Raw genomic sequence first — 115,343 nt, forward strand, 5'->3', positions numbered from 1 at the left:
CTTTATCTTCCCGTAAATTTAGGTTAATACGGCTATTGAAAGCACCGCCTAAGTTATAATTCATTAAGTCTGCGCGGTAATATTCACCTGTAGCGTCATAGTTCATAGCTCGCTTACCAATGCGGATTTCCGATTGTGCGGCGTCTGGCTTATCAATAAAGTACAGAGTACCGGCTGCTAACTCAGGAAATGCTTTAACTGCTGCCACGGGGCTTGATTGACCTTTCCAATTATTAAGCACTTCTAAACGTTCTGTAATAATCGCACTATCTAGGTCGCTGACCACGATAACTTCGGCATTCGCTGGCCCATAATTCGAGCCGTAAAAAGCCTTCACGTCTTCAAGCGTTAGTTTTTCTACAGTAGCAATTGTTCCATTATTGGAGTAAGAAAAACTATTATCAAAGCCAAAAACTAACTTATTAAAGATTTCTGTGGCCATTGGGCTAGCATTCTTTTTAGCGTTTTTTAAGCCTTCAATTTGCTGTTTCTTTAAACGCTCAAAGTCAGCTTCATCAAACTTCGGTGACGTTAACTGTTCCATAGCGATGGCTAGAGTGGGATCAAGATTTTTCGATAAGGTTCTTATTCTAAGCGTTGTAAATTTTTCACCTGCACCAAAGTACACATTTGAGCCTAGTTTTTGCAGTTCGTTAGATAACTCTTCAGCACTCGACTGTAGGGTGTTTTCTCCCAGCATAGAGGCAGTTAAAGAAGCTAAACCAAGCTTGTCTATTACTTCATGTGTCTGGCCAGCCGGGATACTTACTTGAATAGTTGTGGTCGGAACTTCGTCATTTACAGCTCCTAATACACTGACTCCATTTTTCATTTCAACGCGGTATATATCAGGCACCTTTATACTTGGGTTCTTGCCTGGTGAAGGTATGACAGAACGGTCAAAATCAGACACACCAGGGCGCAATACTAAGCTAGTCTCATCAGTGGTTTCTGGGATATTTCTTTCATACCGTTGCCAAGTATCTGCTTTAACAACACTGTCTGGCTGTCCTTTAGGCACAATACTCATAACAACAGAATGCTTGTCCTTAATATAAGCTTTATAAACACGCATTACATCGTCTTTGGTAATATTTTCATATCTAGCAATATCATCGCTAATACCATCTGGATTTGAACGATAGGTCTCATAGGCAGCAAGTTGGCTTACTTTTCCAGCGACGCTTTCTAGCCCGTAAACCATACCCGATATAATACCCGCCTTAACTCGCTCTAAATCATCATCGGTTGCGCCACCTCTGCTTTCGAATTCATCGAGCGAAGCACGGATAATAGTTTCTAACTCAGTTAACGTGTTGCCGGGTGCAGGCAATGCTAATAGAGAAAACTGACACGCTATCTCGCCACAGGAATGGCCTGCATTAGCTTGCACAGCTTTGCCGTTCTTCACCATATTCTTGTATAAAAGTGACGTCTTACCGCTGCCCATAATAGACATAAGCACATCAAGTGGTGCTTCATCAGGATGGTTTGCATGCACTGTTGGAAACGCCATATAAACTAAAGGCAAAGAAACATTATCTTGCATAGAAATATAACGGTCTTGGTCTAGGGTTACCTTAGTGTACTCAGGCTTATTCACCTCAGGTCCTCGAGGGATCCCACCAAAATACTTTTTGACCCAAGCTAAAGTTTGCGCCTCGTCCATGTCGCCACCAATGGTTAATGTGGCGTTATTTGGACCATACCAGCGTAAGAAGAATTTTTTCAGATCATTTAAGTTTGCACGATTGAGGTCTTCTATATAGCCAATAGTGGACCAAGAATAAGGATGTCCCTCAGGGTAAAGCGCTTCGCCGACTCTTTCTCTGAGCAAACCATAAGGGCGATTGTCATAATTTTGACCGCGTTCATTTTTAACGGTTTCACGCTGATTTTCGAATTTTTCTTTGGTAACGGCATCAAGGAAAAAGCCCATACGATCCGACTCTAACCACAACATGCGTTCTAGTTGATTAGACGGAACCGTTTCATAATAATTAGTCCGGTCGGTGTTGGTAGAGCCATTCAGTGTGCCACCTGATTCGGTTATCAAACCAAAATGTTGCTCATCCGCAACATTTTCCGAGCCTTGAAACATCATGTGTTCGAAAAAGTGGGCAAAGCCTGACTTGCCAGGCTCTTCGCGACCAGAACCCACATGGTAAGTAATATCTACGTGCACCAATGGGTCTGAGTTATCGGGATGTAATACAATAGTCAGGCCATTGTCGAGTACATATTTATTGAAAGGAATAACTATTTCACCCTCTGTTTTAGTCACAGTAGCGAGTTTGTTAATGCCAGCAGGTAAGGCGATAGATTGTGTAACCGCAGTTGAGGAAGTCGCATCCTTAGGGGCATTTTGCGCATCGCAACCGCCTAGACCAATTAAGGCGGCTATGCCTGTTGTTAACAGTATCTGTTTTCTCATAAAACTATATGCACTCGTTGATAATTAAAGACAGTTCTAAGAATAAACGATGCACCCGATCTATTCAACAGACAGCGATTTGGTTGCTGGTAGGGTATATAACCTGGTTGCTGAAACGCGACGATAATAAATAGAATTAGGCTTTAGGTGGTATAGGGTATGGTTTTTTTTAAATAAATATAAGGGACCTAGTTTACACACACACCTTCGCTTACACTCCTAGTGTAAACATTTAATAACAGCAAAAATGTGAATTTTGCGATACGCTGCTAATAAAATTGAACATCTCATCGAATGAAATGTTCAATTGCTTATTTAATATATAGAAGACTAAGGCAATGCAAACGCCCACTTCCTTCGGGACTTCTGCAGCATTGACATTTGGTTTCAAAACTGTCGAATAATACGATAATAACCTAGGTCAATGCTTATTTGTTCAGGTGATTATTTAGGCATAGATCTTTATTCAAGGCCAATTTCCTTAGGTGTTTCGTTACGCTTAAACCAACCGCGCAGAATTGCCTCGGTTGCTATTGGACGATCACGAAAGAAACCATGGGCAGCCCCTGGTACAACACCGAGTTCTGCTCCAGGAGTTAGGGTCACATAATCTTGAACCGTGTCGATACGAGCAGAGTCGTACTGTCCTACCAGAAACATCGTTTGTTTGCCGTCGATCTGCTGCAAAAGCTGCACCGCATCGTAAGTCTTAAGGGAACCTGTTGATGTAAATTCACTTGGTCCCCACATTGCATTATAGATTACAGGATTGGAGCCATTGCCGCCAATTTGAGCAGCATATGCGACAGCCTCTTTGCTGGGGGCTACGGTTTCGTAGAATTGGGAATATAGCGCTGTGTACGCTTTGTCACATTCGCTTTCTGGTGGCGGTGTTTTTGTTTCACAAGCGCCAAGCGTTAATTTAACTTTTTTGGCTGCCTTTTGGACCAGTAAGTTGGCGTCCGTGATCCAATGCGGCGTAGAAATGTAGGTGCCGCCAATGACCGTAGACGCAACATGTTGCGGATAGCGAGCAGTATATTCTAGGGCGATTGCTGATCCCCAGCTATGGCCGACTAAGTGCCAACGTTCTGCTCCCAGTTTAAGTCTGACTGCTTCGAGCTCTTCAACAAAACGCTCAACGCGCCAATTTGCAGGATCGTTTGGTTGCTCAGACTTACCACTATCTAGTTGATCATAAAGAATTATTGGGCGTTCATCTGCAAGACTCAATATGCCCGCAAAAGAGTTATGTGTTCCCCCTGGACCACCGTGAATGAAAACCGCCGGTATTGTTTTTTTACTAATGATCCCATTCACTCGAACGTACACTTTGCCCCCTTCAACCGCAACCATTAGTTCTTGATCTGGCTGTGCATAAGCAGCGGCTATAGTATCTTCTTTTGCCATTGCATTAGGTATAAGTATTAGCGACGCGGTGACTATACATAGCGTCATAAAAAATGTTGAGCGTGATTTCATTTAACTTACCTCTTTGTGTTTATGAAGATCTGCAAGCGCTTCGCAGACTGATCCACCGATCAGGCTCTAAAGTCTACTCGACAGGTGTCCCGAATACAATAATTGCCAGCCCTAGAATGCCCAGCGTCGCGAATCCGCTTACTTTAAATGACCAGCCCGATTGTGACCAACTTCCCTTGGCTGCAATGAAAGCCTGCAATGCATAGTAGAATGCGAACGCACGTGATGCATAGCTGATAATTTCGAACACGCTCATTGCCCATGTCAGAATTAATCCGATGCCAACGAGTGCGCCATACCCAGCTCTTGGTGAGATCCGTCCCTTGGTAAGTTCGGCAATTAGACCACCTGAACCGCCCGTATCTGCCACTGCTGCACTGAATTGCGCGCTAATTGCAGCCACAATCAAGAGTAGTGGCAATACTGGGGCAACGATCGCCATCAGATCGATAATCGCAGTTTCACTTAGCTGTAAATTTTCAGGTGCGAATACGTAGCTTAGAAAAACGATATAGACTATATAGATAGCAGTTGAGGTCCATTGCGCCAATCGCATAGACTGAATTCTGGTTTGGGCTTGGTATTCATCCCCCAAATATCGGGATGTTTCAAACCCTTGCACCGTCACAAGCAAGCCTGCGATCAAAGCAACTGCCTGCCATCCTGAGACTGTTGCTGGTTCAATGACCAGTTCATGGGCTGCAGCTTTGTCGATAAAAAACCAGCCAAGACCAAATAAAAGCCCAGCGATGATAGCGAGCTTAATTGTGACCGTAATCTGCTCCATATGCTCCAGCGCTTGAAATCCCTTCGTCCATCCAACGACCAGAATCACCACAAAGACAGCACTTGTGAGCAGCTGCGCACTGAACGCATCGTTTAATGGTGTCAGGCTGACTGCAAACGCCCCAAGTAAGTTTAGATAATAGGCGACCGAAATAATATAGGCGAATGCAAGCACCCAAGACGAAGCCGTTTCAAGGCGGTCCTCGTGAGAACTTCGAACACCGCTGCATTCCTCAAGGCGCGCAATATTAAAGCGGATAGTGGAGCCAAAAAGGTAAGCAACCACGCATAATACAATCATGACAAGCGGTGCATGTTGGCCGAAGGAAGATATTAGGATCGGACCCAGTACCAAAAAGCCACTGCCAATAATGGAAGCCAATGGTGTGATAGTGGCGCGCCAGAGAATGGCTTTAGCTAGTTTAGGATAAAGTAACACCGCACCAGCGGCGATGGTGACAAGAACAATTAGATAATTTAACATTACGCCCTCTACGCCTTTATTACATGCGTGCTTTACACAAAAAGCGAGGTAAAATCAGCGACTATTTCTGCATCGCTTATTGTTTTGTGATCCATCAGGACTATCAGCAACACCACGTTAATCTGTAACCACAACTTCATAGACTTTGTTATACAGCGGATTATTTTCAGGTGACCAGTTGCCGTCTTTCGTGTATACATTTGATACATTGAGATTTCTAAGACTCTCTATACTATAAAAGAAGCCGTAATACTTATACGCAAGATATATCTGCTCGTAATCACCTACCTGCCCAAGGTAGGGAATATCCCTATCCATATTTGCATTAACATTGGTATATAACTGGTATTCCAAATCGATTAAAAATTGCAAGCGCTGCTGGGCTGTGACGGTTTCACAGTCACCATACATATTCACAACTTGACCAATTGAACAGCGCCTTCCATAATTTAAGGCCATTGCCTCACGTTGAGCTGATGCAGATTCTATTGTTACCACACCTTCATAATCAGCTCGTCCAAAAGTGGTTCCGGGTTCAGCGTTAGAAGCGTCGGCTTGCTCCATTAATGACAGGAAATTAGCTTGTCGGGGACCGCCATGAAATACAACCAGTGAATTTTTGTTGAGAACTTTAGTTTCACCGGCTAAAAATACATAGTTGGCGCAGCTAGAAATACACAGGTTGGCTACTTCCACGGTCATCCGTTTTTCATGAATGAAGTTACCCATGTCGATACCCGCATAAAGACTTCCACCGTTGCTGTTTACCAACAAGCGGTCGCCGGGTCGATACAGCCGCTTAAATTTTTCAACCCGCTGCATATCGATAGGACCAAAGTATTGAATAACGCCGCTATTTAAACGCTTAACGCCGCTAATATCGGGCCCAAGCATGGCAGAGAAAAACCAAGTTAGCCCTGCCAACACAGCAGCAAAAAATAAAATTGTTTTTAACGCGCCACTCAACTAATAATACTCAAATTAGACCTAACTCTATTGCTTTTAGCACTGCTCGCGTGCGGTCACGTACACCTAACTTTGCCAGTATACTTGAAACTTGATTTTTGATCGTGCCTTCGGATTTAAAAAGGCTTTCTGCCATTTCTCTATTGCTACAACCGGAGGCCATTAAGCGCAAAATTTCAGTTTCGCGCTGCGATAAAGGCTCGGGTATATCGCTAGATTCAAAATCACCTTTGATGCCTTGTAGTCCTTGGATCAGTCGTTCGGTGATTGCTGGTTGTATTAGGGTTTTTCCAGCATCGACGGTCTTAATTGCTTCAACTAATGTTTCCAGTGAAACGTCTTTTAGTAAATAGCCTTTTGCACCTGCTTTAATCGCCTTGATGACCGACTCGTGATCATCGAAAGTGGTCAACATTATTACCGGGATTTTAATACAAAGTTCATTTAGTTTTATGAGTGTTTGAATACCATCTAAGTTGGGCATTCTAATATCCATCAAAATAACGTCTATTTTGACTTCTTGATCCTGGATCGTAGCAATCGCGTGCAGTCCATCGTTTGCTTGTGCTACTACCTTTACGCTATCGGACAACCCCAAAAGACTGTTTATACCTTGTCTAACTAGGGTTTGGTCATCTACCAATAATATATTAATCATGATCGAGAACCGGTACCTTAATGTCGGTCATAAACGCCGCACTATTTAAGGTGAACGCCACGCTTCCTTGTATTTGTTTGAGTCGTTCTTGCATTCCTTTTAGTCCATTTCCAAGTATAAAATTTGGGTTACTTTCGCTTATTTTTGATACTTTCAGTTGCTTCGAAAGTGCTGCTTCAATCGATAGTGCCAACAGATCGCCGGTTTGTAAAAAAGCAATATGCATAGTTTTCGCATGACCATGTTTTAATGCGTTGGTAATACTTTCTTGAATACACCGAGTCAGAACGTCTGCAGTATTAACATCATTAATGGTAATGTCGTTTGGATAATCAAGGCTTACCTTGATATTTGGTAAGCGCTCCGTCATTGCAAGTATTGCCTGTTTAATATTTAGGTTGGACTTCATGCGAATATCGGATACCGCTTCTCGAACATCACTCAACAGCAGCTTAGATAAACTGTGGCATTGCTCGATAGAGTCTTTTATTGCTTTTTTGCTTGATTCATCCTTTGAACCAACATTCAATTTCTCAAGCTGGCGCCCGGCAACTTGCAAGTTAATGGTTAACGCAGTGAGATGATGACCAAGTAGGTCGTGTATGTTTCTGGCAATGCGCACTCGCTCAGCTTGTTCGGCGGCTTGCCCTAAAAGTTGCTGAGTTGAAATTAGCTCTAAGTTAATCATCTCCACTTTTTCACGGCTCTCTTTCGCTTTAATAGTGGTGGTTACCATGACTAATGCAAATAGATTAAAGGTCCAAAATAGCATTGCGGTAACAACCATGCCGTTGAAATTCCAATATAAGCCATAAACTAAATAAAGTGTTAATGACCAAATTGGTGAGAGCATGAATGCCGTCTTTATCTTCATAAAGTGGGGAAGGGCGGCACTCCACACAACCATCAATATAGCGGTATAAACAAAGGGAACAACAAAATAGATAGCGATGACAATAATGAACGTAATTGCGAGCAATAAAAGTCGCACTGTGGTTTCATTTTTGTATTTCTCTTGTTGGGAAAGTAGTAACCAAAAGAATAAATAACAAAGAAACAAAACAGCAGCTAAAGCCACTTGGGTGTTTGAAATTGGCGTCCAACTCAACATAGAATAAAGTGAGGCTCCACTAACCAATAACCACGTAAAAATAGCAGACGCAGTGTCTATACTAATGTTGGCTTTGTGTCTGCGATAAAATGCAGCTATTGATTTATTGTTAATCTGACTTTCCATATAACCAATTTCCATGCGTTATTAATTTGAATGATGTCGACGCTTTTCTGTTGTTGAGCATATCAGTCAGATACATTGCAGCGCGATAGGCCAAAAGTCACTTTTTAAGTGATGACTTGTGGCACTCATTTCATTCATTCCCAGAATATACAATAGCCCCATTGACATCGTTATTGACCAAACTGGTCTACACAACTGGGGTTTTGCTATGACATACATTCACTCTATCTTATTTATCCTACACATTTTATTTGGAACCGCGGCATTAATTTTGTTTTGGGTGCCTATATTTACTCAAAAAGGTAAACTTAATCACGTTAAATTTGGTCGTTATTACGCCAATACTATGTATACAGTTGCGGGCACTGGCGCTTTAATGGCGATAATAGTGCTGACAATCCCGCTGGTCATAAGAGCTGGCATGATTTCAGAGAATACAGACACTGAAAAATTTGCACAGATAATCCGCATTTTCTGGGTCTTTTTATTATATTTGAGTATCTTGAGTTTTACGGTAACGAGACATGGCATTGCCGTACTCAGAGTAAAAAATAATCGTACTTCTTTAAGAAAAGTTAGCTATCTACTACCTATTATAGCCCTAGTTGCGGGGGGTCCCGTAATTTTTTATGTGGGTTATGTAAATGAGCAAACGTTACATATGGTATTTGGCGTATTAGGGCTGTTAGTTGGTATAACCATGCTGAAGTATTGTTTACAAAAGAATATAAAAAATCGTGAATGGATATTAGAGCATATTGGTTCAATGATCGGTTCTGGAATAGGCGCATACACAGCATTTTTAGCCTTTGGTGGTAGAACCGTATTAGCAGATTGGGGGCAATTACAAGTCTTATTTTGGATCGCTCCAGGAGTCATTGGTAGTGCTGCATCAGCGCTGATGTGTAAAAAATATAAACGCATATTTACGGTGATAGATGAAGCTCCCCTTTACGTAAAAAAAATGACCTAAATATGCAGGTTAGGTTTATTTTTAGGTGTTTTTTATATCCATTAATACCATTTGATGAATACTTATCAAATGGCTTAAAACGATGATACAAGGAGTAGCGAGAATACCTTTGGTTAGAGAATAAATACTAAGCTGTAATGATCAATAGAGTTCGCAATCCGGTAGAATTAAGCCAACAGCATGGTTAATTATTCATGAATTAACCATGCCAATAAAGTCCTAGGCTGATACCCAAAATCTTAGCAAAAAACTGCCTCATAATTCATCTTGTCGGAGGCGGGAGGAAAGCGTCAATTCCCCACACGTTTGTTGATCAGTCAACATCCAGCAGACAGAAACGGCCTCTCGCTCAGAACTCAGCAGACGCTTTAATTCTGTTATATTTAAGTGCGTCACGCGCGTGCCATCGATGCTAGTAATAAGATCATTGGTTTTTAACCCAATCGCGTATGCGGCTGAGTCTTTTGCCACCGATTTAACCACCGCACCTATGCGATGGGGTCTGATTAACATGCCGCTTCTATCCAAGTATAAAGGTACTGGGAATGATTGGTTCGGTTTGATGAACATACGCTCATTAGGATAATCAAAAATTAGGTTGAAGCGACTCAATACTTCGTTACCCAAGAGTCCATTACTGCCATAATCAGTATGACCGCCTGAGATAAAGAAACTCACTGGAACTGCAGTCAGAATTGAGCTTCCGAGGTTTATTGAGTGTGACAAACCGACCTTACTCTGCACGCTTCCGGACATCCCTTGGCTCGTAGTAGTATAAAATTGTGATGGCTCTTCTATCCCCTCATGAGTATCTGGCGTAAGAGATATAGGCCCTCTGTAGCCAGTATCTATCAGTAGTTTTATCTCAAGCGATTGCCCATCTTCGATTGCTATTTGCGTCGTTAAAAAAGGTAGGCTGGAGTGAACCTCTATGGGCACCTCCTGCCAGCCAGAGTCGCGCTTAAAAATGCTGCCTTTGTCTGACTCAGGTTCAGAAAAACTGAGCAATTGCCGATCGTAATCGATTTCGACCACGAAGCGTTCAAAGAATTGTGCACCAATAACCCCATCAAAATATACTTCGTCGAAATCATTAAAAAACGGAACCGAGGTGATTGGCAAGTAAATGACAGATAAACCGTCCAGGCGAACATTGCCAAGTGCTAAATTTGTATCATTGATTATATAAGCGACAGGATTGGGGCCTGTGCCTACGCCGGAAACCTCTACTTTTCCTGCCATCTCCAATGGTAGCTTTTTGGAGTGTGTACTTTCGAGAATAACGGTTGCTGCGGCACCGCTATCGAGTACAAATCTCAAAGGCTCACGGCCATTAACACTGACTGGTAAAATGATGTGATCGTCTATCAGTTCAAAGCCCACAGTAGTGGTCCTTGCATCATCAACCCAGCTATGCGTTGCCGTGGCATTTGCATAGCTAAACTGGACCATATTGGTCAGTTGACAACCACTTAGTAACAGGGTAACGCAAAGCATAAAAGCCTGGAGAATCGTTATGTAATGCCACTCTGATCGAATTTCGTTAGTATATTGCCTGTGAGTGATGTGTGTATTTTTCATTATTTTTTACCATTTTACTAAATAGGTCCGTTAACCTATTTGCGGGTCCACTCAGTTTACCTCATTTGTCAATTGTTATGAATTGACAAAGTTAAGGAAAGAATAGCTTGCTGGGTTTTCAAATCCTTCCTGCAAGGTTGCATCAATAAATGTCTCTATGACCTAACTCTATATTACCACGGTCACGTTTTTCGATTTACACCTTGTCCGATGAATTTGATGTTTAACTCAACAGGTTATAAAGTACAACCCCTAGTTGTTCTGACTGCTTTTTAGTCGACATCTTAAGATTAGAAGACGTGATGCAGTAACCTTCAATAAAAGGTAATAGGATAACAACCGCATTATCTAGTTGCTGCTCCTCGCAATTTTTAGGAGCCGCTTTTTTTAATGCTTCAAAAAGCATCGCATACAGCTTTTGATAATATTCATCGACGGCTTTTTTTACTGCACTGTTACGTTCGGATATTGCCCAAAGTTCTTTAAAGATGACGGCACAATCACTGCTCTCAATATCAGTTAAAATATGTAAGGTCAGTGCACTTAATTTTTTTTCTGGATTGTCTTGCTCTGATAACGACAGCAATTGCATCGATTCTGCATAGTCTACTAAAAAGCCTTCCAGTAACGCTCCTAATAGTAGCTCCTTAGTTTTGAAATAATATAAACAACATTGGACTATAAATTATGAGCAAGCTTCAAGATGAAAAGGCAGTACTAATTGCGGGTGGCTATGGCATAGTCGGTAAGCAGATTGCGTCGATTTTAAGACAGAGACATTCAAAAATGCCGATACTAATTGCAGGGCGAGATGTCAAAAAAGCAAAACAGTTTGCAGATACTCTCGGTTATGCTGATGGTATTGCAATGGATGTAACAATGCTGAGTCAGATATCGCCCTTAAAAGGTAAATTAGCGGCGGTATTGACTGCTACGAATGATCCACATAACTATATTTTTTTAGATACGATTTGTAACCACATCCCTTACATTGTCGCTACTTAAGCAGATCTGAGTTTACTTAAAGCAAAATAAAAAAAGACCCGATTGTAAGCAATCAGGTCTTTTGTACATCGTTTTAAACTAGATCTAGCTATTAAAATTCAATACTCAACCTAGCGTAAATTTGACGTCCTCTAGGATCATGTACCTTTGAATCAAACCCACTATTGGTGAATAGTTGTGGCGGATTTTCATCCGTCAAATTAATACCACCAATGGTCAATGAATAGCTAGTTTCGCTCTGGATCAGTGCGCCTACGTCGATATTAAACTGAGCATCAAATGTGACATGGCTATCAATCTCTTTAAATCCTATAGTGCCGCAACCTGCAGTATTGATCACGCCATCAGAACAGTTTTGATCATCATCATAGGCACTTACATAACGTACAAATATATTCGCGCTATAAGCTTCCATCTTCCAGTTTAAACCAAAATTAGCCCGCAACTCGGGAGACGAAACACCAATATTACCAAAGTTACGTTTACCTGCACCGTCTATTATTCCGGCTTGTGGATCATCTAGCTCATAATCAAGCACGTAAGTCATTTGCAGGGTAGGCGAAAACACACCGGAGTCAGTTTCTATTTTATAGCCAGTCACAATGTCTAGACCAGACGTTGTTAGCGAGCTCGCATTAACAAAGCTATTATTAACCTGTATCACGTTTCCAGTTAATGGATCGCCAGCACGAATTATTCGAGTTGTATCGGTTGGGTTCGCGTTTAAGATTGCCTGCGCGCTTTCTTGAATGATCAAATCTTCAAACTCAAAATTCCAATAGTCAACTTCAATGGATAGGTCATCAACTGGCTCAAAAGAGAATCCAATGTTATAGGCCGTGGACTCTTCTGGTGTTAAGTTTTCATTACCTGCTGTGCGCACAGCAGCAAATGCATTTCCACTAACCACGGGGTCGGCTAACTGTTGCAAACTCGTTGCACCGCCTTTTTGCACAAATATTGTTGGTGCTCTGAATGAAGTAGAGATAGATGCTCTTAATGAAAAGTCTTCGCTTGCTCGATAGTTAAAGGCTAGCTTAGGATCAAGCGTATCACCCACGAAACCGCCATAGCTTTCATAACGAAGTGCAACCTGCACATCCAAGTCATCAGTTACAGGTAGGGCTAATTCTGCAAACGCCGCCCACACATCAGCACTATCCTTTAGGTCGGGGTTACCAATAACAAACGAAAAGCTGTCTTCGTTCGAGAGTTTATCATAGTCTTGTCTTAACTCTTCTTCACGATACTGGAGGCCAAATGCTACGCCAGCGGTCCCGCCATTCATATCAAAAACATCTAGAGAGGCAAAAGCCTCCAGCACCTGTAAGTTAGATTTTGAATCGATAACTTGATCAGCAGAAAAAGAATCGATCACATACTGAGAATTTGGTGCCGTAGTATATGAAGTTGCAAAAGGGTTAAAGTACTCACAGCTTCCCTGTCCTGCCGTCCCCGATAACGGATTACAATCCGCTCCGCCAAAACCAGCTAATGCAAGATTAAATTCAGTATTAAGCACATCCTCTACTCGGAATAAGAAGTCATTTGTAGCATTTGTATAGCTAACTTCCCAAAAACCATTCTCCAATTCTCCCTGTAGCACCGTGCTCAAGCGAAAAGTGTCGGATTCAGTATTAGCTGGATCAGGTTCAAAGCCATTACCCTCAGCTCTACCTAAGAATTGTACAGTTGTTCCAAATGGGTTATTTGGATGAGAGTCGAGTACTATCGGACCACGTAAATTCGGAAAACTAGGTGCACCACCGCGTTCAGCACGGTTTCTGGCCATACTAACCTCTGCTGTCCAGACCAGACTGTCTGACAAGTCATATGTGCCTTTAATATATGCATTGACGCGTGTTTCATCTGGGACATACGAATACCCTGGACCGAAATCAAATTGACACGTGCCTACATCAAAACCACCGATGTTTACTGGTGAGTTGAGAATACCACCAAACTCTTCGCAACCTGTCGGATCAACTACTGGATTAGCCCCGAATCCTGGGACGCCAAAATATGATCCCGGATTACCTAAGTTACTGCTATCGTCTTGTGGACGCGATAGTCTGCGATCCTTTAAGAATAAAGGAGAACGATTGGTATAACTAATAGCGGCTATTACGCTACTTTTCTCCCCTACAGCACCCCATAATCCCTGCATAACATATTCTTTGTTGTTACCGTGTGCTCCGTCCTGATAATCTAAAGTAACCATGGCCCCGTCGTAGTCACGCTTAGTAATAAAGTTAACAACACCAGCAACAGCGTCAGACCCGTATAAAGCGGATGCCCCATCTTTTATGATTTCCATTCTATCAATGGCAATCATGGGAACTAATGAACTAGTGTCTACAAAATTAAGGCCCTCATTAGTTTGCTGAGCATTAACGACCTGACGGCGATTGTTTAGCAACACTAACGTAGAAGCAACGCCTAAACCTCTTAAATTAATATTTGACGTACCTGCTGTTGCATTCTGTGTAAATGCGTCTGGGTTGTTTTCTGCCCCTGAGTTTATTGTTAAGGTTTGTGTTATGTCAGCAATATTCTTGGCGCCAATTGAATCTATTGAAATACTATCCACTACCGACATCGGCGATGGTGATTCAAAATTTTCGCTGCGTCGTATAAAGCTGCCTGTCACGAGAATTAATTCAACTTCTTTAGCTTTGTCTTCTGGTTCTTCTTGCGCGAGTGCAATGGATGGATAGGCAAATAGCTGAGATGTTACAAAAGCTGCAATTGCTGTCTTTTTAGCAGTAAATTTCATATTGGTCCCCAAGATCCGCTTTCTGAATATAGGATCAGACTAACGGAAGTTAAACTATGGTTTATTATTGTAAAACAGCCATAATCGACTGCCATAAAGTGATAGTAAGTGCAGATCCATTAATTGTAAATAAATTGTTATTTATATGTAACAATCAATTAAAGGAATGGTCAGACCAGATTAAAAAAACCACGATTACTTATGTACCTTAGTTAAGTTAGATTAAATTAAAGTGCCCAAATCATTTTGGCCAAAGGCTTGTTGTATTTGCAATACCGATTTTTATGAATGGTCGCCAGACGATCGTTACTTCGCATTAGGCTTGCCTATACCCAACTTTTGAGAGCGGTTTTTATGTGTAAAAAAAAATATAACCCACAATGAAAAATGCAGAACCTTGGTATGAAATGACCTCTTCGATGGAATGATTTAGTCTGCCACCGTTAAACGTCAGATATAGTTAAACAAAAACAGCAGTGCTGAGTAACTATGCCAAAAGACACTTTGATCTGGCTTGCTATCTTTAACAATTACCCTTATCTTCCTCTCACTTAACCTGATAGAACCTTATATATGCAAGTCTCCTTTGAGGGATTTCTTCTTACAACTCGCAACATAGAACGCCACGGTAAGACCTATATTGAATGTTGGTTTGTTACTGAAAATGGCGTGCTAAAGGCACTCTCAAGCACACAACAAGGGCTGTTTTTTATTCATCAGCATGATCAAGTGCAAGCGACGCTGCTTTTACGTAAAAGCGGAATTGAACATAGCTATAATCCCTTATCTTTAAAAACGTTCGAACACCAACCTGTGGGTGGTTTGTACTTTGATAAAAATAATTCACTTTATAAAGCAAAAACACTGCTTAAGCAGCATCAAATTAGTTGTTTCGAGGATGATATACGGTTAACCGAACGTTATTTAATGGAGCGTTTTATTTATGGCAGTGCTGCTTTTACAGGTAAACAAGTCACAGGCAAACCAGCAGAGTTGACTGATATGCAATGCAAACCCAGTCAATTTGTACCGAAGTTTAGTCTGCTGTCAATTGATATCGAATGCAGTGAACATGGAGAACTGTTCTCAATTGGCCTAGCCAGCGACACCTATAAGTGTGTATTGATGATTGGCGAGGCACAAGCATCCCATACTTGGATCCATTGGTTAGATAATGAAAAAACCTTGTTGCAGCAGTTTGTTAAACAAGTGAGCAAAATCGACCCTGATATTATTGTTGGTTGGAACGTGGTTAATTTTGATTTTCGGTTACTGATTAAGCGCGCCGCGTTGCATAAAGTTGAATTGTTGTTGGGGCGGGATAGTCAGCCCATTTTATGGCGAGATGCTAGAAATGAAGTTAATCAGGGTTTTGTATCTATGCCTGGTCGAGTGGTTGTGGATGGCATCGATGCGCTAAAAACGGCTACTTATCAGTTTGACAGTTTTAGCTTAGAAAATGTTGCTCAAACTTTATTAGGTAAAGGTAAAAAGACCGAAGACGTCGACGACAGACTTGCCCAGATTGTACATGACTTTAAACATAACAAAATCAAATTAGCAGAATACAATCTGCAGGATTGCCAGTTAGTGTTAGCTATTTTTGAACACACGAAAGTGCTAGATTTCCTTACATTACGCAGTCAGTTAACCGGCCTTGAGTTAGACAGAATGGGCGGCTCGGTAGCGGCTTTTATCAATTTATATTTACCCAAACTTCATAGGTCAGGGTATATCGCGCCTAACCGACCAAAAGACGGTGGCTTAGCCAGTCCAGGAGGTTATGTGATGAATTCCAAACCTGGCTTATATCAACATGTATTGGTACTCGATTTTAAAAGCCTTTATCCGTCCATTATGCGCACTTTTAAAATTGACCCACTTGGGTTAGTGGAAGGATTAACATCTCCAGATAATGCGATTGAGGGCTACCGGGGCGCTAAATTCAGTCGTGACAAACACTTCTTACCAGAGATTATTACCTCGCTATGGCAGCAGCGTGATGCCGCGAAAAAAAACCAAGATGCCGCTCGTAGTCAAGCTATAAAAATTTTGATGAATTCGTTTTATGGTGTGTTGGGCTCAGGTGGTTGCCCGTTTTACGACACTCGTTTAGCGAGTTCAATCACGCTGCGTGGCCATGACATCATGCAAACCACAGCCAAGTGGATTGAACAGGCGGGTTACCAAGTGATTTATGGCGATACTGACTCCACTTTTGTGTGGCTGGAAGGGCAATACAGTAATCAACAAGCGAACCAGATTGGACAATCCCTAGCCTTAATGATAAATCAAAAATGGCAAGATAACATCAAGCTGAAACATCAATTACCGTGTGAGTTAGAAATTGAGTTTGAAACTCATTTTAGCCAGTTTTTAATGCCTACTATTCGGGGGTCAGAACTAGGCAGCAAAAAACGTTACGCAGGATTAAAAACCACAAAAGAGGGTGACGAACTCGTATTTAAAGGTTTGGAAACTGTTCGCTCAGATTGGACACAACTGGCTAAAGGTTTTCAGCTTACGTTATATAAAATGGTCTTTGCGGGGCAGAATATTAACGATTATTTACTGCAGATCATCGCAGATACTCGTTCAGGTAAGCTAAACGAACAGCTGGTTTATCGCAAGCGTATTCGTCGTAGGTTGGACCTTTATGTGAAGAACGTACCGCCCCACGTTAAAGCCGCGAGACTTGCTGATCAACAAAATGAAGCATTAGGTAAAACACTCAGATACCAACATAAAAGTTGGATATCTTATGTGATCACCGTCGAAGGCCCACAACCAATAGAATACCTAAGCAGCAAAATAGATTATGACCATTACGTCGATAAACAAATCAAACCCATAGCCGAGGGAATTTTACCCTTTATAGGTTTATCCTTCGAAGACATGACCAGCCAACAAATGGGCTTGTTTTAGAAGCGGCTCTGAGGGCCGATCCGCAAACGTCGCGCAATAGAAAAAATATCAGACTATAAGTAGAATGTAAGTCATCAGCGAACTGATCTCTAGGCTCCAGCTTAGCGTAAAAAAAGTTCCAACACGGGTGCGATAAAGCGCAAAACTGAGTGTCATGAGACAAGCTCAAAATTTAAGGTACTTTTATGTTTATTAACATCTTTATGACTCTGACATTGGTTTTAGCACCTACTCAAATCCAAGCAGATACTAATAACAATGAGGCCTATTATCAAATAGGGGAGCCTAGTCGCGATGGCATCGGTAAATTTTATATGGGCCGAGAAATATCCCATGTTATGGGCCATCTCGGTGCCGGTTGGCTTGAGCGTCCAAAACGCGAGCGCGAGGAGCGCACCGATCTATTGCTTCAAAATTTGTCGTTAAAGGTCACAGATCATGTTGTCGACCTCGGCGCTGGTACAGGTTATTTCAGTTTCCCCATGGCTTTGCAATTAACATCGGGCAGAGTATTGGCCGTTGATATAGAGCCTGAAATGCTCAAACTCATCGAGCAGCGAAAATCAGCTGACGGAGTCGAGAATATTGATGTTGTATTGGCCAGTGAACGTTCCCCTAATATCCCTGATGCAAGTGTCGATGTGGTTTTATTGGTCGATGCTTACCACGAGTTTTCGTACCCGCGCGAGGTGATGGCTGGAGTAGTAAAAGGTTTAAAACAGGGTGGTCGGGTGATACTGGTTGAATATCGAGGTGAGGACAGCAGTGTTCCGATTAAGCGCCTACATAAAATGACCCAACGACAAGCTAAAAAAGAAATGAGCGCGGTAGGCTTGAAATGGTTACGTACCGACGACTATTTACCACAGCAGCACGTCATGGTATTCACCAAAATATAAGGTTCTAATAATGCGGGCCAAGGTTCTGGCGTAAATATTGAGTTTTTTTACCTGAGCAAGTGTTGGCGTCGCTTAGGATTGATCTTCCGAATAATTGTCGTCCCTGCGCACTATAGTCGGCTTAGATTTCGGTTTGCAGACGTTAAATGACGCTGTAGAGCCAATTCGAAAACAGGTATTAGACCCTATGGGCTCGTCAGAAGTACACGGACCCAACGCTTAATAACATGGCGTTTTAAAGGACAGTTGCAATATCGGCAATTCGACCCGACATTTAAGCTGGACCGACGTTACGTAACTTAATGAACCATACAACACCTAGCTCTTCGTCTGCGTGTTCTGGGTCCCTTGCCGTTGTTGTTAATTAAGGAAAGACAGCATGAATTATCAACAAAAAATGAAGCGTCTGAGCATTGCTATGGTTCAAATGGCTATCGCAAATGATCCCATGGAAAATGCAATAAATTTTCTTTCTAAGGTCAAAGAAGCGGTCGCCGAAGGCGCTGACGTGGTGGTTGGCTCAGAAATGATGCTTAGTCAGTATGTCAGCGGTGACAGGTATGAGGACGATACTTTCGTTGCAGAAATGATCAAAGCTTCACAATTTATTGTCTCAGAATCAAAATCAATAGATGCGGTACTTTTATACGGCGGAATTGCTTGCGATAACGACGATATTGTAGGTGAAGATGGTCGCATTCGTAAGTATAACGCTGCATTTGTTGTGCAAGCCGGAGAACTGGTTTGGAATGCAAACAAAAGCCTTCGGTTTGCAGTTAAATCACTGATGCCAAACTATCGAATTTTTGATGATTCGAGGCATTTCTTCGACTTACGAAAGTTAGCGGCAGAACGGGGTGCATCTTTTTCTGAGCTGCAACAACCATTTCCGGTGGCCATTCACGGTGTTGTGTATAGTCTAGGTGTCATGCTTTGTGAAGATATGTGGGATATTGATTACGCTCAAAAACCAGCTCGAACACTCAAGCAAAACGGTGCTGAAGTACTAATAAACCTATCTTGTTCCAATTGGAGTTGGCGTAAGAATGCAAAACGTGACCAAGTTATCGCTAACATCTGTCAGCAAACGGGTTTATGGTTTGTATACGTGAACAATGTTGGCTGCCAAAACAATGGCAAAAATTTTATCACTTTTGATGGCGCTTCTACCATCTATAACCCTGTTGGGGAAGTCGTCGTACTCGCCAATAATTATCAGCATGAAACAAAAGTTGCTGCGCTTGATAGTCAGCGTGCTTCGCTCACTCGTAACGAGGCATCTGATATTGCTCAAATGTTTAGAGCCATTGAAGTCGCGAGTATAGGCTTTCTTGCAACCTTGCCAACGAGCGCACGAGAAAAGGTGGTTATTGGGGTTAGTGGTGGTATGGATTCCGCTTTGTCTGTCGCATTCTTTGCTCACTTAATGGGGGCGAATAAAGTGGTGGGAGTAAACATGCCGTACAAGCACTACAATGCTGCTGAAACGAAAGATGATGCTGCCCAAATGTGTCGTCGTCTTAATGTTGAGTACCGAGTTGTGCCTATCGACACGATTGTTGACGCTACTTGTGTGTTGACGGATATTAAAGTGGGTACCAGTCAGCACAAAACTGCTCAGGCTGTAGCGCGAATGAATGTGCTGTCGGCGTTAGCTTCTCAGGCCGGCGGTTTTTTCACTTGTAATGCGAATTGGACTGAAATTGCGTTCGGTTATGGTACGCTAAATGGTGATATGAGAGGCACTTTCTCGCCATGGATGAACTGCCTTAAGCAAGACGTTTATCGCCTAGGTGAGTACCTAAACCGTGAAGTGTATGGTCGGGAAGTTATCCTTCAGTCTATTATAGACCGTCCTCCGATGGATGAGTTGGTAGAGGCAGGAAGCGGTGCACGTAGTGATCCATTTGACTACGGCAATCTAACGGGAAATGGTTATCATGATCAGATGGTGAGGGCGGTTGTCGCCTTTAGGTATGGCCCTGAATGGTTTGTTGAGCAATATCTAAAGGGCTCGTTGGAGCAAAAGCTGCAACTATCAAAGGGCAGGCTAAATATACTTTTTCCAACATCACAAGCGTGGCTGGACGATTTGGAACGTTGCTTTTCGCTCTTTAATGCGGCGGTATTTAAACGAGTGCAGAGCGTTCCTGGCCCACTGGTTGATAAACGCGGCTTCGGCTGGGACTTCAGGGAAAGTATTCTTGACCGAGTGGAGACGACTCGCTATAAAGCCTTGGTGCGTAAGCTAAGAGCTAACAGTGCTTAAACCACCGCCTAGGGACAGCGTAAAGATGGTGGTAAACCTAGCAATAATCAGACGATTCAGGTCGTACAGGTCAATGTATGTGCACGTTGGGTGTATTTTAAAGTAAGCAAGGATTACGTAACAAGACCTTTTGCCAACACTCTATTGGCTAATAATGCAAGCAATTCAACTTCTCTTTCGCTGCGTTCACCATCTATTTTAGTAATTGCCATTGCCACTTCTAACGAACGTGCGGCATCTATGTTTAACTCATCAGATAATGAGCGGATATACTCGGGAGCGGCCATATCGTCAATGGCTTCGCGAGCTTGATGGATCACATCGTTAACATAGGCTTGTTTTGAAATTCCACTATGCCAAGGCATACTCTCTAAAAGTTCATCAAAGTAATCTTGTTCAGTTAACGTAACCTTCCCGTCAATCTGATAGAGCAAAACAGTTAACTTGATCAAAGCTTCGTTGTGGAGTTGATGTTGTCTAGTATCTAATTGATGTAGTTCAGACATAATTCCTACCTTTGGAAAGTTAAAGCGAGTTTATAATTTATAAAGACCCAAATTATTGAAGTAAAGTTCCACAAAAGTACAAGGTTATTAAAATAAACTCGTTATTTTGCTGAATGAGCGATCGTGTATTTATTTAATTCAAACCGAATAGCCAGGAGCCAATGTCGGATTTTCAATACGTTGCAGGACATCGACGTTCTCAAGTGCAAGCTGACATCCTTGTCCTCGAATTCGATGCCCTTCGGAGCAATCTACTTGCCACTGTCTTAGTATATAGGCAGCAAGAGCGGCTCTTGTTGTCATTATCTTTTTACCTTCGTGCATTGCAAAGTCCATCTCAATAGCCAGAGGATTCTCGATACCGGGGTGGGGAATAATGACTAAGTTAACAATCTGATTGAACTGAACGTCAGCACTGACCCGTTGATGAGGCAATATTTCTTCATCTGAGCCAGTAATATGTGTAAACCGAGTGCACACAAAATCTCTAAAACCTTGGTTTTTGCAATCGTAACCGCGCACATGCCAGCGATGCCCGTTATTGATCATCGTATGCGGGATAAAAAGTCTGACTGACTCACCCGAAGAAACCGATACATAGCCAACTTCGCATGCTGTTTGATTATGAATACCACGCATCAAAGCTGCAATAATGCTGCTGTCAGGATGGATGAGTTGAACCGCATCAAAGCATTGTTCCGATGGCTGTGTTGAATTTGAAATACCATTGCCAAAGCCACGGCTGAGCGATTGCAAAATAATATCTGGTTGGTATTTAAATAGCGCTACAAATGCGGCGGTCCGGTAGTATTGTTTGGTCGAATGGTCGAGCACTAAGTTGGTACTTGCTAACTCGCGATATGCAGCGAAGTCTCTAGTGCATGCGGCTAATCCAGTTTGAAAACGATTAACCAAATCATTGCGTGTTATATGCCCAAAAAAATGCAGGCAGAAGTCGATGAACGCCAATCGTTCTCTTTGTGCATGGGGCATTTCATTTATGATTTCGGTGGTGTTCACTCGATTCAATCTCCGTTAACTGCATTTATCGCAACATCTTTTTTTATGTGTAAGCGATGGCCGTATAATAGTGTATAAATGACCAGTGTGCAATCAAAATGATTGCTTCATTTATGCTGCTTTGCCAATGAAATTGCAATTATATCAACTATCCAGCTTACAAAATGAGTGGGGTAATTGTATTGTTATTCTACATAGTTTTTTTAATGGCTATAAGACTAGGCATATTGCTTATATTTAAGGATGCTTAGCCGTAATTGTGTATATTAGTATTTATAAATTGTAGTGAATCGCTTGTATGGCGAATTGAGGTTTTGGGCTGATTGTGGTTTTAATGGTTTAGCAATAAGCACTAGCACATCTGATTTACATCATCAGGCAAAGAACTAGCAGTGAAGCTATTTAATAAAAAATATCACAAACCAGGTACTAAAATAGGCATGTTGAAGACGAATGAGAATCCCGTTTTAACATCAACCTTTATGATGACGAACAAATTTTTCTTATTCTGAACCTGCCAGTAAAACAAGATGGGCATGTATGCGCTTGTTGACACAGTTATTGATTTTGGTTTTCCGATGCTTGAAACTTACTCCGAACAAATTCAGGCATTAGAAGATGAACTGATGGAGACCAAAAACGAGCGTTTACTAGGTTCAATACATGAGCTGCGCCGCGAACTATTACTTCAACGCGAATTCGTTGCTGCGAGAATGTCTTTAGTTGCTCTGCATTTGGCCAGTACGTCTCTGGTTTCGGTATACTGATTACTACTTTAATGCAGGATTAAAAAACCCCAGCAGCTTTAAATAACTGCATATGAACGTTCACTAGTGCATCAATATCACGCTGGTAACCTCCGCCAATGACGGCTGCAATGGGAAGACCTAGTTTTTCACATTGTGCAAAAACAAACTGGTCGCGCGCTAACACACCTTCGGTAGTTATATTTAAGTGCCCAAGATCGTCATCAATGTGCACATCAACTCCGGCATCGTAAATAACGGCATCGGGTTGAAAGTAGGTTATTGCCATTTGCCAAGCTTGTTCAACGGTGGCTAAAAATTCGTCATCACCGGTGCCTTTTGCTAAGCCAAAGTCTAAATCGGATATTTGTTTGCGATGGGGGAAGTTTTTTTCACCATGAATTGAAACGGTATAAACGGCATTGTTGTTAGCGGCTAATTTGGCTGTCCCATCGCCTTGATGAACATCACAATCAAACACTAAAACTTTATCAATATTTTTTGATTGCAGCATATTAAGTGCAGCAAGGTATAAATCATTGACCATACAAAAGCCCGAACCAAAGTTAGCAAAAGCATGATGGTAGCCACCAGTTAGGTTTAGTGCCTTGCCATGCTCTAACGCCAATGATGACGTGAGCACGGTGCCAGCGGCCGCCGTCAGTGTGCGTTCAATAAGTTGCTTGGACCATGGGAAACCAATGCGTCGCATGGCCTTTGGATCAAGTTCACCCGAACACAGTTGCTCAATATAAAGGGGGTCGTAGATACGTGATATGGCATTAATGTTGAGAGGGATTGGCTCATAAAAACAGTCCCTAGAAACGTTCTCTAGTAGCAACGCATCTTTAATGCCTTGATACTTTTGAATGGGAAAACGATGCCGAATGGGTAAGTCGAGTTGACTATAAATGGGATGAAAAACAAGGTGCGGCATCATGACTCCGTACAAGTACAAAAAAACGATCAATATTGCAGCATATACGAATAGACTACGCAATAAGATTGCTTTGAATTTATTGGGCTAGGGGTAGTAAACACCAGAACGTATTTTTCTCTAACGGTAAATCATTTGGTCTCTGGTTTTCGCCACTGCTTTGAGTAATCTGTTTTGCAGCATATATGGAATGTCTGCTTTATTCATCGCATTAATGAATAAATCGACACCATGATTGAAGTCGGCCTCGGTTATATTCATACCAGAATGAACCTGCTCCATACTATCACCGCTGTAAGTGCAAGGTCCTTGGGCCATTACACATAATTGCTCGGATAGTTTTTCTTTTACGCGCTGCATATTGCTGTCTTTGAAAAAGGCATAAGTACGTTCGTCAAAAGCTATTTCATTGATATAATTATCAACTATTTCTTCAATTTTTGATTTGCCGCCTAGTGCTTGGTACAAACTTTGAGAGGTAGCAGTCGACGTGGCACAACCAGTCAAAAAGCACAGTGTTAAAAATAGGTAAGCCTAATTCATTTGCTTTAGTGGCTCTTACTGTTGCATTCCAGACGGGGTTGTAACCAGCAATAGCGCCTAAATGTATCTTGCTTGCTGCGAAATAAATGTCAGTGCCTGATGTACGTTTAGCGCCCAAGGCATTAGCAATTGCAGTGTCTTCTAGGGTCTTGTATTGAAGGCCAATACTTATTTGCGGGAATAGCGAATAAACGACATCACCATATAATTTGTACTTTGCACCGACAATATTCATTTTGATGTCGCCACCAAGCGTTTTCAAATCAAAACGCTGGTGCCCGAGACTCAGCTCAAACTTATCGTAGAACGAGGCACTGAGGGCATGTACATTCAACCTATAGTCCTTTAAATCGACTTGTGATAATCCCACAGAGACTTATATTTGATCTTGACTGTCGTAACCGGTGAGCGTTGCCCAGGGGACGATACTACCGCCTCCAGCTCCTTCTATTTGGCTAAGTCCAGCTGTTGCTAGCCATTTACCGTCTTTGGCATACACCGTCGTTGTGATGCAAAGTGCGAATAGTAAACTTAGCGAATAAAATAGATGTTGATATGTCATAAGTATCTCAAGACTGAATTCTCGTAAAAAAGGGACGTTAATATTGGTATTCTTGGAACCATTGCACAAAGCTAGCGGCATTAATTGGGCGACAAATATGGTAACCCTGTGCCCACTCACAACCATAATCGATTAGTAGATTAAGCGATTCTTGATTTTCAACGCCTTCTGCTACTATTTCCATATTGAATTGATGGCCGAGTTGTATCACACTTTTGACGATATTTTGATCAGAAGTTAATTCATTTAATTTCAAAACAAAACTCTTATCTATTTTTAAAATATCCGCAGGTAATCGGCTTAAATAGGATAATGATGAATAGCCGGTTCCAAAGTCATCAATGGCAATTTTAAATCCGGCGTCGCGCATAAGAGAAAGCTGTTGAACTGCTTTACCTAAATCTTTAACAAGGTGACCCTCTGTCATTTCAAACGATAATACGCAAGTGGGTAAGTCATATGCGTGCAGCAGCGATATTATGGTTGGCAACAACTCAGGATTCATCACATCCTGGGCTGAAATATTAATCGCTACTGTTACTTCAATGCCTTGCGCTCTGAAGCTATGGATATCCTGAATAGCTTGCTGATATACCCACGCTGTAATTTCACCAATGAACCCAGCGTGCTCTGCCACCTCAATAAAGTCCTCCGGTGACACAAACCCAAGTTTGGCGTTATTCCATCTAATTAGCGCTTCAACAGCGGTTACTTTTTTATGTGTCAAGTTTAACTTGGGTTGATAAAACAGTGCCAATTCACCCTGAGTATTGGACAGTTCTTTTTTTAATTCAGTAATAATGGATAAGCGTCGGATATACTTTTCTTCTAACTCGGCGCTGAAATGTAAAATAAACCGGCGAGTTATTTGAGCTTCATCAATAACGATGTTCATACGTCTAAATAATTCACTTGGCGAGTGCGTCTCTAATGGACAATCGATAACGCCGATAGCAACCGTCATAGGAATACTTAAATCACCACTAATAACATTGCCATCCAATTGGCTTTTTAATTGTATAAGCTCCTCTTCAGTCAATATATGGTCCGGGACCCAAAGCAGTTCGCCGCCGGTCAAACGCGCCGATAGTCCGCCCAAATTAATCACTCGTTGGGCCAATTCTTGCAAACAAAGATCGCCATTATGATAACCAAAAGTATCATTAACGCCTCTGAATCCAAATATGTTGATACCAATAGCTTGGAAGCTCTCTTTGCGGTTGAATTTTTTGCTTAAGAGTGTCTCTGCATGATTGCGATTGTATAGCGTTGTTAGCACATCGTGTTGCGCCTGATAGATAACTTTTTGTTCCCTATCTTTAACATTATCTTGCATAGTATCAAATGCGTGAGAGAGCATACTCAGTTCAGATGAATGCCAATCAACATTGATTTTTTCATCGTAGATACCGGCTGAAATATTCTTTGCATGGATGGTCAGTGATTGTATGGGTTTAACCAATTTCTTGGAAAATAATGCGCCTAAGAATATGGCGATAATCACTGCAATAACGGCAATTAGGCCAATGTCCGTTTGCAGTGAAATAAAATCAGCAAAAACCGTTTTAACATCACTACCCAACATAATGTCTATTTTTAAACGCTCTTTTTCGAGCAAATTAAAAGAGGTTGAAATAAGTTTACTCTCTGAAGAGTAGGCTAAAAGCGGTAAAAACAATGCATCCGTGTTTTCAATTTGAATATTCTGGCTATATTGGTCTGGATTTAATGTGCTTATTCGGTAAGCGTCCTTGCCGTCGATATAGACAATAATAGTCGTTTCAAGCTGCGTAATTTGTTTCAGTTGTTCGACAAGTGCTTGGTCAATCTCAAAACCCATTAAAGCCACTGCAATTGAGCGCGGTGCTTTAACATTCGAAAACAGCACTTGGTAGAGTTTATTGTCCAGAGATAATATTGAAGTGGAGTTGCCATTTAATTGTGCTGAATCGATGAGTTCAGGGTAGATAAAAGGGGTCTGTGCGGTTATCAGTTCTGGCACACTGGTGATTGTTGTCGCATCGAGCGAGAACAAGGCCATAAGATCGGCATTTATGCGTTCACCTTGATTTGCAAGGGCACTGTCAATGGTTCCCTTATCTCTACTTGCAACCGCATCCTTAAAACCAAAGTCGTTAGTTAATACGGTGACTGAACTCGTTAATTGTTCATCTCGATTTTGTAGGACTTGGGTCAATACATTACGCGCAACGGCTAAGTCATTTGTCAGTCGTGACTCTGCTTGATTGCTCGTTGATTTCCAAACAAACAATACCAGTACAACGGTCGTTAGAACGACGACCCCGATGATGAGATTGTTGATGCGTTGATTTAAAGATTGCTGCATTATCTAGTTAGTCACCAAATTTTTTCCTAAACCCAGTTTCAATTTCTGGTGTTTCAATATCCAAGCTAAATGACAGCGTTATGCGTTGGTTCTCAATGTTGATAGGTAATTGCATGATTACTCGGTCTGTTTGCAAAGGCGATAGTTGAGAATGCCAAATATTGATCTCAACAGTATCAGCAGTACTTGCATTTTTTGGTAGTGCGACAAAAGCGTCTCCCTTGTTATCGGTCATTGCTGTCAATTCGCCATCATTTACATAAATATAGCCAATCTTGTTGTCGTGAATGTTACAGCCGAGTGCAACAATACCTGGATTTTCAAAAGCAACAGGTTGCGCTTCACTGTCACTAAATAATTTGATTTCAAACTGCTTAGGTCGTGAAAAACTATATACATGATGTCGTATATCATCACTATTCGGAAAATCTACCATTTGATTTTTTTGAATGATTAAAACGCGAGGTGCAAATTGTTTATTTACTTGGTCCATTATGGCCATATTTGCTTGGGTGGTTGCTTTAATTTGTGGAAATGAAATAACCGCATTCGGGACGGCAGTGCCGTTTCTATCGACAATGCTCACGACTAATGACTTAGCAAATAGACTTTGACTAATAATCAACGCGACAAATGCGATAAACATTCGACGACTGGTTTGTCTGATTCTGCGTAGCATGCTGTTTCTTTGAGATTATACCAGTCCCACAGAATACCAAATTGCTTAGTGACTTTAGAGTAATGCATTATAACTAGGTATGAATAGTTATGTTTCGCCATAGATAAAAAGACGCTTTTGTGCATAAATTTGTGCTTGCGTTCAATTAAGTTTAAGTAACCGCTGCATTAACCGCGCAAGCCAAATAATTATTACCCTTTTGGAACAAGACTTACTCAACCGAGTTTCGGGTTCCATTCAGAGTGCAGCGTCTGCACTTGAGTTTTCGGGAATTTACATTGTGAGGGTGCGTTTCTACTTGTTTTCTCTCTTATATGGTGTCGCTAATAACGTTGCTAAATCAGTGGGTTTTCCAAATAAGTAACCTTGCAATTGATGACAACCATGCGCTACCAAAAATGCCATTTGTTGCCGAGTTTCGACGCCTTCGGCACAAATGTTCAGGTTAAGCTGTTTCGCCATTTCAATGACAGTTTTAGTGACCAACGTACTGCGTTGGGATATGCCTAAATTGTCTACAAATTGTTTGTCAATTTTGAGTGTATTCAGCTTGATCTGCGTTAAGTAACTGAGTGACGAATAGCCGGTGCCAAAGTCGTCAAGTGCAATTGATGAACCGAGACTTCTAATATTTTCAAAGCACTCATTCGCCATGTCGAAGTTTTCAAGATAGGTCGATTCAGTAACTTCATATTCAATGCATTTAGGATTAATAAAATAGCGGTCATAAAGTGCAGTGATCAGTTCTAATATTTTTGTGTTTTTTAAATCATGTGCAGACAAATTAACTGAAACCACTGTGTTTTCGCCAAAATGTGCGAGTATGCTAGCGTAATCGTACATTACTTCTTTTAAAAGCCACTCGGTAATTTGATTTATCTTTCCGCTTTGTTCTGCAATAATAATGAACTCACCTGGCGACACATTCCCCAATTCAGGACTATGCCAACGCAGCAGTGCTTCGAATCCAACAATGTGCTCATCCGCGTTTACTTTTGGTTGGTAGTAAACTTGGAATTCATTGTTTTTCAAGCCTGGTGTAATACTATTCGCTAACAGAAGTCGCCGCTTATTGTCTTCCATCATTGCAGGGATAAAAATAGTGTGTTTATTCTTGCCTTCCACTTTCGATTTGTACATGGCAACGTCTGCGTTGCTCACAAAATCGCTTAGGTTATAATTAGCATCAGTCGCTTTAGCAATACCAATGCTGACACTGATCAGTATTTCCCAATCGTTTATATCAAATGGTTTACTGATTTCTCTAATGATACGCTCAGCTATATCCATCACCACAAATTCATTTGGATCGTTGTACAGTAAAATAAGGAATTCATCACCACCAAGACGAGCAATGAGGTCGCCGTGGCGCAAAAATCGTTGTGCACGTTTACTTGCTTCAATCAGCAGTTTGTCACCCACTTCGTGGCCGTGCGCATCATTAACGCCTTTAAAACCATCGAGGTCGAAGTACATCAGCACCATATCATCGAGTTCATGCTCCGCAGTGCTTAACGACTTTCGCAGGGTTTCCATGAAAAATTGGCGATTTGGCAAACCAGTTAAACTATCGAAATTAGCAAGCCTTTCCATATCTTTACGCTGTTGCATCAGTTGGTCTGTGTATTGTTTGTTTTTGATCTCTTCCGAATGAATAGTGTCCATCATGCTACTAATTTTATCACTCAAATCGACCACTTCTTGCTTACCCTCAACATTAATATCGATACTGTAGTCATTAGTTTCTTTGATTTGATGAGCTAGGCGCGCGAGCTTTTGGAAGGGTAATAACATTTTGCGGTTAAGCCACAATGACAGTGCGATACCAATGCCAATAATCACAAATGTTAAGGGTAGTACTTTTAATAGGAGAGAGAGTTTGCTCCGATTTAGCGGCTTTTGTAAGTCATTTACTATCAATAAATAGCCATTTAGAAAGGCTTTCTCACCAATAGATTTAAAAGAAAATAGTCTGCCATTTTTTATCGACATACCCAGTTGCATTTTGTCTAGTTGTTCTTGGTAAGTATTTAGATGACGCTTGTCGTCTGCTTGTAATGATTTACCTGCGTAGAGATCAAGCTGGTTGTAGTCTTGATCGAATACGGCAGCGAATTTTACATTTTCGTATTCTTCTAAGCGCAGTAACAGAGCAGAAATTGATGCTACATCTATCTCAGGGGCACTCAATATAGAAGATAAATCATATGCCATGTTATTAGACAAACCATCAAGGTTATTGGTTACCGCTTCACTGTAGAGGTCTTCATGTACGAAAACTGAAATACTTAAGACCGCTGCACACAATACCGCAATAGTTAAACTATTGAAGGCCGTTAGGGTTGAGCGTATCGTTTTAAATATCATATGCAATATTATAAAGATGCGATGTAGATTTAACAGTCCTAGCTTGAGTTTGAACGTATGTCTTCATATGCAAGGGTATAGATAAACACCAGAATTACTTGTTTACAGGCTAATTTAGGGTAATAAATGACTAAATGTTGCATATAGTTAATAATGGCAACAGCGACAATTAAACAAATCAAAGAATTCAATTACACTTGCAACGCAACATTAGGTTTGCCTGTAAATGAAGTCAATAAAGGATAAAAAATGAGTATTGAACTTATCTCAAATCAACAAGTTGAACTGTCAGGAACATGCAAAGTTGAAGATTTGGTATTGCACTCCTTGTCACCTAAGTATCGCAGTTTGAATATTATTGTATCCTTAATTGTTGGCTTTGTAATTGTGGTAATTATTCTATTGTTGGCAATTCAGCCATTGGTATCAATGCCACAAAAATATCTCGATTACTATTATATTGCGGTTATGGGTATTACATTTTTAACCTTGTGGTCTGTTTTATATAGCTACTTCGCTGACCGCAAAAAGAAATATGCAATCCGCGAGTTTGACGTGCATTTTCAATCGGGTTTACTCTTTTTTAGCACTGTTAGCCAGCCAATTATGCGTATTCAACATATTGAAATTGAACGCGGTCCCATAGAGCGCAGTGCCGGTTTAGCTACTTTGCAGGTATACAGTGCAGGTGGCGCTAATCACGCGTTTGAAATCCCCGGCTTGGTCTATGAGAAAGCGATTGAACTGCGTCAATTTATTTTGAACCACAAGGATGTTAGTCAAAATGGATAATAGTGACTTTTCTCAGGGTAATGAGGATAGCCAGCAAGTTGCTGAACTTCAAAACGGAGAATGGACCAAACTGTCGCCCATCAGCATTGTTTACTTTGCTGTGCGCTCGATTTTTGATTTTGCGACCACGTTTTTTTACTTAATACCCGTTCTAGCCATAAACTTTAATAAGATAAAAGAACAACCGCTTATCATTGTTGTTGTGGCGGCCTGTATTTTAATCATATTCATTGTGATGGGTGTCCTTAACTACTGGTTTTATCGATTTAGAGTAGGTGATGACAGAATAGAAATTAAACAAGGGATTTTCAAGAAGTCGCATATTGATTTGCCCTTTGCTCGAATTCAGAATGTTAAGTTGTCGCAACCGCTTTATTACCGCATCAATGATTATTCTTGCATCGAGCTAGATACCGCAGGTAGTGCAAAACAAGAAGCTAAAATTGTGGCGCTAAAAACTGATTTAGCGAAACAATTTCGTATAAAGATTCTAGAGACTGCGACTGAATCAAAAAGCGATGATGCTTCTTCTTCTATTGCTTCTGCTGACGTCGGTGCTGCTTCAAATGAAGTGATTTTAAACCACCGAAGTATGCGTGATTTAGTTATTCATGGCTTAACGAATAATCGTATCTGGATTTTTTTGGGTGCCCTAGCACCTTTTTATGGTTCTATATCTGACTTTTTGTCTCAAATTTTTGAGTCGATAGGTTTTGATGTTGAGGCGTATTTTAGTATAGAAACCCAAGCTTGGTGGGAGTTCGGCCTACATGTTTTGTCGGTTGCTATGCTAATCATGCTAGTCGTCGTTTCGTTCTCAGTGGTAGGCGCTATTTTGATGTTTTACAAATACACATTGAGTAAAACTAAGGATCGCTATATTCGTCGCTCAGGTTTGCTAACTAAGCATGAAGTGAGTATGAAGCTCAGTCGTATTCAAATAATGGTGCAAGCACAAGACTGGCTTGATGTATTACTTGGTAGAGTTAACTTGTCCTTTGAACAGAATACTTCTGGGGTTGCCAATGCGAATAAGTCAGATGGGCAAATGTCCAATAAGCTGCTTGTTCCATCTGTCACCATTGATGAGTCCTTGGCATTAATGAAAGACGCGATGCCCTCGCAAACTTTAGCCGAACAGGTATTTAAGCCAATTTCTAAACGTTATATATTGCGTGGTTTGTTATTTATTGCGCTGCCAATTGGCGGATTGCTTTTTGCCATGATAGTTAGAAACGAGCTCTATGTTGCTACGATTGCGGCTTGTTCTGCATTTGCACTCATCGGTGCCATATTGGTCATACGATGGAAGCGCTGGGGCTACAGTTATGACAACGAGTATTTTTACATTAGGAGAGGTTTTTTTGGTGTTAATTATTATTGTTTTCCAATGTATAAAGTACAGCAAGCTCAATTTAAACAAAGTATATTCATTCGTCCCTATCAATTGGCAAGCTTAAAAGTCGTGTTGGCTTCAGGTGCAAAGCTTGTTCCCTATATGCCGGCATCAGAAGTTACAAACATAATAAATTGCATCCTAGATCAACTCGTTATCGACAAGCGTTCTTGGATGTGAACGCCTTCTAAACGCGTAAATCACTAATGACTAAATCGAGTAATCGCATCAGTTGATCTGCTTGCTCGCTGTTGATACTTTCAAACTTGCAGCCGATCTCATTTGGAATATCGACCGCTTTTAGCTTTAAGGCTTGTCCCTGTTTTGTTAGTTGCACAAGCCGTTTACGCTTATCTTGGTGGTCCTTGACTATTTCTAGTAAGCATTTGTCGACCATTTTCTTTAAAATTTGAGTCATAGCACCGCCATCGATTGCCGTTTTTTCCAGCAGCTCTGCAATCGTAATTTTGTCTTGCTCCCACAGTGCCATCATCACGACATATTGTGGATAAGTTATGTTGAGAGCATGTAATAGTTCACGATAGGCACGAACAATGCTGTTTGACGCCATATACAAACGGTGGCACAACTGGTTCGTGAGTTTTAATTGATTAAACGACATACTTACTCCTTTAGTTGATATGTTAATTTGCATGCAAAGTATTTGCAATCAGTATTTTTTTCGTATATTGTTTTGCGTACAAACTAAATAATAACTGATTTGGAATTTTATATGAATGTATTAAAAAACGTAGCGTACACAGCAAAAGCAACAGCAACCGGTGGTCGTGAAGGCGCAGCAAAGTCTGACGACGGCCGCCTAGACTTGACATTATCCACTCCTAAAGGGCTGGGTGGCGACGACGGTCAAGGTACTAACCCGGAGCAATTATTTGCGGCAGGCTATGCGGCTTGTTTTATTGGCGCACTTAAGGTTGTTGCTGGGCAAGAAAAACGCAGTTTACCTAGTGATACCCGCATTGATTCAGAAGTGTCTATTGGTGCCATCGAAGGTGGTTTTGGTATTGCGGTTAAGCTAGCTGTGTCATTAGGTGATATGGATAAAGACGAGGCAATGGCAATGGTAGAAAAAGCTCACCAAGTATGTCCTTACTCAAATGCGACTCGTGGCAACATTGAAGTGACCCTGTCGGTAATTTAATTCGCTAGGTTATATCGGTAGTAAAGCACGCATTCTGTATACAGCTTGCGTGCTTTTTTTACGAGTCCGAGGTTCGTCATGGCGACATGCCTACGGTTGTTAAATGTGCTGAAAAGCGCAAACTGGCTTTGACACAGTTAAATATAAAATGGGAAGATCTCGCCCAATACTTGCAGTGAGCTTAAGTGCAAAGTAAAATGACCCACAACGGATCAATTGCAAAGAGTAAGTCTTATGGGCGGCTTTGCGATGACCTACAATTAGTGAGCAGAACACGTAAATGTTAAGAAGCTTTGCTTCAAAAACTTTCCTTTAAGTTGACTCATCTTCAACGTAATCCAACAGTAATAAATAAACCAATAGACATGGATATTTGTAAAAAATGCTAGATAAAAAGTACTACAACCTGAATGAACTGGACACGCTATTTCAAATATCAATTGCGGATATTAATTACGCAGTTGAAAAAAAAGACCTAGGGCTAGTTTTTCATAGGAAAGCAACCAAGTACCTAATAGGTTCACTGTCAAATAGAAAGTTTGTGTCCATTGGTTCTGCCACTTACGAAGGGTTAATAAAACTTGATAAAAAGACCTCATTAGAGGTCATTAAGCAAAAAAGCACCACTGTAGATAGAGCGCTTTTGTTGCAGATGGAAAATATTAAGGATTGGAGTGGTAATTATCCATTTAATTGCGAGCTTCCAAGCTCTCGCTTGAATGCGTGGGCACCTAAGGAACCACAAATTCTTGATGGGGATAAAATTCTCGCTTTCCCATACCCAAAAGAAAAGCAAAATCCGTTCAAAAGCACGACCGAGTCTTCAGTGTCTGTGACCGAAGAAACAAATGACTCAAACAAACAACCTGACAGGCTTAAAGAAAAGAGTAAGCAACAAGCTGATTTTATCCTAGACTTTCCTAAGATTGAATTAGAGCTAAAGGACGCCTGTATTTTATCTTCTAAATTAATTGAGTTGTTTCCATCAAAAGTGAGTGTCTCTTAGGACTATAGTAAGCAGCGATTGTGTTTATTCATAAAAAGTGACTGTTTGAGCAAATTAGGGTAGGCGAGGTGGAAACTAAAAGTGTCTAGCAAGTTTACCGATTATTTTGGTCAAGAACTTAGAAATCGAATTGAATAGGAATAGTATGGAATTGTTGATTATGTTAAGTGGCCTAATAGTCTCAATTATTATTGCTTTACTGGTGAAGAAAGCCCTTTCGTTTATCTTTAAAGGTTCAGAAGATAAAATGATAAGCCAGATCAAGAAAGAAGTTAAACAGTGGGATGTTTTCGCTACTGCTTTAATTGACGACATAGAGCCACCTTGTCATACGCAATGCAAAGTAATGTTTTCTGGCGGTAGGTTCTCAACCATAAAGAGTCCCTTAGGCTCCAAGTCAAGTTCTTATCAAATTGAATATTGGGGAGTGGAAACTAGTGATAAGTTCGATACACTGTATGTAGCAAAAGCTATTCATGATTGGGCACAAAATAGACCTAGCGTTAATAAAAATTCGTCTGCACCTAACTACGAGCGGAATTGATCCCTGTTGCATCGAACAGCGATGTGTTTTATTCTTTTTGTTCATTTTTTCATCGCTCATAATTGTTTAATAATAAGGTGCAAATGATGAATGGCGCTAGCTTCGCTTTGTTGATTTTATGCAAGGCCATGCCTTCTGGTGGTTTAGTCACAAATGGTGCGAATTAACTCTTTTTTTGAGGCCCCGATAAAAGTTTTAGTGTGAGCCCCGTGCTACCTCAGAAATCGTCTAATGATTTGTCTTTAAATTTGGGCAAACCAGTGGCAATGGCCAATACACCAAAAACTAAAATTAACATGGAATACCAACAATAGGGTGTTAACGCCAAGGGTGATACACCGGCAAGGGTCGCAGCGGCAAGAAGTTGTCCGCCATAGGGCACCAAGCCTTGAATTCCGCAGGAGAATATATCCAATAAACTTGCCGTGCGTCTTGGATCCAGTTGGTATTGCACGCCTAATTCTTTTGCTATTGGACCTACGGTCAGTATTGCTATGGTGTTGTTTGAGATGGCGATATTCAACGTGCTGACTAAAGCTGCAACACCATATTCAGAGCCCTTTTTGCTGTTAATTCGCTTTGTGATATTGCTGACCAACCACGCAATACCTCCATAGGCTTTCATTAATGCCACTATACCACCCAGTATTAATGCGATGGCCATCAAGTCTTGCATCCACCCCATGCCTTTTTGTAGACTTTGCAACATAGTAGGAAGGGTAAACAAGCCCTTCGATAAACCCACAATACAGGCACTGCCAATGCCAATTCCTAGCACTCCTATAACGTTTATGCCTAATAGTGCGCAGACAATAATCAATAGATAAGGCAGTATTAACAATAAGTCATAATCTTGAAGTGCAATTATGGCGCTACCGTCAATATCCACAAACAAGAGTAATATGGTTGTCAATAAGGCGGCAGGCAAAACAATGAGCAGGTTGGCCTTGAACTTGTCTCTTAACTGCACCCCTTGAGTGCGTGTAGCAGCAATCGTGGTATCAGAAATAAAAGATAAGTTATCACCGAACATTGCCCCACCAATCACAATACCCACGGCAAGTGGGATAGGCACTCCTAAACTGTCAGCTAAACCAACGCCAATGGGTGTAATGGCGGTAATGGTGCCCATGGAGGTACCCATGGCGAAGGCAATAAAACAGGAAATGACAAACAAACCGGGTAATAAGTAAACGGTTGGCACGTAATTCAATGCCCAATTTACGGTCGAGTCACGAGCACCAATGTCGATGGTGACTGAATAAAAAGCGCCGGCCAACAAAAAAATCATTACGAGTAAAATGATGGTTTTATCTCCCCCGCCTTTGCAAAACATATCAACCTTTTCGGCGACAGATAATCTTGACTCTTTGCGATTAAGGACCAACGCAAAACCCGCGGCAATAACAAGAGCGACTAATATAGGCATTGTAGAAAAGTTTTGTGTTAATACCCCGCTAGCTATCACCAATATCATAAAAAATAAGATTGGTGTTAAACCCCAAAAGTTATCTTTTGGTTGTTCGCGCTTCATAGTCATGTAGCCTGATTAACTGCTTAAAGTGTTGAAAGGATAAAACACATGTCATATCTATGCAACAGAGGCGATTGGACTCTAATTAGGAGTCGGTACGTAACTATTTTAAGACCACATCCTTAGCATCCCAGTCTGAAATCATTCTATAATTCTTTGCCTGCAACAAATGACGTCCAACCCTAAACAGGTTGTTAACAATGCAGTGACACGATCGGGCTCGTTGAGCTTGCTAGTCGATAAGGTTTTGTTTAAGGCTCAATTTAAGCATGCAAGCGACTAAAGCAATATCGCAAAATCATGTATAAAATAACGTATAAATGAGGCGGCGAGGAACGGTTAGTGACGACTTATTGCCGTCACGCTATCGTTTAACGTTTGCTTTAAAAAGTAAGCAAATTAATGAGCAGTGTCTAAACGAGTGCTAAAACGATATCAAAGTTTGATTTGCCATCATTTACTTCAACAGTAATGCTAGCACGGGCCTTCTTTGGCACTTCCAAATATAATTTGTCTAGTTCATTTAACGCTTCGTTAGCAAAATACATTTGTGTGGTTAATTCACGCATGCCTTTTTTAGCTACACGAAAATGTATGTGTGGAGGTCTAACCCAATCGCCCATAGCAGAGTATTTATTTGGTTTGATTGTTTTAACACTGTAACTACCGTCAGCTCCTGATTTAATTTTAGCCCAATATTGAAAATTCTCATCTAAAGGGGATGATTCTGGTGCATATTCGTGTAGGTACCGACCATTACTATCTGATTGCCATATATCTATAATTGCATTTGCTACCGGATTGCCATTGGTATCAAATATTCGACCGGAAACCAACAAAGGTTCTCCAAGCGCATGCCCAGCGCCATCGGCAACCTTCGTCATATCTGCATCTTTGTCAATTTGAGTATGTTTTGGAAAAAAAGGACCTTCAGCCTGTTTAGCGGTGGGCGGTAAAGTTGGCTCACTAGCTAAAATAGGTAAAGTACTCCCAGCTGCAATTACAGCTCCTAGGTATATGAAACTTCTGCGCGACGATTGATACTTATTCATTTGTTGCTCCATTCCTTATATGGTTCACTTGCCGTCGCAAATTGGCGCGACAAGTTAGGCTGTTCAAATAACCCACCGCTGCCTGAAGAGTGTGTCAGATTAGTAAAGCTGTCAAATAATTAATTTCTACATTACCGCACGTTTGAATTTTACTATCTTTAATCGTTAACGGCGGTCTAAAAGTGACTCACGGTACTGCCAAAAACGGCAATGTAAAATTAAGCGACCTTTAACGGTTTTGGACTGCATAAGCCTACAGTTGTCTGCAATGGTAGCATAACGGTCAACGATCAATTTAGTTCTTCGCACTTTGCGACTTATAGAGGGAGGTGAGTATATTGGCGTTGAAGTTTTTGTCGGAAGTAGGGTGTTTTTCAATAGTGGTGATAATGTCATCTGGGATTATTCGTTTGTTATAATAACTTTTTAGCAGACTTTGAAATTTCTTGTTCAGCGAAGATAAAACACATCATAAGACTAAGCTCATCAATAAGCCATAAGCTTAATAATCCGCTTGCTATTAACAAAATTATAAAGACGACACCAGAAATAAAAAAGGTAATGAACTTATCTTTTCTTCGACTAGGAAAAAGATATAAGTACAAAAATGCTAACGTTGTCCCAACGACCGATGACAGCAAGTAGGGAAAAAATTGACTAGGGTCAGTTCAATAACACTAAGTTGATTAATAATACTAAGTTGATTTAGATGAAGAAAGTGTTTTGTGCACTACATTCAATGATGTTTGGGGAAGCATTAACGCCTCTTAACTCAGATTAAAAATAACAACCGACAACAGCCGTCGATAGTACGATTCTTTGTACAATAGTTGATTGCTTCAAAGAACCCAGATAGCGATAACTTTTTAGATCGCGTTGTGCCAAAAGTGTGCCAAAAGTGAGCCTAAGACAGGGCTTCATCGACCACTTGAACTTACAATCCAAGCCAGACGTTAGCGTCAATTTTATGAAATGAAGGAAAATGCTAAAAATGAGTTTTAAGCACATTGCCATTGACTGAAATCACCACGAAGGAAGTACTTCAAACACCCCTTTAAATAAGAATATTGATGATTGGTCGGTTATGTTTAATGGCAATGGGATTACATCTGGGCCGATGGCGATATGGTTAAATACACTTTGCGTTGATTACTCGATTGACGTACGACTATTCATCCAGTCTTTTATCATCCCATCAAGCATTGATGATGGGACGTAGCCGCTTCCCAGGAAGGTACTGTGAAACCCTTTGATGTCAAATTTGTCGTCCATTTTGTCACTAGCAAACTGACTAGAGGCATTTATCGATTGGCTAATGATGAAAGAGAGTAAATAAAGGACTTGATGACTCAATATTCATCAAAATAACGTTGATGCCAACTAACCTTAGTAGTGGCATTCAGTATTAATAGTTGTTTTTAGTCGTTACTTTTTACCGCTTCTGGTAACAAAGATATCTTAACTAAATTAGCTTATAGTTTCCTAAAATTGAAATTTACTGACCTTCGATGTTTCTTAGCCGACACCTAACAGACACTTTGGGCGCTCACCATAGCGTCTGCAAATTGATCATCGAATGTTAATTTGGTTAGAAACTCATATTTTAAACAAACCTAAAGCACCAATTTCATAATAACACCTTCCTTCATGACAAAGTTTACCTGCTTTAAGCTGGAGATATCTGTTAACGGATTGTTAGACACGGCGATAATATCGGCAAGCTTGCCGTTTTCTAGTGTACCAAGCTTGTCTTGCACTGAGAGTAATTCAGCGCTGGCGACGGTTATTTTAATTCAGTCAGCGCCCATTTTAATTGCATTGCGAGTGGCTTTTCTGCACCCGTACGGACTATCGCAGATTGTTTCAGGCGTCCAAAGTTTTAGTAACTGTGGTTTGACACCGTCAATATCACCGTGCCCTCCAGTAGCAGATAGAGCACTACCCGCAGAGAAAATACGTGGTCCTGGTATCAATCTTTTGCCTACTGCATCTCGCAATGCATAAATAGCTTCTGGGTTGCCACCAAGGTCTCGCACTGTAGTAAATCCAGCCATTAAGGTTTTATTAGCAAAGTGCGCTCCATTGAGGGCTTCCATAGATGTGGTAACGTAAAGCGCATCGGTGCGGGTTGACTTACCTAGTTCGAACAATATGTGAACAAAGCCATTCAGCAACTACCTATGACACGCATTGTAATTGCACATAGACAAGAAACGATTTTAAATGCGGATGTCATTTATCAATTATATGAGGGTAGATTGAAAAACGTGACAGAATCTTACCGTGCGGGGTTAGGTGTGAATGCAGAATGACGATGAACATTGTAAAGTATTTTGTGGTAAACGTTTTTTTCTTAGCGGATGAGGATATGGTCAACAGTCCAGTAATTGTGTAATCCATGTTTAAAGAAAAAATGTAATAAATGTGTCTAAAAACTCGTTTTATAGAGGATTGTATGGTTGTTTCGTTCAACTTCGTTGAACATTCTATTAACTTGCCTTTTGCTAATGAAGAAAATCCAGCCGAGTATTCTATAGGTGTATCATGGAGATGCCGTCTTGTAAGTTAAATATTTTTCATAGTAACATCGCAGTAGTTAAAGCTTACAAACTAGCGCTAGCAGTAAAGCCACCCTTCAAGCAACAAGGCAACGCGAACAGAAATGATGCGTTCGCGAACCCGAAATAATTAACTGACATCTATAATGACTTCACGACTATTTGCTTTTTTTTTACGATTACTCAGCTTTAACCAAAACGCAGCCTCAACAAGAACACCCAAGACAATAAAAATAAACATGCCTGTTGAATTTCCATAACTATAGAAACTTATAGCGATACTGATTAAAACTAAAAGGATTATCCATTTAATAATTGCACTCATATACTCGCCTCGCTTAATCTACATAGTTGCTAAAGTTAAGGATAACACCTTCTACAATACGCGCAACAAAGTTCTCGTTGTTGTGGTCAAGCATACCCGAACACCTTTTTAGCTAATTCTTCTGCTTTCGCTGGTGATATGCCTTTATTAAATTGATGCGGCCTTTCCCAATTATAATAATTCATCAGGAAGTTGCTCACATCTCGTCTTGCTTCTGCTTCTGAATCGTATCCCGTTGCCGGTATCCATTCAGACTTTAAACTTCTAAAGACGCGTTCCATTGGGCTGTTATCCCAACAATTACCGCGACGACTCATGCTCTGCTTTATCTGATAACGCCACAGTCGTTGCCTAAATTTACGGGCAGTATATTGACAGCCTTGATCGCTATGGAACATGACTCCTTTGGGTCTCCCACGCATCTCATAGGCCATATCTAAAGCTCTAATGGCTAAGGCTGCATCAGGCCTCGACGACATTGAGTAGCCAATAACTCGCCGTTTAAATAGGTCAATCACTACTGCGGCATAACTCCAGCTACTACCTGTCCAAATAAACGTAATGTCACCGCACCAAGCTTTGTTCGGCGCGTCAACATCGAACTTCCTGTCGAGCGTGTTGGGAATATCTAACCGCTCTACATTGGCCACTTTATATTTATGTGGGCCAGGTTGTTTGCTGACTAACCCTTGCTCTTTCATTAAGGCTGCAACTTTGCATCGTCCTAATGTTAAGCCTTCGTCTTTTAACATGCCGACCAATGTTCATGTGCCTGCTGAGCCTCTGCTTTTATCAAATAAGCGTTTCACTTTGGCTCGCAGAATACGGCGTTTAGCTTCGATTAGAACGCGACGTTTTCGTCGCTCATAATAACTACTCACGCCAACACCTAGCGCTGAACAGACTAATTCGGTGGTGTCGTGCTCTCTCAATCGATCTATTAACGAATATATTTCAGATCTTCGGACATCAAGAGAGCTGTAGCCTTTTTTAAAATGGTTTTTTCTCGCTCTAACCGATCCACTTTTGCTTCTAACTCTTAAATACGTTGCTGTTCAGCGGTTAATGCCTTCGAGCTGGGCGTCCCACCGCCTCTTTCGGACGTTAACGGCTGTGCCCAATTGCGTAATGTATTTTCATGCACATCGACGGCTCTGCTTGCTTCAGAAAAGCTATATCCTTGGTCTAAAATAAGACTCGCAGCATCATGCGTAAATTCAGTACTAAATGTACGACGTTGTTTTTTCATTGAACACCTCTTAGGGGAATATTACCACCTAAAAACGTGTTCGGGTTTCGTTTGCCACTTCAATAGGTTACTTCTGACAGCTGATTAGGTGGTTGTATTTTGTTGGCTAAGTTGATCTATCTATTATTACCCCATAAGTTAAGCAATAACACAAATATGCAAGGAGAGTGTAAATGTTCAAATTGAAGGTAAGAATTCCATTAATGTTTCTTAGTGTTTTAGCTATATATGGTTGTGGATCAAGTCCTGATGAGCGATTTGATAGTGGTTATGATGACGGCTTCGCTGAAGGTTATAATACTACATGCAAGATTAGAGCAACAATTGTCGAAGGGGATTGGGAAGATGAAGATTATTCACTAGGTTATAGAGAGGGTAATGCTGCTGGTGCTAAAACTTGCAGGGATAAAGATTAATTTTATCTATAAAATTAATTAACCAAGACTAATTTTGAGATCGAATTAAAGTAGTGCAACTCTAATTATAGTGGCGCGTTGCTATTTCCTATACCGCAGCAGCCATAGCCCCATCTAAGTGTCCGCCTATTAACTAGAGTGAACCCATGAGTTAACGCTTTCAAAAGATTGAAGTGATGACTTGGTTTGAAAAACTTGAGTTGATTCAGGACTTGCTACCACAATAAAGCGTCCAATAGGCGTCCTAAAAAATAAATTTAAGATGTTTATATAAGTGATATTAATTTAAACTTTTGATTTATTTGATAAAAAGTGGTGGCCCCTCCCTGACTCGAACAGGGGACCTGACGATTATGAGTCGTATGCTCTAACCAACTGAGCTAAGGGGCCACATTTTGAAAACGTGCAGTTGCTTTTCTTTCTTAAGCCGGTAACTCATTTGTTTCTAGTTACGTTTTTTTACCAAAAGCTAAGTTGCCATCTGAAAAGCGGCGTAAAGTATAAATTTTTTTTGTAGTGTTGTCATTAAACAGGTAAAACTTTTTAAAAAAAAGCCGATATATGTCATATATGCTCGTTATATGTACGATCTAAGTTATCTGGACGTGCATACATAGCCTTGTTTTGCTATATTTCTGCAAGAGATGCCTATTTTTAAATTGTTAGGAGCTGTAAATGGCAGACAAACCATATTTAATTAGCGGTCGTAATACGCTAATACACAAGCTAAGAAAGCTTGATTTGCTTATTATAAACGGCAGACGCGATCCTGTACTACTCGTTATGTACAACGAGATTGAAATTTATGATGGTAAAATTCCAGAAAATAAGCTGGATGCAAAGCGCATGGATATGGCAAAGGTTGATATTTCTTCTTCAGAAAATTTCAGCGATTACCGTCCTATGTTGTTTATTCAAACGCTAAATAATAAAGAATATAAAATTGACTATAGTAAAGCCGGAACTGATTTATTTATTACTGTCCATCAAGAAAGCACTTTTTAGCATTAAGTAGATATGCCACTATGATTAGAACTTGGGTGCGCGGCATAGTCGGTTTCACTGCGCTTTGTTGTATTTACTTCATTTCTCTATTTTGCGTCCACTATTTTTTGATCCCATTTCCACCTGCGCTTATTGGTATCTTTATTCTGCTTATTTTCCTATTGCCGCAGCGCAAAGTACCTACTGCCCTCACTCAATCCGCTCGTCCATTACTTGCTCATATGGGGCTGTTTTTGTTACCCGCACTCATTTCTGTCTTGCTGTACGGGGACTTGTTTTTGCAACACTATATGGCATTAATTATTGCCGTTTTACTGAGCACTATAGTTAGTTTAGGTATCACTCTTTGGTTAAGCCAGCGTATTTTGTCGGGCGTACAAACGGCTGAGCAAGTGACTGCATCAATAACTAATGAGCGCAAAGACAATGGCGAATAAGGCTCACTGGTGACCTCAGCATTGCAACAAATTACTGCACAATTTTCGCCACTTTGGTCACAAGATGTTGGTTTCATGTTCGCCTGCTTATTGGGGACCCTGGGTGTGTATTTATTGAGTAGACAACTGTATTTTTGGCTGAATCAAAATCCGTTATTGCACCCGTTGACCATCAGTACACTTATTATTGGTTTTAGCTTACACTTTGCTGCTATTGACGTGATTGAGTTTAAACTCGGTATAACTTTGTTTGAGCTGTTGTTAGGGCCTGCGACTGTGGCCTTAGCCGTGCCTCTTTATAATCAATTGCCCGTACTGAGACAACTCGGATTCAGAGTGTTAGCGCCTATTCTGATCGGTGGGAGTCTAGCGCCCACTATTGCGTGGTTATCTGTTTATGTATTAGACACCCCATTGCAACTACAAATGACCATACTGGTAAAGTCTATCACCACCCCATTAGCAATGGGGACAGCCGACCTAATTGGTGGCACACCAGCACTTGCTGCGGTTATTGTTATATTAACGGGTATTGTTGGTGCGACCTTTGGACCTTGGTTAATTATGCTCACTAAAACTGATTCTGAATATGCACAAGGGCTAGCACTTGGCTCAGTGGCTCACGTTGTTGGCACATCCAAAGCCCTCAGTATTAGTGAAACCTGTGGCGCTTTTGCTACTCTAGGCTTGTGCCTCAATGGCATATTCACGGCGTTGTTGTTACCCATTTTATTTGCATAGAAAGGCAATGTGAGTCTTGGACGATTTTTAAAATGAAATCATTTATTGTTTACTGTTCTTTGTTATCGTTAGTCGTTTTGCAAGCTACGCTAAAGAATTCTGTCGCTAAGCCGTTATAAAGACTGGGCGAGAAGCTAGAAAACGCCAACATAATTTTATTCGTCTTTTAACCTTCACTTTTGCTGGGCCTATACATGATTTCAGTCCTAATATGTGATGACTCTCTTGTAGCACGAAAGCAAGTTGCAAAGTGTTTGCCGCAAGATTGGGATGTGGCTATCTATTTTGCTAAAAATGGCGAAGAAGCGATAGCCGCGCTAGTTGAAGGCAAAGGTCAGATATTATTACTCGATCTCAATATGCCTGTTATGGACGGCTACGAAACGTTAAAAGCAATTCAAAAGCAGCAGTTATTAACTAAAACCATTGTCGTGTCCGGCGATATTCAACCAGAGGCAAAAGCCCGAGTGTTGGCCCTAGGCGCCGTCGATTTTATTCAAAAACCTGTTAGTTCAGGTGATCTTGCGGCAGTATTGCGCAAACATAATGTGCTCGCACTAGGCGAAGAATTTACTACTCAAGGGCTAGATGAGGCACTGCGTGATTGTTACCAAGAAGTCACTAACGTCGCAATGGGACAGGCGGGTGATCATCTTGCCAGAATAATGAATGTTTTCGTTAAGCTACCTATTCCCAATGTGAATTTAATTGAAGTTTCCGAATTACACATGATGTTGTCTGATATCGAATTACACGAACAAACTTCTGGTGTATGCCAAGGATTTCTTGGTGATGGAATAAGTGGCGAAGCACTTTGTATATTAAGTGACTCTAGTTTTGGTGATGTTGCTAAAATTCTAAATATTAAAGAAGATGTTGACGATCAATTACAACTCGAAATACTGATGGATGTTGCCAGTATCCTCATTGGCTCCTGTCTGGCTGGTTTCGCCAAACAGCTAGATATGCAATTTAGGCAAGGCCATCCCGTTGTTTTAGGGCAACATCAGAGTGTTGAAGATCTGATCAAAGCGAATAAAGGCAATTGGCGAAAAACCCTCGCTATAGAACTTAGCTATGGTTTGGAAGGATACAATGTGCAGTGTGATTTAATCTTATTGTTCACTGAAGATTCGTTAGAAACGTTGAATTCAAAATTAGCCCACTGGTTAGAGGATTAAACCATGAGTAACAGTGCACTTGACGAGATAATTGAATTTCATTGGATGATGGATATGTTGCAAACAGTCGATGTGGGCATTGTCGTTCTCAATAGTAATTTTGAAATCAAGGTGTGGAATGGCTTTATGGAAGCGCACAGCGGAATGCTGCCAAGTGATGTGAGAGGCAAAACGCTTTTCTCACTGTTTCCTTATATTTCTGAAGAATGGTTTAAGCGTAAAGTAAAAGCGGTGTTCGAACTGCGCATACGCGCTTTTGTAACATGGGAACAGCGTCCTTATTTATTTAAGTTCAGAAATTTTCGTCCTATTACCGGTACTGAGTTGTTTATGTACCAGAATATTTCATTTTCTGCATTAGTGTCTGCTACCGGCGAGGTTGATCACGTTTGTATGATGGTTTATGACATGACAGATGCGGCGTCCGCTAAAAAGCAGCTACTTGCTTTGCAAGTGCAACAAAACGAAATGCAACAAAACTAAATTCAACAAAACAATCAGCTAAGTAAATAGCACTTTTTCAGTCACATTGTTTTGTTGGTCTAATCCTTGCTGTTCTCTTATCATTATTTCCTAGCTTAGCGTCGATTGGTGCGCATAGGCTAAACAATTTCTGGTATTAAGTGATGAATTATTGGTCTAAATATGTCGTTTTTTTCATAGCTGTGTGCGCTATTGCGGCTTGCGGTGGTGGTGATGCTGTGCGACCTAAAACACCGAATGTGTTAGTTAATGCAGGGCAAAATATAGAGGTTAACGAACAGGTAACTGTCACCGTAGATGGCATTGCCACAAGTACTGCTGGTGGTATTACCTATGTTTGGACTGCCACGCCAACCTTAACCTTCGAGCAATCAGACGCATCGGCGACATCTGCGATTTCGCTCATAGTGGTACCTAGCGTCACGCAGGTAACCGATTATATACTCACACTAACCGCGACCGATAGTAATGGCACGACCGGAACGGACAGTATTACAATGCGGGTAAACCCAGTGAATGTGGTCCCTACAGCCATCATACTGGCTTCTAGCATAGACCTTTATGAAATTAATACCTACCCAATATTAACGACGGTAACGCTTGATGGTAGCAGCAGCAATGACGCTGATCCGCAAACCTCAACCGCACCAATATCTGCCTATCTTTGGCAACAAATTGCCGGTCCTGATGTGCTCACAGGACGGATTTTAACGGCGGCAAGTTTGAGTTTTCAAACGCCTGTGCTTACGCAACCTGCCGACATTACTATTCGATTGCAGGTCACAGATCAAGAAGGAGCAATCGCAAGCGTAGATAAAATACTTAGTTTGTTAAGTGAATCTGACACTATTCCTGAGTTATCTATCGGTCCAGTTCAAACCGTCTTTTCTGGTGAACTATTATTGCTAAGTGGCAAAGCTTCTAGCATCGCCAGCGGTGCTGATCCATTTTCAGCATTGTGGTCGTCTAATTCTTTGCTAGCGCCCATTATTGGTGATCCCAATTCGATGAAAACGTTCAGCATTGCGCCCTTAGTGTTGCAACAAACAGAAATTATTTATCAACTTTCAATCACAGATAATTACGGAAATCAACGGACCAAAATGCAAACCATGTTGGTTGAACCACAAACTCAAACTACGTTGAACGATACGGGTGTTAGCTTAAATGCCAGCAACAATGAAAATCTGGCGACTTATCAAGGCGAGTTTGCCGGTCAGGATGCCCACAATGGGTATGATCGCATGGCCAGTAGTGGTTTTTCAGACAAAGCGGGTAGGGGGGAGCTCGGATTTGATTTTACGCGATTAAACCAAAATGGTGACGAAGTTGATCAAGATACAAACGATTGGAGTTGTGTTCGTGACAATATTACCGGTTTGATTTGGGAAAATAAGACCGATATTACGGATGATGTACACGCTGCTGAGCAGCTCTTTACGTGGTATTCATTTGTCGATAATGGGGGCTTCGCCGGTGATTTTAATACCGGTAGTAGCGCTTGTAATCTTGCTTCAGGTAATTGCAATACACAAGCCTTTGTAGAAGCTGCAAACACACAAGGCTTGTGTGGCTTTTTTGATTGGCGATTACCTAGTCACGATGAGCTCCTATCGCTTGTTCATTTTGGCAAGTTACAGCCGCCATTAATTGAAAGCGAATACTTTCCTCACATGGGAACAACTATCCCTGACTCTGCGTTGTGGTATTGGACCTACATGCCCAATGTTGATGGTGTGAATGAGAGTGGTTCGCAAAGTGCTTGGGCACTTGACTTTGACACCGGGGTGGATAATTTTATTAATAAATCAACGCAAGCGCGAATTAAGTTAGTGAGGGCTGGACGATGATCAAGAATGTAATGCTTAATACTGCACTACTTTGCGTTGTTGGGTTTGTTAGTGCGGTGAATGCGCAGCAATTCTGCCTGTCGACAGCGCCTATAAGTGCGCCAGAGGAAAACTTCTTGACGCTTGACAATGGGCAATTGCTACATTTAAGCACCAATTTAATCTGGATGCGCTGTGCGATAGGGCAAGAATGGGTTGGCGAAAGCTGCACTGGTGAGGCTGAGCCTTACACTTGGAAGCAGGCTTTAGAGTTGAGTGTTGGTTATCAATTTAATGCTTCTAGCAATTGGCGTCTGCCCAATATTAAAGAGCTGAGCTCGATTACAGAGCGCTCATGCACGAGGCCTTCTATCAACACTGACTTGTTTCCGGCCACTCCTCCTGACGATTTTTGGACGTCAACACCCTCTTTGACAGATGCAGAGCGAGCCTGGGTTGTGGCATTTTTTAATAGCAGTAATTCTATTAAAGAGAAAAGCAGAACGGTGTTTGTTAGATTAGTCAGAACCGCCTTACCTGCTGAGCGAGATATAGACTAGGATTAAATTAAATATAATGTTGGACCGTTTCGTCATTAATGACTATCTAGACAGCTAGTTTAGTGCCAATCTAGTCATCGAACCTTTAATTTAGTCTGTATTTACTAGCACAAATAAGCGCCCGATATAGTCATACGCCCTTTAATTAAGAGGCTATTCTGCGTCTCGACTTTTGTTTTGAAGCTGACCGTCAGATTTTTTATAAATATGAGTCCTTCAAGTTATTTTCACAGATGTTAGATATGCCAAAGATAGACATTGTAAAGGTTGAAAGTTCAGTACAACGTCACCGGCAAGCTGATGTTAAAGCCGTCGAAGCGCAGGTTATTGCGTCAAAATAGCAGTAACTTCCCCTAGCCCCTGTTCAAATCATTCTAAGTTAGTAATTTTATCCTGCAAAATAAACACAGACTAATCAGCTCAAGAGAGCTAAATACCGTGTCTATTCACTAAATAGATAATCCCGCATTAGTTTGAGCAAGTTGACTTTTCACATCACTTTTGGTGTTCTATATAACAATTAGTTTACATTAATACTGCATGGTGAACCAAGTTGGTCATATTTATATCGCAAATTTTTTTGCAAGAGGATCAAGGTCAACAACTAGCTGAAGTATTACTCACCTTTATGAATGCTAACCCCTTATAGACAGCCTTTATAAATGCCGCGTTTAAATTTGTAGTTAAAGAAGAACAGGAACAATTTGATGGATGAATTACTAGATTTTACTGGAAAAGTAGAATTGATAACCGGAGCTGGTGGCGGTTTTGGTCGTTTGTTAGCGCAAGGACTAGCCAAACGCGGATGTAAATTGGTGATAAGTGATATCAATCAACAAAACTTAGATGAGACATTCGCCTCATTGCCAGACCAAGACAACGCAATCTCGATGTTATGTGATGTTTCCAAAGAACAAGATTGTAAAAACATGGTCGATAGTGCCTTACAGAAATTTGGCAAAGTGGATATTGGTGTCAACAATGCTGGCATAGCTCACGCTATGACACCCTTACATAAATTGACTGCAGAGACTATGCACAGTCAGTTTAACGTCAATGTAAATGGTGTACTTTTTGGTATGAAATATCAAATTGAAGCGATGCTTAAACAAGGCGAAGGACACGTGCTTAATATCAGTTCTCTAGCGGGTTTAGGCGGAGCACCAAAAGGCGGAGCTTATGCTGCAGCCAAACATGCAGTAGTAGGCTTGACCAGAACAGCCGCTGTGGAATATGCCAGAAAAGGCGTGCGTTGCAATGCCATTTGTCCCTTCTACAGTCCGACCGCTATTTTAGGTGAATTTGCGTCAGAAGAGGGACAAGCACAATTAGCCAGAGGCACACCGATGAAACGCTTGTCAAAACCACAGGAAGTAGTTAACGCCATGCTACTGATTTTGTCTCCGGGTAATTCGTATATGACCGGACAAACTATCGCAATTGATGGTGGTGTGACTGCTTGGTAGCAGCTTTAAATAAAAAGCGACGTGCTAGGCAAATATGATAAATGGACGTAACACATAATTTACAGGAAAAAATATGCAAGCTTTGATGATGAATTCCCAGTTAATGATCTCCTCAATACTTAGACATGCGGATAAGAACTTTCCGGACTCGGAGATTGTTTCTGTCACTGCAGATAACCCAAGACATAGACATACTTACAAAGATTTCGCCAATCGTAGCCGTCAGTTGGCCAATGCTTTAGTTGAGCTAGGTGCTAAATTTGGTGATCGTATTGGTACTTTAGCGTGGAATGACTATCGCCACCTTGAACTTTATTATGGCGTATCAGGCAGTGGCATGGTTTGTCATACGATCAATCCTAAATTATTCCCGGAGCAGGTGAACTACATTATCAATCATGCAGAAGACCGATTTATTTTTGTGGATTTATTAGTCGTACCTTTACTCGAAGCACTAAAAGATCATCTTCCCATGGTTGAGGGTTACATTATTTTAACCGATGAAGCCCATATGCCTAATACAACCTTACCTAACGCCATGTGTTATGAAACACTTTTAAGTAAACAGTCCACCGCCTTCGATTGGCCTGAGTTTGACGAAAATACGGCCAGCGCCATGTGTTATACCTCAGGCACCACGGGTAACCCAAAAGGAGTGGTATATAGTCATCGTTCTACCTTGTTGCATGCGATATGCGGCAGCATGCCCGATGCAGTGGCTGCGTCGTATAAAGAAACCACTCTTCCTATAGTGCCTATGTTCCATGTAAATGCTTGGGGATCACCTTATGCTTCATTAATGGCGGGCTCTAAAATGGTCATGCCGGGGCCCAAAATGGCCGATGGAGAAGCACTACAAAACTTGATTGAAACCGAGAAAGTTACGTTTAGTTCCGGTGTACCTACTATTTGGCTTGGATTACTTGATTATTTAGAAAAAACAGGCAAAACCATACCCACAATGACTCGTGTTAGTGTGGGTGGTGCTGCTTGTCCTAGAACGATTATCGAACGCTTTAAACAGCAACACGACATTGAGGTTGTGCAAGGTTGGGGCATGACCGAAACCAGCCCGCTGGGTACTATATTTTGCAAAAAAGCAGGTATGGAAGAGTTAACGCAGGACGAATTGTTCGATCTACAATGCATGCAAGGTCGGGGTGTATTTGGTATTGAAATGCGTATTGTGGACGAAAAAAATCAGGAATTACCATGGGATGGCGTTGCCTTTGGGGCCCTTAAAGTTAAAGGTCCTTGGGTAGCAAGTGGTTACTACGGTCTATCTAAAGTACCCGGTTCAGAAGGTTGCCCAGTGGATGAACTTGGCTGGTTTGATACGGGTGATGTCGCTACTATTAACCCGCAAGGTTATATGCGAATTACCGATCGCACTAAAGATGTTATAAAAACCGGCGGTGAATGGGTCAGTTCAATAGAGATTGAAAATGCGGCCGTGAGTCATCCAGATGTAGCCGAAGCAGCAGCCATTGGACGTTATCATCCTAAATGGACAGAGCGTCCACTACTAGTAGTCGTGCGTAAAGCAGATAAAAGCGTATCAAGTGAACAAATAATAACGTTTTTACAAAGTAAACTTCACAAGCTATCAATGCCAGACGACATTGTGTTTGTCGACGAATTACCTCATACAGCGACAGGAAAACTTAATAAGCTAGCGTTGAGAAAAACCCTAGAAAATTATCAGTTTCCCGCGCAGGCATAAGCACTATTTAGTTTAAAAAAGGCGCTCAAGCGCCTTTTTTTGTCTGCTCAAATTTGCACTACTCTCATTGCTTACACACATAAATTATATCCAATGATTTATACAAACAAATCTAATAAGCTATTCAGATAACGCTTGCCGGTCGCAGTAAGCTGCCACTCTTGGTAATTACTGCTAATCAGTTTCATGGTTTGGGCTTTTTCTAAGTGTTTTAATTCAATGTTGGTTAATTCTCGCCCCGTATTTTTTGCAAACTGTGCTTTGGGGCAAGCTTCCATGATCCGAAACCGATTCATAAAAAACTCAAATGCAAGATCGTCACTTTCAACTTGGCTTACTTTGTCCATATAAGCGCGAGTGAAATCCATATAGCCTTTCGGATGCTTAACCTTTACGGTGCGCATGATGGTATGTGCGGGTAATGCTGGTGTGCTGGGAGGCATCGTTATTTTGCCATGTGCACCGCAACCAATACCAAGATAGTCACCATAACGCCAATAGTTGAGATTATGCTGGCACTGTTGACCCTGTTTTGCATAGGCTGATATTTCATATTGCTCATAGCCCGCTTCAGTCAGCAGTTGATGACCACGTTCTTGAATTTCCCATAGAATATCGTCATCAGGCAGTGTCGGCGGTTTTGAATAAAACGCGGTGTTGGGCTCAATAGTGAGTTGGTACCATGATAAATGAGGTGGTGCTAGTGCAATGGCTTCTCGTAAATCTAGCATGGCATCTGCAACATTCTGGTTTGGTAGGCCATGCATTAAATCTAAATTAAAGCTACGCAATCCTAAGCGTTTCGCCAGTTCAACAGCGGCTCTAGCTTGCACTGGATCGTGGATACGACCGAGTGCTTTTAAGTGCTGCTCATCAAAACTTTGAACACCAATTGAAATGCGGTTAATGCCGGCTTTTTCAAAACCAATAAATTTGTCGGCTTCAACTGTACCTGGGTTCGCCTCCATTGTAATTTCTGCACTGGCGGCTAATGGAATTCGTGCTGCAATCCCATCCAACAGTCTCTGCATACCAGCAACAGACAATAAACTCGGTGTGCCACCGCCAATAAAAATGCTCGACACTTCACGTAGTTGTCCATTGTTGGTAATGAGTGGAAGGTCTTCCATTAAGTCGTCCAATACATGACTAATATATTCAGACTCGGGTAGGCCGCCTTTCAAATTGTGTGAGTTGAAATCGCAATAGGGGCACTTCTGCACACACCAAGGTATGTGCACATATAAACTCAGGGGAGGTAAGCTTGTTGTGTTTGCGTGTTCCTGGATCAACGGGTCAATACTACCTTCATGCGCTGCATTAATTGCACCAGCGCTTTACCGCGATGGCTAATCCTATTTTTAGTGTTTTTATCTAGTTCAGCCGCACTGCAGTTTTGCTCGGGCACCCAAAAGACAGGATCATAACCAAAGCCACCATCACCATGGCGTGTTGTACTAATTTCGCCATGCCATTCACCCTGACATATTATCGGGGTAGGGTCGAGCTCATGCTGCATAAATACGAGTACGCATAAAAAGCGAGCTTTGCGGTTGTCAGTTTCGTTTGCTAATGCGCCTAAGAGTTTATCGACATTATCATTGTCATTCGCACTTTTGCCAGCATAGCGAGCCGAATAAATACCCGGAGCACCACCGAGAGCATCTACTGCTAAGCCGCTATCGTCTGCAATAGCTGGTAACCCTGTCACTTTTGCGGCATTCCGAGCTTTAATAATTGCATTTTCAACAAACGTGGTACCCGTTTCAGGTACTTCCTCGACATTAAACTCAGATTGCGGTGATACTTTAATTGAAAAACCATCGAACAGAGTTGAAAACTCGGCCACTTTGCCTTTATTGCCTGTCGCTAAGACGATTTGTTTTATACTCATTTACGCCTCTTTTGATTTGGGTGATGATGGTCTAGTTGTTTTCTTCTTAAACTTGCCCTTGGCTTTGACCTTTTTGCCTTTTCCTTTTCCGGGTGTTTTGACTTTTTGTTTTCTGATTACTTTTGGCGCTTTATTGTTTGGGCGCAAGCCTTCAATGACTCTCGCTTTAAAGGGCTCTTTGGTGTAACGCTCTACCTTGCCTATTTTCTCAAAGTCATGCGCTTCAACAATCGAAATTGCGGTGCCTTTTGCGCCAGCGCGTCCAGTGCGTCCAATACGATGTACGTAAAGATCTGAGCCTCTTGGCATGTCAAAGTTAATAACGTGGCTTATGTCTTGAACATCAATACCTCTGGCAGCAACGTCGGTCGCAATAAGAATTTTTACGTCACCTGCTTTGAAACTGGCTAATGCAGAATTACGCTTATCTTGGGGCATTTCACCTTGCAAGTAGGTCACGCTAAAATCTTGGCTAAATAAAAAATCTTTGAGATTGTGCAAACGCTGGCGTGTTTTAACGAACACAATACACGACTCAATAGTGTTACGCAGATGATGAACCAATATCGCATTTTTATGGTTTAAATCGTCAGCCAAGTGGTACCACTGAATAATTTTATTCTTTTCTTTTCTGGAAGGATCGGCGGAAAGTGTTACTGGATCTTTCAACAGTTCCTGTGCGAAATTACGCACGCCTTTTCCTTCCAGCGTTGCAGAAAACAACATACTTTGCTTTCGCCACCTAGCTTCACCTGCAATTTGATGCACGATTGAAGAAAAGCCCATGTCCAACATGCGGTCCGCCTCATCTAAAATAAGCGATTCGATGTCACGACAGTCAAAACTTTCTTGTTCAATATGCTCAAATAACCGGCCAGGTGTAGCGACTAAAATATCGCAATGGCCAGCAAGTGTCTCACGATCGGTGCCGTAGTTGATGCCACCAGTAATCACGCCACAGGTTAAATGTGTGTATTTCGTAATTGCTTTTGCTTGTTCAAATACCTGATTAGCCAGCTCTCTTGTAGGAACCAGTATAAGTACTCTTGTCGAGCTATCGTCCTTACGTGGGTGATCGAGTAAATATTGGCAAACTGGTAGCAAAAATGCGGCTGTTTTCCCTGTGCCCGTTGGGGCGTCTGCAAGTATGTCTTTACCTTCCATTGCATGTGGAATAACCAAAGACTGAATGCTGGTTGGGCGTTCATAGCCCATGTCGTTTATGGCTCTGCAGAGCTCGTCGTCTAAATCTAATTGATCAAACATGAATGACTTTGTTTTGTTTGTATTTGCGCATATTCTACCTTAAATCGGTGATAACGAGTATGCTTGTTTTAACTCAATCAGGTATTTTCTCAACTTGGCACTAATACCTCATTGCACACTGTAATCTAGCCCCTTTTACATTGACTTAAATAGTGATAATCGATAGGTTATCTATATAACAATCATGACAGTGCAGATAACGTGTATTTAAGCTATTTTGGGTTAACGGACAACCCCTTTTCAATTGCTCCAAATCCTGATTACTTATTCATGAGCCCTCGGCATCGAGAAGCTCTGGCGCATTTAACGTTTGGTTTGAAGGAGTCAGGCGGCTTTGTGATGCTGACGGGAGAAGTAGGAACAGGCAAAACCACAGTGTCTCGCAAACTGTTGCAAGATTTATCCGATGACACGCAAACAGCGGTTATATTAAACCCAACCTTGTCAGCCATAGAATTACTGGCGACGGTTTGTGACGAGCTCGGTATTAGGTATGATACGAACACCAGCTCGCTCAAAGTATTTACTGATAAAATTTTAAATAAATTGGCTGATAATCACGCTAGTGGCATCAATACCGTACTTATTATTGACGAAGCTCAGCATTTAATGCCAGAAGTCCTCGAACAATTGCGTTTGTTAACCAATTTAGAAACGACTCGAGAAAAGCTCTTGCAAGTTGTTTTAATCGGTCAACCTGAGTTGCAACAACTATTGCGTCGAAATGAACTTAGACAACTGGCTCAGCGAGTAACTGCGCGCTATCACCTACTGCCCTTAACTAAGGCTGAAGTTGTATTGTACGTGGCTCACCGACTGCAGGTTGCAAGTGGCAATTCTAGTATTTTTACTTCAACGGCCTTAAGTAGCTTGTTTCAAATCAGTGGTGGTATTCCTCGGGTTATTAATTTGTTATGTGATCGCGCAATGACGCTCGCTTATACGTTACAAAAACCGCTTATTACACATCAACTCGTGGTTGGTGCTAGCTATCAAGTATTAGGCGACGACATTGTTCAACAATGTCAAAAAGAGCTGTGGAAACGGATCTTTGTAGGTAGCTTTGTTACTTCCATCATTCTAGGTTTGGTTGTGGGAGGCTTGTATGCTTAAACTATTTAAGGTGGCCGAGTTGCAGCCAGGTATGTTAGTCAGCAAAGTGATTAGTCAAGATGGCCCGGTTAAAATCCGAAAAGTAGGGATGATCCGCAGTCTTGAAATGATCAAGGGCTTAACTAACATGGGTGTGACTGAAGTTGAAGTCGACTTGAGTCAGAGTTTAGGCTTGCTTGATACAACATTAATGGACATAGAAGTTGAAGCTGAGGAAGTGGTCGCTAAATTAACTCCAACACAGCAACTGCTGCAAAATGAAAGGCGGTCTGCTAAGGTCAACAATGAGGGTAGTCCGCAATATCATCGTTCGTTATTTATGCCTTCTATGGATACCTTACCCTCGTCTTGGGATTTGTATGGCAAGAATATGTCGTTGCTGTTGCTGCTAGTGGTTGGCGGTGTTTGTGTCGGTTGGAACATCGCTTCCATTCCTCAATGGTTAACATTGTATAAAGATAAAGACTATGTGGTTATTGATTATCAACCAGTAAACACGCTTCGAAAACCACGGGATGCCAGTGCCGGTAATGATAACGGCACGGCAACGATGAATCAGCAGAGCAGCAATACCTCAAACGAAGAAGCCACGGTATTAAAAAGTAACGTTGATAATGATAATGCCGAGGGCAGTTCTCAAATTGCAAATTCATCGCGGTCAGAGCAAACAAATGAGCTAGCAGAGCAAGAAGCAGAACCTATCGTATTAGGTTACTTACCGAGCGGTAATAACAGTCAAAAAATACTAGATAGCATGAATAGAAAACAGGCTGAAAGCGCGTTAATTGATCCCAATGGAACTCAAACCGACCCGAATGTATCTGCGGCGTTATTAAGAAAAATAAATAAAGCGATTGCTGATTTGGATAACAATGCAGATGTGGCCCCGGCTAATCCGTTGGCCTCTCGTTATGATGATTTGCCAAGAGTTGACCAGCTCTCTGTTGCTATTCAAACACAAATTCCAACAATGGCATTCAGCGCTCACATGTACTCCTCGAATAGGCAGGAACGTTGGGTTAGAGTTAATGGCAGACGCCTAGTCGAAGGCGACTTTATTGCACAAGACTTGCAGTTAGTAAATATAGAACCACAAAAGGTCATTTTGTCTTTTAAAAATGAGGTGTTTACGATGAACGCCTTATCCGACTGGTAGGTAAACAAGCACGCGCAAAGTTATCACAAACGATGCAATTGCTTGCACAAAATAAATCGTTTGCGCTACTGTGGTAGAAAAACACTCTTAAAAAACTTGTCTAAATTCATACTAAATTCTTCTGGTCTAACGCCGGTTAAAATATAGTCATCAGATTGGTTCAAATCGACTCGATGAACTGCCGTATGCAGTTGTTTTTGCATACTATAAAAAATCATGACTATTGGGTTGAGTGGCTGTTTACTGTTGCGTTGACTTACGATACCTAACTGTTGGCTCTGTAGTTGCACTAATGACCCTACTGGATGCAGTCCAATAGCATTTATAAACTCATTCACCAAGTCACTATCCAGCGTTTCATCGCTCTCTAATTGATGCAGTGCCGCAGTAGCAGTAACCGATCGTTGATGATGGCGGTTCGAAATCATTGCGTCATAGCAGTCGACAATCGCTGCCATTTGAGAATACACACTGATCTCGGAAAGTGTTTTGGCTTTGGGGTACCCGCTTCCATCAACACGTTCATGGTGATTTGCAATAACATCAAGCACGATAGGCTGTGCATCACTGAAGCGCTCGACTATTTCGATCCCAATATCGACATGACTTCTCAACATAGCCCAGTCGGTCTCATTCAGTTCGGTGCTTTTGTCTACTAGATCTTGGGGCAGGGATGCCATGCCTATATCCATTAGCAAGCCAGCCAGGGTCAAATCTTCAATTTCGGCTTTCGACATTCCTTTTGAACTAGCAAACATAGTCAGTAATATGGCACAGTTAATAGCATGCTCTGCTAAATATTCATTAGAGTCTTTTAGCATCAGTAGACAGGATAATGCATCAACGTTATCAAATACCGAATCAATAATGTCTTGCGATAGCTTACTCAAATGCTCAATGTTGGGTGTTGAACCGGAGCGTAAGGTAGCCACAAAGTCTTTTTGTACATTTTTTGCCTGTATGTATAATTTATCAGCGTCCACTAACGCTTCTTGATGTTGCCCAGCATTCACAATACTGGTTAGTTTTGACTCCTTTACTGGCGAGGCGGTTGTCGCGCTTGACCAAACGTTGTTGGCGCTTGACATATAATGTTCAGGATTGGCCGATCGAGCCGCAAGATCATGTTCCACTATTCTACTTTTATCAAAGTCGACTTCAATTTCCAATATCCCTTTGCTTTTAAGGGAATCTAAAATAGTAGTGGTTTTTATTAACCCTTTAGTTTTTATGCGGACGTTGCCTTTTTGCTTGACTACGTTCTCAACATACATGCCTATAGTTAGTTCGGAAATGGAGATAGTTTTAATCATATATCTATTATCGGATCGCTAATATCAGTAATGTAATCGATTTGTTAACGTTTAGCTATAACCTATACTGCTAAATTTATTACTACCGCAAACGACGGGCCTTTTGCGGCATATCTAAGTTTATATATTGGTATGAAATTCATACAATGTGCGTGGATTATTATAACCAAGCGGCGCGGTTTTTCTCGAATGCGCTGATACTTTCGTCGAAATCGAGGGTTTGCCCAATCGCATCTAAGCCCTTGATCATATTTTGCTTGTGATGCTGTGCAATCTCAAATTTATAGCTGCTTTCACCTACCCTTACCGTTTGATTTGGCAGATCGATATGAAAAATCACGTCTGGGTTACTGGCAACATGCTCAAACAAATCGTCCATTATGTTGCTTGAAAGTGCAATTGGCAGAAGTTGATTATTAATACAGTTGCTGTAAAAAATATCCGCTAAACTGGTCGCAATAATGCACCCGAAACCGAAATCAGCGAGCGCCCAAGGAGCGTGTTCGCGGCTTGAGCCACAGCCAAAGTTCTCACGTGACAATAGTACTTTTGCACCCTTATGCTTCTCTTGAGTCAGGGTAAACTCTGGGTTTAATTCTTGCTCATGTAAGTCTAAATAGCGCCAGTCATGAAATAGGTGTTTACCATAGCCTGAGCGGGTGACGCCTGTTAAAAATTGCTTAGGGATTATTTGGTCGGTATCGATATTGGCTTGGTCTAATGGTGCGGCCTTGCCGGTTAATTCAGTAAATCCTGTCATCCTATTCTCCAAACTGTCTTGAATCAGCAAAACTGCCAGTTAACGCTGCCGCAACCGCCATTTCAGGACTCACCAAATGGGTTCTTGAACCACGACCTTGGCGACCCTCAAAATTTCGGTTACTGGTAGATGCGCAGCGGTCACCCGGTTGCAGAACATCGTCATTCATGCCTAAACACATAGAACAACCCGGTAATCTCCACTCAAAACCGGCTGCTTTAAAAATAACATCCAATGCCTCTTTTTCTGCTTGTTCTTTGACTGCCACAGAGCCTGGAACAACAATAGCGGTAATGTGACTTTTCACTTTACCTGAGGCCGCGACTTTTGCAGCGGCTCTTAAATCTTCGATGCGGCTGTTGGTACAAGAACCAATAAAGACATGAGATACTTTAACGTTATCCCAAGTTTGTCCAGCTTCAAGGCCCATGTATTTGAGTGCTTTAACGGCTGACTCTTTTTCGATTGGGTCGTCAAAATCATCAGGCGAGGGGATCGCTTGGTTAATTCCAATGACTTGCCCCGGGTTAGTTCCCCAAGTGATTTGTGGTTGAATATCTTTGGCTTGCAAGGTCACAACCGTATCGAATATAGCATCCGAATCTGTGGTTAATGACTGCCAGTAACTAACGGCATCATCCCAATGCTCTTTGCTTGGAGCAAAGTCTTTCTCTTTTAGATAATCGATGGTTTTTTGGTCAGGTGAAATTAAGCCTGCCTTCGCACCAGCTTCAATGCTCATATTACAGATGGTCATGCGTTGTTCCATCGACAATTCGCTAATCGCTTCGCCACAATATTCAATCACATAGCCAGTTGCGCCAGCGTGACCAATTTTCCCTATAATTGCCAATATAATATCTTTTGCTGTAACGCCAATCGGTAACTTGCCAGCAACCTCAATCTTCATACTCTTAGCTTTGCTTTGTTTCAATGTTTGAGTGGCTAATACATGCTCAACTTGCGACGTACCTATGCCAAATGCTAGCGCGCCAAAGGCACCGTGTGTAGCCGTATGGCTATCGCCACAAACTACTGTCATACCAGGATGAATGAGGCCAAGTTGCGGGCCAATGACATGCACAATTCCCTGGTTTTTGTGACCAACTGGATAAAGTTGGATGTTGTGTGCTGCACAATTATCTGCCAACGTTTGTAGTTGTAGTTTATTTTGCGGACCACACGCATCAAGCGCCAAAGAACGTGTAGATATACTGTGGTCCATAGTGCCAAAAGTAAGGTCAGGCCGCCGCACTTTGCGATTATTTTCATTCAAACCAGCAAAGGCTTGTGGTGTTGTCACTTCGTGAATGAGATGACGATCAATGTACAATAAGGTGTCTTCACCTAGTTGCTCTACGATGTGTGCGTTCCACACTTTGTCATAAATGGTTTGAGCCATGATTTTTCCTTCCCTTCAAATTAAGAGATTTGTTGTAAAATATAAGTGCCCACATCTGCCGTAGAGCAAGCATTGTTACGTTCTGTTTTAGGCATTAATTCTGCAGTTAATATACCATCTTCAAGTGTTTTAACAACGGCAGCATCAATTGCATCGGCTGCGGCAAACTCGCCTAAACTGTATCGTAACATCATCGATGCTGACAGAATTTGAGCTATTGGATTTGCAATACCTTTGCCTGCAATGTCAGGAGCAGAGCCGCCAGCGGGTTCAAACATGCCAAAACCCTCGCCATTGATACTAGCCGAGGGTAATAGACCCATTGAGCCAGTTAACATTGCGCATTCGTCACTGATGATATCACCAAACAAATTGGAACATAACATGACGTCGAATTGCGCAGGATCGCAGATAAGCTGCATTGCCGCATTATCAATGTAAATATGTTCAAGCGTGACTTGTGGATAATCTTTTGCGACTTCTTCAACCACTTCACGCCATAGACGACTGCATACAAGCACATTTGCTTTATCTACAGAGGTGACTTTCTTATCTCTTTGCATTGACGCTTCAAATGCACTGATAGCGATACGACGAATTTCGCGTTTTGAATAACGCATGGTATCGAAAGCAAACTGCTCTTCACCTTCGCCTTCCAGCCCTTTAGGCTGACCAAAGTATATACCTGAGGTAAGTTCACGAACCACTAAAACGTCCACGCCTGATTGTGCAATATCAATGCGTAATGGAGATAAATGGGCAAGTCCTGCATAAATTTTTGCTGGACGTAAATTACTAAATAGATCGAAATGGCTACGTAGCTTTAACAAAGCGGCGCGCTCTGGACGCTGTTCTAAAGGCAGGCTGTCCCATTTAGGGCCACCAATTGATCCAAACAAAATCGCATCAGCTTGTTCGCAGCCTTCAAGGGTTGCTTTGGGTAGTGCCTCACCATGATGATCAATCGCAAAGCCACCTACCGGATAAGTTGTGCGCTCTAGCGTAATACCAAATTTATGGCATATAGCGTCTAAAACACGATTTGCTTGCTCCATCACTTCAGGACCAATCCCATCCCCGGGTAAAACTGCAATATGATATGTGGCCATTCTACACTCCGGTAATATGTTCTTGTTGTTGTTTTTGTTCGTCAATTTGATCGGCTAGGTAAGTATTATTCAATACAAATATTAATGCGCGAACGCCTGATTCAACGATGTCGGTTGCTAGGCCAATACCGTTAAAGCGTCGGCCATTATATTCTGCAACCACACTCACTTGAGCGAGTGCATCGGCACCTTCACCTTTTGAATCCAATTTAAAATCGACAATATCAATTTTATGGTCTTTTACTACTTTCATAATAGCATTATATGCGGCATCAACAGGACCATTTCCTACCGCAGATTCAGTGATACTTTGGTCGCCCACTTTTAGGCGCACCGTGGCGCTTGGAATTATGTTTCGACCTGAGTTAGCCTGCAAATAATCTAAGTGATAATGAGCATGGTCATGTTTTTGTTGGTCGAAAAACAGAAGTGCTTCCAAGTCATAATCAAATACTTGTCCTTTTTTATCAGCTAAACGTAAAAAAGCATCGTAAATAGCATCCAAGTCATATTCATCTGTTCGATAACCAAGTTCACCCAAACGATGTTTGATCACGTGTCGGCCCGAACGCGAAGTTAAGTTAAGTCGATTTTTATTAATCCCAACGCTTTCTGGCGTCATGATCTCATAGGTATTTTGGCCTTTAAGGACGCCATCTTGATGAATACCTGAGGAATGACTAAATGCATTTGCCCCCACAATTGCTTTATTTGCTTGCACTGGCATATTGCACAGGTTACTGACCAACTTTGAGGCCTTATAAATCTCTTGCGACTGGATGTTTGTTGATAAACCAAGCATGGCATAGCGGGTTTGCAGGATCATCGCAATTTCTTCAAGCGAACAGTTACCCGCTCTTTCACCAATTCCATTAACCGTGCATTCAACTTGGCGAGCACCTTGTTCTACGGCTGCTAATGAGTTAGCCACAGCTAGGCCTAAATCATTGTGGCAATGCACAGATATAATGGCTTTATCGATATTCGGAACGCGATTAAATAAGTTGCTAATAATGCCACCAAACTCCGTTGGTGTTGTATAGCCCACTGTATCTGGAATATTAACTGTCGTTGCACCAGCGTTAATGGCCGATTCAACCATGCGGCACAAATAATCAATATGCGTTCGGCCAGCATCTTCACAGCTAAACTCGACGTCGTTGGTATACTTACGTGCATGTTTAATCGCGTTAACCGCCATTTCAACCACTTCATCTTGTGATTTGCGCAGTTTTGTATTCACATGGATATCAGATGTCGCGATAAAGGTATGTATACGAAAATGCTCAGCCACGCTTAATGCTTGGCCACAGGCGTCAATGTCTTTTTCCAGTGCTCTGGATAGACCACAAACAGTCGAGTTTTTGATTGCATTTGCAATTGACTGAACGGCTTTAAAGTCACCAGGTGATGAGACCGGAAAACCAGCTTCTATTATATCAACGCCCAGTTTTTCGAGCATCAGCGCAATTTGTAGCTTGTCTTTTACGTTCAGGCTCGCGGGTAGTGCTTGCTCTCCATCACGTAAGGTGGTGTCAAAAATAATGACTTGCTGATTGCCCTGCTTAACTCTAGTCATAGTATTTGCCTTTTATTCATTTTACCGGTTGCTTGTTATTGCGACATTAACGACGCATTTATTCGAATCTGATCCACTTTTTACTGGGGTATAAAACAAAAAACCCGTGCTTGGCACGGGTTTTTTTGTATATTAACTATAAAACTTACCCGTGCAATAAATTCGCCAAGAGTAATAGCAGCAGCATAGAAATCAAAGAATATTGATTTTTTGATGATAAAATTTTCATATCTGCCCCTTTTTAAAGAATTTCCTTTCGATACCCAACTCTACTGTGGTAAACCAGTTGGGTCAACAGATCAATTGCATAAAAACGGACCTTTTATGTAACTTATGTTTATACCTTAAGGTTTTTAAGTCTAGCCTTCATTTCTCTGCGACGAGCGTGCAATAGAGGCTCGGTATAACCTGAGGGCTGTTCTTTGCCTAAAAAGATAAGGTCCTTGGCAGCTTGAAAGCCAATTGAATCGCTTAAGTCGGGCAACATCGGAATATATTCGGCGTCATTTTCATTTTGACTATCAACTAATATTGCCATTCGTTGTAATGACTCATTAACCTGCTGAGTAGTTACGATCTCATGTTCCAGCCAGTTAGCAATATGTTGACTACTTATCCTCAACGTTGCACGATCTTCCATTAAACCGACACCGTTTATATCCAGTACTTTTGAACAACCAATCCCCTGATGCACCCAACGCACCACGTATCCTAAAATACCCTGTACATTGTTATCAAGTTCTCTTGTGACTTGTTGTGAACTTAATTCTGCATCTTGGGCCATTAAAGGGATTTCTAATATGCTATCGATGTAAGTCAAATGCGAGTTTTGGTTATCATTTATTATACTTTTCTGCTGCTCAAATACATTAATTTGATGGTAATGTAAGGCATGTAAAGTTGCTGCAGTAGGAGAGGGAACCCAGGCCGTATTTGCGCCCGCTTGCGGGTGTCCAATTTTGATAGCCATCATGTTGGCCATTTGTTCTGGAATTGGCCACATGCCTTTACCGATTTGTGCCCTACCAGATAGTCCAAAATTGAGTCCTGTAGCTACGTTTGCTAACTCGTAAGCATGCAGCCAAGGACGTGCCTTTATTTCCGCTTTGGGTGCAAACGCACCCTTTAGCATAGACGTATGTATTTCATCACCCGTGCGGTCTAAAAACCCAGTATTAATGAAGACGACACGTTCATTCGCAGCTTCAATGCAGGCACCTAAATTGAGGCTGGTTCTGCGCTCTTCATCCATAATGCCTATTTTTATGGTGTTCTTGGGCAAATCGAGTACGTGTTCTACGCTGCTAAATAATCGATTCGTAAAGGCAACTTCATCGGGACCATGCATTTTTGGTTTGACGATATAAATACTGTTTTCTTTGGCATTTTTAAACATGCTGTTATTAAGCAAGTCATGTTTAGCAATTAACGATGTAATCATCGCATCCATTATACCTTCGGGAATTTCTTCACCTTCAAATAAAATAGCGTTATTGGTCATTAAGTGCCCGACGTTGCGAATAAACATAAGGCTTCTGCCTGAAAGTGTGATGCTTTCATTTGCCAGTGTCTGATATTCACGGTCTGGATTCATGCTTCGCGTAAAGGTTTCATTTCCTTTGTTAAGTTGGATCTGCAAGCTTCCTTGCATCAATCCTAACCAATTCTGATAAACCAATGTTTTATCTTCAGCATCAACAGCTGCAACGCTATCTTCACAATCCATAATAGTAGTTAAAGCCGACTCTAGCGCAATGTCTTTTACTGTGGCCGGATCTGTTTTGCCGATTGGGTGCGAGTTATCAAACTGTATTTCGGCATGCAAGCCGTTATGACACACTACGATTGCGAGGGGCTTGTCTATTTTGCCTTGAAAGCCAATTAACTGAGTTGGGTCTTGCAACGTTGTTTTATTGCCATCAGCTAATGTGACTAACAAGCCGCTATCATTTAGTTGGTATTGCAGACTACCAACGTGGCTGCCGCTAACCAATGGTAAAATGCTGTCAAGATACTCTCTGGCTTTTAAAATTACTTTATTACCACGGATCGGATTGTATTGACCTTGTGCTTCTGCACCATCAGCATCTGAGATGACATCAGTGCCATACAATGCGTCATAAAGACTGCCCCAGCGGGCATTCACGGCATTCAGTGCATATCTTGCGTTGTTAATTGGCACAACAAGTTGCGGCCCTGCCATAGTGGCTATTTCAGGATCAACATGTTGTGTTGCTATTGGTCTAGGTGCAGGGACTGCTTGCAAGTAACCTATGCTGCTTAAAAATATTTTGTATTCATCAGCCGAGGCGTTAGGCTCATTACAATAAAAATCGTTAATTTGTTGTTGTAAGGTTTCACGTTCTCTCAACAATGCTTTGTTTAGCGGTATTAAGTTTTCAAGGACTTGTTCGAAACCTTGCCAAAACACGGTTGGCTCAATTTGAGAATTGGGCAGCGCACTTGATTCTATAAATTCAAGTAATTCACCGGCCACTGATAGTTTGCCTTTTGTCACGTATCTTTGTGCAGTAGTCTGCTCATTAATTTGTGATGCGCTGGTACCGTTTGTACCAGATGTACCTGTCGTCTTTGCTGAAATCGTTGACATTGGCATACTCCGTTATTTTGTTTTATACAGTTTAGGGAATATCGCGGCAGTTTTTTAGTTTATGTATAATATGTTTGTTATAAATACTGTGAATGAGGGGGCTGCTAATATTCCCTTTACGGCTGTGGCTCACTATTCATTGCGTTGGCTACTTCAGTAATCAGTCTTCGTAACCAAATATGTCCTGCATCATGATGTAATAAAGCACTCCAAGCCATCTTCAATGCAATGGGAGGAATGTCGAAAGGAGGTTCGACAACAATAATACTGGGATCATCTTTAAAGATTTTGGCTGCTTTGGTGGGCAATGTTGCTATCAGATTTTGTGTTTTAGTTAACTGCAGGGCTGCATGATAATGACGTGTAAAAACTCGAATTTCACGCTGCTTTCCTATTTTAGTTAGCTCAGCATCTACCCAACCTAGCTTTTGAACTTCGTTGGGATCAATGCCAACGCCGACTCCAAAACCTGTTTTACTGACCCAAATATGCTGACCTTTCAAATAAGCTGCTAGATCAAAATTATGTCTCATGGGGTGATCACTGCCTATCACGCATGAAAATGAATCGTACCAAATAACTTTTTGATGAAACGATAGAGGCAGTTCTTCGAAGCGATTTATCGCCATGTCGACTTTGCCTTGCTCTACATCGTGAAATGTCACATCGCTCGGCGTTATTAGGTCTAGGCTAATATTGGGTGCTAAAACTGCAAGCCTGCTAATGAGTTCGAGCAGCAATGTTGATTCAGCGTAATCGCTGGTCATAATTCTGAATGTACGTACACTCGTTGCAGGACTAAATTCAATGTCAGGTTGAATGCAGGACTCTAATTTACTCAATACGTCGCGAATAATGGGCTGTAACTCCAACGCTCGTTTGGTTGGGGTCATGCCATCGCTGGTCCGCACTAACAATGGGTCTTTAAATAAATCTCGCAGTCGCTTTAAGCCATTGCTCATCGCTGGTTGGGTAATACTAAGTTGGTTAGCCGCCTTGGTGACGCTGCCTTCTCTTAATAAAACGTCTAAGTAAACTAATAGATTCAGGTCGACTTTTGCGATATTCAATATGTTAATTCCAATGTCAATGGTATAAAAAGGGTGTACAAATTCAGAAATGAAATTAAGTTGTAAAGCTCATTCACGTAAATGATAATAATTTCTAATTGATTATATAACCACAAACGACAAAAGATTGATAATACCTTGGTAGGGGGAATCGTGATTAATTTGATTTGTATCATCGATTTTTAACATCTAAAGAAAAAAAACGCCCCGAAGGGCGCTGAACAAGAGTCGTTATTTGGTTCGATATTAACGTTGCGTCACATCAAACCCTTAGTTTAAAAAAAGAATATTAATCAACAACATCGAATTGGTTCATCGTATTGTCGTCACCAGAGGCTTTTAATGCTTGTTCGCCTGAAAAATATTCTTTATGTGTGTCGCCTAAGTCAGAACCAGCCATTGCTTGGTGTTTAACACAAGCTAAACCTTGACGAAGTTCTTGACGCTGAACACCTTTAACATAAGCTAACATGCCTTCATCACCGAAGTAGCCTTTTGCAAGATTATCAGTGGATAAGGCTGCAGTATGATAAGTCGGCAACGTAATTAAGTGATGGAAAATACCAGCTTCACGCGCAGCGTCAGCTTGGAATGTGCGTATTTTTTCATCAGCTTCCAGCGCAATTTCAGCATTATCATAACTCGCTGACATTAATGCAGCGCGGTCATAAGCACTAACGTCTTTGCCTTCTTCTAACCATGTATCAAATACTTGTTGGCGGAAACTCAATGTCCAGTTAAATGACGGGCTATTATTGTAGACAAGTTTAGCCGACGGCGTTACTTCACGAATTGCTCGAACCATATCGCCAATTTGACCAACATGCGGCTTTTCAGTTTCAATCCATAACAAGTCAGCGCCGTTTTGTAATGACGTTATGCAATCAAGTACAACACGATCAAAACCGGTGTTTTCTTTAAACTTATACAGTCCATTTGGCAGGCGAACTGGCTTAACCAGTTTACCATCCAATTTCATAACAGTGTCGCCGTTGCTTAATTCATCAATTGAGTTGACTGGCGTTGTTTCTAAAAACGCATTGTACTGAGCAGCTAGATCGCCTTCACTACTTGACACTGGGATTTTCTGAGTTAAACCTGCACCCAAGGAATCTGTACGCGCGACAATAACGCCGTCATCGACACCTAACTCAAGGAATGCATATCGTACTGCATTTATCTTGGATAAAAAGTCTTCATGTGGAACCGTGACTTTACCATCTTGATGGCCGCATTGTTTAGCGTCAGACACTTGGTTTTCAATTTGAATGCAGCAAGCGCCGGCTTCAATCATTTTCTTGGCTAGCAAATAGGTAGCTTCTTCATTACCAAAACCCGCATCAATGTCAGCAATAATAGGAACCACGTGAGTTTCAAAGTTATCTATTTGCGCTTGAATATCGTCTGTATCTAAGCCTTGAGCTCTGTTTGTATCAAGTTGGTCAAAAAGCTTACCTAGCTCTCTGGCATCGGCTTGACGTAAAAATGTATACAATTCTTCTATTAGAGCGGGAACCGATGTTTTTTCGTGCATTGACTGGTCTGGTAACGGACCAAACTCTGAACGCAATGCTGCGACCATCCAACCTGACAAGTAAAGGTAGCTTTTAGCTGTTGTGCCTTGGTGTTTTTTTACCGACAACATCTTTTGCTGGCCTATAAAACCATGCCAGCAGCCTAGAGATTGCGTATATTGGCTCGAGTCGGCGTCATATTCGGCCATATCGGTGCGCATAATGCCGGCAGTATATTTTGCGATTTCTAACCCAGTAGTGAATCTGTTTTGGGTTTTCATTCTCGCTGCATATTCAGGGCTAATGGCATTCCATGCTGTGCCTTGAGAGGCTTTTAATTTCGCCATATTTTCTAAGTCTTGTTGATACTGTGACATATTGTTTTCCTCTTTTGCCATTTCTTGAACATCTTCATGTTGCGTGAAGATATTAAAACTGGTGACACTACACCGCGTCATTAATTTTATTCGCTATTATCAGTTACTTATTAAAACTCGCCGATTGCTCTTGTTTAAAGCTGATACTTAAGCTGGTAATTTAAGCTGGTAATTTAAACTTTTAAGCAGAGTAAGTAACCTAGCTTAGTCACCTGCTTATCGGTGAATACGCATCCATCCTATGTTGCAATGATAAATAAAAAAACAGTATGAAACTTATTTTAGTTATTCACTATGTGAATAAAGGGTTTACCGGTTGGACGAGTCTATAGTCGGTACTAGTTATAAGTCTCTGAATATTATGTTTTTTAATTGTATTTATATCCGCAGTAAATAAATATAATTGAGTGCCGAATAAGTCTTATGATAATGCCTATAGTTTTGAGTGATGTACGAAACACTGGGGATCGGTCCTTTTAGTCTGTTAGATAATGCAAAATGACCCCATTGACTGCTAAATTTCAGAGCTACATCAGGCAAAAAAAGCATGCTAATAATACTCATATTTACCGACCTGATGCTCATTAACATGATGTTTAGTGCCATAAAGAAAGGAATTTTGTGTTTGGCATTCGAGCATGATAAGCGTTATATTTAGGGGATAAGTTAAGATGTTTTTTATTCGAGCCGAAGTATCGGCATTTTCTTTGCAGCAAAAGTGTTCATTGGAGTTATACAATTCTCCGCTGTCCCTTTATATAGACATTGTTAATTGAGTGGTAAAGCACAATAAATTCATGATGTTGTGAATTTTTTAGAGGTAATTAAGTCACATGGTCAAAAAAAATCTTTATACAATTAGTATGCTTGCGGCAGTTACTCTGTTTAGCGCAGCTTGCACAGCCACGAAACAACAAGATATGGGCGGCGTTCAGACAAACGTAAATACCCCAAAAAATATTATTATGGTCATTTCTGATGGAATGGGACCTGCTTACACAACAGCTTATCGCTTATATAAAGATGATCCAAACACGCCAATGGTTGAGCTTACTGCACTAGATCCTTTCTTAGTTGGGACTGCACGGACCTATCCAGCATCGGTGTCTGGTTATGTAACCGACTCGGCAGCGAGTGCAACGGCACTGTCTGCGGGTATTAAAACATACAACGGTGCAATTGGTTTAGATGTCGATAAGAAACCATTAGAAAGTGTTCTTCAACGCGCTAAAAAAGTGGGTAAAAAAACAGGCGTCGCAGTAACTTCACAAATTGTACATGCAACACCTGCGGCGTATATTGCGCACAACGAGTCTCGAAACAATTACAATGAAATCGCCGATTCCTTTCTTGATGATCGTATCAACAACAAGAACGTGGCAGATGTAATGTTAGGCGGTGGTTGGAGTTACTTTATTCGTGATGACCGCAACCTAGTTAATGAATTTAAGGCCTTAGGCTATCAATATGCTGACTCCTACACTGACCTGTTAGCACTACCAAAAGGTAAACCAACCTTGGGTTTGTTTGCTGACAAAGGATTATCCAAAGCATTGGACGACACTAACCCTCATCGACTCTCGGTATTAACTGAAAGTGCGATATCGCAGTTAGAAAATGTTAATGGCTATTTTTTATTGGTCGAGGCGAGCCAAGTCGATTGGGCAGGGCATGCTAACGACATAGCTTCAGCGATGGGCGAAATGGAAGACTTAGAACAAACTATAAAGTTGCTGAAAAACTATGTCGATATGCATCCAGATACACTGGTCGTGCTTACTGCTGATCACAGCACCGGTGGACTAACAATAGGCGCTGATGGTGAATATCGTTGGAGTCCTGAATTTATTCAAAACATGAAGGCGTCAGTAACAGTCATGTCTGAAAAAATGACGGATGAAGAAGATATGGTCTTATATGTTGAAGACGTGTTTGGCTTCGCATTGAACGGTGATGAAAAAAATCTTATTAGTGGCATGTCAAGTGATATGAAACCTGCGGAGCGCGAGAGTGTTTTGAAGTCTATCTTAGATAAACGTACCAATACCGGTTGGACAACGTCAGGTCATACCGGCGTTGATGTCGAAGTTTATGCGTTTGGTGCAGGTTCGCAAGCGTTTGCTGGCAATTTGAATAACACTGATATTGCTAACAAGATCTTCGCGTTTTTAGGCAAAGCTGAATAGGTAATTTAGGGCGCTTATTCAAGGGCCTTAATTCTTTGTTCAAGTGGCGGGTGACTTGAAAATAGTTTATGTATTTTACCTGCATTAATTGCAAATGCGGCCATTTCATCAGGCATGTCGGGCCCCGTTTGACTCGCTTGTAGTCGCATCAGCGCAGCACGCATTTTGTGTTTACCGACTAATTTTGCTGCGCCCGCATCCGCCCTGTATTCGCGGTGACGAGAAAACCACATGGTAATTGTCATTGCTAATACACCTAGAATAACTTCAGCAATAATAGATACAATCCAAAATGCAGGCCCGTGACCGCGTTCCACTTTAAATATGACGCGGTCCACCGTATGCCCGATCACTCTTGATAGAAACACAACAAAGGTGTTCATTACGCCTTGAAGCAAAGTCATGGTAATCATATCGCCATTGGCGATGTGAGCAACTTCATGAGCCAGTACAGCCTCAAGCTCGTCTTTATTCATACTCTCAATAAGACCTGTGCTCACTGCAACAAGCGCATTATTGCGGTTCCAACCAGTAGCAAACGCGTTAGGCGAATGACTCTGAAATATACCAACTTCAGGCATACCAATATTCGATTGCTTAGCTAGGCGCTTCACCGTATTTAGCAACCAAGTTTCTGTGCTATCAATCGGTTGTAAAATAACTTGTACTTGCATTGAACGTTTCGCCATCCATTTTGAGATGAATAGCGATATAAAAGCACCACTGAAACCAATAATAGCGGCGTAAATCATCAGTGAATTTAGATTTAGATCAACGCCATTTTGCGCCAATAGACCTTGGATCCCAAATAAACTGAATGTAATACTCAGTAAGGCAATAATCGCAATGTTGGTACCAACGAATAACAAAATACGTAGCATGTTTGTTCTCAATATAGCTAGCGAACGATTCGCCACTTTCTACATCAATTAATAGTGCTTTTTTGTCACTATATCAATGTATAAAAGGTAAATATTTTTTGATGGTGCAGGACAATTTTTTTATTGATAGAAACTATATTAGTAACCTGTTAATTCCAAAAAACCTTTACCGCTATGTGTCCCGCTAACAGCGACAGTACCTTCATAATAAGCGATTGAAGCGGGGTTCCACTGGTCATTTTTAGTTGCTTTAATGCTAATGTCTATGTCCTTACTTTTAATCTTGAGTTGCCAATACAACGGCAGTTTTTTGTTACCAACAGATGTTAACTTATTGGCATTTAATTTTATATCGGATGGCATTAATGCTGTTGTTGAGCCATCAGCATTAATATATGTGCCAGTGATATAATCAGCTTGGTCTTGCAAACGCATTTGAAAGGCCATAATTTTATCGCCATTGTCCAGGTGCAGTGACAACCAGTCCCAACCTAAGGTTGCTTGGTCAAACAACTGCGAAGTCCATTCTTGATCAAACCACGCATTGCCGTTGACCGCTATCTGCTTGCCACTGTCACGCGCTGTAAATGTTCCTTCCACCGCTATAAAGGGCGCACTATAATAGTGAGAGGCATGTTTGCCATTAGCTGACTTTATACTGTAGCCACCTTGCCCTTGCAAAACGAAAGGACCAGTGTTGGATAAATTGAGTTGAACATTGAGATAAGAATCGGTGTTACTGTTTTCGCCCTTGCCCTTTGCACTATTACTAATTGCACTATTACTAATTGCACTATTACCACTTGCATTATTACTAATTAGTTTAGTGGTAAAAGTCAGGTTCGAGGGCAATAACCCTGCAGTGGGACTTTGCCATTGCCAATCATCAATAAATAATTTAAATGGCGTTTGTTCTACACCTGCATTACCGACATTACCTCGCGCAAACTTCTCTGAAAACCAATGTTTGGATGCACTATGCACAGAAGCATGTGCCATATAAATATGTTCGTTGCTCCAATCTGATCCTAACGCTTTGGGCCTGTTTTCAAGCGTTAAGCTACTGTCATCAATATTATCCTTTAGTTTTGTTTGCTGACTTTTATTAAGCTTTGCATTTTGATTTCGAAAGCGAAACAGCGTCCATTGCAAACCATAATCGTTGCCTTCATCATCTTGCAAGTTTGCAGTTAAATACCACCATTCGATATCAAATGAATCATGCGAATAATGGTCTTTGGGGAACGTGATGACATAGTTTGGATCGGCAATCTGGCCTAAGTTTTGTGGATCAGACGCGCTGAAGCCTCTCCCAAACTGTTGTTGCGAAGTTTCATCTCCAGTGTCTAAAGCAGTGCTTTTGACGTCAGAAAATAGCGCCTTAATATTACTCGATGTTTTATCGATACCACTGCTAGCAAACACGATGACCGCAAACACGATCACAACAAGCAGCATAACCGTAAGCAAGCTAGAAAGTGATGTAAAAAGTGATGTAAAGAACTTGATTAATTTAACCATCGGATATCCTCTATGAGTGGCCTTTTTCCGGCGCGAACGATGGGGATAGCGATAACGATAGCCACAACCAATAAACTCGTTGCATATATTTGAAGTATCTTCAGTGGATTAATAATTAGTGGGTAAGTCCATGAGAAAGCTTGATAGTTGATATCGACAATTAATATCCAACTTAATAATATACCGAAAGGAGTCGCGAATATTAATGCAACAAAACATAACAATAAGTACTGGAATAGGGCCAGTAGTTGGGTTTTCAATGCCGATACTCCCATACTTCGGATCAACATATTTTGTGGCCGAATGTCATTCATCAGAACAATAATAGCGCATGCCAGCGAAAGCGCCGCGACAAGCAGTGTGACCACATTTAATCCATCGGTAATAATAAAGGTGTTGTCAAAAGCTTGCATTGATAATGCCAGTAAGTCTTCAGTTTTTAGTAATTGCGTGTCTGGATTGACTCCTGCCGCCAGCATATTTTCCCTTAGCAAATCAATCTTACTCTCAGCACCTTGTAATGCGTATATGCAACATTTTGATTTTGATAATTCAAACATGTCGAATGGCATTAACACTTGCGCATAAGGGTTGCCAAAATCATAAACGATGCCTAGTATTTTATACGACGATAGTTCGCTTGTGGATGGATGTGGAAGCTCAATTACATCATTAACCTGATATTTAAAACCAAATGCAAACTGCTGATTAACTAAAACACCCTTACCTTGCTCAAATTGCCGCCATAAATTCTTATTTTCGCTTTGCTCATAAAACACCATTGCCTGCTGATTAAACTCATCGGTAGGATAACTAAATTGCTGCATCTCTTTGCCTTGAAAAGAAATATAGTTTTCTAATCGTTGGGAAACATTTACACCTGTGTTCTTGGCTAACTCAGCGATGTTAGGCTCACCGCTATTGTAAACATAATAGTCAGCTGCCAAACGTTGTTCAAGCCATCCTGCGGTTGCGCCACGAAAGCTGTCGACCATTAAATTCATTCCAATGTTACTGGTAGCGGCAATAAAAAATGCACAACAAGCAATTTTGGTTTTTCCTGACAGTGCCAAACTTTGCTTGGAACTGAGTTGCAACAACGGAAACCGATCAGGAATAAAGCGTTGAATAAACGCCAGCATACTGGGGTAATTAGCTAGCAGTAAACAACAGCCAGACAAAATCACTAATGCGGTGGCGATAAGCAACAACCAAAGCGCTTGTGCATTATTTAATATGATATAGGCGATACCTGCAAAAAGACCAAAGCTAAGCCAAATGGCGCCGTTCCAAAAACGTTGCTGAGTAAGCGATAAGGGCACATCTTTAGTTTGCGCCAACTGATGATTTAATTTATTTAATGGAATGAAGGTTGCGCATACACTGCCAATCAGGCAAATACCAAATACTTGGATGAATAATCCAATAATGGATACTTCACCGAAACCTACCTCTACCGAGTACAAATTTTCGAGGGTTGCTTGTACGGTAGGTGAGGCTAATTTTGCTAATTCAATACCCAATAAAACTCCAATAAAGCTGGCTAAAAGAGTAAGCAATACAATTTCAATTAACTGCACAACAAACAGTTGTTGTCTTGAAATACCTAACTGTCGACAAATTTTAAGCCACGTTAATCTTGAATTTAATAGTAAATTAACTGCGTTGACCACAATGAAAAGGCACACAACGAACATCAGTAATGCCATTGCCATTAAGTTTAAGTGGAAGCTGCTAGTGAGTTCTGAATCCTGCTCACCGTCATTGGCACTGGTTAATTTCAGGTTGTCGGGTAAGAACTGCCGAAGTGCGTCCTCTTGAGCCCTTGTTAAGTCGCCTACAACTAGTAACATCGACAACTCGGCGTCGGGATAAAGGCGGTATAATTCGGCAATGTCCATAATGATATCATTACCTAACACGGCGCTTTCAAATGCGACAAGTCCAGCTAAAGGCTCGCCAAACTGCGTTGTAAACTGTTGGCTCAAGTTCGCGTTAATGCTCTCTTCTAGTATTTCAAGCAACTGCGGGTGCAGTATGGCCGTGGGTTCATTAAAGCTTAATTGCCTAATCAGTTGATTAGCTTCATTCGATGCTTTGCTTGTCCCAGTATCAGGCTGTGCAGTCGCATTTTGTTGCTCTGCTAAAGGTACTGGGTTTGAAAAGCTAGGTTGGGTAATTAATGAAAAAGTGTCTATGCCAGTGAAATCAATACGCCTTTGCGTAATACGTTGTTTATTTACGTACACATGCTGCTTTGTTTGCGCTACGGCCACCAATTGGTTAACGCCTTTTACTCTTAAAGCTGAATAGTCCTGCTTGCTGAGTTTTAGCTTGGATGAAGTCGATGTAATGGTATATGTGACGTTTGCAACTAGAAATTGTTGCTCGCTACTGTAGCTTTGTTTAGCGCTGCTATTGATTACCAGCACAGCACTTAGGCCTGCAGCCGCAATAATTAGCGACACCATCATCATGCTCAGGCTAAATTTGCTATTACTATAGCTTTTTAATAAAACAAAAAGGAACGGCCAATATTTCATATTAAATTTGAGTCAACCTACCATCGTCTAAATACCATTGCTGCTGAGTAAGCAATGCTACTTTTTGACTGTGAGTTACCATCACAAGCGCGGTATTGAGCTTCTTACAAGTAGTCACTAATAGATGACTAACAAGGTCTGAATTTTTACTGTCCAGGTTTCCTGTAGGTTCGTCTGCTAGCAAAAGAGGTGGTTGATGCGATAACCCGCGGGCAATAGCAACTCGCTGCTGTTCGCCGCCAGAAAGTTGGCTAGGTAGTTTGTTTATATGACGATGAATATCCAGAGCATCCAACAATTCTTGAATATATTCGCCTTGTACTTTGCCGGTTATCTTAGCCGGTAGCATGACATTTTCCATCACTGTAATACAGTCAATTAAATTGAACTTTTGAAAGATAAGCCCAACCCTAAATTGGCGATATGCGTCCGCTTCTTTTTCAGTGAACTGGGTAATGTCGTTACCTTGATTTGGCTGTTGTGAATTGTTTAACAGTATTTCCCCACTATCGGGTTTATCTAGCGCAGCTAACAGGTGCAAAAGAGTCGACTTTCCTGACCCTGATGCACCTTGAATGCTGATGCTGTCACCTGCGTTTATGGTTAAGTTGATATTGTTAAGAATGGTGTGTTGCTCACCCGCATCAGTATAACTTTTCTTTAAATTTTTTAGCGCTAGCATTAAAAAGGCATCTAATTTTCATTGATGCCTAAGTATACGCTAACCGAACCGTGAAAGACTACTGATGCAGAAAGCTTTCAATAGGCTCGCCAGTGACACTAGAAATTTGTTTAAACAGATACATCAATGCAAATATTAGCAAAATCATGCTAGGAATGACGATAACGGGATAACTTAATGCGGTCATCCGCCCTAGCTCTTCTGTATAAGCGGTGGTGCCTGGTTCGGATACCAATATCCATTTAGCTAGCAGATAATTTAACACCGAAGATAAGAAAAATGAGCTTGCGACAATGTATGAACTAACCGCAACCTTGCTATTAAATACACTTGTTAAGCCTTTTTCCTCTAAAGTCTCATTTAGTTTTGGCCAATTCACCAATTGATCATTAAGAATAAGTGCTTTTACCAAGGGTTTTTTACTGTATTGAGTAATAATGACGGCTAAGCCAATCAAGGCTGGAATAGCGGCTTCTTTTATCGCAATATATTCCGCGGGAAGTTTCAGCAAACTAATCCCACCTGTTAATAATACGCTAACAATACCTAAGACCGAAAAAGCGTTTATTTTTTTAGTTTGTTTTAGGTCATACAGACCAAAGATTAAGGGAAAAGCAAGCGCTAAAACAATACTCCAAGCGGGGCCTAAGTACTCATCTGAACTTAAATAGCTCATGACTAGGACGGGGACCGCAATATTAAATAGTAAATTGCCTAAAAAACCGGTTTGTTTAGGTTGTTCTTTTGCTGTTTCAGACATGTAAATTAGACTGCTCTTTTAAAATTCGTAGGGATTGTACAAAAAGAAACGAGAGAATGTCACGCTGATTTTGTGTCAAATTACGAATGATTTCGTAAATACCAAGCTAAACATAGACCTGCAATAAAACCAAATAAATGTGACTCCCAAGATATGTAGGGTTGGCTGGGTAAAACGCCCCAAATCATCCCTCCATAGAAAAATGCAACAACCACCGATATAATAATTTGAAAGAAGCGTTTACTGAGAAATCCGGCCAATACTAAGTAACCAAAATAGCCATAAATAATACCACTTGCACCTAAATGAAATGAGGGCCTGGCAAATATCCATACCAGTGAACCGGTCAGTACTATTAGCCCGAAAGAGACGGTAATAAAACGTTTTCCTCCAAATTGTAGCAACAACAGCGAAAATATTGCTAATGTCACTACGTTGGATAAAAAGTGAGCAAAGTTCGCGTGTAAAAACGGTGCCGTAAAAATGTAGGCTAGGTAGTTTAGATCTCTCGGATAAATACTAAACTGGTTAAAGTAGCGACCACTGAGCATGTTGACCGCTTCAATCACAGTTAAAAAACCAACAACATAGCTAACCCACATAAGTTGTCGTTTTAAAGTGGTTGGTGATTTTACTGCACTCAATGCGATTTATCCTACTGGTTAAAAATAATTACAAAATAATATGTGGCATATAGCGCGACAGATCTTGCGTAATAGCCGATTTGTCTTCACGTACTGATATACCTGCAGCTTCATCATCGACCAACCATGAGCCGATTAAGGTATAGTTATCAGCGAATTTGGGTAATGGTGTATGCGCTTGATAAATAAATCCCTCTTCGCCGTAGGGGCCGTCCGATGAGAGACTCATTTTACCATTCTCTAAAATATCAATATTCGCACCTTCGCGAGAATAAAAAGGCTTTTTAACCCATTTTTTGACATCTGATAGCGCATTCATACTTGCCATATCAGATTCAAAAAAAGCAGGTAATAAATTAGGGTGTCCTTTGAATTCCTGCCACAACAGAGGCAGTAGTGCTTTATTTGAGAGAATACTTTTCCATATAGGTTCAATCCAGCCAGTATTCGCTTTTAAGGCGTGAGGACCAAATTCTTCACGTTGCATAAACTCCCATGGATATAGTTTAAAGCAATGTGACATGATTTGGTCTTGCAAGTCAGTGAGTTCACCACTCTCTGCAAGTCCTATATCTTCAATGTAAACAAAGTAGTCATCGACGCCTGCTTCTTTTGCACAGTCCTGTAAATATTGAACCGTACCCCGGTCCTCATCAGTGTCTTTGCAGCAAGCGAAGTGAAGATAGCTAATGCCGTAGTAATCGGCAATCACTTTAAAGCGATTAACCAGCTTTTCTTGCAATGAATTAAATTGATCGGCACGTTTATTGAGTTGGTTATTGTCTACATTATTTTCAAGCCACAACCATTGCCAAAAACCTGATTCATATAAGCTAGTAGGGGTATCTGCATTATTTTCAAGGAGTTTGGCTGGCGATCTTCCGTCATATACCAAATCTAATCTTGAATAAAGAGAAGGTTCTTTTGCTTGCCATGAATCTGCAATTGCTTGCCAGTAGTCACTCGGTATAGCAAATTGAGTCAGTCTCTCTTCACTTTTAGAAACAAGATCCACCACATGTAAACACATCTGATGAATTTCTTCAGTAGGAGACTCAAGGTCTTTTTCTATCTGCTCTAATGTAAATTGATAGTAAGCGGTTTCATCCCAGTATGCTTGTCCGTGCATAGTATGGAAATGAAAACCGTAATCACGCGCCATTTGTTGCCAGTTTTTTCTCGCATCAATGGGAAGTCGCAGCACTTAGCCACCCCAGCCTTTGCCGCTACTTCTGCTGCCCCATGAGGCTTTTGCACGCACACTGCTACCAAAACCACCGCGACTGATGGTGCGAGTAATAGCTGGTTTTTTATCAAACGCACTTGGACTTACGCTGAGCTTACTCCTCCTCGAATCACCAAAGTTACGGCCATCGGCTCCAACCCAGTTATTCCGATAGGACGAATAACGAGAATAGGAAGTAAACATAGGTTGATAATATGGACGCGGCGACATTAAGTTACCTATCATGTAACCGGCCATCAATGGCATGAAAATCGAGCTGCCATTGCTGTTATAAGTTTGGCATTGGTTACGTCCAAATTCATATTCACAATCGTTTTTACTGTTGTACTTAGGGGCTGTTTTAGCCGCTTCGGCTAATGCACCTTTGTATGCTGCTTCACATTTTTGCGCCATACCAGGGAGCGCATCAGCACAGTCATTGACATTTTTAAATACGACGGCTTCTTCTTTTCCACCAGAGCAAGCACTAAGTAGAACAGAGGCAACACCCAATGCTAATGGTTTAAATGAAAACGCTTTGCGCATTTTCGAAAGATCAATATTGCTACTGCGTTTTTGATTACTGTTAGTTTGCATATTTGGATTACTCCTTAGTAGCTCATGCAAGCGGCGTTAAGCAAGCCTACAGCAACTGACATTGCGCCTAACATGACGCCTGCGGATACTTCATTGTTTTGAATTCGTTCAGCAATTTTGGGCATAAAGGTAAAACGCAAAAGTGCAAATGCGAGCAGTTGCGCGACAATTGCAACGACACCCCAAATGGCATAATCGAGTAAAAACTCTGAATTCTTGACTGCACCTGACAATGCAATGGCAAAACCAATCATTGCGCCACCAAAACCAATAGCAGCGGCGGTACTTTTTTCTTCTTTTACCAATTTCCATTCGTCATGCGGTGTTACAAACGAATAGACAAGTTTGAAAACAAAGAATAGGGCGATAGAGATAACAAAATATATAGCGAAATTCTGTAATCCGGCGATTGAGTTGAGTACTGCGTCCATTTTATTTTCCTTAACCGTTTATTATTATATCTGCAGGTGACAAGTTAAAACCGGTGCTAATAACCAAACATCGGTCATGGTTATTGCCAACGATCTTTTCTTCACCCGATACTAACATAGCTTCCACTTCATCTTCTGAAATAGATTTCTCATAAAGCATGACAAATTGATCGGTTGTAGTAACATCACCGTCTTGTTCGAAAGTGGTTTCGGTCATTGCCACTGGAGGTGACACCTCGCCAACTGCATCCCAAACACGCTCATAGTCGTCGCCATCTAAGGAATACACAGGCTGTGAAATGCCATTGTTAATTAATTCTTGCCATTGAGTCTCGGAACCCACTGTTTTGGTATCGTAAAAATACCAGAGTTTGACGTCGGTAATGTGATTCTCTGTTTCGCCACCGTCAGTAATTACTTGCAAAAAAGCATCATCGTCAGTATAAAAACGAAACATGGTGCCGCCAGTATCAAGTATTACTTTGCCAACAGCTTGAATAAGGTGCTTACTCGCAGCGCCATTCACTTTAAGAGTCGGTTCTATTAATTTTAGTTTGAGTGGGTCGAGTTCGAATGAACCGCCCAAATACAAGCCCATGATCTCTGGACTGTCAGGTTTATGTGCTTGCTCTTTATCTTTTTTTCCGAATAATTTACCAAACATATTCAACTCCTCAGCTCTTATCTATTATAAGTTCAGGCTATTCCAATCAATATTATTGATACGATGCTCTGCTATATAAAACACTTTGTTACCGGGCTTTACCACATCGTCTAAATTCGGATTAACGGATATTTGATTTACCCTTTGTGGCGACGAATAGCCGATGAATGTTGCGTTATATTGTCTTTTAAGACCTAAAAACAACTTTTCAACGCTTAAATCATTCGCATTACTTGGTAATTCGACTGAAAACTGTGCCTGACCCTCCTCTACATCCAATAGATCATGATGCAGGAGGCTCGAACCAGGATCGAATACTGATTTGGCAAGCATTTCGACGGCAACGCTTGGTGTGCACTCTACTTCAGGACAATGCTGTTGTAATAAGCCGACTAAATTTTCATCTTCAAAATACGCCACCTTGTGCGCCTTAGGGTTACGCTTCGAGCAATACAACGCTGTCGTTAAGGTGAGGTCGTCATATGGATTATCGATGAGTATTGTCTTTGCTGTCGCGATACAGGCCCGGTCCATATCCTCGTCCTGATTGAATGAACTGACGTGCACAAATTCAATTTCTGAAGGGCGCGGATTTTCAATATCTGCTTTGACACAAAGCACAATGTCCGGATTCTCCGGCATATCTTGCTTTTCCTTTATTAACAATTTTAATAATTGTTCAGTGCGTTTTTCATTCCAACCAATAATTAAAATATGATTAGAGACATTTAACGGTTTCAAACCTCTTGCTCCTTTTCTCCACTGATCACTTACCCATGACGCAATGCGTCCAATGATCAAAGCAAATATACTTAACCCAAGCGGAATAACATACAACGCAACAATTAGCTTACCTGCCGGTGTTGACGGCGACATATCACCATAGCCAACAGTTGAGCCAGTAACGACAAGCCAATAAAAATAGTCAGATGCGTTTAAAAAGGCACGTTCGCCCGCTAAGAAAAGCAATATCCAACTGGAGACTGTATAGAATAAAAGCGCTGCTACTAGAGTGTACCAACGCAGCTCGGAAAAGTATTTCACACATAGTTTTTTGAGCCTTACCCAATGCAACATGAATGAAAATTTTCCTTTAAATTTAAGATACGACAAAAAACGGCAACCCTAAGGCTGCCGTTTCCAATTAACTTACTTACCAAGTATACGGCTTAGTTCGTCATCAGCTGATGCTGAACCGCCTTTAATACCCGCTCCAGCCAACCGTTTTTCAAGATCGTCGGAGGAATCGCCTTGCGCTAGTTCTTCCGCGGCTTCAAGTTCAGCACTTCGCAATGTCTGCTTTTCTTGGATCCTAGATAGCGACTCAGTCGCTGTTTTCATCTTGCTGTTAGCGCCTAAATGACTAGATGAAACTGCAATTTGAGCTCGCTGTACGGATTCCGTAGCCTTAATCATATCCACTTGCTGCTCCAAACGACGTAAGTTGTTTTTTGCTTGGTTTATGTTACCCGCAAGTTGCTTTTCTGACTTCGTGAACTGATCCAAATAAGCTTGCTCTGTTTCAACTTGGCCACGCAACTCGGATACACGTTGAGCACAATCAAGCGCTAGTTGGCGATCGGTATCAATGGCCTTTCTGGCGTGAACTTCATATTCGCCAATAGACTTATTTAGACCATCTACTTTTTGCTGTGATAGTTTACACTTTGCTAAAATTTGTGTACGTGCATGGTCCGATTTTCTTAATTCATCTTTAGCTTCACGAATTTCTTGCTCAAGAATTTTTATCGCTTGAGTATCAACAACCGCTTGCGCTGCTTCAGTAGCGGTACCTTTTACAGCAGTAAATAATTTTTTCCAAACTGACATGGTAATCTCCGGTTATTTACAATTAATTAGTTAGATTTTAAAAAATCTTGGTAAGCATCTAAGAATGCTTCAACGTTTTGAAACAATGTCGAAATCTCAATCAACACACTTTCTTCTTTTGATTGGCCACTTAACGAGCCAAAAGCTGTGTAGTACTGATTTCCTGCAACTGACGATATACCTATCGTGGTTAGAGGGAAAATCATATGCGTTCTCAGAATCTCTTCGTTTAACGCTGATGAGTCTCTCACTTCGTCCAACGAGAATAATAAGGATTCAACCAGTATTTGTTCACCGCTAATTGCCAACCAGGCATCAATTCCATCTTCATTTGCAATAAGCAAACAATCTGCTTCGTGTGTAACTACATATCCCTCTTGAGCAGAAATAATTTCTGCTAGTTGTGATAGTTTCCACGTCATTCATCTTCTCCTAAAAGTGTGTTTTACCATGTCGTCATCTATAATAGACCCTTAATATTGATTCAACAACATGGCTGACCTCGAACTTGACGTAAGTATAGTCACAGGGTGAAAATAAAGTCAAATATTTTTTTCACATTTGGGTCAAATAATGTTTAAATGTGAATTATACATTACAAAAATAACTTATATATAGGTGTGTTATGAAGCCAAAAACAAGTGATTGGCGCAACTTAGTTCAGCGATTATTAAAGACAGAATTATCTAAAAAGGGGATCAAGTATCAGGATCTTAGCGATAAGCTCAGCGCTGTGGGAGTTGATCAAAGCGCAGATAACCTGCGAAATAAAATTAATAAGGGTATTTTAGGAGCAGACTTATTGCTACAAATTGTCTTTGTACTTAATATTAAACACATTAAGTATGAAGATATTGAAGAAATACTGGCTGACATGCAATAGACTCCATTGCCAATGCGAAAGAGTCGTGCATGTTAATCGCGTAATATAAATCAAATCGCGTGGTCGCGCGCACATGGCGTGGAAAAATTACGTAGGTGTTGCGTTATTTTTTTGGCCGCTAGGCAAAAAACCAGAGAAAGCCCGACTTTTAGGCAAAAAAATACCCAGCATAACTGGGTAATAAGTTAGTTTGGGAGAACGTCACTTGATTCGGAACTAAATCTGATAGTACGCCAAAGCAATAAAAATATCAGGCGTTTTAAGTATTAGGGCTAAGTGGAAGGTATTTTATAATATACGGTAGATGCGAGGTTTATTATTTTGACCCCGATTAACAAAGACATTCAGCGATTTTGAGAGAACCATGAAGCTATCAGATTTTTATTTTGATTTACCTGAACATTTAATTGCAAAACATCCAACAGAGCAACGAACCCAAAGCCGCTTACTGCAGTTAGATGGCAATACTGGCGAGGTTTCACATAAAAAGTTCACTGACATTTTAGAATTGCTTCAGCCGAGCGACCTATTGATTTTCAATAACACCAGAGTCATTCCTGCGCGATTACACGGAACCAAAGCGTCGGGTGGAAAAGTAGAGGTATTAATTGAAAGAATACTCAATGATGGCAGTGCAATGGCGCACATTAGGTCGAGTAAGTCGCCAAAGTCCGGTGCAATGCTTACTATGGAAGGTGGGCTGCAAATTGAAATGCTTGGGCGAGACAACGCACTTTTTCATATTAAGTTTATGACTGAAAGAAATGTATTTGATTTACTTGAAGAATTTGGTCACATGCCGTTACCTCCATACATCGATAGAGCCGATGAGGAAGCCGATAAAGAACGGTATCAAACGGTATACAACGAAAGGCCAGGTGCGGTTGCAGCGCCTACGGCGGGTCTGCATTTTGACCTTGATATTTTAAATAGAATACAAGAAAAAGGCGTTGAGTTAGCTTTTGTTACTTTGCATGTTGGTGCGGGTACTTTTCAACCTGTTAGGGTTGATAACATTGAAGAACATCAAATGCATGCTGAATACGCTGAAGTATCTCAGGATGTGGTTGATAAAGTGCTCGCAACTAAAGCGGCTGGCGGGCGTGTGATTGCGGTTGGAACGACTTCTGTACGGTCTATCGAATCGGCAGCTCAAGCGGCTAGGAGTGAATTGATTAGTGAATTTATGTCGGATACCAATATTTTTATATATCCGGGTTATCACTTTAAAGTGATCGATGCCATGCTGACAAATTTTCACTTGCCTGAATCGACATTAATGATGCTGATTAGTGCCTTTGCCGGGCGCGATAATGTCATGCAAGCTTACGCCCTAGCAATAGAAGAAAAATATCGGTTTTTTAGTTACGGTGATGCGATGTTTATTGAACGCAAAAATACGTGAGCCCAGCGCTGTTTCTTGTTATACTGCGCGCGCAAATTCACAGTAAGCAGCCCGTATGTTTGTTTATTGTATAACAAAAGTATGATGCGTTATTCATTCTTACTCTCATTTTTGCCCTTACTGTGGCAACATGTTCAAAGCTTGGAAAACGTTGGATTCAGTCGTAGTTTGGCATGGCAAGTGCACTGGGTCACCAATGTTAGGTTAATAAATGAAATTCAATTTAATGGCTACAGACGGTAAAGCTCGTCGCGGCCAACTCATATTTGAACGTGGTGTCGTAGAAACTCCTGCGTTTATGCCCGTGGGTACATACGGCACCGTAAAAGGCATGACACCAGAAGAACTTGATGAATCTGGTGCGCATATTTGTCTCGGAAACACATTTCACTTAATGCTACGTCCCGGCACGAGCATCATCAAACAGCATGGTGATTTACACGATTTCATGAATTGGGATAAACCCATTCTCACAGATTCCGGAGGCTTCCAAGTATTTTCATTGGGTGATTTACGCAAAATCACTGAGCATGGTGTCACTTTTCGTTCTCCTATTAATGGTGAAAAAATCTTACTGACACCTGAAAAGTCAATGCAAGTTCAGCGCGATTTAGGCTCTGATATCGTTATGATTTTCGATGAGTGCACACCGTATCCTGCAACTGAAAAAGAAGCGTCTGATTCAATGGAGATGTCTCTGCGTTGGGCTCAACGTAGTAAAGACGCTCATGGAGATAACCCATCCGCATTGTTTGGTATTATCCAAGGTGGTATGTATGAGCATTTGCGAGACACATCTTTAGCTGGGTTGGAAGATATTGGCTTTGATGGTTATGCTATTGGTGGATTGTCAGTGGGTGAGCCGAAAGCTGATATGATCCGCATTATCAATCATACAGCGCCGAAAATCCCAGAAAACAAACCACGTTATTTAATGGGCGTAGGTAAGCCCGAAGATCTCGTTGAAGCGGTTCGTCGCGGTATTGATATGTTTGACTGCGTAATGCCAACAAGAAATGCGCGTAATGGTCACTTGTTTGTGACTGATGGTGTTGTAAAAATTCGCAACGCGGTGCACAAAACTGATACGGGCCCATTGGATGAGAAATGTGACTGTTACACTTGTAAAAATTATTCTCGGTCATATCTACACCACTTAGATAAATGCAATGAGATACTTGGTTCAAGATTAAACACTATTCATAATTTGAGATACTATCAGCGAATTATGGACGGTTTGCGCAACGCAATTGCTGCTGGCGAGTTAGTTAACTTTGTCGCCGAATTTTATGCGCAAAAAGGTTTGCCAGTTCCGCTTTTAGAGGGCTAGCATTAGCATTTTGTTTTATGAATGTCATATTCATAAAACAGGAAAGTAAAACAACAATAAAAACCAAATAAACGAGGATTTATATGAATTTTTTAATTTCTAGTGCATATGCACAGGACTCTGCAGGTCAGCCGGGTGGTGAATTCGGCATGTTAATTATGTTGGCTGTTTTTGGTTTGATTTTCTATTTTCTTTTATATCGCCCGCAAGCAAAGCGTGTAAAAGAACATAAAAACCTTGTTTCGTCGCTTACAAAAGGTGATGAAGTGCTAACGCAAGGCGGTTTAGTGGGCAAAATCACCAAAGTAAGTGATGATAAAGATTTCATTGAAATTGCACTCAATGAATCTAATAACATCGTTGTACAGAAATCAGCAGTTAGTGCCGTTTTGCCGAAAGGCACAATGAAGTCAATTTAAACTTTCAACAAAAAGCACAATAATGCCTTCGGCGCTATTGTGCTTTTGTAGGGTCCCGTTGTGTTAAATAAAACTCCATTTTGGAAATATATTTTAGTCATATTTGTTGTTGCAATAACAGCGTTATATGCAATGCCGAATATTTATGGTGAAGATCACGCTATTCAAATTTCTGCAAGTAACAATGCCTTTGTAAGCGAAGAATTGAAAACCTCGATTGAGGTCGCTTTGAAAGATGAGGGCATAGCAATCAAACGTATTGAACTTGAAAACGAACGCATTTTAGTTCGTCTTTTAGATTCCGACACACAGCTTGTTGCCAGAGAACTGATTGATAGCAAACTTGATAACGATGATTACGTTGTTGCGATGAACCTAGCGCCAGATACACCTGATTGGTTAGATGCCTTAGGTGCTAGTCCAATGAAATTAGGATTGGACTTGCGCGGTGGTGTTCACTTTCTAATGGAAGTTGACATGAACAGCGCAACAACCAAAGCTTATGAAGACGTTGTCGGCGATTTTAAGTTGCAGCTGCGTGAAGAAAGAATATTCTACCGCACGGTTATACAAAATCCTGATTCAGTAGACGTCGTATTTCGAGACGGCGAAATGCTTGAAAAAGCGCAATTTTACTTGCGTAATCAGTTTCGAGATTTGAGCATTACTGAACGTGACGATTTGACACTCAGGGCCGCATTTTTGGAAGTACGCTTAGCTGAAATTCGAGACGCTGCTGTAAGCCAAAATGTAACGATAATCCGCAGCAGAATAAACCAACTCGGTGTTGCAGAACCCCTGGTTCAAAAACAGGGTCAAGAACGTATAGTCGTGCAATTGCCGGGAATTCAAGATACCGCAAAAGCAAAAGAAATTTTGAATGCGACAGCGACTCTTGAGTTTCGTATGCTTGACGAGAAAAGTGATGTGCGTGATGCATTGCGCGGGAGAGCGCCGGCAGGCTCTGAAGTTATTTACCATAAAAATGGCCAGCCTTATCTGTTGAAAAAACAAGTGATGTTAACGGGCTCGCATATTATTGACGCAAATAGTGGTGTTGATCAATATGGTGTGCCCAATGTGAGCATTGACCTTGATTCAAAAGGCGGCGCAAAGTGGTCACAGGCGACAAAAGAAAACATTAAAAAGCCAATGGCAACCGTATTTATTGAGTACAAAACCACGGGTGAACGTGACATAGACGGCAAGCTTGTTTTTGAAAAGAAAGAAGACATTATTAGTGTCGCGACTATCCAAGCACAATTAGGCTCTTCATTCCAAATTAGTGGCCTGGATTCACCGACAGAAGCGAGAGAGTTGGCACTACTTCTGAGAGCGGGTGCATTGATTGCGCCAATTCAAATAGTTGAAGAGCGCACAGTTGGACCGAGTTTAGGTAAAGAAAATATTCAATTAGGTATGACCGCAATCATCTGGGGTTTGGCCGCAGTGCTCGTATTTATGCTTATTTATTACCGCGCTTTTGGTGTTATTGCCAATATTGCGCTGTTATTAAATCTGGTCATGATTGTTGGAATTATGTCGATGATACCAGGTGCAACATTAACCTTGCCGGGTATGGCCGGTATTGTTTTGACCGTCGGTATGGCCGTCGATGCTAACGTACTCATATTCGAGAGAATTAGAGAGGAATTGCGTGACGGCAGAAGTCCTCAGCAAGCAATTCATTTCGGCTATGACAACGCGTTCTCTACTATTTTGGATGCTAACATTACTACGTTCATTGCTGGTTTGATCTTGTTTGCTGTAGGAACAGGTCCAATCAAAGGATTTTCAATTACGTTGATGATAGGTATCGCTACATCAATGTTCACTGCGATTGTCGTGTCTCGAGTGCTTGTTAATAGCATATGGGGCGGTAAGCGTGTGACTAAGCTAGCGATATAGGAGAGTCAAATGGGATTTCAATTATTAAAACTAAAGGAAACCGTCGACTTTATGAAGTGGCGTTTCCCAGCAATGATTTTTTCAACCGTATTAATCATAGGCTCAATTGTTTCACTTGGTGTTAACCAATTGAATTGGGGTCTTGATTTCACCGGTGGAACATTGATTGAGGTAGGTTATGAGCAGTCAGCTGACCTCGAAGCAGTCAGAACAATTATGCTCGATGCGGGTTACACGGACGCAATGGTACAAAACTTTGGTAGCAGCCAAGACGTATTAATTCGCCTTGCACCAAGAGAAGGTGTGAAGGCCGTTGAAATTGGTGATCAAGTATTGGCGACGTTGCGTGCCGATGGTACTAAAGTCGATATGCGTCGTATTGAATTTGTTGGACCAAATGTGGGTGATGAGCTAACTGAACAAGGTGGTTTGGCTATGCTTGCTGCATTAATTTGTATCCTGATTTATGTGGCGATGCGTTTTGAGTATCGTTTTGCGTTGGGGTCCGTTGCGGCGTTGGGGCATGATGTTATCTTGACCCTAGGTCTATTCTCGGTGTTACAACTTGAATTTGACTTAACGGTATTAGCGGCCGTTTTAGCCGTTATTGGCTATTCGCTTAACGATACAATTGTAGTGTCAGACCGAATACGTGAGAACTTTAGAAAAATACGCAAAGCAGAGCCAGTAGAAATTATTAATATTTCGTTGACGCAAACCTTGAATCGAACAATTATTACCTCTTTGACCACTGTTTTAGTGCTAACAGCTTTGTTTTATAAAGGCGGCGCTCTGATCCACGGTTTTGCAACAGCATTGCTATTTGGTGTTATCGTTGGTACCTATTCTTCGGTATACATTGCCAGTGCAGTCGGCTTGGCTCTGGGTATTAGTAGAGATGATTTGATACCGACAGAAATTATCAAGGAAGGAGAAGACCAAGACCCTGTATAGGTAATGAAGTTACGTTATTATTAATTAAAAAGAACTTAATAACAAAAGAAAACCCGCTAAATAGAGCGGGTTTTTTTATATGATTTGGGTATTTGATGTAGTTGAAAATACCTATCAGATAATAAGTAGTCTGGCAGTAATACTTATTTAAGTCTCTTAACAATTGCTTGAACAACGCGAGGGCTGCCAGCAACAATTTCACCGCTTAATAGTGGGTCATTACCACCCGCAAAATCAGTGACTAGTCCGCCTGACTCACGCACTAACAATTCACCGGCGGCAATATCCCAAGGTTTAATGCCACGTTCCCAGTAACCGTCAAAGCGACCAGCAGCGACATAAGCCATATCCAGAGCAGCAGAACCACCGCGGCGTATATCCCCACATTCAGCAAATATTTTATTAAAGCTCGACATATATTCGTTTAACGACGTTTTGTTCTTATACGGAAAGGCAGTTGCTAAGATTGTATTACCTAGCTCTTTTGCCTGACTCGCGCGGATACGGTGGCCATTTAGTTGCGCGCCGTTACCTCGACTTGCTGTAAATAACTCACCACGAATAGGGTCGAATACAACCGCTTGGTCTAAACGACCTTTGTATTGCAGGGCAATAGAAACGGCAAAATGAGGTATGCCTTTGATGAAATTAGTCGTTCCATCAAGTGGGTCGATAATCCATTTATAGTCATCATCGCCAGCCACAATACCACCTTCTTCGCCTACAAAAGTATGCTCAGGATAAGACTGTTTGATTTTGTAGATAATGGTTTGCTCAGCTTCCCTATCAATTTTAGTTACGAAATCATTTTCGCCTTTTTGTTCGATTTGTAGGTCGTCGAAAGTTTCAAATCCACGAGCGATCACGTTTCCTGCTGAGCGAGCTGCGCGCACAGCGATATTGAGCATAGGATGCATAGTTAGAACCACCAAGTTGTAAAAAGAACAGTTGAGTCACGCCGCCGAAAAGTGCACAGAAAAGTGCACATTTAGTGCTTTTGATTCGAGAACGTGCCTAAAAAATCGCGCGTATATTAACAGAAACCTATGAATGGGTCTATTGGTGTTTTTCATGGCACATAATTAGAGGTACGCACATTCGCAGTGAGTGATATCACACTGCGACTGTGCCATGCACATAAAGACATCATGATGGTTTGTAGGCTTACAAAGTGCTGCGAGCCCTTGCTCATCTACTTTCCGGTGCTTCACTCCTATTCGGGTTTTCTGAATTAAGTCAAAAAGCGGCACAGCTCGAAACGAGTATCGAAAATGGCAACGTTTCCTTTACTGATGTTGAGCCCAAAATTGATGAGTTGATTGCTGAGATTAGACACATCACTGGGTAACTAGCAGCCACTAATGAATTGCGAGCAATCGCACTACCGGTTGTGTTTATTTTATTACTTTTTTGCAAAAGACAGTTATTATGGGTTGTGCTAAACTTTGCGCCTTAAAAAAGTCTGCTTAACGAATAGGTAGTATGCAGATCTTATATGGTCTTTAGGCAGCTTTTTAATGTGCATTCAGGTTCGAAGCCGCACAGGTTTATTTACCATTCTCTATTTTTTATTACGCTATTATTAAAGGGAATACGTTCATGCTTTCAGATATTCGCATTGTTTTAGTCAATACTAGTCATACTGGTAATATTGGCTCAGCGGCTCGAGCAATGAAAACAATGGGGCTTAGCTCATTGTATTTAGTCGACCCTATATCGGCCCCCGATGGGAAGTCAATTGCCTTAGCTGCCGGTGCAGGTGATGTGTTGGCGAACGCAACAACAGTAAGCACGCTTGAAGAGGCGGTTAGTGATTGTGGCTTAGTAGTGGGTACTTCTGCACGCTCAAGAACGTTACCTTGGCCTATGTTGACGCCTAGAGAATGTGGCCATAAATTAGTTGTTGAAGCTGATACTTACCCAGTTGCTTTGGTATTTGGACGCGAAAATAACGGCTTAAGCAATGACGAATTGCAACAATGTCACTTTCACGTATGTATTCCAGCTAATCCAGATTATAGCTCATTGAATATTGCTGCTGCGGTACAGACGCTGTGTTACGAGATCAGAGTTAATCATCTTGACATAGAGGCACTGCAACATGCGCCAGCGGTTAAAAGTGAATATCCGTTAAATGAAGACCTAGCGCGTTTTTATGTGCACCTTGAAAACACCTTAAAAGACGTCAATTTCATCGTTGCCAATCATCCTGGCATGGTTATGACTAAGCTGCGTCGATTATTTACTAGGGCTAGGCCAGAAGTTCAAGAGTTAAATATCTTACGTGGTATGTTGGCTTCAATAGATAAAGCGAGTGGAAACAAAAAGTAATGTTTAGTCGAATGCGAGAAGATATTAAAAGTGTGTTCCATCGAGATCCTGCGGCTAGGAACACGATGGAAGTGTTGTTCAATTATCCAGGCTTGCACGCAATATGGGTGCATCGTATCAGTCACCAATTATGGAAATGGAAGCTTAACTGGCTAGCTCGGTTTGTATCCAATATTTCACGCTTTTTAACTGGGATTGAAATTCATCCGGGTGCACAATTTGGTCGCAGAGTCTTTATTGACCACGGTATGGGTGTTGTGATTGGTGAAACCGCTGTGATTGGCAATGATGTGACTTTATATCATGGGGTCACATTAGGCGGAACAAGTTGGAAAGCTGGCAAACGCCATCCTACCCTCGAGGATAATTCGGTTGTGGGTGCAGGGGCGCAAGTCCTTGGACCTATTACAGTTGGCAAAAATGCCCGCATCGGTTCGAATTCTGTAGTGGTCAAAGACGTGCCAGAAAATGCAACGTGCGTTGGTATACCGGGGCGTAATTTACTGCAAAAACAACATACACATGAACCCACTCCAGAAACCAAGCATAAGCGCCAGGTCATTGCTAAAATATATGGCTTTGATGCGTATGCGGTGAGTGAAGAAAATCCTGACCCTGTTGCTAATGCACTGGGAATTATGCTTGAACATGTTCACCAAATGGACACTAAAGTGGAAGAAATGTGTCGGGTCATTCAATCACTCGGTGGCGATGTTTGTAGCGATTCAATTCCAAAGTTAGACGTGACAGACTTTGCTGAGACTGGCATCTCACCGGTGTTAAAGAAGGCTGCTGAGGAAGCGGCAGTGGGCGCTTTTGATCCCGCTATTTGATCCCGTTATAGGGAGTTCATTTGAGCGCCTTCGTGATGTATTTTGTGTTGAAATGTGCTTTCCAATATTAAGATGGATCGAAGACGTAGGTATTCATTGAAAATTATCTGCTAGTTTCTAAATCACAAGGCCCAAAATTTCCAAATTTAAGATAGAACGGAAAACGGTTTCTAGAATTACTCCATAACGCAGCTTTGCGCATACAAAATATCATTACAAACTTTTAAATATCTTCTTGATTTTATATATATTAAACAATAGGTTACCACAAGATTTTGCAGTTGTGTGATTTTTTGGAGGGCTAAATTTTTAGATTTGATATGGCGCTAGTTGTTGGTGTTTTTGCGCCGATAGGGAATATGCTTCGATCGGATTTTTAAGTATTTAGCTATGAGCTCTAACTGTTTTTGAAAGTTCAACGCCAGTTTTTAAAAAGTGTTGAAACCTTTTTGGTAATTGCTCAACACAACAATTATTCAGCAAGCCTTTGTCAAATACTACAAAGTCAGTTCGATTTGGATCCATGAACCTTGAGTAAACGGGGTCATTTCCGCAGCATTCTCTCACATTGTTTGCATAGCTACGAGCATGACTAAAAGTTGCTTTCCTATTAATAATCAAATAATTTTCGACAAAAGTCTTTAACGAATTTATATCTATTAGAGCCTTATTCGTATCTGATGTTTTGATAAAACCCAGTTCAATCAAATCTCCTATTACCTTGTCATTGCAACGCAACATCGCGATAACTTTTAAAATTGGTTGATCGCAAAGCGATTGCCATTTTTGTTTAAGTAATTTTTTTAAACCAGCAGGCGCAATTTGAAGTTGATTGGTATATCTAACCGTTGAGTTTACCCTCAGTTGAGATTCTATTTTCTTATCAAAAGCAGACTTAATTAACTCATCAATGTCTAAACAGTAAAGATCAAATATAGCGGATGGGATCTCTGTAATATTGATATAGTCATGCTCTAGCGCTGATACTGTCGGATAAGTATTTTGAAAGGTTTCGAGTATTGTCATCATATCGAAAATTTGTTTGTCGGGCTGTTGGCCAGAGTGCACTGCTATTAACGTTCCTAAGTTCAGAAGCTTGGTCACGTGAGCTGGCGAAACACCAAAGATATTCGCGACATCGTTTCCAGTGATTTGCAAGCTTAGTTCGTCTCCACTTGTTGCGTTATCGTATCTTGTTTTTGCGGTTACCATTGGATGACTTTCAGCTTTTACATGATACTTTTTTATAAGATTCTCAGTCTGTCCTGCAAATTCAGTTTTGGGTTGCCATGAGATTTTCGAAAGTACGATATTCAGAGAGTGGCAGTTAATTTCTTGCACACTATCCCCTAGAATCGAAAATTGTTGACGATGTTCAGCAATCATCTTCAACCAAGTGACTCTTGCGCACTCGTCAAGTGATAAAATATATGCATCGTTAATTAATTGCCTAACCATAAAGACACTTCCCTTTGCCCAGTTTAATGGTGAAGTTATAAAATCGAGAGGACGTATTAGACGCTCTGCAATTGTAAATAGAACATTTAGAAAATATCGGCGCTGTGATCCCCCAGCTATATCTAACAATGCGATTTCAAACGGTAGTAGTGATTCCGCAGTATTGCATTCTGTACATTCACTACAGTTGCTACAATCACTATGGATCCCGCTCTCCAAATCGAAAAGCCGCTGTTTGCATATGTTTTGTAAGGGTACTAAATGTTTTTCGCAAATGGTTTGCTCGACGTCTTGCCAAACTATTTTGTGTGGCTGTCCCTCCATAATACAGGCGGGGCATATTTTGATAGTTTGACTTGCATATTTCTTATCAAACTCGCTAACAACGCACGTCGTCATCCATTCAAATCCAGCAGTTTTTGCTGCCACTGCTGGATCTTTTAGTACTTCTTGAGCATCTGCTTCCGTGATGCTGTTCCATACCCTTACGTGAGCGATGCCTAAGTTGGTGAAGAGCCCTTGTACACTTCTGAAACCGAAAAATGCAGCTACCTTTACGCAAGCTCCATAGGGTGAAATGTATGTTTTAATGCTGGACTTCATATTTGACTCCTAGTGCCTCTTTAAGCGATTTAAGGTTGGTTTTGAAGGGATTGGATAATTGTAGATGTTTATCGATTTTTACGACGGTTACATTTCCGTTCTTATACTTTGTTGACTTAAGTTTAGGGTTAGTGGGTGGAACATATGTCTCTGAAAAATCAATCTTACGTATAGACGAACTGTTCGTTGAGCATGCATGTTTGCAGGCGTTCAACAAAAGCCATGATATTTTGCGTAAATCTCCATTTGTCGCCGCATAGATGGCGAGCGCGTTTTCAGGATCAGCAAGCCTTATACCTGAAATTTCATGTCTCATTTGCATCGTATATAAAAAGCCCCTGAACACTGCGTAGTTTGTTTTATTTGCTAAAGAAAAGTGACGTTTGAGAATGACGCGAGTGCATCGCGATGCAAATTGTTCATTGTGCTCCAAGATTTCAGTTGTACGCTCAGTACCGCAGAAAATCATAAAAATCCCATGTTCATCCATTAAATTCTTTAAAAAGTCAGCAATATGTCTTGCAGACTTATTGCTCACTTTCTCGAGCACTTGTTGGAACTCATCAAATACTAAAACTTTCACATTTTCATTGCGTATTTGCGTATCAACGCGTTGTCTCATTTCTTTTTCAGAGCCTGAGGGTATGCCGGGCTCTCCTAATGCCGCTAGAATATTTCTAAGTAAATCTAAGCGATTCATATTGCTTGGTGCGTTAACAAAACGAGCACACGGGGTCATTTTTCCGTGGGCCTCAATACTCTTGAATCCCCTTTGTTTATCAACTGAAAGCTCGTTGTACCTATCAACAAACTTTGTTGCCATCATTGTTTTCCCTGTACCCGTATCACCCGCAATGATTGCGCATTTGCCTGTAGCCGTCAGTAGTACGTTTTCTGAATCATCCATAAGCGCATCGAAATCGGCTTTGATTGAATCATAAGTTAGAAACTTCCGTCCTAATGAATGGGCGATCCTATTAAAATTAATTGCGTTGTTGTTCATAGTTCATCTCCCAACGCTAATTCGTCATCGGAAGGAGATTGGTTACCAGTTGTATTGCCTTCGAGCGCATTTTCATCGCCTAACCACTCGTCATTCGAAGCTTGTATCTGCGTTGACGCATCGTCGGTATTTACATCAATGCATTTGTCATTGTCGATTTTAGAAGAGCAGTTTGGATTGCTTTCAGCGTCAACGTTTTTAAGGCCTTTACCAAACATATAAGGTACTTTGCTGGCTTCAGGCACTTCTGAATGTTGACCATTCCGAGCAGCATCTAGACAGGCTCTTTGCGCTGAACTGGGCTCATAATTGGTCATGACGCGGTCTGCTATAAATACGGTCTTACCTAACTTCTTCGCGGTAGCCTTATTAGATATTTTAACAACAACCTTTTCAGAGTCGATATTGCTATACATTAGGTCTACCTTTTTTACCTTCCAATGCGCAAGCGTTTTTAATTCATCAGCACGATACCGCTCGTTTTTAAGTTTGACGGACCCATTTTCATAGACTGTATGATTGAAGGATTCTAACCCAAGGGAATTTAATGCAAGATTGCTCTGCATCGGGGCAGTAATCGCCAGCGGGTTTTTTTGACACTCGTTTTTCCAAATGTCTATGGGGGCACGATTATTAAGACCTGCGTGTGCACTTTTATGGTAGTGATTATGAATGTAATCATTGAGCTTATCTTCAAACTCAGACACTGTTAATTTAGCATGAGCTTCGGTTGAATCTTCGGGGTTAAGATGTGATGCACCTTTGTAACTTTTGCTACCGAGGTAGCCGGGTAGTTTGCTTAAAAACGAGAGTCTTAATGTTAAAAAGAAACGCTCTATAAAAGGCTTTGCCCATGCATGACCAGTTCGCACTGACACCGGCCGCATTCCCAAGTCGATGGCACTTTGCTTAAATGTATTTCCGACCATTGCTGTAGTGGCGTCATGTGCTAGTACCGTTGGAATTCCATATGGTGCGCCGGGATGCTCCTCTTTTGGTAATACCATATGCTTTATGCACTCTAAAGCTAAGTCAGTGTTCTCTTGTGGGCTCTTTCCGATCATATAACTGCACCCAACAACACTGCGGCTATAGACATCAATTGCACACATCAGTACCACTGTCCCTAAAAACGCTTTGTTGTTGTCGTCAAGAAGGCCTATGTTGATGTATACAGCGTCTATTTCGACACGTTCCATCAGATAATTGCTGATCATACTGCCTTTTAGCTTAAATTTTCTTTTGCGTTGTTCAGATTTGCTTAACGTTTTTTCCATTTCAAGCAGCGGGCAGATATTGTTAAACATATTATAAATAGTTTGTTTGCTTGGCACTTGAGGATATTTGTCAGGGTCTTTGACTTTGAGTATTGCTATTTTATTTCTCAAGTATTCGGCAATTTCGTTAATGCTCCTTGCCTTTTCGTCTTTTCTTACCAGATAAAAATCAGTGATTGCCGATAATATCAACAATTGCGTTTCTTCGGTTAATCGCGATTCACCAATATCATTCCTTGCCCCGCTTGGTGTGAGCGCTCGTGCGTCACTATTCTTACGATACTTTGTAATGTAACCTTGTGCTGTGCTTAGCGCAGGTTTACCATATTCATATTTTGACCAGTTAAATTCATTGATGCTTTCGCGCACATAATCTTCTACTGATAAATTTGTTTTACCACACCGCTCGCTATGCATTTCATTAAACTCGGTCCACATATCGCGCTTTCGGATTTGGTCTTTACTCAGTTCTACGAAGTGGGCCTGCATGTTGTTCGTATCCAAAAATACAACATTGCCCTTTACAAACTCCTCTTTCAGTCTTCTTTCTTTGAAGACCTTCACGGTGTCTACGTCGAGCGCTTTTTTTGCGACAGTGTCGTAGGGAACACAATATAGTTTATGGGTAGTAGGTGTTTGTCTGATACTCTCAATTAGAAATGCAGATTGGTTAATCTCAAACACAGTATCTTGTTTAAATGCACTATTCATTATATATCTCCTATACGATATTTTTTGTTAAAACGGTTGAGCGGTTGACTGTCATGGTTAGATCACATAGCAAATATTGCCTATATATTAGGTAATGCAGACTGTGTGCTTGTATACACAATGCCTCTAGCACGCTAATAGCATCTGAGTAGCTAATAGTTTGCGGTAGGAGCTTAATAGCAACATTTAATTCGTGAGACATCGGGTCAACATGGATAGCAGACCTCTTAAGCTGTTCGAGATTAAATATTACTTGTTTTGAGGGGATGTCCTTGTCAGTGAACACTTCAAATTCATAGCCGTGACGATTGAATGCCCGTTCAACGCACTTGTACTTGAGTTGCTGCTCCTGATATTTGCCCCATGGTTTTACTTCAAAATACGTGACAACCTTTTGTCCATTTTTATCAATATGATGCATCGCGCCATCCGGCGTGTAGGCGCGTCCATCATTTGGGTGGTAATTCACTATTGAAAGAGGTTGGCTTTCCATCTTAAGGATGTTTTCCTTATAATTTAAATATAGGAAAGCACTCGCTTCAAGGTTAGATTCGGTCCAAATTGCTTTTTCTTGACCGAGCACTTTCATAACCGATGACTCAGTGAAACCACTGAATCTAGCAAGCTTCTTTCTATTATGGTTTTTAACGTATACATTGTTCATTTATGACCTCCAAAAGTTTTGATTTTTGGCGCTATAAAACTGCGTTTGCACTTTATTAATATTCGTGTGATTAATTCTCTTTGTCATTTTGATTCCTAAAATTGTAAATGGAGATCAAATCGTAAAGCTTAAAAAAGCCTAGGCAAGAAAACGGACATTTATTTTTTCTAGTTATCAAGAGTATTTTGGTGGTTTTTCTATCTTTTTTGTGTAATTAGTTATAAAAGAACTTTAATAGTTAACATGATAAGATATAAATTTTAAAATAAAGCTATATATAACATTTGGTTATGCTTTTATTGATACGGTTATTACTCGATCATATTATGGTAACTATTGAGGCTGAATTAATTTGAATTATTTTTGGCTAGTCAAAGAAATATCTAGATTTACGAATGAAATTAGATTATGCTCTTATAATTGTAAAGCAAATACATTACAAATAATGAATATTGGACAATTTATCCAGCAACAGCGAAAGCGAAAACAGGCAGAGAAGGGTTTTGGAAGTTTCACGCAAAGTACTATGGCTAGGAAACTCGGTTGCTCAAGAACCTATTTTGCTTGTATTGAATGCGGTTCACAGGAGCCTACCAAAGATATTTTGGTCAAAATAGCCAATGAGCTGGGTGTCGATATTGACCTAATGCTGGTGCAGGGAGGGTTGATCCCCGCGAGCTGGTCGCAAACTTTTCAAAATAATCCTAAGATACTTGAAGCTTTGTTTCCTATGCTAAACGGAAGCGGGTTACAACCTGAGCTAATAGACACCATCAAAAACTTGTCTCCCTGCCTCAAGGAAGGTGAATTATACCCTGAGTTTTACGATATCATCGGATGCTTATTACGCGTCGATAAGCGAAGGACCTTGGGCGAATTGAAAGGTTACATCGAGGATATATTGGGCTGATTATTTTAAAACACTATTAAGCGTGGTTAGAGCAGGTTCGCCTGATAATGTGAGCATTATGTCGGTAATGCGGACGTTTGAAGTGTGGTAGTGGGTTTGAGCTAGTATTATCAGCACCGGAAATAGAAGGTCTAATCACCGGGTGACCTTCGAGGAATTAGAATATCAAGCAATGTCATTATGGTGAGCTTAGAGGCGGCTAAGACGAAATGTTAAGGCCTCTAGCGCTTTGATTACTTGAACACTCCAATTTTCAACAAACCATAAATATACTTTGCACCTTATATTTCGGGGCATGGTGAATTAGCATATTTTATGTATTTCATTAAATCGTTGCTGATCTCCTATATAACTCTTGGATAGGATAAACTTGCTAGCAGCCTCTCGTCTTTATCTTTCGATAAATTTTCGGTAATCATTAGCATTGCGATAAAAGGTATTCACAAACTTCTTCCATTCCTCTTTTGCCGTTTTGATGCATATATTCAACCGCAGTTAAATCACCAAGCCTGCTATTTTTCCGATCAACCCAAGAATTTGCTTGGGTGCTGTTCGCAAAAATAGCATGCAAAGACCTATGAATTTTCATTAAAAAAGAAATCCGCTCTAGCATATCTTTCGTTAGTTCAGGGGACTCCTCCGCTATCAACTTCTCAAATTCACTAGTGTCGCGTAAGGCCAATAGCTTCGTCTGAGAATCAATCGGCTGTGACCAAGCATCCGTAATACTATTGAAAACCTTAAGGCCGACAGTATCTATTTGTGATTTTGAGTGTTCCATTATTTCCCGTTCTCTAATCGAAGTGATTTTTTCTTTACTAATAAATAGAACAACATATTAACGAAAATACTAGTTTAAATTCCCTAAAAGGTCAAAATTAGAACAGAGCTATTCAAGCTATGAAAACTGTTGGAAACCTAATTAGTCAGAATCTCAATATGGGTATATTGGGGCTAGCTATCGTCATTATCAAGAAACTATTACAAGGTTTAAAAAGTAAGGTGAAAACGAGATTGTGAACTTTTGATAATCACCATCGATGCCGTTAGGCTTTGTTTGCCATCTTAGGTTTTTGTCTTGAGTGTATTAAGACAGGCAAAAACTTTGTATCCTCATACCACTGCATCGCAATGCAAGCGTCGATGGGAAAACACTTAACAATCGCTAGACATATTGGAGAAACCATGTCGTTAGAAGAATCTGTTAATGAAGTATTGAGGAAGATTGGCAGAAATATGATGCTGTTTCAGCACCTCGAACATTTATTAAAGTATGTTGTTGCCAATGGGAAATTCTCAGGCTTCAAAAGTGAGTTAGAGGATATTAAAGTTAAGCAAGCCGCTACTATTAATTCACAAACGATGGGACAGCTGGTCGGACAGTATATTGAGACTACTCACTCGATAAGTGAAGCACGCGAAGATGAGCTTCAAGACGGTGACGAAACATATTTTTCTTTTAGTTTTAGCTTTGAATCTGACGCAGTTTATTATGAAACTAAAAAAGCAGACTTGGCTAACTTGGTGTCTGAGAGAAATGAACTGGTTCATCATTTGCTCCCTAGCTTTAATACCGATTCAGTTGCAAGCTGCGAGGCACTTGGAAACAAGCTTGAAAAACAAAGCAAAAGGATACGCCAAGAAATTGAAGAAATAAGAGCGATAGCAATGGCCCTCAATGAAGGAAGAAAAGAGCTTTCTGATTTTCTAGTTTCTGAGGAGGGTAAAAAGCAAATTACCATATCTTTTCTGAGGCAAAGTCGCTTAGTCATTTTGTTGGGCGACATTGCAAGTCAAATGGCAAGAGAAGATGGCTGGACTCTAATGGGCAAAGCTGGTCTTCTACTCAGAGAGCATGCACCAGAGGAGATTGCGCAATTGAAAGAAAGGTATGGGCACAAAACATTAAGGAGCCTTATTCTTGCAACTGAGATATTTGATATATTTGAAGAGAGTACTGAAAAAGGTGCTAGGGTTTTATATCGGCTGAAAGCAGGTTGGGCGTTATCGCATACTGAACATGGGGAAGATAGTTGAATAATATCTTTTACTACTATAAAGCCGTTAGGAAGTTATATCCTCAGTGTTGAATTGTACTCCAATATGATCCACTTCCCCTTTTGTTTTGCATCCAATACTGGACCACTAATTTAGTGGTAATAGCTTCTGGATATGAGCGTTATAGAAGGGTTTTGTGGCTTAAGTGTTCAATGCAAGCGTGGGTCAATACATTTTGCAAATCAACACTGCTGTTGCTGGTGACAAAAATTTACTCGGTATTGTCAATCAGAATGTAAAATAGAATAAAAACTCGAGGGCAAAAATTATCTTACGTCATAGTGACATCTTATTTCAGGTTGCACCTCAACTCTGGCAGTCATATTTTTTAAGCTTTTGTCTGCCCTAAAACCCTTTCTGCGCTTTTGGTTTGTTCAAATATGACCAAGCTGCTTTTGTCATCAAGGCGAGGCGGCTTGCTAATGAGACTGTTTCATATTGATGTGGAATATTTTACGGTGTTTCCTGTGATTCCCATATCGAATCTTGTAACTCTTGTGATAAGTAAATTAATTGATTGATTAAACTAGCTATCTGGAGGTCCGAATCCTCATGGCCTTCCCTTTTTTGTCTATTGCCCAATTGTATTGCGGTATCTTCCAGTTCATTTGTTAATTGGTAAATTTTTTTGGATTTAACGCAGTCTATTTTCATTTTGATGTCCTCACATTGGCTAAGCATCATCATATGATTTCACTAGAGTTATAACTGTACTTGAGTATAGATTTAATCGATTAGCCTTTGTTAATGACAATATGAGTGCAGATACTTACAAACTTTCTCTAATCCCTCAGTGCCATTTAATTGGATGTATTCTGAGGCAGTTAAATCATTAAACTCGGTGTTTGCTCTATTTACCCATCCGTCGGCTTGCTCTTCTTGACTGAAAATTGTGCGCAGATATTTGTGTATCTTCATCAGATAAGAAATCCGAACTAAACTTTCTTCAGAAATATCTGTTAATTCATTATTAGCAAGTTTTTCAAAAGTATCTAAGTCTGTTATCCCTAGTAGCTTCATCTGAGCAACTTGTGGTTGCGCCCAAGCGTTCATGATATAAAAAAATAAGTTCAGTCCAACTCTCGAAGTGTCGGTGTTTGCTTGTGGCATTTCTCCGCTCCTAATTAAGCAACCGTTCCCTAATTATCTATAGTTTAATTCTCTTTGCAATACCTTTGACCACAATGAACTTGATTACAAAATATTTGGAATCAAAAATTCTGTCAATGGCCATCGGACTCAACAATCAAAATACGGTGGTCTGCTGTGCATCTCTTTTGCAATCAATGACTTTTGTTTGCAAAGAACACGGAGCTTCTTGGCGTTGGTTGGTTTATTTTAGTTGCGCTGAAGTATTGCAGCCAGCGAGAATTTGTCCCAACGAACGTCGCGAATGAACTAAAGCGGTTTGTTATGTTTTATCTACTTCAACACATTTAAATTCAAGTGTGGCGCTAGCAGATTGCGCTAAACCAGCGTCACGCAACTCTAAGTTGATAGTTTCAACTTCCTTATTCTGTTTTTGGCAAAAGGTATTAGCCTCTTTGTAAGCTTCAGCTTTTTCTTCAGCAGCATTAACGAAACCTACTTTTGCACTTTTAACAGATACCATATATTTATCCTTTTCCATTTTTATAACACCAGTATTACTGCAAGCGCTTAGAATAAGAATAATAGCCATGAGAACTATTGATTTCACAAACTATCCTCAATATTTACCAAGTCGATATTTCAAATTTAAAACTACCTTAAACTTTAAGTTATGGCAAGCCAACGAAACAAATTTGCTCAATCCCGTTAGTCAGCTAATTGGCAGGTCAGTGACCCGTTTCAGACAGTCAGCCTAAACTGTTTAACGGACTGCTCTACTCACATGGACTATCGGCAGGTGTCGCTGGGGCTTCAATTTTTAACGCGGGCTTTGGCACAAATCAGACGTTAGCTTCAGAATCAACAGTCATTAAATATTGAATTATATCGATTTAAACATCACTATTTCTAACCCTGCTTAATTGGTATAAATACTCCCTCAATTTGAAACGGGTCATTACTAAGAAGTCACGGTAACAATTCAAGTGACGGGAATGTTTAGTGCTCAAATAACTTTCTAAATCTATGATTCTATGTAAAATTAGGTTTCTAAATATAGGGGGAGATCTAGGAATTACTGAGGCTCCTGTAATAATAGGCAGTTTTACATTAAAGGAATAATCAAAAATGTCAGATGAAAATAAAGAACTATCTTTAAAAAATGAAGGCAAGAACATCTCCTCACCAGTGGAGCATATTCTAAATATTCTTAAAGCTGGATTATCAACAACACCTTTCTGTGGTGGTATAGCTTCACTGTTGAGTGACTACATCCCATCAACAAAGCAAAAAAGAATCGAAACATTTACCGAGCTAGTAGCATCTGACCTTGAAAAACTACAAAAAAAAGTAGATGAAAAACTGATTCAAACAGATGATTTTGCATTCATATTTGAAAAGTGTTTTAGAGGTGCCGCTGAAAATTATCAAAAAGAAAAATTTGATTCATTTAGAGGCATACTTATTAATTCTGCCGTTGGAAGCAACGTTAAAGAAGAAGAAAAAGAATACTATTTAAATCTTGTTAATACGCTTTCCGCGCTACACATTAAAATATTAAAATTTATGGCAATGCCAACAGAATATCTTGAGAATGAAGGAATTCCACAAGAGAATATTCGTGGTGGCTTTTCAGATTTTTTTCCTATAGCTATCCATGGCGTTAATATTGAAGTTATGAAATCTGCTTTTGGTGACCTACATCAGTATGGTTTTATAAATACTGATAAATCTATCTTCACTACAATGTCTTCAGATAAAGGCTTAGTATTGCTAGGTGGTCGCGTATCCGTACTAGGTATGCAATTTATCAAATTTTGTACGGTGCCTAATGAATAAAATGTTTAACAAGGCGCTTCGCTCTGTATTACTGGTCAACTGAGCTTAAGCGTTATGCCATATTTTAATAGACAATGGAGAAAGAGTGTTGATTTCAACAATTTCAAGCTCAATAACTAGATTACAAAAGGAAGTCGCTGATCTTTATCACAAGATCAGTCTGGAAGCCAAAAAAGAGTCCGATTGTGGCAGTAAAATTGGTCAAATCGAGAGAAGCATTACAAAAAGCACTAGTCTTAATGTTTTAAAAAGTAAAAGTGCAGAAATTCAAAGAAAACGAGCAGAGATTGCTAAGATTCAGGTTAAAAAAGCAGATCTCCATAAAAAGCTATCTGACAGGGAAGGAAAGCTGCTGAAGTTCAAGCAAGATTTGCTAAAAGAAGAAGAGAAAGAGCGTAAGAAGCAAGCTACCATAGATGATAGAGAGCAAAAAAAACTAACTGAATTAGAAAAAAAACAACAGAGAGTTCAGTTAACATATCAACGTCAATTGCAAGCTGAGATTAAGAAAACCGCCAACATGGTAGCTTCTGTTGAAAATTCCGTAAACATGTCACCGTTAGTGTCAAACGATGTTGAATTTGACTTATTTATTTCGCATGCATCAGAGGATAAAGATGAGTTCGTTAGACCCCTAGCTGAAACACTTGAAAATATTGGTGTAAAAGTTTGGTACGACGAATTCACCCTGAAAGTCGGTGATAGCTTGAGAAAGAGTATTGATCAGGGGTTGGTTAAATCTAGATTTGGCACCGTTATTTTGTCTTCTACATTTTGCTCCAAAAACTGGACACAATATGAACTTGATTCGATGGTCGCTAGAGAAATGAATGGGCATAAAATGATATTGCCCATCTGGCATAAAATTACAAAGGACGAAGTTATGAATTTCAGTCCAGCACTAGCGGACAAGGTCGCGTTGAATACATCATTACAGAGTATTGAAGAAATCGCCGGTGAGCTTGCTGAAGTCATTTTGAGCGCAAAGGCATAACGAGCACATATTGTTGGACTGACTGTTCAATTGCGCACCTATGTGATCCACTTAGCACTTTGTTTTGCATCTAATACTGTACCACTTTTTTAGGATGAGAGCCTCTGTGTTAATTTGTACTTTAAAATGACCCACTATTGCATCGAATATTGAACCACAGAAATAGTACACAAATTGCTGTTCTATCAACATTTTCGACTTTTCATGTAGTTCATTAAAACCTACAAACGGTTTCTTAAAGTGGGTCAAATTTGAATGCAAGTCAACAAAGATGCTTAACGACCCTATCCCTTTAGCGTAAAGTAGAGTTAAATTGGAGGTGAAAAGTACAAGCTTTGTAACATACTAGCAAAAGGATGAGCAAAATATGAGTGAACCGACTCCTGACAACTACGAATTCGATGCCGCAGAAAAAGCTGAAAAATATTATTTATTGATGCATCTGGTGAAGAATTTATAAAACGAAAAGGTATAAAAATAAGTTTAGATAATGCTAATAAAATCCTCAATCTTCATAATAATCCTGCATTTGAAAATGAGTTATCTATAGAAGTTTCGCCAAGTGTTATCGAAAAAAATGATTTTAACCTCCTTCCATCTCGTTACGTTCTGTCGCCTGAGAAAAAGCATTTAAATGACTTTTATCGGAGCACCAAACAAAAAGTTAGAGGCTATTGCTGAGCTGATTTTACCGCAGGCGATAAAAGATGAAGTGGCTGGCGAAGTTGTATTTCATGAATTTGGGGTGAGTCATGTAAATGATATTGGCGAACTAATTGGTGAAGGTAAGAAAGTATTAACTAGCTCCCAGATAAGTCGTGCAAATAAACAATTGCTCCAAACTAATGACATTTTAATCGTAAATAAAGTTTCAGTTGGAAAAATTGCTCTCGTTGAAAGTCCATTACCAACAAACGCGATGCCTAGCCAAGCATTTACAATTGTGTATATTCATAAACATGTCATCAATATTAGCCCTGTTTCGTTGTTTCAATATTTATTGTCACCACTGGGTCAGGCGCAACTAAAAGCACTTTCTACAGGCGACGCGGTAATTATGATTGGAAACACGGATTTAAGGTTTATACAGATACCTGTGTTTAGTGAAGAACAAGCAAAAAAAGCGCAACAAATTAGAAACAGCGTTAAAAACTTAAATAACGAGCTGTTTGAAATATAAAAATTAACCAGTTAGATCAATCAAATTGGATTAACAAAGCAAATTATTATTGTTAAAGTAAGCCACAGAATGGACTTGCCGCAATTAAGGAATATCCTCAATGGATCACAGCGTACATAACAAACTTATCTCTTTTATCTGGACAATTGCCGACGACTGCCTGCGTGACGTATACGTACGAGGTAAATACCGTGACGTTATCTTACCCATGGTAGTACTTCGCAGATTAGACACATTACTTGAACCAACCAAAGAGGCAGTATTAGAAGAAGTTCGCTATCAAAAAGAAGAAATGGAATCTACTGAACTTGACGATGCGCCAATTATTGCTGAATCAGGCTACGTGTTTTACAACACATCAAAATGGACATTGAAAAGCTTATTTGTTACTGCCACAAACAACCAACAAATACTATTAGCCAATGTTGAAGACTATCTAAACGGCTTTAGTGCGAACGTTAAAGAAATCATCGAGTGCTTTAATCTTAAAGCCCAAGTTCGCCACATGGCAGGTAAAGACATATTACTTGATGTAGTAGAAAAATTTGTCTCACCATATATCAATCTAACCCCACACGACAAAGAAGATCCAGACGGTAACAAACAACCAGCCCTAACTAACTTAGGTATGGGTTATGTGTTTGAAGAATTGATCCGTAAATTTAACGAAGATAACAACGAAGAGGCGGGTGAGCATTTTACCCCACGTGAGGTTATCGAACTAATGATCCACTTAGTGTTTGACCCAATCAAAGCTAACTTACCCGACCCGTTGACTATTTACGATTCAGCATGCGGTAGCGGTGGCATGTTAACCGAAGCACAAAACTTCATTGAAGAAAAATTCCCTATAGAAAACGGTAAGCGTGATATTTATCTATATGGTAAAGAGATCAATGACGAGACTTACGCCATCTGTAAATCAGACATGATGATCAAAGGAAATGACCCTGAAAACATCAAAATGGGTTCCACACTTTCAACAGATGAATTTGCTGGTAAACGGTTTGATTTTGGATTTCAAAATCCACCATATGGCAAAAGCTGGGCTAGTGAACAAAAGAATATTAAAGATGGCGCAGACGTTATCGACTCACGTTTTATTGTTGAACTAGCTGACTATTGGGGTAACAAATCGAATGTTGATGCCACCCCTCGCTCTAGTGATGGTCAATTACTATTTTTAATGGAAATGGTAAGTAAAATGAAGCCAACTGACATTAGTCCGTTAGGCTCACACATTGCTTCAGTTCATAATGGTTCAAGCTTATTTGCGGGGGATGCTGGCTCAGGTGAAAGTAACATTCGTAGATACATTATCGAAAATGACATGCTTGACGCTGTTGTTCAATTACCCAATAACCTGTTCTACAACACGGGCATTACCACTTACATTTGGTTATTGAATAATAACAAACCAGAACTCCGCCAAGGCAAAGTTCAGCTAATTGATGCCAGTTTGTTATTTAAAAAATTGCGTAAAAACTTAGGTAATAAAAACTGTGAATTTACCCCAGAACATATTTCAGACATCACCCAAGCTTATTTACATTCAAAAAATGTTGAACGCCAGATAACAGAAACTGGCGACACTACAGGGATCGCCACGCAAATATTTAACAACGATGATTTTGGTTATTACAAAGTCAACATTGAACGACCAGACAGACGCAAAGCACAATTTAGAGCTGAGTTAATTGCACCACTTCGTTTTGATAAAGCCTTACGTGAGTCAATGGAACACATCTACAGTGTACATGGTGATTCGGTCTATGATGCAGGATATTTGAAAGCTAACGACTCAGCCATTTACAGTTGGTGTGAAGATAACGACATTAACCTAAATGTCAAAACAAAAACTAAATTACTTGATACCAAAATGTGGTTAAAACTGCTTAATGTTTACCACATGGCTGAAGTATTATTGGAAGTGTTTGGCAACAAAGAATATGAAGACTTCAATAAATTTAAAGTTGACGTTGACCTCACAATCAAAAAATACTTGGATGATAAAAAACGTCAAAAACAAGAAGCCATTAAAATAACACCTGCCGAGAAGAAAACCATTTTAGATGTTGTAAGTTGGTACGATGAACATGCAGTAAAGGTGATTAAAAAGGTTGTTAAGTATAAACAAGAAAAGCTCAATGAATTGTTACATCACTTAGATTGCAAGCAAGATGATTTAGCCGACTTTGGTTACTTCCCAACTGGTAGTAAAAATGAGTTTACCGTATTTGAGACAAACTCAGACTTACGTGACGCTGAGTCTGTACCACTAACTTATAACCTTAATAACTACTCTACCAATTGTGAAATACATCAATATTTCCTTGATGAAGTTCAACCACATGTTAGCGAAGCTTGGATAAATCTCGACAGCACTAAAATTGGTTATGAGATAAATTTCAATAAATACTTCTATCAATACCAAGCGCTAAGATCAATGGGTGATGTGGCAAATGATATTATTAGTCTTGAGCAAAAAGCAGAAGGGTTAATCGCTGATATCTTGGGTGTTGACTTAACCCAAGTACAAGGAGAGTAAGATGGCTAAGTTAGCAAAAATATCCAAATACGAATCATATAACGACTCTGGAATTGATTGGCTAGGTGATATTCCAGTAAATTGGGAGCTTAGTAAATTCAAGTTTTGTTTTACGTCATCAAATGCTGGAGAAGTTATCGATAAGTCACATTGGGATCACGGTGATGAACTTCTATATACATGTAAAAGGACTCCATTTAAATCAAGCTACAAAGGTTTTTCTTTAAAAAGGAAAACTACAAATAATGACTTATTGCTAACTCGAAATGGAACGCCTTATGTTCATTACCCGAGCGAAGGTTCAATTTATAGCAATGTAGTTCAGCGAGTTAGCATAAAACAGGAACTGGATAGAAAGTTCTGTTGGTACGCTTTATCTAATTCAGCTCAATATCTCGGTGGGTATGGTGACATAATTGAGAGTTTCAATATGTCTACTTGGAATGAACTATATGTAGCAATTCCTGATATCGAGTCTCAACTTGATATATGCAAGTTTTTAGATAAAAAAACAGCACAATTAGATGAAGCAATCGTCATCAAACAGAAGCAAATTGATCTGTTAAAAGAACGCAAGCAAATCATAATTCAACAAGCCGTCACCCAAGGTTTAACCCCTGATCCTCTAATGAAAGATGCTGGTGTCGATTGGATTGGAGAAGTTCCTGAACATTGGGAAATTACAAGATTCAAAAACATATTCTTTCAAAGTCGACTTCCTGTTAGACAAGGTGATGGCGTAGTTACATCTTTCAGAGATGGTCAAGTGACTCTTCGCTCTAATCGAAGGCTAACAGGTTTTACAGAAGCGATAATTGAAGGTGGTTATCAAGGAATTCGTAAAGGGCAGCTTGTATTAAATTCAATGGATGCTTTCGAAGGTGCAATTGGTGTGTCGGACTCGGATGGAAAATGTACACCTGAATATGTTATTTGCGACCCTAAAACAGAAGGTGTCTCCCAATATTATTTTGCTTATTTACTAAGGGAGATGGCTCTAGCGAAATACATTCAGGTTATTTGTAATGCAGTTAGACAAAGAGCTGTACGTATTAGATTTAACAATCTTGCTTCTCGTTTTATGGTGATTCCACCTTTGCAAGAACAAAATGAAATAGTGCAACATATCCAATCAGAATCAAAAAAAATCGATGCTGGCGTTACCCATTTGCAGTCGCAAATAGATAAATTTAAAGAATACAAAGCCACACTAATCAACAGTGCAGTCACTGGCAAAATAAAGGTGATATAAAATGAAGGAGCTTGTTTTCAATATTGCCGACATTTTTAATAGTAAAACAACGGGTGGTTGCCTTTCACAATATGAAGCCACTTCGTTCCATATTCCTGCATATCAACGTGGTTATAAATGGGCAACAGGCCCAAATGGTGCCGTAACCGTTTTACTTAAAGATTTATGGAACGCATTTGAAAAACAAGAAGATGAATATTACCTACAATACATCACAGTAAAACCTTTACAGTTGGCAGCAAATACCAACTATTTAGAAGTGATTGATGGCCAACAAAGGTTAACAACACTCTCTATTGTGTTATCAGTTTTAAATTTACTACAGCCAGAAACAACAGATGAAAGTAATATTGCTTTAAACAAGCTCGATTACGCTATTAGAAAAAACTTCTTTGGTGAATTTATTTATTCAAAAAGTAAGTTACGTCAAATTTGTGAAAGTGATTGGGACGCTTTTATTGCTGAAGATATTGAGAGACTAGACAGGCAGGACATATTTTATCTACATGGTGCTGTTAGCGAATGCGCCAAGTTTTTTAATGAGAAATCCAAAAATCTGAAGGAATTCCAAACGTATCTACTTAGTTTTGTAAAGTTAATTGTTAACTCAGTAGAGCAGCATATTGTAAGTGAAACGGTCTTTAAAAACCTGAATAGTAATAAAGTACCGTTATCTGAAACAGAGTTAATCAAAGCATTATTTATAACAAGAGTTGGGCGAGATAGCGTAAAAAGTTCGGATAGCCATTTTCGAGAAGTAATGGAGGTTCGACTTGGTTTAAGTCGATCATGGGAGGATATTCAACAATGGGCACAAAGCAGCGAGGTAGCTAGCTTTTATTTCGATAATAAACATTCTGCTTTACATGAGTTACTTAATTTAACCGCCATGACGATGGGGGCAAAACCCGCAGAACTGAGCATTTCTCAGGTATCGTCTGCCAATCCATTGTTTAATTTTTTTTCCCAGCAACAAAGTCATCAAAATGGTTTCGCTAGTTTAATTTTGGTTCAAAAACAGCTAAAAGATTGGTTTGATACAGATGAAACATATCATTTGATTGGCTTTTGTCGTTTTGCTAAGAACAGTGAATACAAACGGGCAAGCTTCTTAAAATACTGTTTGGAAATTTCTACAAAGACGGCGTTGAAATCATTTTTGGCTAAGAAAAAGTCAGAGCTGTTGTACGGTGGAAGTGCAGACGGTGATGATAAACAAGCTTTACTTACAAACTTAAAATACGGTGGCGATGATAAGCAAATTCATGCTGTATTGTTAGCTCTCAGTGTCTTTCCTAAGAACGTTTCTAGACGGTTTGATTTTGACTCATTTAAAAGACAGGACTGGTCTTTGGAGCATATTTTCCCGCAAACTCCTGAAGGAAAAGGGCATTTTTTAAGTGATGATGAAAAAAACAATATACGAAAAATATTGAATCAAGAGAATGAAGAAGTTGAATTGTTACTGATGCAACATTCTCGCTCAACAGAAGAACAAAAAGTGTATGTTTCTGCAATTCGAGCCACAGGCAAACTAGATAATATAGGGAACATGTGTCTGTTAACTGGGGGGTGCAATAGCGCATTGGGCTGTATGTTTTTTGAAGGGAAAAGGCAAAAAATATTAGAGCTAATTCAAGAAGGTAGCTTTGTTCCAAAGCATACCTTTGATGTGTTTGCCAAGATGATTAATGGCTTGGACTCTGATTTGAAACAATGGTCATTGCTTGATATTGATGCCCATGCAAAATACATTGCCAAAACAATACTAGAAGATATTAAGGACGATTCATAATGAAAACGGGCAAATATAATTATCAGGCGCTATTTGTTAATAGATATGTGGAACAACTTGTTATTCCCGAAATACAGCGTGATTATGTTTGGCAAAAACCACAGGTAGAAGGGCTTTTATCATCAATTGCTACAGACTTTGAGCGATTTCAAAAAGCTGAAATACCTAAAATAGATTCTACCGATGGCAGTGTTGAATTAAAGCAACTAAATAATGATTTTGCTGACTTTTATCGACAGCGCAATCATTCTTCTAATATAGGTTTTATTTACGCATATAGTGACCAACAGTATGACGGCAGGTATTTTTTAATTGATGGTCAGCAAAGAATTACGACTTTATATTTGGTGCTTTTGTTGCTAGCGGTGCGAACTGGTACCGTTGCTGATTTTGAAAAAAAATACTGCACAAATGGGTTGCCCAAGCTAGATTATCGTGTAAGAGAATCTGCATGTAACTTCATTCGTCAACTTATTCCATACATTCTTAAAAATTCATATGCAGAGATAAAAGATCAATATTGGTATTTGAATAGTTATGAAAATGATATCACTGTTAGAAACATAATCAGCAATATTGAGGTTATTGTTGGGTGGCTAGAGTCAAGAGAGTTAGACGAGTCCGATTTTTATCTTTATCTGAATAACTATACTGAGTTTTGGTATTTCGACACCAATATAAGTGCTCAAGGCGAGAACTTATATATCTATCTCAATGCTCGCGGTGAACAGATGCAAGGTAATGAAAACCTTAAAGCTGAGTTATTGAGTACCTTAGATTCCATGCAAAGTAAAAATGATATGGGAGTCGAATGGGAAAATTGGCAAGATCTATTTTGGCGAATGCGCACCAAAGGATTAACCAACACTAAAATTAAGGGTCTTAATGCTGATAAAGGCTTCAATGAATTTTTGAGATCTATTGCTGGACTAACTATTTATCTTGATGAAACAGCTACTGATTGGGTCGATAAACAACAATCCTTAATACCCTCACAAACGATGTTAGCTCAGGTGCTAACGCTTGAAACCATTGCAAAATATATAAACGTTTTAAAATTTATTGAAAATCACCAAAAAAGTTTAAATGAGGTTTATTCAAGCTTTGATTGGGTTAACCAATTCTTACATGAATTTTGGTCGATATTAAACGTAAGTCGCACCGCTTGGGTAATCGATTATAGTTATGATCGCCTTTCAACTGAACGTCGTCGAATGGTATTTCTATGGGGGGTATTTCATTGGGTGGATTCAGCATTAAACGCTGAAGGAAAATTTAGTAATCAGCAAATTTTCCGTGGAATTCGTCAGTTTTATCTTCGCTATAAAAATAATGCACGTTCTGTAGCAGGTGATAACGGCGTTAATCAATCAGTACGTAATTTACTTGAAACAAGTTTTATATCGACGAAGTCTGAAGATGAAGAATATCAAAAGGAACGTTGGTTGGCAGAAATAAGCACCCAAGAAAATTGGGCAGAATTAGAATCATTACTTTGGCAAATTGAAGATCATCCATTCAATCTTGATGGTTCTGATGTTGGCTTAATCAACAGCAGTCATTTAATAGACTTTAAAGAGACAGTAACAGCAGATAAACTTCTTAGAATCAAAGATACATTCTACATGTGTTTCCCCCCCAAAAAATCAAAAGACAAAAGTAAGTTTTCTGTTATGCAAAGTTTACTTTTGCATTATGGCCAATTCTGGAGGCAAAAATCTCCATACTATTACGAAAATTATCAGTTTAATGATTGGAGAAACATTATTCGTTCTCGTACACCTATGTTGACTAAAAATGAATTCAATGTTTTTTTTAAAGAGTTGGTGGAGTCAGAGTTAACCGTTGAAGAATTACTGGCAGAAAAAAGGGAACATTATGTTTGTGATAATACTGGATCACTATTGGAGCAGTTACTTTGGTACAACAATCATTTGCATGAAAAAATGTGGATTGAAGGCAGTTACATCGCACTTTGTGAGTTTTACACAGCAAATAAAGAGGATCTTACATTTATTGTGCGTAAGCCATTCTTGAATACAAAAGGTGATTTTAAAGGGGGTAACCCTAGTGAACTGTATAAATTGCTTCCAGAAGATAAAAGGAATTAAAAAATGGTCAGTAAAACGAACGAACAAGCATTAGAAGCGGCTATTGAAAAGGCCTTAACAGGTACTTGCTTAGAAGAGCTAGTTGTAGATGCTCAAGAAGCTGTTCATGATTTTGGTAATAAGTTTTATAAGCTTGGCCATGCTTCTGACTTTGATATGCACTATGCTTTAGACACAGAGTATTTCTGGCGATTTTTAGAAAATACGCAAGAAGAAGAGTTAGAAAAACTTAGACGTAACAATCCAAATGATTGGGAACGTAAAGTACTGGAGCGATTTGATAGGCTGATAAAAAAACATGGGATCTTACATTTACTTAAAAAGGGCTTAAGTGTTGATGATGCTCATTTACACCTGATGTATCCAGCACCTCTTGCCAGTAGTAGTGACAAAGTCAGTCAAAATTTTGGGGCTAATATATTTAGCTCAACTCGCCAAATAAGATACTCCCAGACTAACCCATTACAAGAAATTGATATGGTGTTATTTATCAATGGCATTCCTTTAATAACGTTAGAGCTTAAGAATCCTTGGACTGGCCAAAACGCCCGTTATCATGGTCAAAAACAGTACCGTAATGACAGGGATGTATCTCAACCCTTATTACAATTTGGTCGTTGTTTGGTGCATATGGCGGTTGATACTGACGAAGTTTACATGACTACAAAGTTGGCAGGTAAAGGCACGTTCTTTTTACCTTTCAACAAAGGCAACAATCATGGTCAGGGTAACCCTACCAATATGTTTGGTCATAAAACGAGTTACTTATGGGAAGAGGTTTTTACCAAAATAAGCTTAGCGAATATCATTCAACATTTTGTTCGTTTAGATGGCAGCAGCAAAGATGATTTAAAAAAGCGCACATTGTTTTTCCCTCGTTACCACCAAATGAATGTAGTTCGCAATTTAGTTAACCATGCAGCGACAAATGGTGTGGGTCATACCTATTTAATTCAGCATTCCGCAGGCTCTGGAAAGTCTAACTCTATTACTTGGGCGGCATATCAACTTATTGAAAC

The 115,343-nt window shown here is 40.5% G+C and carries 100 protein-coding genes, 1 tRNA gene and 2 pseudogenes (2 of these 103 running past the window's edge); 45 read left to right on the forward strand and 58 right to left on the reverse strand.

Translation table 11 applies throughout. The annotated features are described in order from the left end of the window. The 6 genes from G399_RS0116585 to G399_RS0116610 all read right to left on the reverse strand — a co-directional run. Positions 1 to 2,434 carry the 5' portion of a M16 family metallopeptidase gene (locus tag G399_RS0116585; RefSeq protein ID WP_006009555.1) on the reverse strand. Its footprint begins 458 nt before the window's first position, so the window shows 2,434 of its 2,892 coding nt (coding positions 1-2,434); its start codon is at positions 2,432 to 2,434; its stop codon lies off the left edge, out of view. A gap of 462 nt (positions 2,435 to 2,896) precedes the next feature. Beyond that, on the reverse strand, positions 2,897 to 3,916 hold the full coding sequence (locus G399_RS0116590) for a proline iminopeptidase-family hydrolase (RefSeq protein WP_006009556.1): 1,020 nt from the start codon (positions 3,914 to 3,916) through the stop codon (positions 2,897 to 2,899). A gap of 73 nt (positions 3,917 to 3,989) precedes the next feature. Beyond that, positions 3,990 to 5,186, reverse strand: a complete 1,197-nt coding sequence (locus G399_RS0116595) for an APC family permease (RefSeq protein ID WP_006009557.1) — start codon at positions 5,184 to 5,186, stop codon at positions 3,990 to 3,992. A 117-nt stretch (positions 5,187 to 5,303) separates the two neighbouring features. Further along, on the reverse strand, positions 5,304 to 6,152 hold the full coding sequence (locus tag G399_RS0116600) for a hypothetical protein (protein ID WP_006009559.1): 849 nt from the start codon (positions 6,150 to 6,152) through the stop codon (positions 5,304 to 5,306). 10 nt (positions 6,153 to 6,162) lie between these two features. Further along, positions 6,163 to 6,810 carry a response regulator gene (locus G399_RS0116605; protein WP_006009561.1) on the reverse strand — a complete coding sequence of 216 codons (648 nt, stop codon included), beginning with the start codon at positions 6,808 to 6,810 and terminating at the stop codon, positions 6,163 to 6,165. Then, the gene (locus tag G399_RS0116610; protein ID WP_006009563.1) at positions 6,803 to 8,047 is read right to left on the reverse strand and encodes a histidine kinase; all 1,245 of its coding nucleotides are present in this window, start codon (positions 8,045 to 8,047) and stop codon (positions 6,803 to 6,805) included. The genes G399_RS0116605 and G399_RS0116610 overlap by 8 nt, the downstream gene beginning before the upstream one ends. Positions 8,048 to 8,165: 118 nt before the next feature. On the opposite strand from G399_RS0116610, the gene G399_RS20960 reads away from it, so the two are divergent. Next, complete coding sequence (locus G399_RS20960; RefSeq protein WP_006009564.1) at positions 8,166 to 9,020, forward strand: hypothetical protein; 855 nt, start codon at positions 8,166 to 8,168, stop codon at positions 9,018 to 9,020. 255 nt (positions 9,021 to 9,275) lie between these two features. Here G399_RS20960 and G399_RS0116620 read toward each other — a convergent pair whose 3' ends face one another. Together G399_RS0116620 and G399_RS0116625 are read right to left on the reverse strand one after the other, a co-directional pair. After that, the gene (locus G399_RS0116620) at positions 9,276 to 10,517 is read right to left on the reverse strand and encodes an aspartyl protease family protein (protein WP_026843823.1); all 1,242 of its coding nucleotides are present in this window, start codon (positions 10,515 to 10,517) and stop codon (positions 9,276 to 9,278) included. Positions 10,518 to 10,824: 307 nt separating this feature from the next. Then, positions 10,825 to 11,193 carry a hypothetical protein gene (locus G399_RS0116625; protein ID WP_006009566.1) on the reverse strand — a complete coding sequence of 123 codons (369 nt, stop codon included), beginning with the start codon at positions 11,191 to 11,193 and terminating at the stop codon, positions 10,825 to 10,827. 95 nt (positions 11,194 to 11,288) lie between these two features. On the opposite strand from G399_RS0116625, the gene G399_RS0116630 reads away from it, so the two are divergent. Then, positions 11,289 to 11,606, forward strand: coding sequence for a Rossmann-fold NAD(P)-binding domain-containing protein (locus G399_RS0116630; protein WP_006009567.1), 318 nt, complete (start codon positions 11,289 to 11,291; stop codon positions 11,604 to 11,606). Positions 11,607 to 11,697: 91 nt separating this feature from the next. Here G399_RS0116630 and G399_RS0116635 read toward each other — a convergent pair whose 3' ends face one another. Continuing rightward, positions 11,698 to 14,382 (reverse strand): TonB-dependent receptor domain-containing protein, encoded by a 2,685-nt coding sequence (locus G399_RS0116635; protein ID WP_006009568.1) that lies wholly within the window; start codon positions 14,380 to 14,382, stop codon positions 11,698 to 11,700. A gap of 573 nt (positions 14,383 to 14,955) precedes the next feature. Here G399_RS0116635 and G399_RS0116640 point away from each other — a divergent pair. From G399_RS0116640 to nadE, 3 genes are all read left to right on the forward strand, one after another. Further along, positions 14,956 to 17,307, forward strand: coding sequence for a DNA polymerase II (locus tag G399_RS0116640; RefSeq protein WP_006009569.1), 2,352 nt, complete (start codon positions 14,956 to 14,958; stop codon positions 17,305 to 17,307). 185 nt (positions 17,308 to 17,492) lie between these two features. Beyond that, complete coding sequence (locus tag G399_RS0116645) at positions 17,493 to 18,206, forward strand: class I SAM-dependent methyltransferase (RefSeq protein ID WP_006009570.1); 714 nt, start codon at positions 17,493 to 17,495, stop codon at positions 18,204 to 18,206. Between the two features lie 379 nt (positions 18,207 to 18,585). Beyond that, positions 18,586 to 20,475, forward strand: coding sequence for an NAD(+) synthase (nadE, locus tag G399_RS0116650; RefSeq protein ID WP_006009571.1), 1,890 nt, complete (start codon positions 18,586 to 18,588; stop codon positions 20,473 to 20,475). A gap of 113 nt (positions 20,476 to 20,588) precedes the next feature. Here nadE and G399_RS0116655 read toward each other — a convergent pair whose 3' ends face one another. Together G399_RS0116655 and G399_RS0116660 are read right to left on the reverse strand one after the other, a co-directional pair. Then, positions 20,589 to 20,981 carry a TerB family tellurite resistance protein gene (locus tag G399_RS0116655; protein WP_006009572.1) on the reverse strand — a complete coding sequence of 131 codons (393 nt, stop codon included), beginning with the start codon at positions 20,979 to 20,981 and terminating at the stop codon, positions 20,589 to 20,591. Positions 20,982 to 21,119: 138 nt separating this feature from the next. Beyond that, the gene (locus tag G399_RS0116660; protein WP_006009573.1) at positions 21,120 to 22,001 is read right to left on the reverse strand and encodes a WYL domain-containing protein; all 882 of its coding nucleotides are present in this window, start codon (positions 21,999 to 22,001) and stop codon (positions 21,120 to 21,122) included. Positions 22,002 to 22,537: 536 nt separating this feature from the next. Between G399_RS0116660 and G399_RS0116670 the strand changes: the two genes are divergently transcribed. Then, entirely contained in the window at positions 22,538 to 22,768 is a 231-nt protein-coding gene (locus G399_RS0116670) for a hypothetical protein (RefSeq protein WP_006009575.1), read from the forward strand. A gap of 19 nt (positions 22,769 to 22,787) precedes the next feature. Here G399_RS0116670 and G399_RS0116675 read toward each other — a convergent pair whose 3' ends face one another. The 6 genes and pseudogenes from G399_RS0116675 to G399_RS0116700 form a co-directional block, all read right to left on the reverse strand. Beyond that, positions 22,788 to 23,684, reverse strand: coding sequence for a histone deacetylase family protein (locus tag G399_RS0116675; RefSeq protein ID WP_006009576.1), 897 nt, complete (start codon positions 23,682 to 23,684; stop codon positions 22,788 to 22,790). A gap of 120 nt (positions 23,685 to 23,804) precedes the next feature. Next, positions 23,805 to 24,191, reverse strand: coding sequence for a group I truncated hemoglobin (locus G399_RS0116680; protein ID WP_342340265.1), 387 nt, complete (start codon positions 24,189 to 24,191; stop codon positions 23,805 to 23,807). A gap of 22 nt (positions 24,192 to 24,213) precedes the next feature. Further along, positions 24,214 to 24,789 (reverse strand): annotated as a pseudogene (locus G399_RS21375) (DUF3034 family protein); the annotation flags it as partial. Between the two features lie 37 nt (positions 24,790 to 24,826). Further along, positions 24,827 to 27,136 carry a bifunctional diguanylate cyclase/phosphodiesterase gene (locus tag G399_RS0116690; RefSeq protein ID WP_006009578.1) on the reverse strand — a complete coding sequence of 770 codons (2,310 nt, stop codon included), beginning with the start codon at positions 27,134 to 27,136 and terminating at the stop codon, positions 24,827 to 24,829. A 7-nt stretch (positions 27,137 to 27,143) separates the two neighbouring features. Next, entirely contained in the window at positions 27,144 to 27,815 is a 672-nt protein-coding gene (locus G399_RS0116695; RefSeq protein ID WP_026843825.1) for a cupredoxin domain-containing protein, read from the reverse strand. A gap of 294 nt (positions 27,816 to 28,109) precedes the next feature. Next, entirely contained in the window at positions 28,110 to 30,182 is a 2,073-nt protein-coding gene (locus G399_RS0116700; RefSeq protein ID WP_006009580.1) for a putative bifunctional diguanylate cyclase/phosphodiesterase, read from the reverse strand. 249 nt (positions 30,183 to 30,431) lie between these two features. On the opposite strand from G399_RS0116700, the gene G399_RS0116705 reads away from it, so the two are divergent. Next, on the forward strand, positions 30,432 to 30,974 hold the full coding sequence (locus G399_RS0116705) for a PH domain-containing protein (protein ID WP_006009582.1): 543 nt from the start codon (positions 30,432 to 30,434) through the stop codon (positions 30,972 to 30,974). After that, positions 30,967 to 32,550, forward strand: coding sequence for a PH domain-containing protein (locus tag G399_RS0116710; protein ID WP_006009583.1), 1,584 nt, complete (start codon positions 30,967 to 30,969; stop codon positions 32,548 to 32,550). The genes G399_RS0116705 and G399_RS0116710 overlap by 8 nt, the downstream gene beginning before the upstream one ends. 7 nt (positions 32,551 to 32,557) lie before the next feature. On the opposite strand, the gene G399_RS0116715 is transcribed toward G399_RS0116710, so the two are convergent. Then, a complete protein-coding gene (locus tag G399_RS0116715; protein WP_006009584.1) occupies positions 32,558 to 32,992 on the reverse strand; it encodes a MarR family winged helix-turn-helix transcriptional regulator in 435 nt (144 codons plus the stop codon). Positions 32,993 to 33,103: 111 nt separating this feature from the next. Between G399_RS0116715 and G399_RS0116720 the strand changes: the two genes are divergently transcribed. From G399_RS0116720 to G399_RS0116730, 3 genes are all read left to right on the forward strand, one after another. Further along, positions 33,104 to 33,532, forward strand: a complete 429-nt coding sequence (locus G399_RS0116720; RefSeq protein WP_006009585.1) for an organic hydroperoxide resistance protein — start codon at positions 33,104 to 33,106, stop codon at positions 33,530 to 33,532. A 382-nt stretch (positions 33,533 to 33,914) separates the two neighbouring features. Continuing rightward, complete coding sequence (locus tag G399_RS0116725) at positions 33,915 to 34,538, forward strand: hypothetical protein (RefSeq protein WP_006009587.1); 624 nt, start codon at positions 33,915 to 33,917, stop codon at positions 34,536 to 34,538. 145 nt (positions 34,539 to 34,683) lie between these two features. Next, complete coding sequence (locus G399_RS0116730) at positions 34,684 to 35,082, forward strand: hypothetical protein (protein ID WP_006009588.1); 399 nt, start codon at positions 34,684 to 34,686, stop codon at positions 35,080 to 35,082. A 217-nt stretch (positions 35,083 to 35,299) separates the two neighbouring features. Here G399_RS0116730 and G399_RS0116740 read toward each other — a convergent pair whose 3' ends face one another. The 4 genes from G399_RS0116740 to G399_RS0116755 all read right to left on the reverse strand — a co-directional run bounded on the left by G399_RS0116740 (position 35,300) and on the right by G399_RS0116755 (position 39,818). Then, complete coding sequence (locus tag G399_RS0116740) at positions 35,300 to 36,616, reverse strand: Na+/H+ antiporter NhaC family protein (RefSeq protein ID WP_006009589.1); 1,317 nt, start codon at positions 36,614 to 36,616, stop codon at positions 35,300 to 35,302. 413 nt (positions 36,617 to 37,029) lie between these two features. Beyond that, positions 37,030 to 37,668 carry a dioxygenase family protein gene (locus G399_RS20970; RefSeq protein WP_006009591.1) on the reverse strand — a complete coding sequence of 213 codons (639 nt, stop codon included), beginning with the start codon at positions 37,666 to 37,668 and terminating at the stop codon, positions 37,030 to 37,032. Between the two features lie 1,613 nt (positions 37,669 to 39,281). Beyond that, positions 39,282 to 39,461: an amidohydrolase family protein gene (locus tag G399_RS23020; RefSeq protein ID WP_148277364.1), complete on the reverse strand. Its 180-nt coding sequence runs from the start codon at positions 39,459 to 39,461 to the stop codon at positions 39,282 to 39,284. Beyond that, positions 39,462 to 39,818, reverse strand: a complete 357-nt coding sequence (locus G399_RS0116755) for an amidohydrolase family protein (protein WP_026843826.1) — start codon at positions 39,816 to 39,818, stop codon at positions 39,462 to 39,464. Between the two features lie 30 nt (positions 39,819 to 39,848). Here G399_RS0116755 and G399_RS0116760 point away from each other — a divergent pair, with 30 nt between their 5' ends. Further along, positions 39,849 to 39,980 carry an ATPase gene (locus tag G399_RS0116760; RefSeq protein ID WP_148277362.1) on the forward strand — a complete coding sequence of 44 codons (132 nt, stop codon included), beginning with the start codon at positions 39,849 to 39,851 and terminating at the stop codon, positions 39,978 to 39,980. Between the two features lie 376 nt (positions 39,981 to 40,356). Here G399_RS0116760 and G399_RS0116770 read toward each other — a convergent pair whose 3' ends face one another. Together G399_RS0116770 and G399_RS21800 are read right to left on the reverse strand one after the other, a co-directional pair. Beyond that, on the reverse strand, positions 40,357 to 40,551 hold the full coding sequence (locus G399_RS0116770; protein ID WP_006009597.1) for a hypothetical protein: 195 nt from the start codon (positions 40,549 to 40,551) through the stop codon (positions 40,357 to 40,359). Between the two features lie 86 nt (positions 40,552 to 40,637). Continuing rightward, positions 40,638 to 41,800 (reverse strand): annotated as a pseudogene (locus G399_RS21800) (IS3 family transposase). Between the two features lie 173 nt (positions 41,801 to 41,973). Here G399_RS21800 and G399_RS0116795 point away from each other — a divergent pair. Then, the gene (locus G399_RS0116795) at positions 41,974 to 42,216 is read left to right on the forward strand and encodes a hypothetical protein (RefSeq protein WP_006009601.1); all 243 of its coding nucleotides are present in this window, start codon (positions 41,974 to 41,976) and stop codon (positions 42,214 to 42,216) included. Positions 42,217 to 42,529: 313 nt separating this feature from the next. Here G399_RS0116795 and G399_RS0116800 read toward each other — a convergent pair. Beyond that, positions 42,530 to 42,606 (reverse strand) — tRNA-Ile (locus G399_RS0116800). Positions 42,607 to 42,891: 285 nt separating this feature from the next. On the opposite strand from G399_RS0116800, the gene G399_RS0116805 reads away from it, so the two are divergent. From G399_RS0116805 to G399_RS0116855, 9 genes are all read left to right on the forward strand, one after another. Next, positions 42,892 to 43,221: a hypothetical protein gene (locus G399_RS0116805; protein ID WP_006009602.1), complete on the forward strand. Its 330-nt coding sequence runs from the start codon at positions 42,892 to 42,894 to the stop codon at positions 43,219 to 43,221. Positions 43,222 to 43,241: 20 nt separating this feature from the next. Continuing rightward, positions 43,242 to 43,658 (forward strand): CidA/LrgA family protein, encoded by a 417-nt coding sequence (locus G399_RS0116810; protein ID WP_006009603.1) that lies wholly within the window; start codon positions 43,242 to 43,244, stop codon positions 43,656 to 43,658. Between the two features lie 9 nt (positions 43,659 to 43,667). After that, positions 43,668 to 44,399 carry an LrgB family protein gene (locus tag G399_RS0116815; protein WP_006009604.1) on the forward strand — a complete coding sequence of 244 codons (732 nt, stop codon included), beginning with the start codon at positions 43,668 to 43,670 and terminating at the stop codon, positions 44,397 to 44,399. A gap of 194 nt (positions 44,400 to 44,593) precedes the next feature. Beyond that, entirely contained in the window at positions 44,594 to 45,580 is a 987-nt protein-coding gene (locus G399_RS0116820) for a response regulator (RefSeq protein WP_026843827.1), read from the forward strand. A 3-nt stretch (positions 45,581 to 45,583) separates the two neighbouring features. After that, a complete protein-coding gene (locus tag G399_RS0116825; RefSeq protein ID WP_006009607.1) occupies positions 45,584 to 46,063 on the forward strand; it encodes a PAS domain-containing protein in 480 nt (159 codons plus the stop codon). A gap of 143 nt (positions 46,064 to 46,206) precedes the next feature. Continuing rightward, positions 46,207 to 47,913, forward strand: a complete 1,707-nt coding sequence (locus tag G399_RS0116830; protein ID WP_026843828.1) for an Lcl C-terminal domain-containing protein — start codon at positions 46,207 to 46,209, stop codon at positions 47,911 to 47,913. After that, a complete protein-coding gene (locus G399_RS0116835) occupies positions 47,910 to 48,452 on the forward strand; it encodes an Lcl C-terminal domain-containing protein (RefSeq protein ID WP_148277363.1) in 543 nt (180 codons plus the stop codon). The genes G399_RS0116830 and G399_RS0116835 overlap by 4 nt, the downstream gene beginning before the upstream one ends. 707 nt (positions 48,453 to 49,159) lie before the next feature. Continuing rightward, entirely contained in the window at positions 49,160 to 49,918 is a 759-nt protein-coding gene (locus G399_RS0116850; RefSeq protein ID WP_026843829.1) for an SDR family NAD(P)-dependent oxidoreductase, read from the forward strand. Between the two features lie 73 nt (positions 49,919 to 49,991). Then, positions 49,992 to 51,641, forward strand: a complete 1,650-nt coding sequence (locus G399_RS0116855) for a long-chain-fatty-acid--CoA ligase (protein ID WP_026843830.1) — start codon at positions 49,992 to 49,994, stop codon at positions 51,639 to 51,641. A 98-nt stretch (positions 51,642 to 51,739) separates the two neighbouring features. Here the strand turns inward: G399_RS0116855 and hemW are convergent, their stop codons facing one another. Genes hemW through srmB form a run of 3 tightly spaced genes read right to left on the reverse strand, consistent with a single transcriptional unit; the run spans position 51,740 to position 54,801 of the window. Next, the gene (hemW, locus tag G399_RS0116860) at positions 51,740 to 52,930 is read right to left on the reverse strand and encodes a radical SAM family heme chaperone HemW (protein ID WP_034897602.1); all 1,191 of its coding nucleotides are present in this window, start codon (positions 52,928 to 52,930) and stop codon (positions 51,740 to 51,742) included. Then, positions 52,930 to 53,535 (reverse strand): XTP/dITP diphosphatase, encoded by a 606-nt coding sequence (locus tag G399_RS0116865; protein WP_006009613.1) that lies wholly within the window; start codon positions 53,533 to 53,535, stop codon positions 52,930 to 52,932. The genes hemW and G399_RS0116865 overlap by 1 nt, the downstream gene beginning before the upstream one ends. Beyond that, positions 53,536 to 54,801: an ATP-dependent RNA helicase SrmB gene (gene srmB / locus G399_RS0116870; protein ID WP_006009614.1), complete on the reverse strand. Its 1,266-nt coding sequence runs from the start codon at positions 54,799 to 54,801 to the stop codon at positions 53,536 to 53,538. A gap of 201 nt (positions 54,802 to 55,002) precedes the next feature. Here srmB and G399_RS0116875 point away from each other — a divergent pair, with 201 nt between their 5' ends. Together G399_RS0116875 and G399_RS0116880 are read left to right on the forward strand one after the other, a co-directional pair. Then, complete coding sequence (locus tag G399_RS0116875) at positions 55,003 to 55,914, forward strand: ExeA family protein (RefSeq protein ID WP_026843832.1); 912 nt, start codon at positions 55,003 to 55,005, stop codon at positions 55,912 to 55,914. Beyond that, positions 55,907 to 57,070, forward strand: a complete 1,164-nt coding sequence (locus G399_RS0116880; RefSeq protein WP_006009617.1) for a general secretion pathway protein GspB — start codon at positions 55,907 to 55,909, stop codon at positions 57,068 to 57,070. The genes G399_RS0116875 and G399_RS0116880 overlap by 8 nt, the downstream gene beginning before the upstream one ends. Before the next feature lie 65 nt (positions 57,071 to 57,135). Here the strand turns inward: G399_RS0116880 and G399_RS0116885 are convergent, their stop codons facing one another. From G399_RS0116885 to G399_RS0116920, 8 genes are all read right to left on the reverse strand, one after another. Then, entirely contained in the window at positions 57,136 to 58,383 is a 1,248-nt protein-coding gene (locus tag G399_RS0116885; protein ID WP_026843833.1) for a cyclic di-GMP phosphodiesterase, read from the reverse strand. Between the two features lie 160 nt (positions 58,384 to 58,543). Next, positions 58,544 to 59,143, reverse strand: a complete 600-nt coding sequence (gene leuD / locus G399_RS0116890) for a 3-isopropylmalate dehydratase small subunit (protein ID WP_006009620.1) — start codon at positions 59,141 to 59,143, stop codon at positions 58,544 to 58,546. Between the two features lies 1 nt (position 59,144). Then, a complete protein-coding gene (gene leuC, locus G399_RS0116895; RefSeq protein ID WP_006009621.1) occupies positions 59,145 to 60,545 on the reverse strand; it encodes a 3-isopropylmalate dehydratase large subunit in 1,401 nt (466 codons plus the stop codon). Positions 60,546 to 60,565: 20 nt separating this feature from the next. Next, positions 60,566 to 61,654 (reverse strand): 3-isopropylmalate dehydrogenase, encoded by a 1,089-nt coding sequence (gene leuB / locus G399_RS0116900; RefSeq protein ID WP_006009622.1) that lies wholly within the window; start codon positions 61,652 to 61,654, stop codon positions 60,566 to 60,568. A 1-nt stretch (position 61,655) separates the two neighbouring features. Next, the gene (gene leuA, locus G399_RS0116905) at positions 61,656 to 63,233 is read right to left on the reverse strand and encodes a 2-isopropylmalate synthase (RefSeq protein ID WP_006009623.1); all 1,578 of its coding nucleotides are present in this window, start codon (positions 63,231 to 63,233) and stop codon (positions 61,656 to 61,658) included. A 337-nt stretch (positions 63,234 to 63,570) separates the two neighbouring features. After that, on the reverse strand, positions 63,571 to 65,844 hold the full coding sequence (locus tag G399_RS0116910; protein WP_006009624.1) for a malate synthase G: 2,274 nt from the start codon (positions 65,842 to 65,844) through the stop codon (positions 63,571 to 63,573). Between the two features lie 116 nt (positions 65,845 to 65,960). Continuing rightward, complete coding sequence (locus tag G399_RS0116915; protein ID WP_006009625.1) at positions 65,961 to 66,914, reverse strand: LysR family transcriptional regulator; 954 nt, start codon at positions 66,912 to 66,914, stop codon at positions 65,961 to 65,963. Between the two features lie 289 nt (positions 66,915 to 67,203). Next, positions 67,204 to 68,805 carry an isocitrate lyase gene (locus G399_RS0116920; RefSeq protein ID WP_006009626.1) on the reverse strand — a complete coding sequence of 534 codons (1,602 nt, stop codon included), beginning with the start codon at positions 68,803 to 68,805 and terminating at the stop codon, positions 67,204 to 67,206. A gap of 833 nt (positions 68,806 to 69,638) precedes the next feature. Between G399_RS0116920 and G399_RS0116925 the strand changes: the two genes are divergently transcribed. After that, positions 69,639 to 70,991: an alkaline phosphatase gene (locus G399_RS0116925; protein WP_006009627.1), complete on the forward strand. Its 1,353-nt coding sequence runs from the start codon at positions 69,639 to 69,641 to the stop codon at positions 70,989 to 70,991. Positions 70,992 to 71,005: 14 nt separating this feature from the next. Here the strand turns inward: G399_RS0116925 and htpX are convergent, their stop codons facing one another. From htpX to G399_RS0116990, 13 genes are all read right to left on the reverse strand, one after another. Continuing rightward, positions 71,006 to 71,872 (reverse strand): protease HtpX, encoded by an 867-nt coding sequence (gene htpX, locus G399_RS0116930; protein WP_006009629.1) that lies wholly within the window; start codon positions 71,870 to 71,872, stop codon positions 71,006 to 71,008. A gap of 138 nt (positions 71,873 to 72,010) precedes the next feature. Further along, a complete protein-coding gene (locus tag G399_RS0116935) occupies positions 72,011 to 73,393 on the reverse strand; it encodes a lipocalin-like domain-containing protein (RefSeq protein WP_006009631.1) in 1,383 nt (460 codons plus the stop codon). Beyond that, positions 73,381 to 75,936: an ABC transporter permease gene (locus tag G399_RS0116940; RefSeq protein WP_026843835.1), complete on the reverse strand. Its 2,556-nt coding sequence runs from the start codon at positions 75,934 to 75,936 to the stop codon at positions 73,381 to 73,383. Before G399_RS0116940 ends, G399_RS0116935 begins: the two co-directional genes overlap by 13 nt. Position 75,937: 1 nt before the next feature. Further along, the gene (locus tag G399_RS0116945) at positions 75,938 to 76,618 is read right to left on the reverse strand and encodes an ABC transporter ATP-binding protein (protein ID WP_006009633.1); all 681 of its coding nucleotides are present in this window, start codon (positions 76,616 to 76,618) and stop codon (positions 75,938 to 75,940) included. A gap of 58 nt (positions 76,619 to 76,676) precedes the next feature. Beyond that, positions 76,677 to 77,378: a VC0807 family protein gene (locus tag G399_RS0116950; RefSeq protein ID WP_006009634.1), complete on the reverse strand. Its 702-nt coding sequence runs from the start codon at positions 77,376 to 77,378 to the stop codon at positions 76,677 to 76,679. 80 nt (positions 77,379 to 77,458) lie between these two features. Next, on the reverse strand, positions 77,459 to 78,022 hold the full coding sequence (locus G399_RS0116955; RefSeq protein ID WP_006009635.1) for a rhomboid family intramembrane serine protease: 564 nt from the start codon (positions 78,020 to 78,022) through the stop codon (positions 77,459 to 77,461). A gap of 28 nt (positions 78,023 to 78,050) precedes the next feature. Then, positions 78,051 to 79,226, reverse strand: coding sequence for a glutathionylspermidine synthase family protein (locus tag G399_RS0116960; RefSeq protein WP_006009636.1), 1,176 nt, complete (start codon positions 79,224 to 79,226; stop codon positions 78,051 to 78,053). Then, positions 79,227 to 79,844 (reverse strand): DUF1190 domain-containing protein, encoded by a 618-nt coding sequence (locus G399_RS0116965; protein ID WP_006009637.1) that lies wholly within the window; start codon positions 79,842 to 79,844, stop codon positions 79,227 to 79,229. Positions 79,845 to 79,858: 14 nt separating this feature from the next. Continuing rightward, entirely contained in the window at positions 79,859 to 80,275 is a 417-nt protein-coding gene (locus tag G399_RS0116970) for a DUF350 domain-containing protein (protein WP_006009638.1), read from the reverse strand. A 10-nt stretch (positions 80,276 to 80,285) separates the two neighbouring features. Further along, positions 80,286 to 80,939, reverse strand: coding sequence for a YjfK family protein (locus G399_RS0116975; protein WP_006009639.1), 654 nt, complete (start codon positions 80,937 to 80,939; stop codon positions 80,286 to 80,288). 24 nt (positions 80,940 to 80,963) lie between these two features. After that, positions 80,964 to 82,016, reverse strand: coding sequence for an ion channel (locus G399_RS0116980; protein WP_006009640.1), 1,053 nt, complete (start codon positions 82,014 to 82,016; stop codon positions 80,964 to 80,966). A gap of 72 nt (positions 82,017 to 82,088) precedes the next feature. Continuing rightward, positions 82,089 to 82,769: a PspA/IM30 family protein gene (locus G399_RS0116985; protein WP_006009641.1), complete on the reverse strand. Its 681-nt coding sequence runs from the start codon at positions 82,767 to 82,769 to the stop codon at positions 82,089 to 82,091. A gap of 26 nt (positions 82,770 to 82,795) precedes the next feature. Continuing rightward, positions 82,796 to 83,191: a DUF2170 family protein gene (locus G399_RS0116990; RefSeq protein ID WP_006009642.1), complete on the reverse strand. Its 396-nt coding sequence runs from the start codon at positions 83,189 to 83,191 to the stop codon at positions 82,796 to 82,798. Positions 83,192 to 83,394: 203 nt separating this feature from the next. Here G399_RS0116990 and G399_RS0116995 point away from each other — a divergent pair, with 203 nt between their 5' ends. From G399_RS0116995 to secF, 6 genes are all read left to right on the forward strand, one after another. Continuing rightward, positions 83,395 to 83,652, forward strand: coding sequence for a DUF6471 domain-containing protein (locus G399_RS0116995; protein ID WP_006009644.1), 258 nt, complete (start codon positions 83,395 to 83,397; stop codon positions 83,650 to 83,652). Between the two features lie 364 nt (positions 83,653 to 84,016). Beyond that, on the forward strand, positions 84,017 to 85,057 hold the full coding sequence (gene queA / locus G399_RS0117000) for a tRNA preQ1(34) S-adenosylmethionine ribosyltransferase-isomerase QueA (protein WP_006009645.1): 1,041 nt from the start codon (positions 84,017 to 84,019) through the stop codon (positions 85,055 to 85,057). Positions 85,058 to 85,268: 211 nt separating this feature from the next. Next, entirely contained in the window at positions 85,269 to 86,387 is a 1,119-nt protein-coding gene (gene tgt / locus G399_RS0117005; protein ID WP_006009646.1) for a tRNA guanosine(34) transglycosylase Tgt, read from the forward strand. 83 nt (positions 86,388 to 86,470) lie between these two features. Next, positions 86,471 to 86,806, forward strand: a complete 336-nt coding sequence (yajC, locus tag G399_RS0117010) for a preprotein translocase subunit YajC (protein ID WP_006009647.1) — start codon at positions 86,471 to 86,473, stop codon at positions 86,804 to 86,806. 60 nt (positions 86,807 to 86,866) lie between these two features. Next, positions 86,867 to 88,714, forward strand: coding sequence for a protein translocase subunit SecD (secD, locus tag G399_RS0117015; RefSeq protein WP_006009648.1), 1,848 nt, complete (start codon positions 86,867 to 86,869; stop codon positions 88,712 to 88,714). Between the two features lie 9 nt (positions 88,715 to 88,723). Further along, a complete protein-coding gene (secF, locus tag G399_RS0117020; RefSeq protein ID WP_006009649.1) occupies positions 88,724 to 89,668 on the forward strand; it encodes a protein translocase subunit SecF in 945 nt (314 codons plus the stop codon). Positions 89,669 to 89,811: 143 nt separating this feature from the next. Here the strand turns inward: secF and suhB are convergent, their stop codons facing one another. Next, positions 89,812 to 90,585: an inositol-1-monophosphatase gene (suhB, locus tag G399_RS0117025; RefSeq protein WP_006009650.1), complete on the reverse strand. Its 774-nt coding sequence runs from the start codon at positions 90,583 to 90,585 to the stop codon at positions 89,812 to 89,814. Positions 90,586 to 90,839: 254 nt separating this feature from the next. On the opposite strand from suhB, the gene G399_RS21805 reads away from it, so the two are divergent. The 3 genes from G399_RS21805 to cysE all read left to right on the forward strand — a co-directional run bounded on the left by G399_RS21805 (position 90,840) and on the right by cysE (position 92,832). Beyond that, positions 90,840 to 91,016 (forward strand): Hpt domain-containing protein, encoded by a 177-nt coding sequence (locus tag G399_RS21805; protein ID WP_006009651.1) that lies wholly within the window; start codon positions 90,840 to 90,842, stop codon positions 91,014 to 91,016. A gap of 251 nt (positions 91,017 to 91,267) precedes the next feature. Further along, on the forward strand, positions 91,268 to 91,999 hold the full coding sequence (gene trmJ / locus G399_RS0117035; RefSeq protein WP_006009652.1) for a tRNA (cytosine(32)/uridine(32)-2'-O)-methyltransferase TrmJ: 732 nt from the start codon (positions 91,268 to 91,270) through the stop codon (positions 91,997 to 91,999). Next, a complete protein-coding gene (cysE, locus tag G399_RS0117040; RefSeq protein WP_006009653.1) occupies positions 91,999 to 92,832 on the forward strand; it encodes a serine O-acetyltransferase in 834 nt (277 codons plus the stop codon). Before trmJ ends, cysE begins: the two co-directional genes overlap by 1 nt. A 384-nt stretch (positions 92,833 to 93,216) precedes the next feature. Here the strand turns inward: cysE and G399_RS0117045 are convergent, their stop codons facing one another. From G399_RS0117045 to G399_RS0117060, 4 genes are read right to left on the reverse strand one after another with little or no spacing between them, the layout of a single operon-like run. Beyond that, complete coding sequence (locus tag G399_RS0117045; RefSeq protein ID WP_006009654.1) at positions 93,217 to 94,893, reverse strand: hypothetical protein; 1,677 nt, start codon at positions 94,891 to 94,893, stop codon at positions 93,217 to 93,219. Beyond that, positions 94,877 to 95,896: a TniB family NTP-binding protein gene (locus G399_RS0117050; protein WP_006009656.1), complete on the reverse strand. Its 1,020-nt coding sequence runs from the start codon at positions 95,894 to 95,896 to the stop codon at positions 94,877 to 94,879. The genes G399_RS0117045 and G399_RS0117050 overlap by 17 nt, the downstream gene beginning before the upstream one ends. Then, positions 95,893 to 97,884, reverse strand: a complete 1,992-nt coding sequence (locus G399_RS0117055) for a DDE-type integrase/transposase/recombinase (protein WP_006009658.1) — start codon at positions 97,882 to 97,884, stop codon at positions 95,893 to 95,895. Before G399_RS0117055 ends, G399_RS0117050 begins: the two co-directional genes overlap by 4 nt. 10 nt (positions 97,885 to 97,894) lie before the next feature. Beyond that, entirely contained in the window at positions 97,895 to 98,548 is a 654-nt protein-coding gene (locus G399_RS0117060; protein WP_006009659.1) for a TnsA endonuclease N-terminal domain-containing protein, read from the reverse strand. A 445-nt stretch (positions 98,549 to 98,993) separates the two neighbouring features. Between G399_RS0117060 and G399_RS0117065 the strand changes: the two genes are divergently transcribed. Next, positions 98,994 to 99,458, forward strand: coding sequence for a helix-turn-helix domain-containing protein (locus tag G399_RS0117065; protein ID WP_006009660.1), 465 nt, complete (start codon positions 98,994 to 98,996; stop codon positions 99,456 to 99,458). A gap of 418 nt (positions 99,459 to 99,876) precedes the next feature. Here G399_RS0117065 and G399_RS0117070 read toward each other — a convergent pair whose 3' ends face one another. After that, positions 99,877 to 100,239: an antitoxin Xre/MbcA/ParS toxin-binding domain-containing protein gene (locus tag G399_RS0117070; protein ID WP_026843837.1), complete on the reverse strand. Its 363-nt coding sequence runs from the start codon at positions 100,237 to 100,239 to the stop codon at positions 99,877 to 99,879. A 404-nt stretch (positions 100,240 to 100,643) separates the two neighbouring features. Here G399_RS0117070 and G399_RS20980 point away from each other — a divergent pair, with 404 nt between their 5' ends. After that, positions 100,644 to 101,495, forward strand: a complete 852-nt coding sequence (locus tag G399_RS20980; RefSeq protein ID WP_006009663.1) for an OST-HTH/LOTUS domain-containing protein — start codon at positions 100,644 to 100,646, stop codon at positions 101,493 to 101,495. Between the two features lie 474 nt (positions 101,496 to 101,969). Here the strand turns inward: G399_RS20980 and G399_RS0117085 are convergent, their stop codons facing one another. From G399_RS0117085 to G399_RS0117095, 3 genes are all read right to left on the reverse strand, one after another. After that, a complete protein-coding gene (locus tag G399_RS0117085; RefSeq protein WP_006009664.1) occupies positions 101,970 to 102,170 on the reverse strand; it encodes a hypothetical protein in 201 nt (66 codons plus the stop codon). 90 nt (positions 102,171 to 102,260) lie between these two features. Beyond that, positions 102,261 to 102,626 (reverse strand): antitoxin Xre/MbcA/ParS toxin-binding domain-containing protein, encoded by a 366-nt coding sequence (locus tag G399_RS20985; RefSeq protein ID WP_006009665.1) that lies wholly within the window; start codon positions 102,624 to 102,626, stop codon positions 102,261 to 102,263. 301 nt (positions 102,627 to 102,927) lie between these two features. Continuing rightward, on the reverse strand, positions 102,928 to 103,215 hold the full coding sequence (locus G399_RS0117095) for a hypothetical protein (protein ID WP_211229868.1): 288 nt from the start codon (positions 103,213 to 103,215) through the stop codon (positions 102,928 to 102,930). A gap of 518 nt (positions 103,216 to 103,733) precedes the next feature. Between G399_RS0117095 and G399_RS0117105 the strand changes: the two genes are divergently transcribed. The 9 genes from G399_RS0117105 to G399_RS0117145 form a co-directional block, all read left to right on the forward strand. Beyond that, a complete protein-coding gene (locus tag G399_RS0117105; RefSeq protein WP_006009669.1) occupies positions 103,734 to 104,444 on the forward strand; it encodes a hypothetical protein in 711 nt (236 codons plus the stop codon). A gap of 85 nt (positions 104,445 to 104,529) precedes the next feature. After that, positions 104,530 to 105,438 carry a toll/interleukin-1 receptor domain-containing protein gene (locus tag G399_RS22640; protein ID WP_026843839.1) on the forward strand — a complete coding sequence of 303 codons (909 nt, stop codon included), beginning with the start codon at positions 104,530 to 104,532 and terminating at the stop codon, positions 105,436 to 105,438. Between the two features lie 477 nt (positions 105,439 to 105,915). Then, positions 105,916 to 106,119 (forward strand): hypothetical protein, encoded by a 204-nt coding sequence (locus G399_RS23025; protein ID WP_369403278.1) that lies wholly within the window; start codon positions 105,916 to 105,918, stop codon positions 106,117 to 106,119. After that, positions 106,073 to 106,618 (forward strand): restriction endonuclease subunit S domain-containing protein, encoded by a 546-nt coding sequence (locus G399_RS0117120; RefSeq protein ID WP_006009672.1) that lies wholly within the window; start codon positions 106,073 to 106,075, stop codon positions 106,616 to 106,618. The genes G399_RS23025 and G399_RS0117120 overlap by 47 nt, the downstream gene beginning before the upstream one ends. A gap of 100 nt (positions 106,619 to 106,718) precedes the next feature. Beyond that, complete coding sequence (locus G399_RS0117125; protein WP_006009673.1) at positions 106,719 to 109,166, forward strand: type I restriction-modification system subunit M; 2,448 nt, start codon at positions 106,719 to 106,721, stop codon at positions 109,164 to 109,166. A gap of 1 nt (position 109,167) precedes the next feature. Further along, positions 109,168 to 110,418: a restriction endonuclease subunit S gene (locus G399_RS0117130; RefSeq protein ID WP_006009674.1), complete on the forward strand. Its 1,251-nt coding sequence runs from the start codon at positions 109,168 to 109,170 to the stop codon at positions 110,416 to 110,418. A gap of 1 nt (position 110,419) precedes the next feature. Continuing rightward, complete coding sequence (locus G399_RS0117135) at positions 110,420 to 112,213, forward strand: GmrSD restriction endonuclease domain-containing protein (protein WP_006009675.1); 1,794 nt, start codon at positions 110,420 to 110,422, stop codon at positions 112,211 to 112,213. Next, positions 112,213 to 114,324, forward strand: a complete 2,112-nt coding sequence (locus tag G399_RS0117140) for a DUF262 domain-containing protein (RefSeq protein ID WP_006009676.1) — start codon at positions 112,213 to 112,215, stop codon at positions 114,322 to 114,324. Before G399_RS0117135 ends, G399_RS0117140 begins: the two co-directional genes overlap by 1 nt. Positions 114,325 to 114,327: 3 nt before the next feature. Further along, a protein-coding gene (locus G399_RS0117145) for a type I restriction endonuclease subunit R (RefSeq protein ID WP_006009677.1) crosses the window boundary here: on the forward strand, positions 114,328 to 115,343 show its 5' portion. 2,011 nt of this gene lie beyond the right edge of the window; the window shows 1,016 of its 3,027 coding nt (coding positions 1-1,016); its start codon is at positions 114,328 to 114,330; the stop codon falls past the right edge of the window.

Source organism: Brumicola pallidula DSM 14239 = ACAM 615, assembly GCF_000428905.1.
Taxonomy (GTDB): domain Bacteria; phylum Pseudomonadota; class Gammaproteobacteria; order Enterobacterales; family Alteromonadaceae; genus Glaciecola; species Glaciecola pallidula.

Bases quoted from the DNA above. Each gene is read 5' to 3' on its own strand.
- G399_RS0116590 (WP_006009556.1), bottom strand. From the start codon at position 3,916: ATGAAATCACGCTCAACATTTTTTATGACGCTATGTATAGTCACCGCG.
- G399_RS0116595 (WP_006009557.1), bottom strand. From the start codon at position 5,186: ATGTTAAATTATCTAATTGTTCTTGTCACCATCGCCGCTGGTGCGGTG.
- G399_RS0116605 (WP_006009561.1), bottom strand. From the start codon at position 6,810: ATGATTAATATATTATTGGTAGATGACCAAACCCTAGTTAGACAAGGT.
- G399_RS0116610 (WP_006009563.1), bottom strand. From the start codon at position 8,047: ATGGAAAGTCAGATTAACAATAAATCAATAGCTGCATTTTATCGCAGA.
- G399_RS0116620 (WP_026843823.1), bottom strand. From the start codon at position 10,517: ATGCTTTGCGTTACCCTGTTACTAAGTGGTTGTCAACTGACCAATATG.
- G399_RS0116625 (WP_006009566.1), bottom strand. From the start codon at position 11,193: ATGCAATTGCTGTCGTTATCAGAGCAAGACAATCCAGAAAAAAAATTA.
- G399_RS0116630 (WP_006009567.1), top strand. From the start codon at position 11,289: ATGAGCAAGCTTCAAGATGAAAAGGCAGTACTAATTGCGGGTGGCTAT.
- G399_RS0116635 (WP_006009568.1), bottom strand. From the start codon at position 14,382: ATGAAATTTACTGCTAAAAAGACAGCAATTGCAGCTTTTGTAACATCT.
- G399_RS0116640 (WP_006009569.1), top strand. From the start codon at position 14,956: ATGCAAGTCTCCTTTGAGGGATTTCTTCTTACAACTCGCAACATAGAA.
- G399_RS0116645 (WP_006009570.1), top strand. From the start codon at position 17,493: ATGTTTATTAACATCTTTATGACTCTGACATTGGTTTTAGCACCTACT.
- nadE (WP_006009571.1), top strand. From the start codon at position 18,586: ATGAATTATCAACAAAAAATGAAGCGTCTGAGCATTGCTATGGTTCAA.
- G399_RS0116655 (WP_006009572.1), bottom strand. From the start codon at position 20,981: ATGTCTGAACTACATCAATTAGATACTAGACAACATCAACTCCACAAC.
- G399_RS0116670 (WP_006009575.1), top strand. From the start codon at position 22,538: ATGTATGCGCTTGTTGACACAGTTATTGATTTTGGTTTTCCGATGCTT.
- G399_RS0116675 (WP_006009576.1), bottom strand. From the start codon at position 23,684: ATGCCGCACCTTGTTTTTCATCCCATTTATAGTCAACTCGACTTACCC.
- G399_RS0116690 (WP_006009578.1), bottom strand. From the start codon at position 27,136: ATGCAGCAATCTTTAAATCAACGCATCAACAATCTCATCATCGGGGTC.
- G399_RS0116695 (WP_026843825.1), bottom strand. From the start codon at position 27,815: ATGCTACGCAGAATCAGACAAACCAGTCGTCGAATGTTTATCGCATTT.
- G399_RS0116700 (WP_006009580.1), bottom strand. From the start codon at position 30,182: ATGATATTTAAAACGATACGCTCAACCCTAACGGCCTTCAATAGTTTA.
- G399_RS0116705 (WP_006009582.1), top strand. From the start codon at position 30,432: ATGAGTATTGAACTTATCTCAAATCAACAAGTTGAACTGTCAGGAACA.
- G399_RS0116710 (WP_006009583.1), top strand. From the start codon at position 30,967: ATGGATAATAGTGACTTTTCTCAGGGTAATGAGGATAGCCAGCAAGTT.
- G399_RS0116715 (WP_006009584.1), bottom strand. From the start codon at position 32,992: ATGTCGTTTAATCAATTAAAACTCACGAACCAGTTGTGCCACCGTTTG.
- G399_RS0116720 (WP_006009585.1), top strand. From the start codon at position 33,104: ATGAATGTATTAAAAAACGTAGCGTACACAGCAAAAGCAACAGCAACC.
- G399_RS0116725 (WP_006009587.1), top strand. From the start codon at position 33,915: ATGCTAGATAAAAAGTACTACAACCTGAATGAACTGGACACGCTATTT.
- G399_RS0116730 (WP_006009588.1), top strand. From the start codon at position 34,684: ATGGAATTGTTGATTATGTTAAGTGGCCTAATAGTCTCAATTATTATT.
- G399_RS0116740 (WP_006009589.1), bottom strand. From the start codon at position 36,616: ATGAAGCGCGAACAACCAAAAGATAACTTTTGGGGTTTAACACCAATC.
- G399_RS20970 (WP_006009591.1), bottom strand. From the start codon at position 37,668: ATGAATAAGTATCAATCGTCGCGCAGAAGTTTCATATACCTAGGAGCT.
- G399_RS0116760 (WP_148277362.1), top strand. From the start codon at position 39,849: ATGACACGCATTGTAATTGCACATAGACAAGAAACGATTTTAAATGCG.
- G399_RS0116770 (WP_006009597.1), bottom strand. From the start codon at position 40,551: ATGAGTGCAATTATTAAATGGATAATCCTTTTAGTTTTAATCAGTATC.
- G399_RS0116795 (WP_006009601.1), top strand. From the start codon at position 41,974: ATGTTCAAATTGAAGGTAAGAATTCCATTAATGTTTCTTAGTGTTTTA.
- G399_RS0116805 (WP_006009602.1), top strand. From the start codon at position 42,892: ATGGCAGACAAACCATATTTAATTAGCGGTCGTAATACGCTAATACAC.
- G399_RS0116810 (WP_006009603.1), top strand. From the start codon at position 43,242: ATGATTAGAACTTGGGTGCGCGGCATAGTCGGTTTCACTGCGCTTTGT.
- G399_RS0116820 (WP_026843827.1), top strand. From the start codon at position 44,594: ATGATTTCAGTCCTAATATGTGATGACTCTCTTGTAGCACGAAAGCAA.
- G399_RS0116825 (WP_006009607.1), top strand. From the start codon at position 45,584: ATGAGTAACAGTGCACTTGACGAGATAATTGAATTTCATTGGATGATG.
- G399_RS0116830 (WP_026843828.1), top strand. From the start codon at position 46,207: ATGAATTATTGGTCTAAATATGTCGTTTTTTTCATAGCTGTGTGCGCT.
- G399_RS0116835 (WP_148277363.1), top strand. From the start codon at position 47,910: ATGATCAAGAATGTAATGCTTAATACTGCACTACTTTGCGTTGTTGGG.
- G399_RS0116850 (WP_026843829.1), top strand. From the start codon at position 49,160: ATGGATGAATTACTAGATTTTACTGGAAAAGTAGAATTGATAACCGGA.
- G399_RS0116855 (WP_026843830.1), top strand. From the start codon at position 49,992: ATGCAAGCTTTGATGATGAATTCCCAGTTAATGATCTCCTCAATACTT.
- G399_RS0116865 (WP_006009613.1), bottom strand. From the start codon at position 53,535: ATGAGTATAAAACAAATCGTCTTAGCGACAGGCAATAAAGGCAAAGTG.
- srmB (WP_006009614.1), bottom strand. From the start codon at position 54,801: ATGTTTGATCAATTAGATTTAGACGACGAGCTCTGCAGAGCCATAAAC.
- G399_RS0116880 (WP_006009617.1), top strand. From the start codon at position 55,907: ATGCTTAAACTATTTAAGGTGGCCGAGTTGCAGCCAGGTATGTTAGTC.
- G399_RS0116885 (WP_026843833.1), bottom strand. From the start codon at position 58,383: ATGATTAAAACTATCTCCATTTCCGAACTAACTATAGGCATGTATGTT.
- leuD (WP_006009620.1), bottom strand. From the start codon at position 59,143: ATGACAGGATTTACTGAATTAACCGGCAAGGCCGCACCATTAGACCAA.
- leuC (WP_006009621.1), bottom strand. From the start codon at position 60,545: ATGGCTCAAACCATTTATGACAAAGTGTGGAACGCACACATCGTAGAG.
- leuB (WP_006009622.1), bottom strand. From the start codon at position 61,654: ATGGCCACATATCATATTGCAGTTTTACCCGGGGATGGGATTGGTCCT.
- leuA (WP_006009623.1), bottom strand. From the start codon at position 63,233: ATGACTAGAGTTAAGCAGGGCAATCAGCAAGTCATTATTTTTGACACC.
- G399_RS0116910 (WP_006009624.1), bottom strand. From the start codon at position 65,844: ATGTCAACGATTTCAGCAAAGACGACAGGTACATCTGGTACAAACGGT.
- G399_RS0116920 (WP_006009626.1), bottom strand. From the start codon at position 68,805: ATGTCACAGTATCAACAAGACTTAGAAAATATGGCGAAATTAAAAGCC.
- G399_RS0116925 (WP_006009627.1), top strand. From the start codon at position 69,639: ATGGTCAAAAAAAATCTTTATACAATTAGTATGCTTGCGGCAGTTACT.
- htpX (WP_006009629.1), bottom strand. From the start codon at position 71,872: ATGCTACGTATTTTGTTATTCGTTGGTACCAACATTGCGATTATTGCC.
- G399_RS0116935 (WP_006009631.1), bottom strand. From the start codon at position 73,393: ATGGTTAAATTAATCAAGTTCTTTACATCACTTTTTACATCACTTTCT.
- G399_RS0116940 (WP_026843835.1), bottom strand. From the start codon at position 75,936: ATGAAATATTGGCCGTTCCTTTTTGTTTTATTAAAAAGCTATAGTAAT.
- G399_RS0116945 (WP_006009633.1), bottom strand. From the start codon at position 76,618: ATGCTAGCGCTAAAAAATTTAAAGAAAAGTTATACTGATGCGGGTGAG.
- G399_RS0116950 (WP_006009634.1), bottom strand. From the start codon at position 77,378: ATGTCTGAAACAGCAAAAGAACAACCTAAACAAACCGGTTTTTTAGGC.
- G399_RS0116965 (WP_006009637.1), bottom strand. From the start codon at position 79,844: ATGCAAACTAACAGTAATCAAAAACGCAGTAGCAATATTGATCTTTCG.
- G399_RS0116970 (WP_006009638.1), bottom strand. From the start codon at position 80,275: ATGGACGCAGTACTCAACTCAATCGCCGGATTACAGAATTTCGCTATA.
- G399_RS0116975 (WP_006009639.1), bottom strand. From the start codon at position 80,939: ATGTTTGGTAAATTATTCGGAAAAAAAGATAAAGAGCAAGCACATAAA.
- G399_RS0116980 (WP_006009640.1), bottom strand. From the start codon at position 82,016: ATGTTGCATTGGGTAAGGCTCAAAAAACTATGTGTGAAATACTTTTCC.
- G399_RS0116985 (WP_006009641.1), bottom strand. From the start codon at position 82,769: ATGTCAGTTTGGAAAAAATTATTTACTGCTGTAAAAGGTACCGCTACT.
- G399_RS0116990 (WP_006009642.1), bottom strand. From the start codon at position 83,191: ATGACGTGGAAACTATCACAACTAGCAGAAATTATTTCTGCTCAAGAG.
- G399_RS0116995 (WP_006009644.1), top strand. From the start codon at position 83,395: ATGAAGCCAAAAACAAGTGATTGGCGCAACTTAGTTCAGCGATTATTA.
- queA (WP_006009645.1), top strand. From the start codon at position 84,017: ATGAAGCTATCAGATTTTTATTTTGATTTACCTGAACATTTAATTGCA.
- tgt (WP_006009646.1), top strand. From the start codon at position 85,269: ATGAAATTCAATTTAATGGCTACAGACGGTAAAGCTCGTCGCGGCCAA.
- yajC (WP_006009647.1), top strand. From the start codon at position 86,471: ATGAATTTTTTAATTTCTAGTGCATATGCACAGGACTCTGCAGGTCAG.
- secF (WP_006009649.1), top strand. From the start codon at position 88,724: ATGGGATTTCAATTATTAAAACTAAAGGAAACCGTCGACTTTATGAAG.
- suhB (WP_006009650.1), bottom strand. From the start codon at position 90,585: ATGCATCCTATGCTCAATATCGCTGTGCGCGCAGCTCGCTCAGCAGGA.
- trmJ (WP_006009652.1), top strand. From the start codon at position 91,268: ATGCTTTCAGATATTCGCATTGTTTTAGTCAATACTAGTCATACTGGT.
- cysE (WP_006009653.1), top strand. From the start codon at position 91,999: ATGTTTAGTCGAATGCGAGAAGATATTAAAAGTGTGTTCCATCGAGAT.
- G399_RS0117045 (WP_006009654.1), bottom strand. From the start codon at position 94,893: ATGAAGTCCAGCATTAAAACATACATTTCACCCTATGGAGCTTGCGTA.
- G399_RS0117050 (WP_006009656.1), bottom strand. From the start codon at position 95,896: ATGAACAACAACGCAATTAATTTTAATAGGATCGCCCATTCATTAGGA.
- G399_RS0117055 (WP_006009658.1), bottom strand. From the start codon at position 97,884: ATGAATAGTGCATTTAAACAAGATACTGTGTTTGAGATTAACCAATCT.
- G399_RS0117060 (WP_006009659.1), bottom strand. From the start codon at position 98,548: ATGAACAATGTATACGTTAAAAACCATAATAGAAAGAAGCTTGCTAGA.
- G399_RS0117065 (WP_006009660.1), top strand. From the start codon at position 98,994: ATGAATATTGGACAATTTATCCAGCAACAGCGAAAGCGAAAACAGGCA.
- G399_RS0117070 (WP_026843837.1), bottom strand. From the start codon at position 100,239: ATGGAACACTCAAAATCACAAATAGATACTGTCGGCCTTAAGGTTTTC.
- G399_RS20980 (WP_006009663.1), top strand. From the start codon at position 100,644: ATGTCGTTAGAAGAATCTGTTAATGAAGTATTGAGGAAGATTGGCAGA.
- G399_RS0117085 (WP_006009664.1), bottom strand. From the start codon at position 102,170: ATGAAAATAGACTGCGTTAAATCCAAAAAAATTTACCAATTAACAAAT.
- G399_RS20985 (WP_006009665.1), bottom strand. From the start codon at position 102,626: ATGCCACAAGCAAACACCGACACTTCGAGAGTTGGACTGAACTTATTT.
- G399_RS0117105 (WP_006009669.1), top strand. From the start codon at position 103,734: ATGTCAGATGAAAATAAAGAACTATCTTTAAAAAATGAAGGCAAGAAC.
- G399_RS0117120 (WP_006009672.1), top strand. From the start codon at position 106,073: ATGACTTTTATCGGAGCACCAAACAAAAAGTTAGAGGCTATTGCTGAG.
- G399_RS0117125 (WP_006009673.1), top strand. From the start codon at position 106,719: ATGGATCACAGCGTACATAACAAACTTATCTCTTTTATCTGGACAATT.
- G399_RS0117130 (WP_006009674.1), top strand. From the start codon at position 109,168: ATGGCTAAGTTAGCAAAAATATCCAAATACGAATCATATAACGACTCT.
- G399_RS0117135 (WP_006009675.1), top strand. From the start codon at position 110,420: ATGAAGGAGCTTGTTTTCAATATTGCCGACATTTTTAATAGTAAAACA.
- G399_RS0117140 (WP_006009676.1), top strand. From the start codon at position 112,213: ATGAAAACGGGCAAATATAATTATCAGGCGCTATTTGTTAATAGATAT.